Raw genomic sequence first — 115,343 nt, forward strand, 5'->3', positions numbered from 1 at the left:
TGCAGCGCTGGCGCGCTGCATAGATCGCGAATTGCGCAAGCGCAATTCGGAATTCCCGCGTAAACGCGGGAATTGAATTCCGCAAGCGGAATTCTGACAGGACGTCAATTCGCGCAAGCGCGAATTGAAGGAGTCCCGCAAGCGGGACTCCCGAGGCTGGCTACGAGGGGAGGTGCATCACGTGCGGGACTGTGTAGCCACTGGGAATCCCAGCCGTCACCGCCGCAACGAAGGTGACGGATCGTCGGCCTGACGGGGTGCCGGCCCCACCGTAGTGACGGGCTCCGCTGCGCTCCACCCGAACCCTCCCCAACTCCTGAACCCGTCCGAGTCGAGTTCACTGATGCCCTGTCAGCGTACACGCCAACCTGCCTCAGTGGTACAAAATCCGCCGATTCTTCACTCGAGATATCGAACACATCATGCGGATTCTGCATCACGATGATGCTCTGTGTAGAGTTTGGGTCCTGGCAGCACCACCCTACTCCGTCCCAAAAACTACCGGTGGAATGCAGAATTGCGCCCCCATATCGGGACTTCCGTTCTGTGGCCGAGCAACTCAAGGGCGTGTCTGATGCCGGTCACACACCTGGAGGTGACAAGACTGCGGCCCCCGCGCCAACGGAGGGCACACGGCGGGCCGCACCGGACCCGGGCCAACGGTTCGTGCGAGTACTGCCACCGCAGTCCGCCGACTCACTACGGTCAGCGCATGGCCAGTGACGGTGTAGTCGTGGACGAGGCAGTCCGCGCAGCATGGGACTCGTACCGGATCTTAGAACAGCACGTCAGAGAAGGGGCGTCGGCAGGCGCAGCAGCGCGTCCAGGCCGCGATGGACACCTACGGCCGGGAGGAAATGTCCCGGGGCTCCGTCTTCCTGGTGGGCGTGCTCACCGCGCACATCATCGGCCAGCAGGACGGCGTTGAGGAGGACCGCCTCGATCCGCTGAGTGATCTGATCCCGGCCGTGATCCGCAGGCTCCCCGGCTTCGAACTGGCCGACCCCACCCAGGTACCAATGGTCACCGGCGTCCTCATGGCCGCATCCATGGGCATGGACACCGTGGCCTGGCGCGACCAGTTCGGGACGATCCCACCGAAGGAAGCCCTGGTACACAACTTCGTGCTTTGGCTGCTCGCCGACCTCTTCGACAGCCTGGTCGAACAGCCCGGCGCCACCGACCAGCTCATGCGGGAGACCTTCAACTCCATGGCCGCCGACCCCGGTTGATACCCGGACAGCGCCCCGCCGCCGCAGCGGCGACCACGACTGGCTCTGTACGCGAGAACGGGCTGTGACTCTCGTTGCGTGGAGCGTGACGCTGCGTACACGACGCCGTGGGCAGCGCAAGGCTGTTGTAGTCGCCGGGAGCCGCCGCTATCTAGTGGTCGCCGGACATCTGCGCAGTTCAGCGATGGTCTCAGTCGTTGAGGCACGTGAGGCACGACCTCATGCGGTCCGAGGCGAACCGTGGGCGAGGCCCGGGGCTTATAGTCTGCGGCGAGAAGCGGGAGCGCGAGAGATCGCGTCGGGAGTGGGGGACTCATGACCTTCGACCACGGACGGGTCGCGGCCGCCACCGCGGGACTGGCACTCGCAGCCAGTTTGGGCCTGGCGGCCTGCAACGACGGTTCCGGTTCGGCAGCGAGTGCGAGCACCGCGGCTACGGCTGCCCGGAGAGCGTCGGGATCCGTAGCGTCCTCGGCCTCGGCCACACCGACGGTCTCGCAGGCGGCGACGGCATCCGTCGGCCCGACCGCGGTGGCGAGCACCTCTCCGGCCCCCACCGCCAAAGCGATGGCCGGCGCCACCCGGCCGACGGCAACGCCGAGCGCCTCCACTGGCGTCCCCGCCGCGTGCAAGAACCTGGCGGTCCAGGCCGACGTGAAGTCTGCAGTGACCCAAACCTGGGAGCACGCCAAAAGGGTCAGCCACATCCAGCCGAAGCCCGGCAACTTCTACTACGGCAGCTGCGGCACCACGCTATATGCAGCCGCCCGCTTCGAAGCTGGTTCCGGCGCGACAGGCGACGACCGGGTCCAACTCCAGGACGAGGGCTCGAGCCTGCAGTTCTTCCGGTTCACCCCCAACACAGGGTGGTGGTTCGTCGGCTCCGACGCTTATCCGGCCACCGATGACTGCTCGCGGTTCGCGCCCGTCGCCCTGGCACGCCAGTGGAACTGCTCCTGAGCGGATCCTCACCCGGCGGCCGAGCAGTGCGGCCCTGGCGCGGGTGCAGTACATCTTGACGGAGTCAGCCCAGACGGCTGGGCGTCACTGGGCGTCAGCGAACACCTCACCGAAGACGACCAGTTGTACGTGACTGTGAGCTGACTCCTGCACCCATGCAGGTGCATCATCGGCAGCGCCCTGGGACTGTTTTGGCAGCTCAGGATGTAGTTTGGTACTTCCCGAGGGCTCCGCAACTGATCAGCTTCGTCGAACAGTCATCGGGAAGTACGACCGCTGTGTGGATACAACTTGCCCGATGACCGCAGCGCCCACGGCCGTCCAGCGGCAGACGCTGTGTGCCAGGGATGCATGGACCGGTGGAGCAAGGAGCCCTAGAACGCCCAAACCGAGCATTGCCACTCCTGTCTCGTAGGCAAAGCTCGACCATCCGTACAGGCGCTTCCAGACATACAGGTCCATCGCCTGGTTCTCCGCGAACGCCACTTCGTCTGCCCCGAAGTCTCCGAGCCACTCTTCGACGTCTCCCCTGCTGTAGAGGTAACGCCGTGCTCACAGAGCGAGCTGGATCCCCATCAGCAGGGTGACCGAAGCCGCTGTCAGAGCCAGCATCGCTGGCCCGGCCACCGGAACCGCGCGCCGTCAGCTCCCGCCACACCGATCGTCGCAATGGCAGCGCCTGCGAGGAGCGGAGCAGCAACGAACTGCGTCGCCTCGGCAGCAGGCCGCGAACCGTGCGGGGCCAGCCTTGCCCAATAGCCTCGCGGTACACCTGACACGATGCCCCCTTGCTTCCTTTTCTGTCTCGCGATGTCCACCTTCGCGAAGAGCCCAGATGACCGGAAGCCAGGAACCCCAAACAGCTAGTCAGGCTTCCACGTACGCGACGATGACCACGGTGCGCAGGGCGGTGACGTAGTAGATGACACGGACGTCGTCGACATCGTCGGCGTACTCGCGCAGCTCGGGGTGGGAGCCGGGGATCGGGCTACCGAGGTCCGGGGCGACGGACAGCGCCGTCAGGGCTCGGTCCAGGGCGTGGATCTCGGCTTCGTCGGTGATGGCTTCGATCTGCTTGGCGGCGGCGTCGGAGAAGAAGATCCGGGCGCGGCTGCGTGCGTGCTTGGCCATCAGGCCACGTGCCCCCGCTGGGCGTGGAGCCCGGCGAGCTTGCGTTCCCGGAGCTCTTCCCAGGGGACACAGTCCTCGACGGCGGGCAAGCCGTTGGCAGCGATGTCCTCGAGGACGGCAGCGACCTGGTCGGCCTGCTCGCGCTTGCGTGCGGCGTACGCGCGCAGCGCCTGCGCGCCCTCAGGGGTCAGCGGCTCGCGGCCCGGGGCCGGCTGCGGGACGTCGTGCTCGCTCATCGTGAGGCTCCTGCTCTCCTGCTTGGGATTCACGGTAGCGCCCATCGGGTCCGGGGCACTCCGTCCGGACGAAAAATGGTCCGGCCTTGGATTCCCTTGGGCCCGCCCTACATGGATCAGTGGCGCTCGAACCGGGGTACCGGGTGGCTGTAGTCGGCGGACTTCATGTGGTCGCAGACGGGTTCTCGCTGGGTGAAGGCAGCGCCGGTCTCGCGGGCCAGGACGGGGAAGAACTGCTGCGCCTCGGGCGACTGCCCGGTCGTCGTCCAGTGGTAGTCCTGCGCGCCGCGCATTGCGCGCAGGACCAGGCGCCGCCCCAGGCCCTGGCGCTGCCAGTGGTCCGCAATGGAGATCTTCGCGATGTGGCCGCGGCGGCAGGACGTGCAGGTGTGCCAGGACAGCACCGCCGCATCCCAGCCCGTCGGGTCGCACACCCGCAGCACCTCGAAGTCCCCCTCACAGGCTGCCGGGTAGTACAGCCACAGCTGCTGCCGCGACGGGTGCCGCAGGAGTATCCACTTCCATTGCCGGTCGGTTAATCCCTCAGGCATTGTCATGACTCCTAGAACGAGACGTCGAAGTAGTCGATGTTATTGAGGCTTACTTCGAGGTTTTCGGCGCGGCGTCCGCCGTCCTTGAAATACACCTCCTGCAATCCCTCGGCGACGATGTCGCGCATCTGCTGGTCGCTGGCGCCTTGGGCTCGGCGTCGAAGAGGCGCTGCGCGTACTCCGGCGGGAGGTGGACGGTCAGCCGGCGGAAACGGCCGTCGTCGGTGGTGCCGATCGGCGCGGTGTAGCCGAACTGGGCGCGGGTCTCCACCGTGATCCCGGTGGAGGTGGCGGCCTGCTTCCGTCGGCGCTTGCGAACCAGGGGCTGCCACCGGACCGCACCGCCGCGTCGATCTTGTCGGCGATGGCCTTGGGTGGGTGCTTGCGATCGCCCTTGCGGTAGCGCTCCACCGAACGCTGCCGATCTGGCCCTTGAGGGTCTTGGGCGGCTCGTGGGTGAACGACTCCCGGTCAGCGCGCTCGATCGCGTACTCGATCTCCCCCACGGGTTACTCCCCTTCGTCCAGGACGGCGTCGCCGCCCTTGATGTGGCGGGCCGGGTTGTAGCCCTGCTCCATCAGGTCGACCGCCCACAGCATCGATTGCACACCCTCCAGCTTGGCCAGGCCCGGCGTCGGCCCGAGACGGAAGCCTCCCGGCTGCGGCTTCCCGGACGCCGCGTAGGGCAGGAAGTCGAGGGGGCTGTCGCCGGGGCTCGGGTAGACGACGCAGTCCGACAGCACCGCGAGCGGGAACAGGCCCGTCATCTTCGCCATGTTGTTCAGCTTGCGATGCATGTTCACCCGCGCCTTAGAGATGACCGCAGCCCGGATATCGGGCCGCCAGGTCGGGCGCTGCATGGCCGGCCACGGGTCGCCCTCCCTGTAGCCCTTGCCCTGAGGGTTCTCGAACAGCTTCCCGATCCCGCCCTTCACCGTCGCCTTGATTTCGGCCAGAACTGCGGCCATGGCGGGGTCGACCTGCTTGTGCCGCTCCATCGCCGCCAGGAACTCCGCGTCCGACAGGTCCTTGGTGACGCCGAGGTCGGCAAGCGTGTCGACGTAGGCGGTCTTGAGGCGGTCGTGCCACGGGTCCAGATAGGCGCCGGTCTCCCGGCGCAGGTACGCCTCCAACGGCTGGACGTTGAAGCCGAGTTCCTGCGCGTAGGTCCTTCTGCGGGCGTCGGTGGGCCGAGACACCTACACGGTCAGGCCGCTCGGGCAGCAGCGGAACCGAAAACGTCGTCAAACGGGTGGGCGTGGTGGGTGCTGACGAGGTGGTAGGCGCCGCTTGAGTGGCGGAGGGCGTGGTCGGTGTAGTGGAGGACTTCGGCGGGGGTGAGGACTTTCAGGTCGCCGAAGACGTAGTAGAGCGGGGTTGGGGCGTGGACGGCTGTGAGTTGGAGGCCGGCGTTGATGGTGGTGGTGCTGATGGCGTAGCGGTTGGTGCCGGTGCTGGGCATGTGGTCTTTGGCGTCGATGGTGACGATGTCGCTGCCGCGGGCGGCGATCAGGTCGGGGAACTGTCGTAAGGCAGAGCGTGTGCGGCGCAGGGCTTCGCGGACTGCGCTCGGGTAGGTGCCTTGTCCGCAAGGGTGGACGGTCCAGCCTCTGGCGCGCAGGGCGGTAGCTACTCGCTGTTCGTGTAGGTCTCCCACGGTTTTCCGGTCCTGCCACTGCGTCACGGCGGGTTCCTTTCCTCTCCGTCGAGTCCGCTTGGGTGATACGAACTGCATGCTTTTCGTACCCCTCCCTTTTGGCTATGATGCCGCACATGGCGGCATACGTTGACCCACGCTTTCGTCCTACGCTCTGGCCTGGAACCCCTGTTCCCGCCCCGGAGTTGAGTCCCCTCGCCGACGCAGGGACCGAGGGAGAGTGGATCGTCTGGACCCCGCAACTCCGCTCCCCCGGCGAGCGGACCGTGCCGCTCCCAGAGGACTTCTACCTTCGCGAATTCATGGAGCTCGACCCCGCCGACCTGGATGCGATCGCTGACACGATGCAGACCTACGGACATCTGGGCGGCAGCGTCGGCGCGTTGAGCCTCGATGTGGAGGGATACGAGCACTACAGCGAGCTGGCGAACAGGCTCCACCCCGAGTACGGTCCGTTCGCCCTCCACGGCGAGCTGGCGACGCTGTTCGTCTCGGAAGCCCAGGACGCCATCGCCACATGGCTGGCTCTCCGCCACGAGGGCGGGCTGGACGCACTCGTCGAAGCCGAGGCCACCGAAGAAGAACTCGCCCGGTGGCAGGCCGCAAACAGCCACAAGGAAGAGACCTGGCCACGCGACCTGGACCACATGCGCAAGGAGCTGCTGAGCCTGAAGATCAGCGACCTGACCAGTACCCTCAACTCGGCCCTGGAGCCGTTCAGCATCGGCATCGGCAGCCTCGAAGACCGCTACCCCACACTCCTGGCCGTGGCGTTCCTGCAGCTGTACAACCACCTCGCCGAGGACGCCACCATCCGCGAATGCGCCAACGAGACCTGCCGGCGGCCCTTCGTCCGCCAGCGCGGCCGGGCCGAGTACGGGCAAAACCGCACCACCGGCATCAAGTACTGCACCCGTGAATGTGCCCGAGCCCAGGCCCAACGCGAACACAGGCGCCGCAAGCGGCAGAACGCATCCGCCGATCCAGCCGACCGCCCCCACACGGCTACGCCGCACGCAGCACCCGGCATCTCTGGGAAGGAGGCATCGTGAATACCGCGAATGTCCTCCGCCCCCACCAGCGTGAAGCCGTTGCCGCCCTTGTGCGCGGTCTCGACATCCCGCCGGACGGCATTCCAGCCAATGGCCTGCGCGGACAGGTGCACGCCGCGTGCGGAACGGGAAAGACCCTCATCGCCGCCGCCGCGGCGAGGCGGCTCGCACCCAAGGGGCGCACGCTCGTGCTGGTGCCGACCCTGGACCTGCTGGCGCAGACGGTGAAGGCGTGGCACGACGCCGGGCATGCGGGGCCGGCGGTTGCGGTATGCAGCCTCACCGACGACCCCGACCTGTGGAACCTGCGGGTGCGCTCCACCACCAACCCCGTGCAACTGGCCCTGTGGCACGGCTCCGGGCCGGTGACCATCTACGCCACCTACGCCAGCCTCGGTGTCCTCGCGGAAGCCTTCGAAGGCGTCTACGGGCAACAACTGGCGCCCGTAGACCTCGCAGTGGTGGACGAGGCCCACCGAACGTCGGGATCGATGGGCAAGGCGTGGGCAGACATCCACGACCAGACCGTCATCCCGGCGCACCGCAGGCTGTACCTGACGGCCACGCCGCGGATCTGGGAGGAACGCCTCAACCGGGACGTTGCCGAGGGGGTGCGTGATCCGCTGCCGCGGGAGATGGCGGCTTCCATGGACGACGAGGCCGTGTTCGGCCCGGTGCTCTACAAGCTGTCGCTGGCGTCCGCCGTCTCGCGGGGCCTGCTCGCGCGGTACCAGATCATCGTCCTGGAGCTCCAGGACCCGGTCGTCACCCCGGAGCGACTGATGGGCGAGGACCGGCACACCGAGGAGGTGCGCGGGCAGCGGCTCGGGGCGCTCCAAGCCGCGCTCTTGCACACCATGGCGCAGCACGACCTGCAGACCTGCATCACCTTCCACCACCGGACCATCGAGGCCTCTGCGTACGCAGAGGGCTTGGAGCGGGTCGCGGCAAAGCTGCACGCCGACCGGCCGGAGAAGTACCCGGCGAAAGTCTGGGCGGACTGGCTGTGCGGGGAGCACGTTCCGGAGCGCCGGCGGGAGGTGCTGGCGGGGTTCGGGTCCACCGCGCAGCGGGCCGTGCTGAGTAACTGTCGTGTCCTGGGTGAGGGTGTCGATATCAGGGCGGTGGACAGTGTCGCCCTGCTGGACCCGAAGGGCGCACCGCACGACATCGTCCAGGCCATCGGCCGGGCGCTGCGTCAGAAGCCCGGACAGGGCAAGCTCGCCTCCCTGATCGTGCCGGTGTTCCTCCAGCCAGGAGAAAAGCCGGAGGACATGTTCACCTCCGGCTCGTACCGGCCTTTGGTGAAGGTATTGGAAGGTCTGCGCGCTCACGACGAAGAGGCGATCGAGCTGCTCGCGATTCCGCAGGAGCCGCAGAAGGATGTCGCGCAGCCTTCCGAGTACATCGGTCCGCCGCCCGAGGAAGGCGAGGATGAATCCCGCCTGCTGCTGCGCTTTGCGGCTCCACGCGACCCGGTGATGGTCGCGGACTGGGTGTCCTTCAACGTGATCGACACAGAGAAGCAGGACTGGGCGCGCGGCTGGGCGAACCTGAAAAAGTACACGGAGCGTGAGCATCACGCCCGCGTGCCGTACGGGCACAAGGAGGGCGCGTACCCCCTTGGACAGTGGGTCGCAGAACAGCGACGCGCCTACGGAGCCGGACAGATGACCGGCCTACGCGCCCGCCGACTGGAGAAACTCGGCATGGTCTGGTCGCTGGCGGATGAGCGGTTCCAGGAGAACCTGGAGGCCGCGAGGGCGTACTACGACCAGCACTGGACGCTCTGCGCGCCCCGGACGGCGACGATGCTGGACAGGCCGGTCGGGCAGTGGATTTCGAACATGCGCCGCGCGGGTGCGCTGGAGGGCCACCCAGAGTGGGAGACGGCGCTCAACGAGATCGATGAGCACTGGAACCCGGCGTGGCCGGCCGACTGGCAGCGGCACTACGCCGCACTGCGGGAGCTGGTGCGCGATGAAGACCAGGCCGACGTCCTGCCCGGTGTCACCGTGCACGGGATGGACGTCGGACGGTGGCTCCAGAAGAACCGTCAGCACGCAGTCTGGACAGGGCTGATGGACGGGCAGCGCGAGCTCCTGGAGGCAATCGGCGTCGTACCACTGCCGCCGGAGCAGGAGACGCCCGCAAAGGCCCCCAAGGCGGCCTCCGGGGCCTTCGAGAAGGGCGTAGCGGCCCTGGCGCAGTACAAGGCGCGTACGGGCTCTGTGGGGCCTGTCAGTCGCTCTCACGTTGAGGTTTTGCCGGATGGGACTGAGGTGAAGCTGGGGGTGTTTCTCTCGAACACGAAGTCGAGGCGCGGGAAGCTCACTGCCGACAAACTCCAGGCGCTCGCCGAACTGGGACTCGACTGGGCAGCCGTGGAAGGGGCAGCGTGATGAGGGCAACCGACGAAACTCTGTGACCTGCGACTTTCGGAGGTTTCGCGGGTGAAGATCCCGTGAGATTGTCTGGGGATTCACAGGAGCTGGCCTGCCCCCTCCGTCGCTGTGGCGGCTGGCCGCTCCCGGGCAAGCTTGTGAATCTCGCGATTGCTTCCCGGCTCAGCCCCAGGTTTCGCCGCTGACGAGGGCGGGGCCGAAGTGGCGGGCAGCGATGGAGGCGATCGCCGGCACGGCACCGTCTTCTGCCGCGTGCTTGAAAGTGTGGACGACGCAGGTGCGTATCGGGTGGACCGGCCCGCCGGGCGCCCAGGCGTCGTTGGTGGCAAGGGGCCGGTTCTGCGCCCGGGTGAGGGCGAAGCAGACCAGCATGGTGCGGTGGTCTTTGAACTGGAAGTGGTCAACGATGGCTCGGTTGCCGAAGTCGAGGCAGTCGAAGACGACGGCGACATCCTCGTCTCCGTACGGTGCCTGCTGCAGGGCTGGCAGCACATCAAGGATTGCGTCACTGCGCGCGAGCAGCCGGGCCTGCTCGTGCGAGTCGCCCCACGGCGGCGGGTCGTTGTCCTGGAACTGTTCGGGGACCTCCTCTGAGCGCAGCAGCGTTCCCGGGGCCGGGCGGTCCCAGCGGGCCTGCCCGCTGACGCTGCCCCAGTTGAGGCACGCGTTGACGCAGAGCTCGCCCGCGATCAGTGTCCAGGGTGTACGGACCACACGCTGACGCGCCAGGTCGACCACAAGGCGGCCAAAGGCCTCCCGGGACAGCAGACTCGGCTCCGCGGGTGCGATGAAGGCGTCGGTCCAGATTCCCATGCGACTGGTTGTAACAACCTGAATCCCCCGGGGCCAGCGAAAATCAGCGGTCCCCGGGAGACAGGCGTCCCCGACCTGCGGACGGGGACGCGGAACAGGTCCCTCGTTGGTCACCGTGTGGCTGACCGTTGTCAGCGGAGTTGGGTGACCGCGAGGGACTGACCGGCGACGGCTGGATTGGCTGAGTCGGCCGAGGGAGGCATCGGGCAGTCTTTTCAAGCCGCTGACCTGCGGGGACTTGTTTGCTGACACAGAAGGCCATTCGACTCGGTTCGATGGCACCCGGACAGTGGCGATCAGGTACGCGACACCGACTGGACGTCCGCCCACGTTTCGTCACCCATCGGGGCGCATTTCGTCACCACCCCCACCACGGGGGCCGGCCGCTGGCCAGCTGGGAGGAAGCCCCCTGCCGGGGCATCGGAAGGACGAGGGCCGGGGTCATCCCCTGATGGCGAAGAAGATCGTGTCTTGCGTGTACAAGTCGAGATTCTGGCTGGCGTAGATCCATTCGTCGTGCTCGAACTCCAGTCGTTCGATCAGGACTTGGATGTCGTACGTGAAACCGTCGTCCATCCGGTCCAGGACCGCGCGGTAGGCATCCGCGGCCGGCTTGGCCTTGGCCAGCGGAAACATGCCGATGTGCGGGCCGTCCACGGGATACGGGATGTGGAAGGGAATCTCCTTGGGCGGCCCGGCAAACAGATAGCCGTGCGGCAGCAGATCCGCACTCACGCCCAGGCGGCGCAACTCGTCGTCCATCAGGCCGAAGAAGGTGGAGGGCTTGGAGTACACGCCCAGGTCGTAGGGGTCAGACCCGGTGAAGTCGATGATGTGCTGAAGGGCCCGGTAGTAGGCGCCGGCCGCGTACTCAGCGTCCGAGCTGGCGTGGCCGGCTATCAGGTGGTCAAGCGCGTCCGGGACGACAAGCCCAAGTCGATGCCCTGACCGTCGAGTTCGCGCTGGCTGGCTTGTGCCCGCTCGCGCATCATGCCGACAGTGCGCTGCTGGCCAGAGGTGAGCTTCCCCGCCGCCCCGAGAAACGCCACGACGTCGGCTCTATCGGCAGTGGAGAACGAGATGATTCGACTCATGATCACCATGCTGCCAGCCACCACTGACAAGGAACCCGGCAGACAAAGGTTCCCGCGCGGTCGGCCGCGGCCGACCGCGGCCGTCCGTTGGCCGGCGTGGGCCAGCCCCCTGCCGGGAGCTGGGACTGAGCAGGGGCCCGGGCCCCTGACGGGCCCTCACTGGAGCGTGTAAAGGCCCAGCACTAGCGGGGCCTGCCGTTGGCCGGCGCGGGCCAGCAGCAGGGCACCCGGGCCGCCGTCGGCGAGAGAGTACCCCCGCTGCTTCTCCTGCTGCGAGCGCCGCATCCGCGTCCCCGTCAGTCGCCGCGCCGAGCGTTTCGGGGACATCCCCACCACGACCAGGATGGAGTTCACCGGCACGGATCCCGCAGGTCTCGAGCCGGTCGAAAGGTGTGTGTGCCACTCCCGCTACCGGGGGGGGCGAGCTCGCCGCCGGTGCCGTCACGAGGCTCGGCGGCCTCCGCCAGCTCGCCGGCGGACTCGGGGGTCAGACGGTAGAACCCCTGGAGACTGACCGATCGTTCGAGACGGCCGTCCACCACGTATTTCAGACCGCGGGTCTGGCCTCGACGGTTACGCCAGGTAAGCCTCGCCAGAAGATCGCCGGGGATCGGCGTATCGAAGCGTACGGGCGTCGCGTCCACGTGCACTGCCGCAGCACCGCAGCCGCCGGCGCCGAGCATCGACCAGTCGCCGTGCCCCGGAAACGCCGGGTCCTGCCACGTCGCGGGCGCGGTACCGCAGCAGTCACGCCGCTCCAAGTCGATCACCCGCATCCGGCTCACCACGAACACGACGCACCGGTTGACGTGCAGCGCGTACACCTCATCCCCAACACGGGCACCCGACCAGGCGGGCAGGGAGGAATGGACGCCGCTGAAGGCGACCGGCGGCCGCTCGCCCACGCGGCCCGTCTTGCGCAGAGCACCGCAGGTGTCATGGGTCCACAAGACGGTGAAGGCATCAGACATGCCGTGATCCTAAGAACGAGCACTGACAACCTTGACCGGGACAGCGCTCGTGGAGACTCCTTGCTCCAGGACGACGAGGTGGGTACTGGTCAGAAGTCCAGCGGCATGCCGTGCCCGGCTGGGGGTGGCCTGACCACACGGCAACCTCGCTCGGCGTCAACAACCACCGAGAGAGCCCGGATCCGCTCAGCAGCACGGCCGCAGCCAGCACCTCGCCGTGCGCGAGCCCGTGCCAGAACGGTTCGACAAACTCAGCCGCTCGTGGAGTACACGAGCAGGTTGTCGCCGGCGTCATCGAGGGCGATCCCCGCAGACTCGTTGAGGAGCACCGGGGCGATACCCGGCCGGGCAGGAGTGTCCTCACCCGTGCGGGCGTCGAGAACGAGGGGGCCATTGTCGGTGGTGCCGTAGACCCGGCCGTGCCAAGCCGCGGTGACCTTGGGAGCCACCCGGTCGGCCTGCTTGTCCGGCAGCTGCCACAAAACCTTGCCGCTACTGGCGTCGAGGCCATACGCGACCAGGCCCTGCGAGCCCGAGCCGTGGCAGACCAGCACGCTCTTCTCGTCGTAGACGCAGCTCGAGCCGGCCAACTCAGCCGGCATCTCCCATTTCGTGGCGCCCGTGGCAGCGTTCAGGAGGCGGTGGTAGCTGGCGCCGCTGCCGTAGTCGCGTCCCTGCGCAAGGACGAGGCCCGGGCCCGCCGCATACACAGCCAGCTCATAGCTGTCCCCGCCCAACCATCGACGCCTGCCCGTCGAGGCCTCGTACCCGACAGCCCGCTCATGGACGAGGTCGTCCGCGGTCGTGCCGGCCACGACACCCCCGGCGACGGCGGTGGCCCGGAACCCGTCCTGCGTCCACACCCGGCGATGAGCCGCCAGATCGATGCCATAAGTGACGGCGTCCTCCCCCGCAGACACCATGACGGCGCCCATGGCCTGATCGGCGCCGACGGCAGTCGCGGTCAGATCGTCGTACGTGGTGTCCGCCCAATCCGGCAGCCGCAGCGTCAACCGCCACAGCACCTTGGCAGTGTTCGCGTCGAGGCCGGTGACCTCGACCGCCTTGTGGCCGGCCTGCGTTCCGCTGCCGGACCGCTTCACCAGGAACGGGGTCACCACGGTCGGCTTGCCGCCGACGGTCACCAGCGCCGGCGCCACTGCCGGGTTGTCATTGCCATAACTGCCGGTCTCCGACAGGGCCGCGCCCTCAGGCTCGACGGTCGCCGTGACGTGTCCGGTGGCCGTGTCGACGGCCTGGACATGGTCGGGCGCGGCGACGTACGCCGTCGCCTTGTACAGGGTCACCGGGATCGCGCTGTTGAGCGTGCCCCCCATGGTCAGACGTCCGGTGGTCGCCTCATCGGGCATCGGGCTGCCCGCCGCGGCGAACTTCGCGGGCGGGTCGTGGACGGGGCGCGGCGCCGCGGCGGGTTTACTGGGCGCCGTCCACGGAGCGTCGTCGGTGCCCGTCGCGCTGTCCTTGCCACTTCCACACCCTGTCAGGGAGCAGCCGACGAACGCCGCGGCCAGGATCAACCGCCTTGCGCGGCGGACTAATTGACTGTTTCTCATGAGATCCCCGTTCCTCCTGTCACCAACGGGTGATCACCCTAGTCCGCATCCGTCACACCCCCTAAGGCACGGGCCCCGGCATCCCGCACCGCGCACGTCAGCGCGCACGTGCTCCGCCTGGGGAACCGACGGAATCCTTTGACCTGCTGATTCGTGGGTGGCGGTGGGTGAGGGTCCCGCGCTGATGTGCGGAAATCCCGGCAAGTCTACGGGCGGGCCGGAGGTCTCAAGTTGGCGACGTCCGCGGCGGTGTCCCGCCAGTCTGGGAGCTTCTCTCCTCTTAGAAATGCTCCCAAAGTACGCACCGCCCGATCGGCGAAGCTGTAGGCCCATACCATTTGTCTCAGCTTGTCGTCTGCATACAACTCGCTCCCAGCGAATCCGAACCAGGCGGTCCCAGCGAAGATTTCGCCGTGGGCGTTGGCCAGTGTGTATCCGTTGATGAGAGTGAAGTAGCAGCCCATGCTCTCCTGGAGGTCCGGGCCCCCAGGCAAGCGGATCAGGGCTGTCTCTGCGTTGCGGCCGAATTTTCTGATCAGAGCTGCGAAGTCTGGATCAGCCCCTTGCTTGCGGTCCTCCATTGCCATCTCCAACTCCCGCTGGAGGTGCACGAGTTGCAGGAGCGCTTCCTCTCCGAGCGTGATCGCTCTCTGCTCTCGGCGATCACGGGCGGCGTACTTGGCCGTCTGCCACTGCTGAACCCATCCAGCGCCGACGGCACCGCCTGCGCCTAATGCAGCACCGACCAAACCGAACACGCCCACAGCCAGTTCTGTGTTCACAGGCTTATCGTCTCGGCGCTTCATGAGGCCGTGGGGGCATTCCGTCACTTTGGGGGGCAGCATTTCGTCGGTGGCCCGATGAGCGCACAGGGAGAGGACACGGCGATTGAGGATCGCCTTGTCACCGCGTGTGCTGCGGAGCGGGCGATGAGGACCGGGAGGAAGACAGCTTCCGGCCCGGGTATCCGCGACAACTGCACCGAGATCGATAGCGCTGTGCGCGTCTCATGGCCCCGGCACTAGATTCGGGGTCCATGTCGCCTCGTTTTCCCCGAGTTGAAGCCCTTCTGGGCGGGTCGCTCGAACAGGTCACCTACTCACAGTTCGCCTCCCTGGTAGGTAACCCGGATGCGAAGGAAGACGAAGATCTCGACTACAAGGCTGCGCACTACAGCGCCGATCAGGCGGGTCGGACCGAGTTGGCAAAGGATGTCGCGGCCCTGGCAAACGGGATCGGCGGCGTACTGGTTCTCGGGCTTGCCGAGGACCGGCGGTCCCTCTTCCCCACCGCTGTGACTCCGGTGGAGCTCACCGACGGGAAGCTGCGGCAGATCCGTCAGGCTGTCGCCTCCAACCTCCGGCCCACACCGCGGATCGAGTTGATCACTAAGCATGATCAGCCTGGTTCGAACCAAGGCATCTTGCTCATTGCCGTCCCGCGCAGTCTGGACGCACCGCATGCCGTCGTAGAACAGACCCGTCTGGCCTACCCACGGCGGGACGGCAGTACCACCCGGTGGCTGACCGAGGCCGAAGTCGCCACGGCCTACCGCTGGCGCTTCCAGCAGTTCGCCGACCGTCAGGATCGGATCGTCCGGGTCGACCACGACGTCGAAGACGCCGCCGAGCGCCTGCAGGCGTCTGGCCACGAGGTAGGGACCGAGCCCGTGCTGACGGTCTCACTCGTGCCCGATATCCCTGGGGACATGGTCATCGACCACGCGAGTGTGCAGCGCGTCAGCACACAGGAGGTGGCCGCCGTCCCTCTCCTGGGACGCACTGCGCCGACGTTCCACCACACGATGGTCGGCGCGCGCCGCATCGTCCTCTTCGACGACCGCCCGCCCGCCTTCGTCGCCGAACTGCACTCCGACGGATCGGGAGCTTGGGCAACACGTGCTCTCCTGCACACCCTCCCTGAAGACGACAGCAGTCCCTGGGCCTTCGGCGCCGACACCGACTCCATCGTCACCCTCGTCATGTCGGCTCTGCACCACCTCGCCCAGCACGCGGTCACCCGCACTGGTGCTGCCGGCACGGGCACCCTTCGCGTACGGCTGGAGAGCCAAACGCCTGTACAGGGCGGTCCCATGCGGCTACCGAACGCGCCCCGCGCACAGGCGATCCACCTCGCCCACGAGGCCCTCGTCCCGCAGGAGAGGGGCGTGCGGGTGAGCACCACCGCTCACCGAAGCGCCGTCGGACAGGCCCACGCACTCCTCAACGACCTGGCAGACGGGGGGATCGGCCTCGTACAGTCCGCATCGCTGCTCATCAGCGACCTGTTCCAGCACTATGGGCTCGCCGAGCCCGCTCAGATCAGCCGCGACGGCGCGATCATCGCGAGCGGCTGGTCCGAACCCGAACGGGCCCGGATCAGCGCCTGGGCACAACAAGCCTCCATTCCAGTGACCTGATCAGCGTCAAGGGGCCGGCAGGTGCCTCTGTTTGCCAGGACCTGGCCGGACGTTCCGTGCCAGCGGGTCCGATGCGGACCCAACTTGTCAGGTGGGAACCCCAACGCGTCCCGGACCCGAGGCCGGGACCAACAACGGCTCCCCCGTACGGCGGTCGCCGCACGCGGCCCGCTGTACGGGGATGGCGGCGATGACCAGGCGCCGGGTCCGCCCGGCGTCGCGCGCGGCCCGCCGTCGCGCGCGATGCACCCGAGGCGCCCGATCCCCTCGCCCGCCGCCCGGGACCTGTCCACCCACCCACTTCTCTGTTCTTCCTGCTGTGGGGCGTGGTCCGGGGGCGTAGAGGGGATGTCGGCCTCCCGACCACGGCTGGACCAGCGTGGTGACCTGTGGGTTTACGGGCGCGTGTGGCGAAGAGCGCGGACGGTTGTCGGCCGGGTTGTCGGTGGGGATTACGGCCTGGTCCACGGAGGCGTTGTCGCTTCGTGATCGTGGTCGGGCCTTCGTGGTCGGTGGTTTGGTCGGGGCCGGCTGCTGCTGTGACCAGTACGCGCGGCGCCGGGCATGACGGTGCTGCACTGGGCGGGAAGCGAGCAGAGCCGTGATGATCGGCGTGGACGCGGGCAGCGGAGACCGGCTGGTGCTGGGCGTGCTGACGAAGTACCGGATGGCCACCACCGGGCAGATGCACCGGGTGATCGCCCCCGAGGTGCGCATCGAGCAGACCCGGCGGCGGCTGGCCAGACTGCGTGCCGAGGGGCTCATCGACCGCATCACCCTGCCGCAGGCTGGACGGACCCGGGTGTGGTTCCCCACCTCTTACGGCGTGCAGCTCGCTTCCGAGTGGCCCGAGATGCGCGGGCGCCGGCCGTCCAGGACCGTGTCCGATCCGACCGCCGTGCGGCTGAAGGCCGGCCACACGCTGACCGTGACCGTGACCGAGACCGCGCTCGCCTTCCTCGAGGACGCCCGCCGCCGCGGCGATGTGTGCGAGCCGCTGGACTGGCTGACCGAGGTCCACCACCCGATCGGGAGCGGCGAGGCCGTCATCCCCGACGCGCTCCTGTACTACCGGCGCGGCCCCGCCGACGGCGACAACGGGCCGATGCTGCGGGCGTTCGTGGAGGTCGACCGGGGCACCATGGGCCCCGAACGCCTCGCCGCCAAGCTCACCGCGTACGAGCGTCTCTACCGCTACGTGCCTGCGGTCCCGGGGCGCCGGCCGACCTTCCAGGACCCGGCGCTGGAGGAGTGGCGGCGACACTACCCGCTCTTCCCCCGCATCCTGTTCGTCCTGGACGGCACCGGACCCGCCGGTGCCGAGAACCGGATCGGCGCCCTGCGCGCCGGGGCCAGGCTGCTGGCGCCGTCCCGCTTCCTCAGTGATGTCCCCATCCTCGCGGCCTCGTTGGCCGACCTGCTCCAGCACGGCCCCTCCGCACCTGTATGGCGCCCCGTCCACGACCCCGACCAGCGAGTTCACTGGACCGGGCGCGCGTACCGGCAGACGTAGCACGCTGACCAGCCGTGGTCGGGAGTGAGCGCGCCGCGGCCAGACCCATGGTCGGGCTCATGGTCGGGGCCGTGGACAGGCCCTGCCGCTACCGGCCGCGCGGAGCGACAGCCCGGATCTCCGCCAGGACGACGCCGGTCACGGGGGCGCGGTGCACAGGGACGTACAGGCCCCAGTCGGCGTCCCCAGGCCCGTGAGCCAGTCCCCGGCCCACGGGCCTGAGGTCATCGACAGCTCACGGCCGCCGAGCGGGCCGCCCACGAGTCGTGTCGGCGACGCGTGAATCGTGACCCCCTAACGTGCTTCGGCTCATCGGATGTGCCGACGCACGGTAGGTGTCACCAACGGCAGCTGTGGACCTGCGTTTCCGCGTTGGTGAGGCGCCGTAGTTGTCACCGGATCGGCACGCTACTTGTCACCGGCAATGGGATCCGCAGAGCAACTGCCACCCGGACACACCACTGAAAGCACCGGAGGACACCTTTGGCTGTGCACGTGAGAATGGGAGTCGCTTGTCTACGACTTCGGGAGTCATTGCACACGCCACCGTCATGATCAATGTTGACGAGTTCGGGAGTCACTCACGAACCAGGCGGGCGTTGTCAGTGCCGCCTAGCCTCCATCGGCTGGCAATCGGGCCTCTGGCGGGCGGCCGTGCCGGTACGCGGCCACCTGGACGCTGTTTTCGGCGCCGGATGCGACCCGCGCATTAAGGGTTTCCAGGAGTTTCACGCGCTCCTCTTTCACCACCACACGCTCGTCACCTTCGGTAATCAGGGTGATACCTTTCGTGACGATCATGGTTCGGGCGAGACGGAAGTGGCAGGTGGACAACGGATGCGTGGGACACAACGCGTGGCGCGGGTGCTCGGAGCGTGCGCGGCGGCGCTGGCGCTGGCGCTGTCGGCGCCGGGTACGGCGCAGGCAGCCTCTGGCGTGCTGTTCATCGACAGGGCGCCCCACCAGGACCCGTCGGGTTGCTTCCCGCTGGGGGATTTCGCGCCCTCCGAGATTGCCAACTTCACCGACGGGGTGGCCTCTGTATGGTCGGGGCCCCTCTGCAACGGGCGGGTGACGCAGGAGGTTTCGCCGGGGGAGGTGGCAGTGGGTCTCGGCAGGAGCGTGTACATCGCCTGACAGCCCGGTGCTGGCCCCCGACCGCTGCACGGCGGTCGGGGGCCAGCACCGCGACAGCCCGACAGACTCCAACCGGCCGCCGCGGGCTCTTGCCCGAGCCCCACTGGATGGCTCTCGGTTCATGGGCAGGCCCCGGGGTGACTGACTCCCGTTCTCGTGAACACCGCCTATTCGCGCGAGCGTGCGACTCCCAATCTCACGTCGAAACGACGTCGCAACTCGCGTACATAGCCACACCTTCAATGAGTTGGTCGAACACCAACGAATCCGCTGTACTCCCGAAGGGTGACGCAGAGCCTTTCCGACCTTTGTCGCGAGTTCGCGGGGAAGGTATTCGTCGGCCCAGAAGATCGGCGGCGACCCGCGCGGGCGCCGCGCGTCAGAAGTGGAGTCGGCCTTGGCGCCTGTACCAAACGGCCCCTACATGATCACCCGTCCCTCGCGAGCAACTGCTCACGCTGGACGGGGCGTCGGAGCGCGGGACACCCGCTTTCCTGCTGCCGCCCACCGGCAACCCCGGTGAGCAGGAATGGCAGCTTGAGGGGCACGACAACGGCAACTGCACGATCCGCAATCTCAGGAGCGAAACCTATCTCTCCTACGAAGCCGACCCGCAGATGAACATGCCGGTCGGCGGGTACTACGAGCCGCGCCAGTGGGCGCTCTACCAGAGCGCGGAGCCGCGCACCTTCCACGTCGTCGTCCCTGGAGGCCCCGTCAACGGCGTGGAGCTGTCCCTGGACCTCAGCCTGCTGCGGATCTACCCGCCCCGTATCGCCCTGAGGCCACTCGACGTCAACGACCTACGCCAGGCGTGGACCTTCCAGTTCATGGAGTAGAGGCGTGACCCGGGTGCCCGGGTCGGCGGCCGACCCGGGCACCGCGCGGCCCTGCTCACTACGGCCGCTTGCCGGGTGACAACAAGCCTGCCTTTGTGCCAGATGTCGTGCTTCGGCTCATCGGATGACTCAACACCCGGTATTTGCGTGTTCTGTTCAGAAATCCAGGTCGAGGTAATCAATGTCGTTGATGGCCACGTCCGAAATTCCCATGGCGCGGCTTCCGCCGTCCTGGAAGTAGATGTCCTTGAATCCTTCGGCGATGATCTGGCGCATCTCCTGGTCGCCTGCGCCGGCGTCGCGGGCGTCGAACAGGCGTTGTGCGTACGCGGCGGGGAGGTGGACGGTGAGGCGGCGGAAGCGGCCGTCGTCGGTCGTGCCGATGGGCGCGGTGTAGCCGAAGCGGGCTCGGGTCTCCACGGTGATGCCTCCTGCGGAGGCGGCTTGCTTGCGTCGGCGTTTGCGGACCCGCGGCTGCCAGCGGGATCGCACCGCGGCGTCGATCTTCGCGGCGATGTCCTTGGGCGGGTTCTTCCTGGCTCCTCGCCGGTAGCGGTTCACCGAGTCGGCGGTGACGCCCAGTTCCGCTGCCACGGCCTTCGCGGTCCCCAGTTGCTTGAGCAGGTAGTTGATGCGGGCCGGGAGGGTCTTGGGCGGTTCGCGGGTGAACGCTTCCCGGTCGGCGCGTTCGATGGCGTCGTCGATCTCTCCCACGTCTCTACTCTCCGTCGTCCAGGACGGCGTCGCCGCCCTTGATGTGGCGGGCGGGGTTGAGGCCCTGTTCCATCAGGTCGACCGCCCAGGCCAGATCCTGAACGCCCTCCAGTTTGGCCAGGCCGGGGGTGGGGCCGAGGCGGAAGCCGCCGGGCTGGGGCTTGCCGGAGGCGCTGTAGGGCAGGAAGTCCAGCGGGCTGCGGCCGGGTGAGGGGTAGACGACGCAGTCGGACAGTACAGCGAGCGGGTACAGGCCGGTCATCCTGGCCATGTTGGCCATTTTGCGGTGCATGTTGACCCGTGCCTTGGAGATGACCGCGGCGCGGATGTCGGGGCGCCAGGTCGGGCGCTCCAGTGCCGGCCATCGTTCGCCCTGCTTGTAGTGGCGGCCCTGCGGGCGCTCGCGGAGTTTGCCGACGCCACCTTTCACGGTTGCTTTGATCGCGGCGAGGACCGCGGCCAGGGCCGGGTCGGTGTCCTTGTGCCGCTCCATCGCCGCGAGGAACTCCTGGTCCGTCAGATCCTTGGTAATGCCGAGGTCAGCGAGGGTGTCGACGTAGGCGGTCTTGAGCCGGTCGTGCCACGGGTCCAGGTACGCGCCCGTCTCGCGGCGCAGGTAGGCCTCGAGCGGCTGGACGTTGTGGCCGAGTTCCTGGGCGTAGGCGACGGTGTGCGTCTGGTACCAGGCCGGGCCGGTGGGGCGTACACCGGCCGGGGTGAACGGCGACGGCAGGCGCGGGTCCATCTCGATGTGCGAGAGGTCGACCAGCCAGCTACCGGGGATCTTCGGGTTGAATGCCGGACCGTGGAAGTGGTCCGGGGCGGACAGGCCCACGGTGAGGCGAGCCGAGGCTGCGAGGAACGCGGTGTTCAGATCCAGGCCCACCGCCCACGGCAAGGCCGCCTCCTGCCCCGTGAGCAGATCCACGTCGCGGACCCACTGGCAGGCCTCTTCGTCCAGGAAGCCGCCGCTCCAGCCGGAGTTCACGACCACGGGATGTTCAGGGGTGGCCTCCGGCGGCGCCGGATCCATCGGTTCGGTGCCCAGCGAACCCGGGTTGTAGCCGGACACCCAGTTCCCGGTCTCCTTGTCCTGGACGGCCCGGGTGGGCGGGCGCAGCGCGGTCATCAGCTCCAGCCCGGAGACGGCCGTGCTGCCGCGCGGGGTGATGACCCGCATCGCGTAGATGCCCAGGACACGGGCGATGTCGGCCGGCTCCATCTGCGCGACGCCCGGCCAGGAACGCTCATCGAGGGCGTCCCACGACAGGACGGCGAGCTGCACGCACTGCCGTCGGCCCGACTGCGCGGAACGGTAGATGCGCGCCCACGGGCCGAAACCGCGCTGGGTGAGCTGCCACTTCGCCTTCGCCACCTGCCTGACCACCGGGTGGTCGGCGGGCAGGCGCAGGGAGCGACGTTGCTCGTGGCCCTCAAGGCGCTCGGGAAGGCCGAGTTTCACCGCGGCGCTTGCGGTGAGGACGATCAGGGGATCGGCGTCCTTGCCGTTGCGGTGCAGTCTGGCTGCGCCGAGGCCGGATTCCTCGAGCGTCCATTCCACCAGTTCCGGGACGGTGGAGGCGGGGCAGTCGAGCACGATGCCGGCTGCCCCGTAGGCGGAGCCGTCACCGTCCAGGACCGCGAGTGCGCCGTGGGGAAAGCGCAGGCCGGTGTCGGGGAGCTGGGCAGCCCGCTTCGCCCCCGGCCGCTGCGGCGGTGCGGCGGGCCGGGCAGTCGGGCGCCCTTGGGGGGCCGAAGCGTCCGGGGTCTTCACCGGCGCGGTGGCATCGGTCTCGTGGAGCGCGGATGCGGGGGCCGTGAACCCCTTGGAAGGCGTCTCCGGTTGGGGCGAAGGAATCGGGACCGGCACCGTCACGGGCGTGCCGTGCACGGGGTATTTCGCAGCCCAGCCGTTCAGCAGTCGCTGATACGCCTCCAGGCGGGGCGACTTCGGCTCGCTCCGGCCGTTCTCCCAGTTCTTGACGGACTGAGTCGTGGTCTTCAGCGCGGTCGCCAGCCGGGCCTGGGTAATACCGGCGGCCTCACGCAGCCGGGCGCGCTCCGCGGGATGAGGGAGCTGCGGCTCCGCCTCCAACAGCGCATCGACCGACGCGAACAGCTCTTCCTCGGACGCCACAGACCACTACCTCCGCCCGGGACCCTACCAAGCCCCACACCATCATTTAACCCTCTCCTTTAACCCTTTCATAGAACATTCGTGGTGTCGCGCCGGCTTCTCCCACAACCGCTCGCCCGACCTGGTCCCAGATCACAAGCCTGGCGGCACAGCTGCGAGACGCGCCAGTTCCGCCTCCCGGAGCTGTTCACGAACGAACACGCAGCCCCCGCCGGCAACGCCCGGACAGAGACCAGTCCTGCAGCCGCCGGCGCGGCGCGGTCCGCCCCGAAGGGACACCACATCGAGCGCAGCCCGGCCGGATCCTCGGGGGCGACGGCGGCGGATCGATTCATCACGCAGGAGCTGCATCGCAGTGTCCCTCCTGCAGCACCCCTGCGAACGAGGTTCTCCAGAGCTCACCCTCACCGGCAGCAACGCCAACTACCCTCAGCATCCGGTGATGTTGGGGTACGGAGGCTGTTTCTGTGGTGACTCGTGACCTGCGCAAGGTGGCCGATGCGCTGCCCGGAGCGGCTTCTCGCCACGGCCTGCAACTGATCTCGGCATCGGTCGGCGGGGCCGACGGACTGCGGGCCGCCCTCAGCCCAGACCAATACGATGCCGAAGCCGTTGCACAGCTGGCTGCCGCCTGCGGGGCCCGCATTCTGTACGGGGACCTCGACCACTTCGACGCCGGCGAGTTCGACGTCTTTCCCGCCGACGACGAAGACGAGCCGGCGCTGCTGACGGGCGACAGTGCAGACAACGGCGTACCGGCTGCGCTGCGCCAGCGGGCGGACAAGCTGCTGGCTGCCGCGCGGCGTCATGCGGATGCGCTGGAAGCCGTACGGATCGCCTTTGTCGTGGAGGGCGTGGTGCATGAGTGGGAGATGTCGGCGGCCTGGGCCGACGACCTCAACGCGCAGCACGAAGTGCTCATGGACGACCTGCAGCAGGCACGCTACGAGCGGCCCGAGGCGGATGAGCCCGATCCCCTCGACGTCAAACGCCTCGCCGGCCTCCTCCAGAAAATGCCGGCCATCATCTCGGCCGGCACCTTCAGCCAGCGACGTGACGCTGCCGAAGAAGCGTTCCCACCCCCGAACGGCGACGACGACTGGCACCACCGCCGCCTGCTCCAACAGGCCCTCACCCTTGCACAGCAGGCCATCGCGCAGGACGCGGCCGACATCTACCGCACCATCGAAAACGCCCTCGACGACACCGCCGCCCGCCTGCTCAGCCAAGGCATCCTGGACGACGTCCACGACGCACCGGCACGCCGGATCGTCACCACAGACTTCCTCACCGAACTCACCGGCGGACACCGGCCCAAACCACGCACCGTAACCCTGCTGCTGGGCCGGCCCGCCGTCAAAGACTTCCTCACCACGCAGAAAGCAGCCGCGAAAATCCAAACCCAACAGGCTTTGCCGCTCTGACACACCCGGCAGCAACAAGGGGGGCGGGCCAGGCCGCGTGGCCGCGCGAAGAACAGTTCACGCAACAGAAGCATGCCCCTGGGTGTCCACCTACGGCCCGGCCACGAGACCCGCCTGCCCCGGCGCGGTACGCCGTTCCCCCACGAGATGATGACACTGCACCACGACATGCCGAGGCGGGTTCAAACAGAAATCTTCCGACCGCATCTCTTGAAAAGACCGCGGTGACGCGTTTCCGGAGCGACCGAAGAACTCCTCCTATGACCCCGGAGAATCCGCCTGACCTGGCTCCCGTCGCCTCGAACCGCAGATGCCTCCCGCCCCGGGCTGGGACCACGGCGGATTCCAACCAGCCCGCACCGGTCAAGACCAGGATTCGACGGCGGGTCAGGGGACGAGGCCTGTCTGCAGGCTCCGGATCACGCTGAGCGCGTATGGCCGGCGCGCGGGAAACCATGCCCGACAAGGCGCAGCAGCCCAGAAGGGCCCGCCGGTCCATCGGGCCGGGTGCGGCGGGCGTCCTTGAAGTCATCGCCGACGTCGGCTGAGTGCCCGTTCCACGGCTGGGTTCACTGCGCGGGTGAGTGCGGAGCCGATGTCAGTGCCGTACGGCATCATGCCGGGCAAGCAGCCCAACAAGCCTTGATGGAGAACCATTCGTGACCGGCCAGGACCCCGCCGCGGTGCTTCCCTGCGACTTCCTCCTCACAGCGATGACCGGCAGCGGCCCGGACGACCCCGTGGTGCAACTGGCGGCGCAGCAGGTTCGCACCGCTCAATCTCGCCATGAACGCTCGGCACTCGCCGAGGCCCTGTTGTCGGGGCCTCATGCACAGCAGGCGCCGCACTGGCTCCTGGAGACGGCCGTGGCGACGGATCTGGAGGCCGAGAGGGAGCCGTACCACCTCGAGGGCGGCATGACCCTTGTCGCGCTCGCGCTCGGGCATCCGTCGTGTCCGCCGTCGCTGCAGGATGGGACGCTGAAGCGTTGCAGCGTCGAGCAGTTGGCTCTGCTCGGAAGCCCGCGTGCCGGTGAGCGGATCGCCCGTGCGGTTGCCGAGGAATTGCGGATTCGCGGCGGTACGACGCCGCCCATGACGCCCCAGCTGCTCGAGGCGCCGACCCCCGCCCAGGTCGTGCTGCGGCAAGGCCCGCTGCACAACCTGGTGTTCGAGGCTGCCCGCGACACGCTTCCCACCGCACCCGACCAAGGGAAGCCGGAGACGGACGGTGACACGAAGGACTGGCTGAAGCGGCGCAAAAACGCATTCGAGGCATGGGAGAGCATGTGGCGCCAGATACTCAAACGGCACCCGGAGCGGCATCGGGAGCTCGTCCAGTGGGCTGATGGCACCGATGCCAAGTGGACCGTCCGCAACGAGTTGCTCGGCAGCCTGCCCTGGGCAGTCGAGCCGGGGCTGCTGGCCGAGCTCGCCGCAGCAGATCTCGAGCGGTTCCCACTTGAAGTCCTGGTAGCCGAGGGCTGCCGTATGCGCCGCGCCGGATCGGACGAACAGCAGGTCCTTGCTCACTTCGCCGGGGAGCTGTCCGCCCTGACGGACGAGGAGCAGGTCTACTTCCGTAGCGTGCTGGACCCTCAGATGGCCACACTGCTGGACATGTGGTGCCAAGCCCCGGTGGCCTGGGTGCAACGCGCCGCACCCGGAACCTGGCGTCACCTGCTCAACCCGACGCAGGCCAAGGACGGCTACCAACAGGCCCACTGGCGTGCTCCTGCCGCCACTCTCGCCAGCCTCGCAACCATGTTCGCCGAAACCGCCGCACGCGCCCTTCCCTTCTGGGAGCCCGAGAAACGCTACTCGGCCATCAACCCGAGCGAGGTGGCCTGGGTGCGCGAGATCGCGCTGCACCTCCCGACGGTCACCGACGACGTGAAGGCCGGCATCCGCCCGATCGTCCGTGACGCGCGCAAACGGCTGAGCCCTCGCCATCCGGGCTTCCAGCCGCGTCATGACGAGCGACGTGAACTCGACGAGATCCTCGACACGATCGAGCGCGTCCTCGCCGATCCTCCACCGTCCGTCGGTGTGGACCGCCGCATCGCGCTCGGCGCCCCGGACAAGGTGACCGTGCGCGAACTGGCAGGCGTCCAGGCACAAGCACTGAGCGACTACCTGGACCGGCACACCGGCAACGACTCCCTCGTAGAAGAGGCTCTCCTCGCCTGCGCCGCGAGCGGACACAGGTCCGAGGCCGACTTCGAGAGGGTGCTACGGCGTCACACTTGTCCGGACACCGTGCTGCTCCCTCTCACCGAGGGCCTGCGCGGGAACCTCGGCGGCGGACCAGCATGGCGCGAAGCCTGGACCCGTCTGATCCTGGCCAGGCCGAACACCCAGCCGGCCCTCGTACGCGCTCTGCCAGCCTGGCCAGCTCTGCGCGCCCGGGGGGATCGTCACGGGAGCGCGCATCCGTCGGTGGTCGCCGCAGTACGCGATGCCCTGGGCACCGATCAGGACGCGTGGAACCGGTTCGCGGCCTGCCCGGCAACCAACTCCGGACCGACCGCCTGGCTGCGCCTCGGTGACCTCCTGGACGCGGCTGCCACAGCAGCACCCTGGCCGAAGCCGCCAGGCAGCCGATAAGCCCTGGTCCTCTCCCGGCTCGTGCCTCCGGCGAAATGCAGGATCGGGGGTCAGGCCGCGGGCCACCTGGTCGCGGCAGCGCAGCTGGAGGGTGAGGGTGACAACCGAGTCCAGCAGGGCGGCGCGGACCGCGGCGCCGTCCAGGGGTGTACCGGGAGGCGCGGTGGACGCTCGCGGTGGCAGGCAGGGTGCGCGGGACGACGGGACGGGGGCCGATGCCGCAGGCCCCGTCAGCCCGCAGGATCTCGGCACGGTGGGCCCGATGTCGTGCAGGGCACTGCCCGCCGGAGGGTAGGTGAGAGGTCAGCCGACGATGTCGACGCCGAAGCCACGGGCCAAGGCGGCCAGTTGGTGGTCGTACCCCTGGCCGACCGCGCGTACGCGCCAACCCGGGCCACGCCGGTAGACCTCGGCGAGCAGCAGCGTTCGTTCGGTGGTCGCGGCGTCCAGGGTGGCCTGGGCCACGGCTCGCACGCCAGCTGCCTGGGCGACGGTGATCTCGATGGCTCCGGCGTGGGCGAACGTCGCGGGTCCGTCGATGGCGGCGGCGATGACGATTTTGCGGACGGCGTCGGGAAGAGAGGCCAAGTCCGCTGTGACGGCTTGTTCACTGGGGCCGTCGGTGGTCAGGCGCACGGTCGCGCCGGGTCGTTCGGGTGCCCCGTAGAAGACGAAGTCCTCGTCGCAGGAGACCTGTTCGTCCTCGTCGAGAACGAAGGCGACCACGTCGATCTCGCAGCTGATCTGATGGCCCCAGCTTGCAGCGACCGTCCACGTTCCGGCACCGCCGTGTGCAGTCGGCAGGTCGATAACGCCACCGCGGGGAAGGACCTGGACACCGGCCGGGCCGGTCCTCTCCACCTCTCCGGTGCTGCCCGATGGCGACGTCAGCGTGGTGAGCCAGTCGGCGTCGTGGACCGGCAGCCCGCGAGCCGTGATGTGGGGCATGCGGCGGTCCCCGGCCCCGCCGGCCAGGAGGATCACGTCGGTGACGCCGGCGGAGAGGTTGACAGCGGCGGCGCCGCCCAGCTCCGCGATGCGGGTGCGCAGTGCAGATGCGTGGTCGTGGGGACCACCCAGGACCAGGATCCGGCGTCCGGACAGGGGTGCGGTGGAAGCCGGCTGGCCGGTGCGCCGCTGGGCGGGTACGGCCGGTGCCGGCGGTGCCGGGTTCGCGTGGGCGGTACCGGACTGCACGCCGGTGAGCAGGCCGAGAAAGGCCTCCTCGGTGATCACGGGCACGTCCGCACTGCGTGCCGCACGGAACTTGGCACTGTCGGAGTCGGTCTCGTCGGTGACCAGCACGCTGGTGTGACGGCTGACCGAGCCCATCACGTTCAATCCCGCCGCGACGGAGCGTGCGACGAGCTCCTCCCGGGCGGTGCGCGTGTCACCGGTGAACGCGACCTTCATGCCCTGCACCAGCGGGGCACCGGGCGCGAGCCGGCCGGGATTGCGGTGCGCGCAGGGCGTCTTCGGCACCCGGGGCGGATACCCCGACCCCTGCTTGGGCGGGCACGCCACCAGCGGCAGGGCAAGGCCCAGCTCCCCCGCTGCGGACAAGGAGCCGCGCAGGATCCCGGCAAGCACCCGGGCGTCGTCCAGGGCGTCGTGCGCCCGCTGCTGCGGAACGTTGTAGTAGGCGGCCAGCGAGGCCAGCTTCAGATCGTCGGTGGGCGGAGCAACCCGCCGGTTCAGCGCAAGCGTGCACATCCGCTGCGAGACCGGCAGCCACGAACGGGCCCGGGCGAACTCGCGCGCGAGGAACTCGTAGTCGAACTGGGCGTTGTGCGCCACCATCACCCGCCCGGCCAGCAGCGTCCCGATGTGCCCGGCGACCTCCTCAAACACCGGCGCTCCCCGCAGCCGCTCCCTCGTGAGGCCATGGATGTGCACCGGCCCTGGGTCACAGCCCGGATCCAGCAGCGTGGAGAACTCCTCCACCAGCTCCCCCGCCGGATCCAGCGTCAGCACCGCCACCGAGAGCACCCGGTGCTCGTACGGCCTCAGGCCCGATGTCTCCACGTCCACCACCGCCCACCCGGTAGCCCCGGACACAGCGTTGAACACATCATCGGAAACCGGCACCCCACTCATGCCAGTCAGCATCCCCTGTCCCGCCCCACCGCTCAAAATGCTGCGGCCAGGGCCTCATCTGCCAGGGCTGGGCCGGCGGTCTTCGCACCGGTGTTTCCCGACGCCCGGAGCACAGCCACATGCCACGGAACACGGCGGCCGCGCGGAGCGATCCGGGCTGAGCCCGAGGAGTGGATCGGGAGGACATTCACCGCTCGCGCCGCCTCTGGCGAGATCGGGTCTCCGGTTCGATGCGGATCAGGCGCTCACTGCAGGACCTGAGCGGTGCGAGCCGACGAAAGCCAGCTGGGGAACTCCTGCAGAAGCCGGTCGTAGAGGAGATCGTCGCGTACGGTGCGCGGATCACGGCCGGCGTGGAAGAAGCCTGCGTTGTCGACGATGCGATGTCTGGGCACGGCCAGGTCGTCGAGACGACGGAGAAAGGCGAACTCGTTGTCGTCGGGGTCGCCGAACCCGATGAACTGCCAGAACAGCGGCAGACGCGCAGCTTTGCACAGGTACCGCTCGGCGGCGGACTTGCTGGTGGGCCCGCCATCGGTCTGGAAGATCACCAGGGCTGGGGCCTCACTGCCGGAAGCCAGGTAGTGGTCGATGACCTCGTCCATGGCCCAGTGGTAGTTCGTCCGCCCCATGTGACCGAGGTTCTCGTGCAGCTTGTTGATACGGCCACGATGACCTCCAAGCTTCAGGTCGGTGGATCCGTCGACGTCGGTGGAGAAGAACACCACCGGCACCGTGCCGTCGTCATCGAGGTGCGCGGACAAGGAGAGGACCTGCTCACCGAGATGCTGCATCGTGCCGTCCTTGTAGTAGGGCCGCATCGAACCAGAGCGGTCCAGCACGAGATACACAGCAGCACGCACCCCCTCGAGACCGTGCGCGCACACGCTGGACCCGGCCGCCTTGTAGAGGCTCACCAGATCCGGGGCCTGCACCTGCATCTTGGACAAGCTGATGGCCGGGGCCTCATTCTGAACCCTGTCCATGGTCACCACTCCTGTGTCGCGCAACTCCCCTATCCTCTCGGTCGAGGCGGTACCACGAGGAAAGTTCTCCAACGGGTCCCTGATCAGTGCGCCCCGGGGCAACGGCCCGACCGCCCAGACGGGGTGGCCGTCGGCGGTGGCGGACGTCCACGTCGCCTTCCTGCCCGGTCCGACTCCCCCGGCGCCCGCCCGTAGGCGCTCTCGCCGCCAGTCCGGCCTATTTCGCGGTCATTCGGCTGCTGCCGTCAGGTGGGCGAAGGTCGATCCGGCGGGGTCTTTGCGGACGTGGAGGCGGTGGGTGATGCGGCGGCGCAGTTCGGGGACATGGCTGATGACCCCGACGGTGCGGTCGTGGGCGCGCAGGGAGTCCAGGACGTCGAGGACCTTGTGGAGGGTGTCCTCGTCGAGGGTGCCGAAGCCTTCGTCGATGAAGAGCGTGTCCAGGGGGTTGCCGCCAGCTTCGTGGGTGACGACGTCGGCCAGTCCGAGAGCCAGGGACAGGGAAGCGAAGAAGGATTCGCCTCCGGAGAGCGTGTCGGTCTTGCGGGGGCGGCCGGTCCAGGAGTCGGTGATCTCGAGCCCCAGGCCGGAGCGGGCGCCGCGGGCCGCTTGGTCGTCGGAGTGGGAAAGGGTGTAGCGGCCTTCGGACATGAGGTGCAGGCGGGTATTGGCGGCGGTGACGACCTCTTCGAGACGAGCGGCCAGGACGTAGGCCTCCAACTGCATGCGTACCCGGGCGCTGGGTGAGTTGCCGGTGATGAGTTCGGCCAGGTGGCGGGCGGTGAGGTGGGCCTGCTCGAGCAGTTCCAGGCGTTGGACGGCGTCGCCGAGGCCGGTGGCAAGGGCGGTAAGGGCCTGGCTACGGGTGTGAGCGGCGCTGGCGGCGGCGGCCGCTTCGGCGTGCTGGTCGTCCGCGGCCGCCCTTGCAGCCGTGGCTGCGTCGAGGTCGGCGGCGGGCTGGGCGGCGGCTTGCTGCAGTTCCGGATTGCCGAGGACGGCGGTGTGTGCGGCGCAGGCCTCGCGCCACTGAGTGATCTCTTCTTCGATGGCGCGCAGGTCTTCGTCGCCGAGCAGGGCCCGTTGGGCGAGCGCCAGGGTGTCGAAGCCCTGGTCCTTGGCGGCGCGGGTGGCCTGTTCGGTGCGGTGCGTGAGGGTCTGGACGGCGGCAGCGAGGCTGCGGGAGGCCTCGGCGGCCTCTTCGAGGCGGTCGGCGGTACGGGTGAGTTCGTCGGCGTGCGCGGCGACGGTGGGATGGGTACCGCGGGCTGCGGTGAGTTTGGCCGTCAGCTCGGTGAGCTGCTGGGTGAGGGTGTCGTAGTGGGCGTTGCGGGCGGACAAGCCGGCCGTGGCGGTGCTGTGCTGCTGGGTCTGGGCGGTGTGCTCGCTGTCGAGTGCGAGGAGTTCTTCTTGGACGGTGCCCTGGTCGCCAGCGCGGTCCAGGGCGTCAGTCAGTTCGGCGGTGAGCGTGGTGTGCTGGGTCTGGAGGTCGGTCAGGGGGGTGTCGCCGGCTTCGCCGGTGGCGGTGGCGGCTTGTTCGCGGAGCCCGTGCAGCACGGCTGCGGCGGCTTCCTGTGTGGTCTTGGCCTGCTCGTGGAGGGCTTCCGCGTCCTGTTCGTCCTGGCGTGTGGGCTGCCCGTCCTGGGGGGGCGGCGGGCGCCGGGTGGGTGCAGGATCCGCAGACCGGGCAGGGGGTCTCGTCAGTGAGAGTGGCGGCGAGTTCGGCGGCCATGCCGTCGGTGCGCCGGCGGCGGACGGTGAGGTAGTCCTGGCCGGTCTGGCCGACGACGGTCTGTGCATCGGCCAGTTGCCGCTCAGCCTTGGCGATCCTGGCAAGGTGGGTGTCTCGGCGGCCAGCGGCTTCGAGGCGAGTTTTGAGGCTGTCCAGGGCGCTCTGGTGGCGGCGGCCTTCTTCTTCGGCCTGGCGGGCGGCCTCCCGCCGGGCTTCGAGGGCGCGGCGCCGGGCGGGTTCTGCTTCGAGCCAGTCCTGGGCGGTGCGTTGCCGGGAGGCGAAGTCCTGCCGTTCGGTGTCGGTGCGCTCCAGCTCGGTGGTCAGCCGGCGGACGGTGTCTTCTTCGGGGACGAGGACGGTCAGGACGGCAGCTTCGGCGCGAAGAGACTGCTCGGCGGTTTCCAGCCTGCTGGCGTCCAGGTCCTTGTGTTCGGGCAGCAGGTGCTCGCGGGCGGTGCGTTCGGCAGTCTGGGCGCGGGTGTGGTCGTCTGCGGCGGTGTCCGCAGCGTGCAGCAGCGGCGCTGCCTGCTGGGCGCGGCGGGCCTGGTCGCGGCGCTGGACCAGTGCGTCCTGGTGCGGTGTCTGTTCCTGGAGCAGGTCGAGCTGCTGCCGGGCGCTGGTGTAGGTGGCCTGCTGCCGGTGGAGTTCGCGGGCCGCGGCTTCGAGCCGCTGCTGTCCGGCCAGGTTCTCCTTGGCCGTTGTGGCTGCCTGGAGTGTCCTGGCGTGGGCGGTGTGGCCGGCTTGGAGGAGATCCTGGGCCCAGGCGCGGGCGGGCTCGGTGAGGGTGTGCGGGTCGTCGGGCGTGGGTGCCGTGCACTGGGTTGTCAGGTCGCCTCCGGCGGCCTGGTGGATGCGTTCTGCCAGGCGCAGTACGTCGGCGCGGGCGGCATCACGGTTCTTCTCGGTGGTGCGGCTGTGGTCGTTGAGCCAGCGCTCGATGAAGGTGAAGCGGCCGGTGCGGAAGAGTTTGCCGAGGAGTTCTCGTCGGCCGTGGGCGTCGGCGTGGAGGAACTTGGTGAAGTCGTTCTGTGGCAGCAGGACGACCTGGCAGAACTGGTCCCGGCTCATGCCCAGCAGGTCGGTGACCTCGAGGGCGGCTTCCTGGTGGGACTTGCTGGACGGTTCCCAGTGGCCTTGGCCGTCGGTGTCGAGGGCCCATTCGCTCAGGCGGGTTTCTGACTTCTGCGGGGTCTCGCCTTCACCGGATCGCTTGGGGCGCATCTGGGCGGGGATCCGGTGGATGCGCAGGCGGCGGCCTGCGAGGGTGACCTCGAGGGTGACTTCGGTCAGGAGGCCGGCGGGAGCGTGGTGGCTGCGCAGCAGCAGGTCGCGGTCGCCCGGTGGTTTGCCGTAGAGGGCGAAGCAGATGGCCGCGAAGACGGTGCTCTTGCCGGCTCCGGTGTCGCCGTGCAGGAGAAACAGACCGTCGGCGGACAGGGAGTCGAAGTCGATGGTGTGGGTGCCGGCGAAGGGTCCGAACGCCTGCAGGGTCAGGTTGTGCAGGCGCATGTCAGACGGTTTCCTTCTGCTGCTCGTTCAGGCGGGATGCTTCGACGGCCTGCTGGAGCAGGTGGTGCTCGTCCGGGGTGGGGTCGGTGCCGCGCATGCTGCTGATGAAGTCGCTGGCAATGTCGAGGACTCCGCGGCCGCGGATGCGTTCGCTGTAGGTCGGAGTGGTCGTGGCCTGGGCGGGGATGAGGGCGGGCCGGTGCTTGAGGCTGGCGGTGTGGGGGAAGCGGCGGCGCAGGCGGGCCATGGCCTCGAAGGGCAGAGCAGTGTCGGTGAGGGTGACCTCGAGCCAGGCATCCTCCAGCGGCTCGTGGGCGGGGTTGGCCAGAAGGTCTTCCATGAAGCCGCTCACGCACTCCAGGCGCAGCGGCACGGGGCAAAGCCGGTGAGTGAGGGCGGGAACGGCATCGGCGGCGAGGTCGACCAGGGTGATCGACTTGGTGTGGCGGGCTTCGGAGAAGGAGTAGGCCAGCGGGGAGCCGCTGTAGTGGATGCGGTCGGTGACGCGCTGGGCGCCGTGGAGGTGGCCCAGGGCCACGTAGTCGATCCCCTCGAAGACGTCGGCGCCCACATGGGCGACACCGCCCACAGCGATCTCGCGTTCGCTCTCAGCCTCCTCGCTCTTTTCGCGTTCCTCGGGCTGCCCGGTGCCGGAGGTGACGAAGGCGTGCGCGAGGACCACGGACCGGGTGCCGGCCGGCTGGTTGTTGGTGAGGTCGGCGTGGATACGGTCCAGGGCTGCGGTCAGTACTGCACGGTGCGAGACGGCTTCGGCTTCCAGGCGGTCGCGGACCATCGACGGCTCGAGGTAGGGGATGCCGTACACCGCCACAGGGCCGTCGGCGTCTTCGAGGAAGACCGGGACGTCGCAGGTGCCGGGGTCGGTCCTCAAGTGGATGCCAGCACGGGCGAGAAGACCGGATCCGACGCCGAGGCGATGCGCGGAGTCGTGGTTTCCGCTGATCATGATGATCGGCACGTCGAGATCGGCAAGTTGATGCAGAGCGCGGTTGAACAGGCGCACGGCGTCCAGGCTGGGAATCGCCCGGTCATAGATATCTCCTGCGACAAGGACCGCGTCGACGTCCTCAGTTCGGGCGGTGTCGACCAGATGGTCGAGGAAGGCATGCTGGGCGGGGATCAGGTCTTCCGTGTGGAACCGGCGGCCCAGGTGCCAGTCCGAAGTGTGCAGAAACCGCATGACCACAGACCGTAACCACAGAGACGGCCGCTACGGGCGGTTTTCCCGATAAGCAGGCTGCTTTGAGGCGGCATAGGGGCAGATGGGGGAAGGTTTCTGCCCAGGTTTCGTCTGGCGTCGGGGTCCGGCCAACTCACCGGGTGAATTCAGTGCACGCGACTGCAGGACCGGCGCGGGGAGGGCACGGTCCAGGTGCGCCCGTGCCCTGTGATGTCTGCTTTGAGGGGTGTGCGGGCCCGCATATCCAGGGCACCCGGTGCGCCGTGGCGCGACTGCTGGAGAGCCGGGGGTGACGGCTGGCCGCGCTGTCGTGGCTGAGGCGAGGGCCCCTGCGGCAACAGGGACCCTCGGTGGTCTCGATACTCGCCCGCACCAATCGGCTTGAGAACGAGGCCTTTACGTCACACTGACTTTTTCCTCATCCCCATGATGCGGGTTCACGAATGCCCGGCGGAAGCCCTTATCTGTATTCCTTTCAGCGCCGTACAAAACGTCATTCCGACAGTTACGGCATGCGGATTCCCAGGCTGCGAGAACACCTCCAGCAGACCCCCGCAACAGTGCACCATCAGGTCATCTTCACAGGTCAGAGTGTTGTTTAGGTACATCGGCAAGCCAACTCGACTGCTGGTCAGGGCTGTCGGCCTCTGCCAGTATCGAACTACGTTGACAGAGACCGCCGGTGACGGCAATCACCGACGGACACCCCTCTGGCGAACGCAAGGGAAAACTCGTCCGCACCAAACGCGTGAGAAGGGGATGCCGTATGGGAAATCGCAGGGAAGGGAATGTCAGCCGGTTTGACGGGCAGCAGCTTCTGTCGCTGGCCGTGATTGTGGCGGTGTTCGGGCTGGTGGCGTTCCTGGTGCTGGCCGGCTACGAGCCGGGCGTGGCCACCACCGCGGTTGCGGCGGCCGGCCTGACCGCCTCGGAGCTGGTGCGCCGGGTATTCGTGCGCGGGCGCCGCGGCGAGCCCCGGGGGCCGCAGGCGCGCAGCATCGACGAACAGTAGAGGTTGCACCGTGCCTCGCGAGGAGCAACCGATGCCGGGCGACAGCCTTGTCCTGGCGGCGTTCGCAGACGGACTGCGGGCTCTGCGGCGGCAGACCGGGCCGCTCAGCTATCGGGCTCTGGCCCGTGGCACCCACTACTCGGCCAGCACCCTGTCCCTGGCGGCCTCCGGGAAGTCGCTGCCCACCCGGGCCGTCGCGCTCGCGTTCGTGGCGGGGTGCGGGGGTGACGTCGCGGTCTGGGAGCAGGTCTGGGAGCAGACTGCGGCCGCCCTGGGGCGGCCGGTGGGGGTCCCGGCTCGCGTACGCCGGGAGCGACCCGCCCGGCGGTCTCGTCCGGCGGGTATCGGGTTACTCAAGCGTGACTTGTGCGCGCTGGTGCAGCAGGTGCGCGAGCACGTGACGTGTGCCCGTCTGGGCCCGTCGCAGGCAGCGTCCGCACGACGCCGGCCGCGGCGGGCCGGCTCCACCCGACACCTGGCCGATGTGATCACTGCGTACCGCGGGCCTGCGGCGCGGGTCAGTCACGTCCGGGTGGCCGGTGCGCTGGCGGGCCGGCCGCCCAACATCACGGATGAAGTACTCGTGCTGGCCATCGTGCAGGCCTGCCACGACCTGTGCGCGATCCCCTTCACAGCCGCAGACCGGGCCCAGTGGATACGCGGCATCCGCTCGGCGGCCGCCGTGCGGCAAGCAGCCCCCGCTACAGTGCGCGACGTGGCGAGCGGTCACATCCCCTCGAGGCGAAAGAGCACCACATGCCCATGAGCAACCAGTCGGCGCATCCCGCGGAGCGGCTCGCGGGGGCCTTCGGCGAGGACACGCCAGCGCCGCCGGGCAGCGCCGGCCTGGTGGTTGCAGTGGTGGGCAGCTTCCGGCAGCACTATGCGCACGTGGTGCACGCGGCCGAGGCCTTCGTGGCTGCAGGGATCACGGTCGGCTCGCCCAGCCTGTCCAAAATCGTCAATCCGGGCGAGGAGTTCGCTCGTTTCGCGTCCGATCCCCCGCAGGTCCCCGATCACCACATCCAGGCCGCGACGCTGGAGAAGATCTTCACTTCCGACTTCGTGTACGTCGTCGCCCCGGGCGGCTATATCGGGCGGACGACCAGTTACGAACTCGGCAGGATCCATGAGCGGGGCATCCCGACGTACTACTCCGAGATGCCCAAGGACCTGCCCATCGGCATTCCGCAGGATCTGGTGCGCAGCGCCGCATGCCTCGCGGCCCGGCTGGGAACATCCGCACCATCCGGGGTAGTCGGCCCGGCGCTCGGCAAGGAGCCGCCACTGTGACCTCTGTGCATGAGCCGCACGCCGTTGAGCCGCTTGAGGCCCGGCCCGGTGACCGTTCACCGGCCGACCCGCCCCCGGGAAGCCGGCCTCGGGTCGATGCCAAAGTCACTGCCGACCTGGTGGTGCTGACCGTACGTGAGGCCCTGCTCAAGGTCCTGCTGGTGGAGCGGGGCAAGGAACCCTATCTGGGCAAACGGGCCTTGCCCGGCGGGTTCCTGCGGCCCGGGGAGGACTTGGAGGCCACTGCGCACCGGGAGCTGGCCGAGGAGACCGGCCTGGACGGCACCCGGCTGCCCCTGCAGCAGCTGCACACCTACTCCCGCCCCGGACGGGATCCACGCGGCCGTGTCATCACCACCGCTTTCCTGGCCATCGCCCCCAACCTGCCTGCGCCTACCGCCAGTTCCGACGCCCGCAGCGCGTCTTGGGTGACCGTCGAAGACTCCCTCCTGGATGAGCTGGCCTTCGACCACCGCACCATCCTCACCGACGCCCTGGAGCGAGCCCGCAGTCTGCTCGAGCACACCACCCTCGCCACCGCCTTCTGCGCCGCGACCTTCACGATCAGCGATCTGCAGAAGGTCTACGAAATCGTGTGGGACATCCCTGTCGACCCCAGGAACTTCCGTCGCAAAGTCATGAATGTGAGCGGCTTCGTGGAAGACACCGGCCACAAACGCCACAGCAACGGTCGCCCCGCCATCCTCTACCGCCCCGGCCCAGCCCAAGTCCTCCACCCCGCCATGCTCCGCGCCAACAGCGGGCTCTGACCGGCCCGCAAGCCCGAACTCGCCAGGGCCGAGGGGTGTGCGCCCCACCGCCACGCACCTGCAGGAGTCACATCTCACTGCCCCCGTACGGACCTCAGCCGCAGTCGCAATCCACGGCGCCCGACGGGCACCAAGGAACTCACGGGCTGCCCGACTGCGAAACGCCTTCCGCGAGCTGGCCCACGAGATCCAGGACTCCGTGGCCGAACGCTGTCGGGGCCACCAGCACACCGAACACCAGAACAATGACCACGGTCAGCTTCTCGTCGGACCGGCTTCGGGCCTGTGTGCGTCGCCCCAGTCGCAGGACGATGATGACAGCAAGCAGAACCGCCACGTTGATAGTCAGCAACACCCGGCCAGGCCCCCCGTCAGGCAAGAACGTCCCAGCCTTCCTGTGTAGCCCGAACCACTCGATGCGGTGACTCGGTTACCGGCGGTTGGCGGCAAAACGCTTCTCTGAGGCCGGATTTCGGACCGTGGGCAGCATGGATGGCAGGACCAACGCACCGAGTGCGCGTCCCCTGCAAAGTTGTGATGCGAAGCAAGAGTGGCTACGGCGTCGTCATTTGGGACCAGCGGGGGCGCCTCGAATCGGCCCCGATCCGTGAAGATCGTCGCTGGCGAAGGCGGCCTGGCGTGGCCCCACTTGGCCCTCCGGGCCGGTCACGGGTGGGGCCGCTTCAGATCGCCTCGGAGCGGTCTTCACAAACTGGGGCCTGCTGGAGTCGCCCCGATGAGGCCGGAAGAAGTCGCCGTAGCCACAAGAGGGCGCCAGGGATGACAGATTGGCCGCCCGGGGCGCCTGGCGTGAGCGTGTTGGGCATCCGCGTGGGCAGCGCAGGAGCGCACGGTATACGCCAACGGGCCCGCCGTCAGCACACCGGGCGCTCGACGTGCTGCATGGGGTCTCGTACGCGGCAGGAACCAGCACAGTCGGACGACCTGCACTTCTATGGGGAACGAGGGCAACAAAATTCCGTCGCCCGGGCTCAGCACCTGCTGGTCCGCATCCACCTGCTCAGCGGTCGGACCGAACAGGCCATGGCAGCACTGCAGAAGTCTCTGGGGGCGGGCGTGGAGGAACACGCCGTGCTCGAAGCACTGTGCACGGCACACCGCCAGGCAGGCCGGGACGTTGCTGCCCGACTGGCGGCCCAGCAGCTGCGCCACAGAGACCAGGCAGCGGGACTGTCAAGTCTCGCCCTGACCGTGGAGGTCTACGACAGCACACGATCTGCTCGCCCATGGTGGCACGCCGCAGAGCAGGCCACACGCCTGGCCGGCCCCTCCTCCGACGCACAGCGCCAGCGCAGCACCGTCATCCATGCAGCACTCCACCACTGGACGGCCGTGGACACCGAACTCGCCCACTTGCTGACCCCGTCCCCCCGCTGGAACGAGCTGGTCGGCACCCTGCCGAACTGCTCCGCGCAAGCGGCAGCGACCGAGCCCGCCTCGCCCCCCGCCTCACAGCAATCACCGCGGCCGAGAAGCCATCCAAGCCCGCTACACGTAACCGTCCAGGCCCCAACTTGATCTCTATGCCCCACTGCGATCCCGGGCCGACGGTCTGGTCCGCCCCGGCGTGGCAGAGATCCGGGTCGCTGGCCGCGGCCCAGGCGGCGCCGCTGTGGCCCACGGCCCGCGTTCATCGACCGCTACTCCACCACCCGCCGGCACGGCCGACCGGCCTGCGACTGGTTGAGCGGATGGCCTGCATGCGTCCGGTCCCCGCTGCGGCCGCGCGGACATCGTCTCGCAAAACCCTGCCCGAGGACCGAGGCACGGTGTTCTCGCTGACCTCGCCCAGTCCACGGGCCAACCGGGAACGCGCCGCTGCCTTGATAGCGCTTGACGGTGCGGTGTCGACGATCAAGTTTTTCCCCAGGTTGGGCGGTTTGAGCGTCATGCAATTCCCCATCCGGAATTCTCCTAAGTGGCCATGGGTAGCGCGGAGGTCGGGATCGAGGGACCTGGTCGTCGCGGAGCTGCTCATGTTCCTCGTCCCTTGGTTCGGATGGCCGATGGGCAGCCCGGATGGCGAGGAGAACGTTCGTCGTGGTCGACATCACCGAGATCTACGTCCACTGGTACGCGGGCCGCTCGAAGAGCGAGCTGGCCGCGTCGCTGGGGGTGGACCGCAAGACGGTCAGGAAGTACCTGGCCCCGGCGGAAGCAGCCGGGATCAGCCCGGGCGGCCCGCCGATGAGCGAGGCTGACTGGTCGAAATTGATCAAGGAGTGGTTCCCCGGGCTCATCGACAGACGGCTGAGGCAGGTGACCTGGCCGGACATCGACCAGCACCGCGACTACATCAAGAGCCTGCTCGGGACGGTGACCGTCTCGACGATCCACCAGCGACTGCGTGACGAGCACAAACTGCAGGTGTCGATCTCCTCGTTCCGTCGCTGGGTGCACGCGACGCTGCCGGACGAGGTGGCGAAGTCGCAGGTCACCGTATTGCGCGACGACATCGAGCCCGGATCGGAGGCCCAGATCGACTACGGCTTTCTCGGGCCGTGGATTGACCCGCGGACTGGGAAGCGCCATCGGGTCTGGGCGTTCGTGATGGTGCTGCCGTGTTCGCGGCACATGTTCGTCCGGCCGGTGCTGCACCTGGACCAGCACGCGTGGACGGAAGCGCACGTCGCGGCCTTTCGATACTTCGGCGGCGTCCCGCGCCGGCTCGTCCCGGACAACCTGAAGACCGGCGTCGACAAGCCTGACCTCTACGACCCGAAGATCAACAAGGCTTATGCCGAACTCGCCACTCACTACGGCGCGTTGGTCGATCCGGCCCGGGCGGCGAAGCCGAAGGACAAGCCGCGGGTCGAGCGGCCGATGCCCTATGTCCGCGACTCGTTCTGGCGAGGCCGGGAGTTCACCTCGATCGAGCACATGCAGGCCGAGGCCGTGACCTGGAGCCAGCAGGTTGCCGGGCGGCGGAAGTGCCGGCCGCTGGGCGGGGCCGCCCCGATGACCGTGTTCGAGCACTTGAAGCGGCTGAACTGCTGCCTCTGCCGCCGACTCCGTTCGTGCTGGCCCGCTGGTCGACGGCCACGGTCGGCCCGGACATCCACATCAAGGTCGGCCGCACCCTCTACTCGGTGCCGTGGAAGCTGATCGGCCGCCGCGTCGACGTCCGCTCGACCGCCACGATGGTCCAGGTCTTCCATGACGGCCAGCTCGTCAAGACCCACGCTGCTCTTGACCAGGGCAAACGCACCGACAAGAGCGACTATCCGCCGGAGAAGATCGCCTTCCAGATGCGGACGCCGGTCTGGTGCCGCAGCCAGGCGTCCGAGGTCGGCGACGCCTGCCGTGAGGTCGTCGACCAGCTGCTGGAGGTCAACGTCCTCTATCGGCTCCGCGCTGCCCAGGGGGTCCTCGGTCTGCGGAAGAAGTACGGCGAGACACGGCTGGAGGCCGCCTGCGCGAGGGCCATCGCGGTCGGCGACCCGTCCTACCGCACCATCAAGGGCATCCTCATCGCCGGCACCGAAACCGACCCCGAGCCCGAGACCAGCGGAGACGCCGGAGCCGCGGCCTTTCTCCACGGCCCCGCCCGGCTCTTCGCCACCGTCGCGACCCCAGACACGACGGACGACGACCACGACGACCAGGACCGTGACGAAGCCGAGGTGGAAGCCCGATGACCGTGATGGACGCCGCCCTGCGGGAGTCACTCAAGGCCCTGCGACTGTCCGGCATGCTGGAAACCCTCGACGCCCGCCTCGCCCAGGCCCACGGCGGCGAACTCGGCCACCTCGACTTCCTTCAGGTCCTCTGCCAGGACGAAATCACCCGCCGCGAAACCGTCGCCTTCCAACGCCGCCTGCAGCGGGCAAAGTTCGAGCAGCAGGTCACTCTGGAGGAGTTCGACTTCACGGCCTCATCGAAACTGCCCGCCGCCCAGATCCGGGACCTGGGCGCCCTGCGCTGGCTCCATGCCGGCGAGTCGGTCATCCTCTTTGGTCCGGTCGGCGTCGGCAAGACCCACGTCGCCCAGGCCCTCGGCCACCTCGCCGTCCGTCAGGGCGCCCACGTCCGCTTCGCCAAGACCAGCCGCATCCTCGCCGACCTCGCCGGCGGCCACGCGGACCGCACCTGGGAGAAACGGATCCGCGAACTCGTCCGCCCCGACGTCCTCATCCTCGACGACTTCGCCATGCGACAGCTGTCCGCGGCACAGGCCGACGACCTCTACGAACTCGTCTCCGAGCGGCAGGGTCGCTCGCTGATCATCACCAGCAACAGGGCGCCCAGCGACTGGTATCCCCTCTTCCCCAACCCCGTCGTCGCCGAGTCCCTCCTCGACCGGCTCATCAACACCAGCCACCAGGTGATCATGAACGGGCCCAGCTATCTCCCAAACAAGCGTCCCAGGAACACGGCCGACAAGACGCACTAGCGTCCGCCATCCCGGCTTCCCATGCCGATGTCTCAGCGGCACGAGTTGGCTTGTCAGAGGCATCCGCTACTTTGCGGACCATGGGAAATTCAGGCGGATCATTGACGACCCGGTCCACGTCCACGGGGGAACTGCACCAGCTCATGCGGGCAGCCGGGTTCACGGGCATCGACGACACGGAGGCGTTGGCGGAGGGCTGGCAGGTCACGGACTTCGCCGACGCCGGACGGCGCAGCCTTGCGAACCTCGTCCAACGAACGGGGGCGCCGGCCGTCATGGTGTCCTTCCTCGACAGCGATGTGGGTTTCATCGAGGCCCTCACGCCGGACGGGAACAGCTGGGAGGGCCTGCTCAACCGGGAGATGGCGAAGAGCTACGAGATACCTCTGGAGCACTTCCCCATCGAACCCGCCGTGGGCGGCGCTCTCGCCTGGTCGGCCGCTGCCGGACTGACGCCCGACGAGGAAGCCATCCGGCAGACGCTCACCGGGTCGGCCCTGTTCGCGGAAGAGCTCTCCTCAGCCCTCATGATTGCCCTGGGGCTGCCCGGCGCAACCTAGCCCTCTCAAGCCAGGACCTGGGGAATTACGTGAACTTACCCCTGGGGAATAACGCGATCGTCCACAGGGCCCACGGGACGCAGGCCGTGGCGGGGTCTGGCCGTCCGTCGGCCTGCGGAGGCAGGGCCGTCCTGCGGGGCATCGTGCGCCGGCTCAGCCGGTCGGTGGTGGACTTCGGACCCCGCCACCGCAACCGGCCCGCCGCGTCGTACCAGTACTGCTGCACCCATATCCGCCGTAGCAGTTGGACCTGCAGGAGAACGCGCAGCCGTGGCGGGGCATCGGCACGGAAGACCGCCTTCAGCAGCCTCGTCCCGTCCTCGCCGACCCGCAGGGCATGCTCCTCCAGGGCCGCCTTGCCCTTGGGCAGGCGGTGGTAGAAGGCCGGACGTCCGTAACGGTCGACCCAGCCCGGCTCGATCAGTGGCGCCAGCCATTCCTCGTCGGCCAGGGCGAGTTGCTCCAGCGCGGCCCGCAGGGTCTCGGTGACCAGCTCCGTGCGGTTCAGCGTCCGCACCGCGGCCAGCACATGGGTGGAGTCCGTGCGCACTGCACCGCGGCGCTTCACCAGCCCCGCAGCGACGAGGTGGTCGACCATCACGGCCAGCAGCCGATCCGCGCGGTTGCCCTCGGCCATCCGGTCCCGGAACTCGCTGAGCACTGAGTAGTCGAACCCGGCATCATCAAGATCCATGCCGAGGCGGTACTTCCAGTCCAGCCTGCATCTGACCGCTTCGGCGGCCTGCCGGTCGGTCAGGTTCTCCGCGTACTGCAGCACCGACACCAATGCCAGCCGGGCCGGCGACAGGCCCCGCCGCCCGTCGACCGGGAACCAGTCGGCGAAGTCCTCGTCCACGAACAACTCGTCCAGCCGGTCGCGCACCCACATCGCCGGCGTGCCCCGCGGATTGCTCGCCCGCGCCATACGCACTGTCAGCGGAGGGACCACACGTCCCGAAACCGAGCCCATCGACATCGCGGCCACCCCTCCGACCGCTCGCTCCGCCCCGCTCCCACCAGCGGACCACCACAGGGAGATCAACAGGGACAGGGTCAGCAGGCTTCACCACACCGAGTGAAGATCACCAACAGCATCCAGAAGTTAAGCTAGAACCCGAGAACGGGCAGCACTTCGACGTCAGTTCAGGAGGCGCCAGCGCACTGGCGGGGGGCCGGATTGTTCACGAGTTTCGACAGCTGTGGCCCCTCCCTGCGGACTGAGCGCGGCTGGCATTCACCGCACCGCTGGCCAGCGGCATAGCAGAGGCTGACTGCGATGCCGCAATGTGATCATTTCTTTGGAGGCGTGTCCCATGGCGCGTAGGAGTCACGTGCTCTGGCAGCCTCAGCGCCTGCGAGGTGATCTCGAAGTTCAAGGTGTCTGAACTGGTACGCGTTCCCGGCGATCCGCAGTAGGCCGGCGTCGGAGGCCCAGGCAAGGAAGCGTCCGAGGCGCCACGGCAGGAGTGGGCGTGTGCAGAACAAAGTCGCGATGTAGCGGCGCCAGGCTCCGGCCCAGATGACTCCGCTGAGAACGCCCAGGACGCCTCCGAAGAACCCCACCAGGACGATGCCAAGAGCAAGCGCTTCGGCAAGGGACGATCCCTCGCTGATGCTGATCGCCACGGCGAAAATAGTCCAAGTGGTGCATCCGAGTAGTGTTCCTGAACGCAGGTCTGTCCGGACAAGGGCGTTCGGACCCTTGCTCGACGCCACGGTCTCCAGATTGTGCCGAAGACCGAACGCGAGGCCTCCGATCAGGGCGATCGGGAGGAAAATGGCCAGGTTGACAACGCTTTCGCTGGCGAGAGACGAGTACCCTGGCTGTCCGGCGACTGGCAGGACGAGGGCCATGGTGAACGCGAGCGCCGCCATGACTCCGAAGCTGACCGGCCCGACGACGGCACGCCGTCCCTTCGGGGTGCGGAGCTTCCCGGGCGAGATGCTCTTGGGGACCGGCCAGGCAACTCGGGCCGAGATGCAGACCCAGCCGATGGTCAGCAACGCCACGACAATGAGGGCGGGGATCGCGGCAGCGTCGAGGAAAGCGATGAGTACCCAGGGGGACACAATGACCAGTCCGGCGATGCTGCTGAGGACGATGTCGACTGCTCGGGCACGCATGCCAGCAAGGGGCCACAACTGATGCAGAACCAGGTCCGTGCTGGACAGGAGGCGACCGCCCATGGTGCGGCGTTCACGGGCGTTGTCTGTCAGGTAGCGGGCGAGGATCCCGAGCCTGCGCCCGACCTGATACGGCTGGTAGCCGCGGTTGCCCGCACGCGTATGCAGTTCGGTGGCGGCGGGCACGAAGCGGTCAAGGAGGTGGCTACGCAGCGCCGCAGGGTCGGTGAAACGGAGCAGCTCGGAGGGGTCGCCACCGGCTTCGTAGACGGTCACCGCCAGAGTGAGCAGCCAGGGGGTGGACAGTACCTGGGCAGAGGCTCCTTGCGGGTGCCGTCTTGCGTCGTCAATCACCGGCTGCCAATCGGCAGGAGTCAGAACCCGGGCAGCGACGAAGCGCTGCGCCTGCCGGGCCGTCACGGATGACATCTCGACACGGGCTGCGTCGAGAAGGCGGATTCTTTCCGCGAGCGCGTCGTAGGTGGTGGTGCGGCAGGTCACCACCAGGGGCGCTTTGTAGCGACCGGCCTGGTACCGGTTGAGGGCGGCCAGGGCTTCCACAGCGCGACTCGATCCAACGTCGCCCACTTCGGTGTCCATCTCGTCCAAGCCGTCGAGCACGGGGAGGACACAGCGTTTGTCGATCAATAGCCTGGCGGTCGTCTTGCTCAGCTGATACGTATCCGCGAGCTCGCCGGTCATCCACTGCTCCAGTGGCTCGGCAATGTCCCAGCTGGCCAAGGCCATGCGAACCGGTACCGGGTCGTCGGCTTCTCGCTTCTCAAGCAGACTCAGCACAAGTTCGACAGCCAGGACGGTTTTGCCTGCTCCGGGGGCCCCGGTGATGAGGAGCCGCTCGGGGCGAAGACGGCGGTAGTAGTCGCTGATCTCGCTCAGACGACCGGTGGACGCCGCACCGGCCGCTACCCGGGAGGGGGCGGCGCGGAACGTGAAGGCAACATTGATCGGCTGATTGTCACCGCCCAGCCACTGCGTGCGCTGTGTCAGTTCACCTGACTCTACCGCTTCGGCCAACTGGCCTGATGCTTTCATCAGATCGACATCGGCCGACGGTTTGAGTGCCTTGGCTGCCATGCCGGCAAAGGGCAGCAGCGTCACCAACAGAGTGAACAAGCCCGTCTTTTCGGATGTGGTCAGGTTGCCGCTGAAGAACGCAGTGGCTGCCCAGAGGCCCACGGCCAGGCATGCCGCGAGCAACAGCCCGCTGGCGTATCGAGTCCATTTCCGCTTCCGTGCGCCGCTCATTCTCGTAGCATGCTCGCTAGCCCTATCCGGCACGGGAGCGCCGCGCTGGAGTCAAGTGGAACCACAACCCTTGAGCCCCGAACACGGGGAGTGCAACACGCCGAACTTCAAGCCCACTGCCGGGACCTGGAAGAACGCCTCCAGACCTACGCCACGACCCTCAACCTGCTCGCCCTGGAGAACGCTGCCCTGGCCAGCCGCGATGCCGAGGGAGTAACGCCTTGGTACGCGATAGGTAGTGGTGCAGACCGTCAAGACAGCTCTCGCGGCGGGCTCTTACCCCGGGCTGACGGCGGGCCGACCCCCAGTCGTCGGCGAGGCGGGCGAGGTGTAGACGCCGGCGAGGCGGACGCCGGCTTGGTCGTGGCCGAGCTGTTCGGCGGCGGTGGTGTAGCGGTCGGCGAGCTGGCTTGCGTCGGCGCGGTGTGCGTCGCCCTCGGCGAGGAGCTGTTTGCGGTAGGCGTAGAGACCGGCGAGGACGGCACCGATCAGGGTCAGGGCCGTCACGGTGGCCTTGAGGACGTCATTGATGTTGACCGGCTTGGGCGGCTTCTGGTCGGCGGCAGCCTGCGCGAAGTGGTCGTAGGCGTAGTGGTAGATGACCCAGCCGAGGGCACCAGCGGCTATCAGCGCCACGGGTGCCACGATCCAGACGGGCCAGAGGTTCGGGGTGTACCGGCCCCGGGGAGCCTCGCGCTTGCGCCGGAGTGAGACTGCCACATCAGGAGCATGGAGCCCGACCCCGGCCCGGGACAGCGACTTGACGAAAGACGCCGCGGGCCCCGGCCGAGCCGGAGCCTGGCCGGGGCCCGCAGCTATCCGGATCAGAAGCTGTGATGGACCCCCTTGGTTACCGCTGATCAGGTGCCCCACCCATTGACAGACGGTAGTGCCCAGAGCAGATCGCGTGTCATCCGGCTCAACGATGAGGTACCCGTGATGCGCATCGCCTCGCTGAGCTCGTGAGTGAGCTCGTCGATCAGCCGGGCCACTCCCGCGTCCCCTGCAACCGTGAGTGCCCACAACACTGGTCGTCCGAGGAACACTGCGCGGGCCCCGAGCGCGAGAGCGGCCAATACGTGGGTGCCGCGGCACAGTCCGCCGTCCACGTAGACCTCCGCGCCGGTGTCGGCGACCGCGTCGACCACCTCCGGGAGCGCCCAGGCAGTGGGTACCAGGCCGTCCAACTGCCGACCGCCATGATTGGAGACCAGGATCCCGGAGGCGCCCGCCGCCGCGAATTCTCGTGCGTCGTCGCCTCTCAGTACTCCCTTGACCACGACCGGCAATCCGGTCTGCTCACGCAACCACCCGATCACCTCCGGCGTGAGGTCGGGAGCGTGCTCGGCCGCTTCCCGGGCGGGGATGCCGGTCACATTGCCGTACAGGTCCTCGGGCTGGACGAAATCGGCCACATGGGCGCCGGGCTTGCGGTGCGAGCCGATGACCGGCGTGTCCGCGGTGAGCACGACCGCCCGCGCCCCGGCGGCCTTCGCCCGCTGCAACACCTCCACGGTCAGCGACCGGTCCCGGACCACATACACCTGCACCCACCACGGCGCCTCACTCGCCGGCAGCGCCGAGAACGGAACCGCCGTATTCGAAGTCACCGCCAGCAGCGACCCGGCGCGGGCGACACCGCGCGCCGTGGCGGCCTCACCTGCCGGATCCGCCTTGCGCTGCAACGTGCTCGGGGCTACGAGGACCGGCGTGGCAACCGGCGTACCCAATACGGTGGTCGACGTATCGCAGGCCGACACATCGCGTAGCACGTGCGGCCGCAGCCGGAGCCGGTCCCAGGCTTCGCTGGCTTCCGCCGCGCTCATGCCCGCACCAGCGCCACGGCGGAAGTAGCCGTAGATGTCGGATGGCAGGGCCCGGGCCGCCTGCTCCTCCAGACCATCCATCCAGCGACCAATCTCCGTCACCGCCGGCCCCTCCCCACGAATCGGTTTCTGCCCCGACTTCCTTGCGTTGCAGCCGCGGCTTCAGCCCGGAAGATCGGAGAACTCTTGATCACAAGTTATGCCGCGCCACACGGCTGGCACGAGCCCATCGCAGAAGAAGTTGCCGCGTAGGCGGGGCGCGGCGGCATGCCGGTTGGGATCAGTGCAAGGGCGCCGACAGGCGCGAGGCGGATTCCGTCGCCGGTGCGGATCCGAACCGGCCGGGGCGGTGCTTGGACTGCTTCGGACTGGAGTGGGGGCCGTGTCCTGGCGGGTTTGGTCAGGCGCTGTCGGCGGCGCTCGAAAAGTGGCTCTTCCAAGATTTCCGTGAAGCCGGTCATGAGGCTGTTGCGGCCGTGGCTCTGTGTTGCCGCCGGTCTGCGGCCACGAGGAGGACGCGCTTGCGGAGCAGGGGGTGGCCGGCACGGCCCGCCATTTGCCGCTTCAGCATCTTGATGTCCGTGACGCGGCCCTCGACGCAGCCGGAACTCCACTCTGTGCTCAGCCCGAGGGCAACCGCGTCGAAATCGGTCATGAGCCCGTCGGCGAAGGCGCGGAGGCCGTGGCTCTGGTCCGCACGGACCGCGGCGATCCAGGCGGGCAGCCGGTCCGCGCTGCGGATGGCCATCATGGCGGCGAAGGACCGGACGTGTCCGGCAGTGGCCTCCAACTCGGGGCAGCGGGCCAGGATCGCCTTGAGTTTCTGCCGGTCGTCGTCACTCACGTGGTCGGGATTGCGGGTGATCCAGCCGGTTACCTTGCGCACCCCCGGCGGGCGCGGTGGCGGTGTGGTGTCGGCCGGCATCTGGCGGAAGCGTTGGAGGTAGTCGCGCACGACGGAGTAGGAACCGGTGAAGCCGCGCGCGCGGACTTCAGCGTGGAGCTTGACCGCGATGGTGTGGCCTTCGCGCCAGCGTTGATGCAGATAGGGCTTGTATGGGTCCAGGGTGCTGGGGAGGTTCTGCCAGCGGCCGGTGGCGAGTTCCTCCCAGGTGTCGGCCCGGGCATAGCGACGCACGGTGTTGATGGCCAGTCCCGACTGGCGGGCTGCGGCCCGCAGGCCCAGGCCCTGGTTCAGGAGGTCATGTACGGCGGCGTGCCGCTGCTCGACCTGGGCGGCCAGCCGTCCCCCGTGGGAGACGGGCGGATGCACCACGGCGGGCGCCCTACTCGGGGCGGGCTCGGGGTCGCGAAGGCATGCGTTATGGCGACTGACCAGGCGTTTCACGGCCTCGGCGAGGTTGTGCCAGACGTGCCAGAGATCGGCAATCTGTTCAGCGTCCGGGGCTCCGGTGCGGGCTCCGTCGGCGTAACAGCCGCCGCGGTCACGGCAAACGATCTCCACGCCGGGGTGCTGGGTGAGCCACGCGGCGAACGTGGCCGCCTCTCGCTCGGGCAGCAGGTCAACCGGAGCACGGGTCTCGCAATCGACCAGCACGGTGCCGTAGTTGCTGTGTCCCTTACGCAGGGCGAACTCGTCGACCCCGAGCACCCGGGGCGTTTCGGCGGGCGGGTCCGGCAAGCCCATGGCCAGGGACAGCAATGTCGTCCCGCTGACCGGCGCCGGCAGCCGGGCGGCGAGCCGCTCGCCGGCCCGACCGGCCAGCGCCACGGCGACCGCGCCCAACAGGCCCGTGAGCTGCGGAGTCCGCCGACCGTAACGCACGGTCAGCCCCTCAACCTGCTCGGCGAACGTCACTCTCGCGCAGCCCGGGTTGTCGCAGAACAGGCGCCGGATGGTCAACGTGATGGACACCCGTCGGCCGCCGACTGCGTCGTCGGCGAGTTGGCGCTCGTAGCCGCTGTGCCGACGTCTCGACAGAACCTCGCAGTCCGGGCACGACGCCGAGATCGTCGATGCCGTACTCGCCACGATCCGTAACAGACCGCCCTCTGCCACCACTTGCTCCACCAGCACCCCGCCGAGGTGCGGAAACACCGTCTTCAGCAACTCCTCACACTGACCGAGCATCCCGCCGTCCGTGACGGAGCGTCACTGGCGCACGGAAGCATCACCGGCTTCACGGAAATCTTGGAAGAGCCAGTATTCAAGCGTCGCCGACACTCCCGCACCCGCCCGCAAACCCGCAGGTCACCACGCTGGTCCGGCCGTGGTCGGGAGGCCGGCATCCCCTCTACGCCCCCGGACCACGTTCCACAGCAAGAAGAACAAGAAAAGGTGTGTGGGTGGGACAGGTCCCGGGCGGCGGGCGAGGGGATCGGGCGCCGCCGGTGCTCCTCACGCGTCGGCCGGGGCCGCCGCGCTGCGCCGCCGTCAGAGCGGCGACGTCAGGTGGGGGGTTTGATCACGGCACCACATAACTGGCCACCGGGCACTTGCCGGGTCTTTGTGTCTGCGGGATCACCCCAACGGTCGTGCGTAGCGCCGACCCGACACGTTCGGTGCCGCCGTCACCTCTGCGGAGCGGCACACGGTGATGCCCGGCGTACGGTCACCCGTTCGGCGTAACTCGTGGGGCGCTGCCGGCGGTGCTCGCCCAGCATCGGAAGGGTTGCCGGAGCGGCTTCTTCTCCTGTCCGGCAGGACTGGAAGGGGTGTGTGTGATGAGCCGAACCTTGATCGTGGTGGATGTGCAGAACGACTTTTGCGAAGGGGGCAGCGTCCCCGTCGCGGGTGGGGCGCGGATCGCCTCCGCGATCGCGGACCTGGTGGAGCGCAGCGCGGGGCGTGACTACCGGTACGTCGTGGCCACCCGGGATCATCACATCGATCCGGGCAGTCACTTCTCCGAACACCCGGACTTCCAGGACAGCTTCCCCGTCCACTGCGTGGCAGGAGGCGAAGGAAGCGAGTTCCATCCCCACTTCGCGCCTGTCGTCACGGGCGGCAAGGTGCACGCCGTCTTCTTCAAGGGTGCCCATAGCGCGTCCAAGAGCGGCTTCGAAGGCGCGGACGCGGAGGGAACCTTGCTGGCGGAGTGGCTGCGCGCCCGCGGGGTCAAGAAGGTCGACGTGGTGGGCATCGCGACGGACCACTGTGTGCGCGCGACCGCCCTGGATGCCGTCGCGGCAGGCTTTCGTACGCGCGTACGCCTGGACTACGCGGTCGGGGTTGCCCCGCACACGACAGCCGCCGCTGTGAACGACTTCCGCCGGGCCGGTGTTGCGGTATCCGGTGAGGCACCGGTACCGGAACAGTCCTGACACCACGTTCGACGTCGTCCAGTACCACCAGCCACCGGGCAGGCCCGCGGGGCCTGTCTCAGCCTCTGCTGACCCCTGGAGCGCGCCTTCCGGGGAGCCCAGGTGAGCTGTGCCGCACACCTGGGCTCCTCCACTACTCAAATCCGGGGGTTACAAGATGCGGACCATTTCCGCTTGCGGACCCTTCTGCCCCTGGCTGACCTCGAACTCCACCCGCTGGTTCTCTTCCAGACTCCTGTATCCGTTGGTCTGGATGGCCGAGAAGTGCACGAACACGTCCGCGCCGCCATCGTCCTGACTGATGTAGCCATAACCCTTGTCGGGGTTGAAGCTCTTCACAGTGCCTGTCGCCATCGGTCCCAGTCCTTCATTCGGTGCCAGAGCGCGATGTGGTCGCCCCGGCCGAAGCCCCTTCGAGCAGACTCCGGCACTTGATCATTTCCTCCGGCCGCGGCGAAATCCGCCATCCTCCCGGCACCTCACCCGTGGGGATGAACCTTGCCGTGTCACGGCTCGCCGTTGCGGTGGGACGCGGTCGGCCGGCAGGCAGACAAGGCAGCGCGGCCATCTGCTCGGGATCGATGCCGGCGGCGGCTACGAGTGCTGCCAGGAGTTCGGCGCGGGAGGTGCGTTCTCCCGCTGCCGCTGCCGCGGCCGTGCCGAGCAGGATGTCTAGTCTGCGGTCGATGTCCTCGGACCGGAGCACCGAGGTCGTGCGGCGCTGCTGGCGTGACTGGGTGAGCCCGCGAACACCTCTACCACCTGTGGTGGCTCAGCCACCTGAGGAAGAAGCCAGCCGAGTTCAACGACCGCATCGACGACGAACTCGACCGCCGGCGGGTACCGCTGGTTCATCGGCGAACGCGGCGAGGAGAGTGGCCGCAGCACCTCTGCCGCGGCCCGGGCGGGCCGTGCCGCCGGTCAGGCCGGTGCGGGCTGCTGAGCAAGCGGGGAGCGCAGGCCCTGACCGAACACAGGGAACAGTTCGGGTGGCTCATCGGCCTCGCAGCCGCAACTGAGGCGGATGTCTTCTCGCCGCGAGCCTCACTTTCAAGGAGCTGATTTGTCGCATCGCTGCACCGCAGGTTCCACCCGCTTGAGTACGTGCTGACGTGACACCCGTTCCGCTGAGTCTGGAACGGATCTGCGCCGGAGCGCACTTCGTGTGGTGTGGTCGCGCCAAGCGCTGGTGAGTGCGCCTACTCGGACGGGGACCGTGCCCGCAACCATCTGTCATGGGCACCACGGGCCTGCCGATGGCAGGCAGGCGGCACTGCCCGCAGGAAGGCTCCTGTCCCGAACAAGGCTGGTCGCTCATGGTCACTGCAGCCGTTCCCGATGTCTCCACCCCCTGCTGAACCCAGGGGCAACGCCCGGGCCGTCCCGAGAGAGCGAACCTAGATGATCACATCAGCTGAACAAGCCCTGGAGTTTTTCTACACACCCGCCGTGTGGGAATTCGACCGGGACGCTGCGGACGCCGCCGACGCCCACGTCCTCACATGGGCCAAGGACATGCAACTGGTCCGCAGCCAGACAACGTCCACGGTCGTCACCTCCTGGAATCTGGGCGCCTCGGCTGCAGCAGCCTTCCCTCATGCCCGTGGTCGGGGGCTGGACCTGGTGACCGACTGGATCGCGTGGGCGCTGTTCACTGACGACCTCCTCAACCGCGCCGACACCCCGCTGCCGACCGTCGCCTCCGTGGTCGACGAAACCTTCCGGGTGCTGCATGCCGACCCGCGAGGACCAGCGCCCGAACCACTGCGCGGAGCCGGCCAGGGCCTGTGGAGCCTGCTGATCCGGGCGGCCGCCCAGATGTCCGATGAGTGGCTGGGCCGCTGCCGCGCGGACGTGGGCTTGTTCATGCGGGGGATCGTGAACAAGTTCCTGCTCAACGCCAGCCCTGAACCACCCGACGTCGAGACGGCCCTCGCCGTGCGCGCCGACGACATCGCAATCTCGATGTTCACCAACCTCGTCGAGTACTTCGAGGGCTTCGAGCTGCCGATGCTGGCCACGGCCACCGGCAGTTACGTGCGGCTTCGCCACACCCTCGACGAGGCCGTCGCCATCCAGAACGACGTCTTCTCCTTCTACCGCGACCTGAAGAACCCCGACGCCGACGGCGTCATGAACATCGTCGCCGCCCTGGAACGCCGTCACGGCCAGGGCACCGAACACGCTCTCCTCCAGACCCGCGCCATGTACCGGGACCGGCTCACCGCCCTGGCCTCAGCACGCGACCAGTTCCCCGGCCAGTGCCGCGCCCTGGGACTGGACGACCAGACCGTCCAGAACGCCGAGGTCTACGCGAACACCGTCCACGACATGGTCCACGGCATGTGCCACGCCCACTTCATCGTCGCCGCCCGGGGCTACATGGACGTCCAGAGCCTCATCCCGCCCCGCTCCGAACTGCGCCCCGACTTCGACGACAGCACCCTGCGGCCTTCCCGCCCACTGCACCCCGCTCACTGACCCCACCCGCCGGCTTTTCCACTCCAGCGCGTCTGCGTGGTCAGCGACCCTGTCAAAGCGCGGGAAATCGATATCGGCATGTCCTCCGGCACACCCCAACGACGTCGCTGAGGTTTTCATTGGCGCAGCTCACGCACCTCACCGAAGGAACCGACACCAAGGACTGACCACCATGAGTACCAGCGCTGCACCTCCCGCCCCGCTGGACCCCGCAGCCATCCGGGCAAGTGTCGAACGGCTCCTTTACGACTTCCTCGACGACCAAGAGCACGGTGCCCCCGATCTGCCGGAACTCAGCCTGTTCATCGGACAGTTACGGGCCATGCTGACGGCCGGCGGCAAACGCGTCCGTCCCATCCTGTGCCTCATGGGCTGGTACTCCATCACCGACCGCACCCCGCCCCCGGCGGTGTGGCGGGCTGCTGCCTCGCTGGAGCTGTTCCACACCTTCGCCCTGATCCACGACGACATCATGGACAAATCTGACATCCGCCGTGGCCGGCCCACCGCCCACCGGGCCCTCGCCGCCCAGCACGCCGGACACGCCGATGCCGACTCGCTCGGTGTCAACGCGGCGATCCTGCTCGGCAACCTCGCCTTCGGCTGGTCCTACGAACTTCTCCACGCCGACGACGTGACATCAGCGCAACACCGCCGCACCTGGCCGCTGTTGAACGCGCTGCGCACCGAGGCCCTCATCGGCCAGTACCTGGACCTGGCTGCAGCCGGAAGCCCGGATGCCGACCCGGACATCGCCTGGCGGATCATCCGCCACAAGACCGCCAAATACACCATCGAACGCCCCCTCCTCCTCGGCGCCGCCCTCGCCGGGGCCGCCGGCCAGCAGCTCCAGGCCCTGTCCGACTACGCGCTCCCCCTCGGCGAGGCTTTCCAGCTGCGCGACGATCTGCTCGGCGTGTACGGAGATTCCGGCCAGACCGGCAAGTCCACCCTCGACGATCTGCGCGAAGGCAAGCACACCGTCCTGTACGCCATCGCCCGCGCACGGGCGACCGCGCCTCAGCAGCGCTGCCTCGCCGAGAATTTCGGCGACCCTCGCCTCACCGACTCTCACGCCGAACAGATTCGCGGTGTCCTGGCCGCCACCGGCGCCCGGACCATCACTGAGCAGCTCATCACCGACAAGACCGCCCAGGCACTGAACGCACTGTCCACAGCTGAGTTCCATCCGGCGGGGCCGGCCTGGTTGCGGCACTTCGCCCTCGCCGTCACGGCTCGTACGACCTGAACCGTCGGTGCTGCTCGGTGGCATCGCCAGGTCGGCCTCGTTGCGCGAGCTTCCTGTGCAGCGCAGCCGTGCTGTTCATCGGTGGTGCACGACAGTCAGGCACCAGTGCCTCTGGTGAAGCCCCGAAGGGGCCCGGGGTGGTTCAGGGTACGTCGCGTTCTGCCCAGCGGTGTCCCCAGTTGGCTGCGGTGAGCCTTCGGTGGTACTGGCTCGGAAGGGGGCCAATTGGCTGCGTAGCTCTTAACGAGAGTCGTTTGTCGATGAGTTCGGATGTCATCCGAGGGCCTGTGAGCCTCTGAATGTCGGCGAGTTTCGATGTCGCTCGGGCGCGCGGGCATGTCTGCCTCAGGCAGTTCATGTTCAGCCTGGCGAGCGCTAGTTCCTCTGCACCGTGCGGGTGACACCCGCGATGACAGCGGTCGTCAGCACCCATCCCAAGGCGATCAGGAGATAAGCCAGCCATTGGAGGCTGCCGTCCGTCCAGTACCAGGCCGTGCGCTGGCCCAAACCGCCGATGGGGATCAAAAGGTCGAGCGTGTAGACGAGAGGCTGGAACGGAGCGCCTTCGCCCTGCTTCACCGGGGTCGGAGAGTGCGCGCCGAAGACCAGAGTGCCCAGCAGGGTCAGTGCCAAGAGCCAGACGCCGGCCAGCCAGGGGCGGTAGCCATAGCCAACGGTCACGTCGAGCAAGTGCCCCCAAGTACGCGTGGGCAGGGACAGGGTGCAGCGCCGGTGGCGCTGCTTGGCCAGGAGCACCCGGCGTGCGTCGTCGTCGTGGCCGATCGTCCGGTACCAGCTCGCCAACTGCTCATACGGCTGCGGGCTGTAGCCCGGGCTGCGCCGTATCCACGCCACGCGGCGGGCCACGGAGTCCCACCGGCCCACCGCCTCCCGCCGCTCGCCGGACTCCACCTTCTTGATAGAGCCATAGACAAAGCCCTCCAACTCCACCACGTCCGGCCAGCTCTGCTCGCTGTCGTGGACGTAGGACACCTGTGCGCCACGCAGGTCCACGGTGCCGGACGGTTGCCGGGCGAGGGTGAAGTCGAAGTCGACAGCCTGCATCAGCAGGGCTGTCAATGACGGGCCGTGGCCGTCAGGCGGCCCGTTCAGGACCGCTCCTTCAAAGGTCAGGTTGTCCGAGATCCGAGCACCTCGCAGCCGCACGGTCCCGTTCGCGGTGAACCCGTCGGAGAAGTCGAGCGTCGAGGCCACGGCGTTGTCCAGGGCGAGCGCGACCCCGCGCCGACCGGGGCGTTCCAGTAGTGCGCCCCGCATGTGCAGTCCGCCTGGCAACTGCGCCCCCATAAGGCGGACTTCACCGTGCGCGATGAATCCGTCCGCGCAGTAGACGCCGCCCTCCGCTACCAGTCCGCCAGCGGACACCGCCCATTCCTCGGGTGCGGTGATCTCGGCGCCGTTGAGGTTTACGGCGCCGCTCACGGTGGCGTTGATGAGCGACAAGGCGGTGACCCTGCGGTGGAAGGGTGAGGCAGAGCCGCTTTCCAGGCGAGAGCGCCGCAGGTCGAGGCGCCCGTCGATACGGATCATGCCGGCTTCCACGCCCGGCACTCGGCTGCCCACAATCGCAATCGACTGGGTCGACGCACCGGAGAGGTCCACGCCCTCCTCGACCCAGCAGTCCTCGAGCCAGAGGGCGTGAGCGACCTGCGCGCCGGCCAGGTTGAAGTGTCCGGATATCCGCGCCCCGGCAAGCCTCAGACACGCCACGGCGCCCGGTCGCGCGGTATTTGTGCCCAGGAGGAGTGCCACGATCACGGTTGCCCGCACCGTCCGCCCGGGGCCCCACTGCCCGCCTCCGTCGACACGGTCATCCTCGGGCACACCCGTGCGCAGGTCCACGCGGCGTCCCTCGGGGAACGCGTCCCACAGCTCACGCTCCGGTGAAGTCAACTCGTCGTATGAGAGCACCCATGCAGCGTAGCGATCTTCCTTCGTGCTCGCCTCGCCCCAAGCGCACGGATCGGAGGGCAGCCCATTTTCATCGGCCGGTCGTTCGAGAGCATTCCTCGGCGCGAAGCGCCGGGGCGGGGTCAGACTGTGGCGGCTTGTTCGGCTCGGGCTTTGGTCTGGGCGAGGCGGTAGGAGTCCGTGCCGGTTTCGAGGATGGCCGCATCGAAGGTGAGGCGGTCGACGATGGCCGTGCAGAGCCGCGGATCGGTGAATGTCTTGGTCCATCCGCCGAAGCTCTCGTTGGAGGCGATGGCGACGCTGTTCTACTCTTCGCGTTCGGTCAGGACCTGGAACAGCAGCTCGGCACCCCTGCGATCAAGCTCCATATACCCTAATTCGTCAATACAGAGGAGATCGACGCGTCCGTAGCGTGCGATCGTCTTGGTCAGGAGCCGCTCGTCGGCGGCCTCGACGAGTTCGTTCACCAGTTTCGTGGCGAGGGTGTAGCGGACGCGGTAGCCCTTCATCGCGGCCTCCGCGCTCAACGACAAACGACACTACGACTCACCGACAGAGCCAGTTCCCGGACGCGGCGCCGTCTCCTTCGGCCCGGCCTGACCGCCGGCGGCCGCGGCGCTTGGGGTGTGTACGCCGAGTCAGCAGTCTGCGGAAGTCCGCCCAGACTTCGTACGCCTCGTAGCCGAACATCACTTGGTTTCCCCGGGATTGACGGGAACCAGCAGGCCGTCGCCCGGCCACAGGGCGCACCCGGCTTCCGCCCAGGCCAGTTGCCTGCCGACCTCGGCCAGGACCTCGATACGGTCGGCTGCCCCGTACGCCTGATAGCGCTCGGCTGCCGGGTCGTAGACCCGGACCTCGCTCTGCGGGCCGGAGCACACCAGGGCACGGGCGATGTCCGGCAGACCCAGGCTGAGACCGTCGCATTCACGGTCCTGGATGAGCTGAAGCAGGTCTGCGGTGACCGCCGCCCAGTCGCCGACGTCCGGCCAGAGCGCGCCGCCGTCCAGCTCGTGGGTGAGCGTGGACAGCGGCACGATCTCGCCTGGGCGGCGGCCGCGGGTGAGGCGGTCGTGGATGCGGGCGCCGTCAGGCTGCCGGACGTGCGGGTGAAGCAGCGAGGCTGCGGCCACGAGCGAGGTGTTGATCTCCTGTGCGGGTGCCGAGTAGTAGGTGTTGCGGGTCAGGACGTTGGTGACGTGAGTTGTTGGCAGATCAGTTGGTGAGCAAGTTGCGCCGTCGCGAGCAGGTCCTCGCGAGCCGTGTCGACGTTGGACCGCACTGACAATCCGTGCCAGACGGATTGGATGAGCCCGGTCAGGACCGCTGCGTTGGTGCCCGCGGTTAGTTCCCCGTCCTGGATCGCTCGCTCGATGCGCACGAGGAGGGCCTGCTCGTTCGAGCTATGCAGTTCGGCGACGTAGGCGCTGGTATCGAGCGTGCTCGTGCTGTCGGTCATCACGGCGCTGCTGATGAGACACCCCGGGTGCGTGCCGCTTGGCTGGGTGAACTCGTGGACCGAGTCGGTCAGGATGCGTTCGATGACGGTCTGGATGACGTTCTCGGCGACAGCCTGCTGGTAGATCTCGCGGTACCGCTCGGCGTAGGTCCACACCGCTTCCTCGAACAGTCCGGCCTTGCTGCCGAAGGCGGCGTAGAGGCTGGACGTGGAGAGCCCGAGGGCCGCGGTCAGGGTGCGGGTCGAGGTGCCGGAGTAGCCGCGTCGCCAGAAGAGGCGAGCGGCTTCGAGGACCGCACGGTCGCGGTCGAAGGCTCGGGGGCGTCCACGGTTGCGTTCGGTCACGCTTGCATTGTAGATCGTTCGCTCCATAATAGATTTATGGAGCGAACGATTCAGAAGAAGCTTGCAGTCGACGGGGACAGCTGGGTCACGGTCGATGTATACGGGGAGCCGGATGCTCCGGGCCTCGTCATCGTCCCGGGCGTCATGAGCGATGCGCACACGTGGCGCCGGGTCGTGGGCGCCATCGCGGCCTGGCCCTCAGTGGTAGTCGTAAACCGTCGGGGACGCACTCCCTCGGGGCCCTTGACCAATTCCTACTCGCTGCGGACAGAGGTCGAGGACCTCGGCGTGGTCCTTGACGAGTTCGACAGCACGAGGGCGCTCTTCGGCTGGAGCTACGGCGGCTTGATCACCTTGCTAGCCGCCAACGATCGCCCGATTCCCCATGTGATCGCCTACGAGCCGGTGATGCAGCCATTCGGACGCCATGCAGTGCCGGACCTGAAGAGCGCAGCGGAGACGGCGGACTGGGATCGCTGCGTCGAGATCGTCAATCGGCAGATCTCCGGCTTCTCCGCTGCGCATGTCGAGGATCTTCAGGCCGATCAGCACGGTTGGGCGATCTTGCGTCGCTTGAGCGAACCGCTGTACGCCGAACTCGGCGCGCTCAACGCGGCGCCGCCTCCGGATGTGATGGCGCGACAGGCAGATCAAGTGGACCTGATCATCGGCCAGTGCAACCGCGGAACAGCTCCCTACGGAACGTCGTTCGACAATGTGCGGCAGCACGTCGCTCACGCCGGAGTCCACGAACTCGCCGGCCAGGGCCATCTGGCCCACATTTCGGCGCCGGCAGAGCTTGGCCACCTGCTCAACAACCTCGCCGCCATCTGATGGGCACCCATGCCAACGCACCGCTCTCCATTGAGGGCCGCAGGCGACTCGTCGAGCGATGCAAGTCACGTCCGATCGCCCACGTTGCCGCGGAGATGGGCATCTCCAGGGCATGCGCCTCCAAGTGGGTCAACCGGTACCGTCGTCATGGTGAGCTCGGCCTGCACGACCGGTCCTCCACACCCCACCGCCAACCCACAGCCACACCGGGCGAGGTAGTGGAGCGGATTGAGCAGATGCGCCGAAACCACAAGTGGTCCGCAGGACGGATCGCCTTCGAACTCAGCCAAACCACGCACGCCGTGAGCCGTCGCACCGTCACCCGGCACCTCGCCCATCTCGGTCTGAGCAGACGACGATTCATCGACCCCGACGGCCACACCACGCGGAAACCACGCACAATCACCGCTCGCCGACCGGGCCACATGGTGCACATCGACGTGAAGAAGGTCGGACGGATACCTGACGGCGGCGGATGGCGCGCCCACGGCCGAAACAGCGATCACTCCCGGGCAGTCAGCCGGAACAAGAAGAAGACCGGCCGTGGAGGGTACGTGTACCTGCACTCGGCGATCGACGGACACACCCGCCTCGCCTACACCGAGCCCTTGCCGGATGAGAAAGCCTCGACGGCGATTGCGTTCCTGCACCGGGCCAGGGCGTGGTTTGCCGTACACGGCATCACCCGGATCGAACGGCTCGTCACCGACAATGGCGCCTGCTACCGGGCAGATGCGTTCACCCGCGCCCTACTCGGCTCACGGCACCAACGGATCCGACCGTACACGCCCCGGCACAACGGGAAAGTGGAACGGTACAACCGGATCCTGGCCGAAGAGTTCCTGTACGCGCGTACCTGGACCTCCGAAACACAGCGCGCCCAGGCGCTGGCGGTCTGGAACATCCACTACAACTACCACCGACCCCACACCGCCCTCGGCGGACAACCACCCGCAGCAACACTCGGGCAGACTGTCACCAACGTCATGTCCTCATACACCTAGCCTCGCATCTGGGCCAACCTTCGAGCCACGTCAGTGCCGCCAGCGAAGATGGCTCTGGGGGACCCCTTTCCCAACAGATGGCCGGAGGACAAGCCTCGGGGCCGGTCTAGTTCAGAGAAGGTCGCGATTCCCGTACAGCTCTACGCGGCCACCGATGAGACCGAGTTGGGATGGGGCGAGTGAAGCCACGGTCGACCGCCCAGCTCCCCGCACGAGCAGAGACACGTCCAGGCAGCCCTGAACGCCGATGCCGGCGAAGCGAGTTGCCCTACACCCACCTACGCGCCGGCCGGGTGGCGCTCGCGACCGTTGTTCGGGCGCTGGTGCCACGTCCTTTCCGTGGTGAGCTTGTGGACCGTATGCCACGTCGTCACGATGCGCGGCGTGCCCTTCCCGTCCATCTCGTGGCGGTTGATGGCCGTATCCCGTGACGAGGGGTCAGTGACCAGCCGTGCGTGGGGATTTCGCACCACCACTGCCACCTCGACCGTGTTCTCCCGCCCCATTGTGTTGAGCCTTGCGCACCTTTACTGTTCGACTTTGCCTGAGTCTGTTTGATACTGATCGCTCAGGCGGTATGGAGGCCGCAGTGCGGAGTAAACGGATCGGTTCAGAAGCTGTGAGACCCGGCCGCCGTCGGTGGTGGAGGGTGGTCCTCGCCACGGCCGCGACCATCGCCCTGGCCGCGGGCATGACCGCGCCCGCCGCGGCGCAGGACGTCGGCGGGAAGCAACCCGCCGCTGCGGCTGCCGCCAGTGCGGGGGCACACACGGTGAGTATCGACGGCTACTCGTTCCTCGTCGACGGCAAGCGGACCTACCTGTGGTCCGGCGAGTTCCACTACTTCCGGCTCCCGAGCCCGGACCTGTGGCGCGACATCTTCCAGAAGATGAAGGCCGCAGGCTTCAACTCCACGTCGCTGTACTTCGACTGGGGATACCACTCGCCGAAGCCGGGTGTGTACGACTTCAGCGGGGTGCGTGACGTCGACAAACTGCTCGACATGGCCGAGGAGGCCGGGCTCTACGTCATCGCCCGCCCGGCGCCGTACATCAACGCGGAGGTCGACAGCGGGGGGCTGCCCGGCTGGCTGACCACCAAGGCGGGGAACAACCGCAGTGACGATCCGCGGTTCCTGAAGTACGCGGACGAATGGCTGACCCAGATTGACCGGATCATCGCCCGTCACCAACTGACCAACGGGACCGGCTCCGTCATCGCCTACCAGGTCGAGAACGAGTACTACAACGGCTCGGCCGCCGGCCACTCCTACATGAAGCACCTGGAGGACAAGGCCCGCGCCGACGGCATCACCGTGCCGCTGACCGGCAACAACAACGGCACCTTCAACTCGGGTACCGGCGCCCTGGACGTCGACGGCCCCGACTCCTACCCGCAAGGCTTCGACTGCTCGAACCCCTCGAAGTGGAACGGCGTTCCGGACATCAGCTACGACCACCCCGCCGGCAGGCCGCTGTACTCGCCGGAGTTCCAGGGCGGCGCCTTCGACCCCTGGGGCGGGCCGGGCTACGACAAGTGCGCCCAGCTGATCAACGACCAGTTCGCCAACGTGTTCTACAAGCAGAACATAGCCGTCGGTGCCACCGCGCAGAGCTTCTACATGACCTACGGCGGCACCAACTGGGGCTGGCTGGGCATGCCGCAGAACTACACGTCCTACGACTACGGCGCCGCAATCCGTGAGAACCGCCAGCTCGACCCGAAGTACGACGAGGACAAGCTGATCGGGTACTTCACCCAGTCGGTCGCACCGCTGACCAAGACCGAGACGATCAGGGCCACACCGCCGGACGACTCCGCGGTCGTGGACACCGCCCGGATGAACCCCGACACCAAGACGCAGTTCCACGTCCTGCGGCACGGCAACTCCACGTCCACCGCGGTCGACAAGGCCCACATCGCGCTGGACTTCAACGCCCAGCCCGCCGCCGACACGACCTACACCTGGGACGACCCCGACTCCGCGCTGCAGTACACCGGTTCGTGGTCGCACGTGGCCGACCAGAGCTACACCGGCGGCGACTACAAGCACACCGAGTCCTTCTCCAACAAGGCCGGTGACTCGGTGACCGTCCCCTTCGACGGCACCGCGATCCGCTGGATCGGCTCGAAGACCAGCAACCACGGCAATGCCGACGTCTACCTCGACGGCACCAAGGTCGCGACGGTCGACGACTCCGGCAGCGAGAACCAGGCGGTGATCTTCCAGAAGGCCGGCCTGCCGGACGGAGCGCACACTCTGAAGATCGTCGTCAACGGCAGCCACAGCTCGGGCTCCACCGACAACTACGTGGCCATCGACGCCATCGACGTGCCGACGGGTACCGCCGCCGCGGAGCCGACCTACCCGGCCGTGCCCCAGCAGCCGGGCACCGCGATCACGCTCGACGGACGCGACTCACACGTGATCGTGGCCAACTACCGGCTCGGCGATTCGCAGTTGCAGTACTCGACCTCGGAGATCATGACCAGCGCGACCATCGGTGACCGGGACGTCGCCGTGCTCTACGGTGATGCGGGCAGCGACGGCGAGACCGTGCTGCGCTACGCCTCCAAGCCGACAGTGACCTCCAGCGGCGGCCCGGTCACGACAACCTGGGACGCGGCCACCGGCGACCTTCGGCTGAATTACACGCACAAGGACCTGATCCGCGTCAGCATCACCGGTGGCGGACAGCGCCCGCTCGAACTGCTGGTCGGCGACAGGGCCACGGCCAAGACCTTCTGGCGTCAGGACACAGCGGCCGGCCCTGTCCTCGTGCGCGGCAGCCACCTGCTGCGGACGGCGACCAGCCTGAACGGCGACCGCACCCTGGCACTCACCGGCGACAACGCCGACGACAAGAACATCGAGGTGTTCACCTCCGCCGACCACATCACCTGGAACGGCCGGACCGTCGACACCCGGGCCGGCGGCTCGGGGAGCCTCACCGGGAAGATCCCGACGGCGGCCCCGATACACCTGCCGGCACTCACCAACTGGAAGCACAGCGAGGAGTCGCCCGAAGCAGCCCCCGGCTTCGACGACACCAGCTGGCAGGTGGCCGACAAGACGACCACCAACAGTGTCTCTGGCGTCAACGCGCTGCCGGTGCTCTACGCGGACGACTACGGCTTCCACACCGGCAACACGTGGTACCGCGGCCGCTTCCACGCCACCGGCAAGGAGACAGGCATCCGCCTGGTCTCGGACTCCGGCGGAGGGGCGCAGGCGTTCTCCGCCTGGCTCAACGGCACCTTCCTGGGCAGCTCCACCACGGGCAGGGCCGACTTCACCTTCCCGGCCGATGCGCTCAAGTCCAAGGGTGACAACGTCATTTCCGTGCTCACCGTGAACATGGGGCACGAGGAGGACTACAACTCGACCAACGGCAACAAGACCGCGCGCGGCCTGATCAGCGCCTCCCTCGCCGGGGCACCGCTGACCGCCGTCACCTGGCGGCTGCAGGGCGTACGCGGCGGCGAGGACCTGCAGGACACGGTGCGCGGGCCGCTCTCGACGGGCGGCCTGTACGGCGAGCGGGCCGGCTGGTCCCTGCCCGGTTTCCCGGACGGCAAGTGGAAGAAGACGTCCCTTCCGACGACCGACACCCGTCCCGGGGTCTCCTGGTACCGCTCCGACGTCGCCCTGGACCTGCCGCACGGCCAGGACACGTCGCTCGGGCTGACGTTCACCGACGACCCGTCACGCAAGTACCGGGCCACGATCTTCGTGAACGGCTGGCAGGTCGGCAACTACGTCAACTACCTCGGGCCGCAGCACACGTTCCCGGTGCCGAACGGGATCCTGAACCCGAACGGCCGCAACAGCATCGCCATTGCCGTATGGAACCTGGACGGCAGCACCGGCGGCCTCGGCAAGGTGTCGCTCACCAACTACGGCAGCTACGCCTCGTCCCTGCACGTCGCGCAGAACGACAGCCCCCGCTACGACGCCCACACGTACGCGATGCCGAAGCGGCCGGGAGCGGACGTCACCCTGGACGTGCCGGACACCGCACAGCCAGGACAGGCCTTCACAGCCGACGCGACGGTGCGGGTGCCGAAGGACCGACCGTCCGCCTCCCGACTGACGGCCTCGCTCTCCGCGCCCGACGGCTGGGACGTGAGCGCCGCGAGCCCCGCGTCGGTCGAGCGCCTGCAACCCGGCCAGTCGGCCACCTTCACCTGGAAGGTCCAGCCGCCGACGGGGAAGCTGCCGTCCGCCTCGGCACTCACCGCGACAGTCCACTACCTACAGAACGGACGGCAGGCCACCGGCGGTGACGAGCGCATCGTCGGCGGGATCCCGCCGGCTCCGCCGACCGGGAAGAGCGCCGTGAGCGACCTACCCTTCTTGTCGTCCACCAACGGGTGGGGCCCGGTGGAGCGCGACAGCAGCGTCGGTGAGCAGGCGGCCGGGGACGGCCGTCCGATCAGTATCGCCGGTGTCGGTTACGCCAAGGGCCTGGGCACCAACTCGGTCAGCGACGTCGAGCTCTACCTCGCCGGAAACTGCTCACGGTTGACGGCGGACGGCGGTGTCGACGACGAGACGGGTGGTGCGGGAACGGTGACGTTCTCCGTGATCGCCGACGGCAAGACCTTGGTGACCACGCCGACGATCCGCGGCAAACAGGCCGCGGTGCCCATCGACGTCGACGTCAGCGGCGCCCAAGTGGTCGACCTCAAGGTCGGTGACGCCGGAGACGGCAACGGCAACGACCACGGTGACTGGGCGATGCCGACCCTGACCTGCGGCTAGGGCCCGTCTTCAAACGGATCTTGCCCAGAGCGGCAACGAGGTCAGACAGACCGCTGCCTCATACGAGGCGGCGGTCTTGTCGTATCTGCTCGGGCCCCGGAGGTCTTCACACCTCAGCCATACGAGCAACTGGCTTCCGCCTAACAGCGGCAGGACCGGGACGCCGACGCACGGACCGTCCTGGTCGTAGGCCTGCGCTCACATCGCGCGACTCCGGGCCGCTCAGCATCGCCGACGGCGGCTGCCAAGGAACCGGCCTGCTCATCCCGCACCGCAAACGACGCGGTCAGACGCACCTCAGCCCGCAGCAGGAGGCGGAGAACGCCGTTCACCGCCGGGCGCGCGCCCGGGTGGAACACGCCCTGTCCCGGCTGAAGAACTGGAGGATCCTGCGGGACTGCCGGCTCAAGGGCCACGGCGTTCACCAGGCGATGCTCGGCATCGCCCGGCTCCACAACCTGGCCCTCACTGGATAACTCACGCCCCATACGGGACTTCCCAATGCTGATGTCAAGCCGATGCCGCGGCGGGAAGTGAGGCGTGATAGCACTCTCTGTCACGGATCATCGCCCACAAAACATTGACACGTCGGCGGGCGAGGGGCGGCCTGCTGCTGGGCGTGATGGTCACCGCCGCGGACGTCGGCGACCGCACCGCCGCCCACGTGCTGCCGCGGCGGCCCTGGAGGTCCGCAAGGCGGCCCAGGCCGACGGCCGGTCCCCGACCGTCACCCCCACCATTGCCACGCCCGCCCTGCCCGAGCCGACAGGTCACCGAGCATGCCCGCACCGAAACCGGGGTGCGGGGGCGCCGCCACGCTGCGAAACTGCCACGATGATCACCATGCCTGCCGCCGTGCTGGACTCGTTGCACGGACTCGCCTTCGGGGACGCATTCGGCGACCGGTGGTTCGGCATCCTGCGCCGGGACGGCCCGGCGGCCCTGGAGACGCGGACTCTGCCCGCGGAACCGCTGTGGCGGTGGAGTGACGACACCGCCCAGGCGCTCGTCCTTGTCCAGGAACTTGCCGTGGGCGGCGGCGCCGTCGACCAAGACCGCCTCGCCGGGCGCTTCGCGGCCGCCTACGCCGGCGACACGCATCGCGGCTACGGAGCCTCGATGCACGACGTGCTCCGCCGGATCGGCGCGGGCGAGCCCTGGCGGGAGGTGGTCGCTGGGCAGTTCGGCGGCCAGGGCTCCTGGGGTAACGGTGCAGCGATGCGCGCCGCGCCGCTCGGCGCCTGGCACGCCGCCGACCTCGACGCGGCCGCCGAGCAGGCCGCCCGCCAGGGCGTGGTCTCGCACCACCACCCGGAGGCGGTGGCCGCCGCGGTGGCCGTCGCCCTTGCCGCCGCCCTGGCAACCCGTGGCCGGGGCGAGCCCGCTCCGGCCCGCCCGGACTTCCTCCACGCCGTCGCCGAACGCCTCCCCGACAGCGACGTCCGGTCGGGAGTGCGGGTCGCGGCCCGGATGTCGGAGCGCACCTCGGTCCGGCACGCCGCGGAGGTCCTGGGCTCCGGCTACCGGATGTCCGGGCCCGACACCGTCCCGTACGCCCTGTGGTGCGCGGCGAGTCACCTCGACGACCTGCACGAGGGCCTGTGGTTCACGGTCGCCGGACGCGGCGACATCGACACCACCTGCGCCATCGCGGGCGGGGTGATCGCCGCCCGAACGGGCGTCACCGCCCTTCCCCCTGCCTGGCACGCCGCCCGCGAACCGCTGCCCCCGGTCGTGTCGGAGTAAGCCTTCCTCGGGCGCCTGCCGTAGCGCAGGCTCGGCGTTGCCGGGGAGCTCCTCGCTCTGACGAATGGGAGTGTCTAATATCAACGCCCCTGTCTCATATTCGGTGGTGACGGAGGGTTGCCAAGGTCGTTGACATTTACATGCGAGATGTCAACGAGCTTGTAGATGTGGTGTTCTCGGGGCTGTTGCCGCTGGTCATCGTGGACGTGACCGACGAAGGCGGGCGGATCCTGGTGCGAGCACGGACACCGGCGGACATGGTGCCGTGCCCGAGCAGCGGGGCGCCGTCCGGGCGGGTGCATGGCTTCACCTGCGGACGGTGGCCGACGTACCGGTGGACGGGCGACGGGTAGTAGTCCGTGTGCGGGTGCGGCGGCTGGTGTGTCCCACGCGATGCTGTCGGCACACCTTCCGTGAGCAGGTGCCTGGGGTGCTGAAGCGATACCAGCGACGCACGGCCCGTCTGACCAGGCAAGTCAAGGCCGTGGTCAAGGAGTTAGCGGGCCGGGCCGGGGCTCGTTTGCTGGCAATACTTGCGGTGGGCGTCTCGCGGCACACCGCCCTGCGGACCCTGCTGCGTATCCCACTGCCCACCGGGCGAATACCCCGAGTGATCGGCGTCGACGACTTCGCTCTGCGCCGGCGCCACCGCTATGCCACCGTGATCATCGATGCCGAGACCCACGAGCGGATCGACGTGCTGCCCGACCACACGGCCGACACCCTGGAAGCATGGTTACGCGCTCATCCGGGCGTCGAGGTCGTCTGCCGCGACGGCTCCGCGACTTACGCCGAGGCCATCCGTCGTGCTCTGCCCGACGCGGTGCAGGTTGGTGATCGCTGGCATTTGTGGCACAACCTGTGCGAAGCCGCGCTGAGCGAGGTCAAGGCGCACAGCACCTGCTGGGCCACCGTCCTGGACGCGCCCCTCTACGACGGCCCCCGTGCACAGACCACCCTGGAACGCTGGCACCAGATCCACGACCGGCCTGGACGACGTGCTGATGCTGGTCTGCGACGGGCTCAAGGGTCTGCCTGAGGCTGTGGAGACCGTCTGGCCCCGCACGATTGTCCAGACGTGCGTGGTTCACCTGCTGCGCAACTCGTTCCGTTACGCGGCCCGCCAGGACTGGGACAAGGTCGCCAAAGCGCTCAAGCCCGTTTACACCGCCCCGAGCGAGGACGCGGCGACGGAGCGGTTCCTGGAGTTCCAGGACTCCTGGGGGACGAAGTATCCGGCGATCGTGAAGCTGTGGTCCGACGCCTGGGCCGAGTTCGTACCCTTCCTCTCCTTCGACGTCGAGATCCGCAAGGTCATCTGCAGCACGAACGCGATCGAGAGCGTCAACGCCCGCATCCGCAGGGCCGTCCGCGCCCGCGGGCACTTTCCCAACGAGGCCGCCGCTCTGAAATGCATCTACATGGCGCTGATGAGCCTGGACCCGACCGGCAAGGGCCGCAAGAGGTGGACCATGCGCTGGAAGGCGCCCCTGAACGCCTTCCAGATCGCCTTCGAAGGCCGCCTGACCCCGAGCAACAACTGACATCTCAACAACCAAGATCAGCCGTTAAGTTGACACACCCGGAGCGTGAGCGCAGCCCGGGCCCTGCGCGCCGCGCAGGTGGCTCTGTCGGTGAGTCGTGATGTCGTTTGTCGTTGAGCGTGGATGGCACCGTCGTGTCGGCGAAGTCGAAGTCGCTGAGTTTTAACGGCACTTGGGGCCTTGTGGTGGGACGATGGCTGTGCTTCTCCCGCTGGGGGCACCGATGTGCATGTCGAAATCCAAGGCCGATCTGTACGCGGCGATCCGCCGGACAGCGCGTCACAGAGCACGAGTTGAGGAGTGAAGCGATGCAGTACACCCGTCTCGGCGGCTCCGGCCTCATCGTGTCCCGGATCGGCCTCGGCATGATGAGTTACGGCAACACCAGCCGCCGTGCCTGGCATCTCGCCGAAGAGGAGGCCGAGCCGATCGTGCGGCACGCGGTGGAGGCGGGCGTGACCCTGTTCGACACCGCCGACATGTACGACCGCGGCGCCAGCGAGGAGGTCACCGGGCGGCTGCTCGCCAAGCTGTTCGACGACCGCGACGACTACGTGCTGGCCACCAAGGTGTACTACCCGATGAGCGAGAAGCCCGGCGCCCGCGGGCTGTCGCGCAAGCACATCCTCGCCTCCGTGGACACCTCCCTGCGCCGTCTCGGCACCGACCACATCGACCTCTACCAGATCCACCGCTGGGATGACGAGACGCCCATCGAGGAGACCATGGAGGCGCTCGATGCCGTCGTACGGGCCGGGAAGGTCCGTTACCTCGGCGCATCGAGCATGTACGCATGGCAGTTCGCTAAGGCGCAGTACACCGCCGCACTCGCCGGCGGCACACGCTTCGCGGCCATGCAGAACCACTACAACCTCATCTACCGCGAAGAAGAACGGGAGATGATCCCCCTCTGCCTCGGCCAAGGGGTCGGCATCCTGCCCTACAGCCCGCTCGCACGCGGACTCCTCGCGGGCAGCCGGGCACGCGGCGGCGAGCACACCACCACGCGCAGTGGCACCGACCCGCTCGCCGACACCCTCTACACGGAAGCCGACTTCGACATCATCGACACGCTCCGCACCGTCGCCTCCGAACTCGGCCTGCCACCCGCGCAGACTGCCCTCGCCTGGCTGCTGGGCAAGGAAGGTGTCAGCGCCCCGATCGTCGGTGCGACCAGGCTCACCCACCTCCAAGACGCCGTCGCAGCGCTCGATGTCACGCTCTCCCCGGAACAGGTGGAGCGCCTGGAAGCGGACTACCGACCGCACCCGGTGGCAGGACCCCAGTAGCCGGCCTTGCGCCACCAACGTCCGGATGTTCCGTCGGACTTCGTAGCCGTACTGCGGCGCTCCTCGGCACTGGTCGGCGACGCATGAGTCGTGCTGTTCTCGGCTTGCGCCCCGAACAGGCAGCCACAGTCTGACCCCACCCCCGGCGCTTCGCGCCGGGGAATGCTCTCCAACGACCGTCCGATGAGCTGTCCGCGCACCCGAGCGACATCGAAACTCACCGACATTCACAGGCCCACCGGCCCGCGGATGACATCTGAACTCATCGACAAACGACATCGCTACTCGCGTACGTAGCCACGCAGGGCCCAACATGGGGGCCGGCAGCGCGGGTTCGGCCACTTCGTACGGCATCGTGGCCGGTCAGCGATGGCGTACCGGCTCGGCGGGAAGATCGCTGGGTATAGTGCAGGCGTTTCGGGGAACCGGCGACCCGGAGTCGGCCGACCTCACGCGCCACCTCGCGTTCATCGGCATCCGGGACCCTGGCGGAGCCCCGGTGACCCATATCGCTGAGGAGGCCGTCCCATGGAACCCGTCACGCTGATCACCGGTGGCTCGACCGGAATCGGCGCCGCCACCGCCCGCGCCCTGCTCAAGCAGGGCCACCGCGTGGCCGTCACCGGACGTGACGCAGACAAGCTGGCCGCCTTCGCCGCTTCGGCCGGAGCGGGCGAGCGGCTGCTGACGATCACCGGCGACACCAGCGACGAGCACGATGTCGCCTCCGCCGTGCGCCGCGTGGTGGACGCGTGGGGCCGGCTGGACAACGTCATCGCCAACGCCGGTTTCTCACTGCCCGGCAACCTGGAGAGCCACGCCCCCGAGGACATGCGCGCCATGGTCCTCACCAACGTCCTGGGCCCGGCCCTGCTGGTGCGGGAGACCCTGCCGCACCTCAGGGAGTCCAAGGGCCGGATCGTGATCATCGGTTCGGTCGCCGGGGTGCGCAACACGCCTGGCAACCTGTACTCGGTCACCAAGTGGGCCGCGCACGCGCTGGCCGAGAACACCCGGCTGCTGGTCGGCAAGGACGGAGTCGGCGTGACCGTCGTCGCCCCCGGGGTGGTGGACACCCCGTTCTGGGACGAGCGCGGCGGCACCCCCGAGGCGACGCCGACGATGACCGCCGAGCAGATCGCGGACACGATCGTCTTCGCCGTCAACCAGCCCGCGGGCGTGGACATCAACCACATCACCATGCGGCCGACCGGGCAGCTCGGCTGACGCCGCGCTCCCAACGACCGTACGATAAGGCGCCTTGGGCCCCCGCCGCATACCACGCGGTGCGGGCCGAAGGCGCCTTCGGGCGTCCGGATGGACGCGCGGTGACACGGCCACAGCACGCAGCACTCACGCCATGAGGGGCGGCCGCAGCGGGCCGCCAAAACCCGGATCAGGCCGCCCCGACCGCCGGTCAAGACGAGCAGGAGCAGACCGTGCGTCCAGCGCCCGCCCGGAAAGGCGGGGCGGCCGGCGCGGCCGGTGCGGGCACCGGGCGGGGATGAGGGCGCCGGGTGGGGATGAGGGCGCCGGGTGGGGATGAGGGCGCCGTCGACCAGCACGACCACGCCCCCCTGCCGGGCGATCCTCTTCCATGCCCGGTCCAGGCGCTCCGCGCGGGCAGCGGGCAGGTGCACCACTTCCAGCAGCCGGCCGCGCACGACCTGGACGGACACCTCATCGGGTGTGGCTCTCCCTGAGTGAGATCGCCGCGTGGGTTGTTGCTGCCAGGGATCGTTTGCCGGATCGTCGTGTCCAGGGTTCGGGGCGGGGAGGCGGCGATGGTGTCGTGGGTGGAGGAACTGGAACGGCGGGAGACTGCTGTACGGGACCGGATCCCTGAACTGCGTGGACAAATCGAGGAGTTGACGGACCTTTTGATCGAGCAGGAAGGAGTGGTGTCGCGGCTGGAAATCACGCGGGAGACAATGAGTGAGATCTTCACCGCCCCTCACCGACATTCAAACCGTCTTGAACGATCAAGCGAGCCGGCCCAGTTACATCGGCGCCGATAGCGCCGACGTGAACCGCCCCAGCCGGGCGACGCCAGCCAGCGCCGCCACCCTCAGGCCCTTATCTGTCATGGTCTGAGCGATGCGCAGCGCCTCGTTGGCATCAACAGCCCTGACCGCCACCACGAGTGCACCCAGTGCCATCTCCTTCCATACTCCGTCGAAGGTCTGGTCATTGCTGCTGATGGTCTGGGCGACGCGCTCGGCATCAGCCGCGATACGCAGCGCCTCACCGGCATCAACAGCCGCCACCACCCCCGCGACGCCGAGACCGGTACACGCCAGCAGCGCAACCAGGAAACGGTCCCGGGCCCTGGCAGCCAGGGCGATCATCCGGCGGATCTGCTCATCGCTGAGGTCTTCAGAGCCAGGTTCGGTGATCTGAAAGCGGAACATGGCCGCCCGTACCTGGCGCCGCCGGCCCAACTCGCCGGTGTCACAGCCGGGCGGGGTGAAGCGCAGCAGCTTCGGCTCCGACAGCAGTGCCGTCGTGTCGGCCGGCACCCAGCCGTGCACAGCGGCGAACCGCAGGAACTCCCCCACCACCGTCATGATCGCGTTCGCCGTCCCCCGCGAGCGGTACCGGACCGGACCGCACCTGGCCGGCGCGGGGCGAGACGGGGCCCGTCCGCGCAGTGCGCGGACGGGCCCCGTGCGCGGTGTCGGCACCGTGAAGGTGGTGCCGCTCTCCCCGCCAGGCACGAAACCTGCCCCGGGACCAAAAGCCAGCCACCGGGCCAAAGTGCTCAGTTGATGTCGGATGTTGGTGTGGCGTCCACCTTGGTCAGCTGGGTGCCGATGGAGTAGACGGCAGGCTTGCCGTTGGCGGAGATGACGCCGAGCTCGGTCTGTGCGTAGTGGCGGACAATCTTGTACATCTGCGCGTCCGGGTTGTGCTTGACGAACGGCTTGTCCGATTCGCCGAGGTTGATATAGGAGTGCAGGTCCTTGGCGAGGAAGGTCTCATCGACGGCGCTGTCGGACAGCACAAGGGCGCCACCGTCAGCGGTCTTCGCGGCGAAGACGTCCCCGGCGTGGGGGGCGGTCTTTTTGAAGTCGACCCAGGCGTGGCCGCCCAGGTTGTTTTCCCGCTCGGTGTACCAGGACCTGCCGGTGCGTCGGGCTGGGGTGTCGGCGAGCGGGGTGTTGCGGCCGCCTGTCACCCACAGATCGGTGACCAGTTCCGGCAGCTGCGCGGGCGCCGTCTTACCGATCTTGGTGTCGGGGGCGACGGCCTTCATCAGCCCGGCCTTGTCGAGGGCGATGTGCGGCACCTTGGCCACCTCAGTCCCTTCGAAGTCGCGGGCAACGACCATCCGCCAGCCGTCACCGGAGCGCTGGAAAACGAGGAACCTGACGTCCTTTGACCACAGCTTGCCCGGCTTGCCGTGGGTGAGGTGCGCGCCTTGGGTGCGCACCAGGAACCAGTCGGCCTTCGAGGAAGCGGGCGGGATGTAGAAGGTGCGGTTGACGTACACGAACGGAGCGAGATTGTCCGCGACGTCGCTCTCGTCGAGGGCGGGAATCTGCGTGAAGTACGCCTGGTCCATCGCGAGGACAGCGCCGTCTTCCGCCCTCGCCATGAGTGAGGCGGAACGCTTGGCGTTGGCCTGGTTGTTGGCCTTCTGGTAGGCGTCCACCGTCGTGTTCGCCTCGGCCTTGGTGAGCAACGGCCTCTCGGCCGTCGCAGCGCCCGAGCCCTCGGAGGCGGTGTCGGCGGTGGAACATCCGGTCAAGGAAGTTGCGACTGAAAATACGGCCGCGGCGAACACGCCGATGCGCGTGGCACGGGTTATGTGAGCAGAGCGGGCCGAGTGGGCCATGGCAAGTATCCCCGTTTTCTCGAGTGGTTTCAGCGACCGCCCTGCGCAGCGCGCACGAGACGATCAACGCGCCAGGGTATCGACACGCACCCAGGCGGCAACTCCCGCCCCATCCGGGACCGGACCGTAGCGTTCCGGACGGGGCTGAAAACAGGCCTTTGGTGTCCACCAGCCCTGGGCGTTTGACGTGCACCTCGCCTGACGATGCATCGATTCCGGGCTCGGTCCATGAACAGTGATCCGTGACCGTTGTGCGAACGCCTTCGCAAAGCACGCTTTGCCGCAACCGTGGCCAGCCCTGCTCATTCGGGGTTCAGGAACACGCTCAGCGCGCGAGGATGACCTCGCCCCGGCTGTCCGGGCACGCGCGGAGAATCTCGGTGAGCTCGGCCCGCTCGGCGGGATCGATCGCCAGGCCCCAGCGGGTTTTCACGGCCACCCAGTCGGTGGCGTAGGTGCAGCGGTAGCCGGCTGCGGGCGGCTGCCAGGTGGAAGGGTCCTGATCTGCCTTCGAGCGGTTGCTGGCGGCGGAGACCGCGATTACTGACCTCTTCGGGGTGTTGTCGGGTGGTGGGTGAGGCTGAAGCCGGTGCCTGCGAGGCAGCCGTCGATGAGTTCGGGATGACGCTGGATGCGACGCAGTCCGCGGCGTAAGACGCGTTCGAGGTGTTCGTGATCCGTGAAGGCGACGTTGGCCAGCGGGCCGCGTCGCAGCAGTGACCACACCCCACCCACCGGATTCAGATCCGGTGCATAGGAGGGGAGTTGCACGATGGTGAGCCAGTCATGGTCAGCGGCGTACTGGCGCATGCCGGCAGCCCGGTGGGTGTTGAGATTGTCCCAGATCAAGACGATCGGGGCGCCGAGCTGCAGGTGGGCGCGCACGACCAGGTCGCGGTAGTCGCTCCAGGCGAAGCTCTTGCGCCCGGAACCGGGATGCTTGCGGTGACGGTAGGGCAGGTAGATCAGCCGCGATGTCTCGCCGGGCTTGTAGCAGCACAGGGCTGCGATCGAGAAGCGGCGCCAGGAACGGCCCCGCACCCGCACCACCGGCGTGTGCCCACGCAGGCTCCATGTGCGGGCGACGGACGGTGTCATCGAGAACCCGGCCTCATCCTCGAACACCACATAGGCCCCGAGCGCCGCCGCAGTCATTCCACCTGCGGCCACACCTCCTTCTTCCACAACCCCACCGCGTCCTCATCACGCTCCAGCGCCCGGCGAGCGGGCGACTGCCAGGACCAGCCGTGCCGGTGCAGCAGCCGCCACACCGCCGCCGACGAACACTCCAGCTCGAACTTCCACCAGATCAGCGCCCGGATCCTGGCCAGCGTCCAGCGCTGGTCCTCCCAGCCGTGAACGGCCGGACCCCGCGCCAACTCCCGTTCCAGTTCGGCGAACCGCTCATCGGACAACTTCGGCACCTTCGCAGGCCCCGCCGACGCCAGGTCATCCATACCGCCCGCCCGCCAGACACGCCGCCACCGCTCCACCGACCGTTCACTGACCCGCAGATCCTTCGCGATCACCGCGTTCTTCTCGCCCCGCACGAACCGCTCACCGGCCTCGAAGCGGATCCGCTCTCGAGCTTGCTGCCGCTCGGCGGTCAACCCGCCACCCTGCGCGTACCGCATACCACCGGCCTACCGCAGGGATCACCACCCGTCACCCCCTCCGACAACACCCCGAAGAGATCAGTAGACACTCCCGCCCCGGATGTGGAGCATGATCGAGTCCACCGGATCTTCCGACCCGATGTTGAGTTCGACGGACCAAGTCGGGCCGGAAAGCTCGCCCCAGGCTGGGTCCGAGAGGTCAGCTTCGGGGCAAGCCTGAGTGACAGCTGCGCGTACGTCGTCGCGCCGGCCGAGCGGGTCCGGGGTGTAGTCGGCGGGGATCTCGTGCACAGAGGTGACGTCGGCGGGTAGACGCATGAGAACGACGTCCCAGCTCATAGTGACCTTCCGGGTAGGACGGGTGCGGGTCGGGGTGGGTCAGATCAGGCTGAGCTGTTCTCCCGATGGCTGTGGCAGGAGCACGTTCTGCAGGCGGCGGATGTTCGCGCGCCAGGGCCCGCCATCCGACTCGGCCCATAGGTCCATCAGTTCGGACGGTTCGGTCATGATGCGGTCGAGGGCCTGAAGGGCGAGATCGCGCAGGCCAGTGAGATCCGGGAGGGGCTCTTCCGGCCCATAAATTCGATCGGCCGGCTCACCCCCGGGGCACTGCGCCGCGACGAGCGCGGTCGCGGCTACGGCTACCTCGGATTCGGTTGCTTCGAGGTAAGCCGCGGTGTCGATCACACGTGTGAGAGCACTGCGGACGATGCCCTCACGTTCGCCTGCAGTTACCTCATCAAGGTCACCGCCGAAGTCCGCTGCGGTGTCGTTGTCGAAGGGGCCGACGTCCCAAGTGCCCATGGTCTCTCCTGATCACGATGTTGACCGGGGCATCCTGGCAGAGGCCACTGACAGAAGCCGTGCAGTCCAGAGCGGGGTTTCAGCCGCATGTGACTGGTCGAGACAGATGTCACCTGGCCTCGATATCCGTCACCCGCGTCAGCTCGGCGGGCTGCCATCATGAGCCGGGACACGATAGGTGGAACCTGGCCAGGCATGTTGGAACTACTAGAGACGTGTCGCAGTCCGGACAAGGTCGGCGACTGCTCTGGACCGGCTGTGCGGGGGCCAGGCAATGACGGTGGTAACTGCTGGCGCGTCCAGCACGGGCACGGCGGCGAGGTCATCGTGCAGCTGGGCTCGGCACGACTCCGGTGCGACCGCGCACGCGCGGCCGAGCGCGACGAGCTGCAGCAACTGTGCTTGGTCGCGGACTTGTGGGCCGGGGCCGGGCGGGTAGGTGCCGTCGGAGTCGGGCCAGAGTGGCAGGGGCAGGCCAGGCAGGGCGGTGATGTCGGCCATGTGCACATGGGCGCGGACGGTGAGCGGGTGCCCGGCCGGCAGGACCACAACCTGGCCCTCCGTGCTGAGTTCTTCGGTGTGGAACCCGGCTGTCGAGTCGAACGGCCGGTGCAGCAGCGCCACGTCGGCCCGGCCCTCGCGCAGGAGTCGTTGCTGCTCGGCAGGGCCGCACAGGATTACGTCGACGGGGACCGCGCCGGGTTCGGCGGCGTACGCGTCGAGCAGTTTGGCCAGCAGTTCTCTGGACGCGCTGGCCTTCGTGACCAGTGCCAGGCCGGGACGGCCGGTCGCGGAAAGGCCTGCGCGGCGGGTCCGGCGCTCGGCGGCCTCGACCGCGTCGAGGGCCGCCCGGCCCTCGGCCAACAGCACCGAGCCGGCCGCGGTCAGCGTGACGGCGCGGCTGGTCCGATCCAGCAGTGCTGCCCCGAGCCGGCGTTCGAGCTGCTGGATCGCCCGTGACAGAGGCGGCTGCGCGATCCCGAGCCGCTGCGCGGCCCGCCCGAAGTGCAGCTCCTCAGCGACAGCGACGAAATATCGCAGTTCCCGGGTCTCCATGCCGCCACGGTACTCCGGATCAATACCCTGACGGTATCGCTGCCTACCCGATCGGTCTTGGACCCCCGCCGGGATCCGAGAGCAGCATGGTCCCCATGAGCGAACGAACGATTGCGCTGGTCACCGGCGCGAACAAGGGAATCGGCTACGAGATCGCCATGGGCCTGGGCGCCCTCGGCTGGAGCGTCGGCGTCGGCGCCCGAGACGATCAGCGCCGTGAGGCAGCGGTGGAGCAACTGCGCGCGGCCGGCGTCGACGCGTTCGGCGTACCGCTGGACGTGACCGACGACGCGAGCGCCACCGCCGCCGCACAGCTGATCGAGGAACAGGCGGGGCGCCTCGACGTGCTCGTCAACAACGCCGCCATCACCGGCGGCATGCCACAGGAGCCCACCCGGGTCGATCCCGCCACCATCCGGACGGTCGTGGAGACCAACGTGATCGGCGTCATCCGCGTCACCAACGCGATGATGCCGCTGCTGCGCCGCTCTGCCTCACCGCGGATCGTGAACATGTCCAGCAGTGTCGGCTCCCTCACCCGGCAGTCAGGAACCGCTGCTGAGCAGATGACGGGTCCGGTGGCCGTGGCGTACGCGCCGTCGAAGACGTTCCTGAACGCCGTCACCCTCCAGTACGCCCGGGAGCTGAGCGGCACGAACATCCTGATCAATGCCGGCTGCCCCGGCTATGTCGCGACCGACCTCAACGGCTTCCGCGGCGTGCGTACCCCCGAACAGGGCGCAGCGATCGCCATCAAACTGGCGACCCTGCCGGACGACGGCCCGACCGGCAGGTTCTTCCAAGACGCTGGCGTAGTCCCCTGGTGATGTACACGGCGGTCATCGGCCGCCGGGTGAGGCGGCTTCGCCCGCGCGTCTCGAACCGGTATATCGACGCGGGTTCCAACATGAATGGCAATTCACCGCAGGTTGCAAGCAGTGTGACTATGTGGTTCCAACAAGCGTGACCTGCGGGGTCCGAATCGCAAGGTCACCACACCCTCATGGTTCCAACTACCGCGTCCCGTCACACATCATGCTCAGATGGCCCACGACATAGTGTTCTTCCTCGCCGCCGACGACGAGACCGCTGCTGCGACGCGCCTGCGGGGACCTGGTGAGGCCTTTGAGTCAGTGACCTGCCGTTTCATTGAGCCGGACAGTGCCATCGCCGAATGGGACATGTACTTCGAGGAGCCTTCGGCCGAGGCCCCGCCGGTTGAGCAGCTCCTTGGGTGGGCGTGGCCGGAGTGGGTCACTGCCCCCTTGAACGACGGCGTTGAGGTGTTCGCTCTGCCGCAGCGGTTGACCGGGGCGCTGGCCAACGCGAGCTCCGCCGAGCTGGAAGAGCTTGCAGGCCGCTGGACCACGCGGGTCCGGTCTGAGGACGGGGACGACATGACCGACGATGATCTACTGGCGGTCCTGCAGGGAGTTGTCCGGCTTGCGGCGTCTGCGGTGGACACGGGTGGCGGCCTCTACAGCTGGAGCTCCTGACCATTCTCCTGCGAGGGACGCTCGTTTTTGAGGCCGCTGCATGCCAAGAGCTCGGTCCCGGTGGAGTCGAAGTACAGGGTGAAGAACCAAGATCGGTCTGCTGCGACGATGTTGCCGGTACGCAATTGCTCGTCGCGGTGCCGAGCGCGGAGGATCTCAACGGTCTCGTCGAGGCCGAGGGTCGTCAGGCCAATCTTCAACGACCGCTTCAGCCTTGTCGCAGCGATGCCGACGACCATCCACTGTGGCGGCTGTCCGTCGTAGAGCACTACCTCGCCGCCGGCGGCGATGGCGTCGCGTGCTGCCTTGCAGGCACTGGTTTGCTCTTTGAGCATCACGGTGATGTCGGGCGGACTTGGGCTCTCGTCCTCGGTGGCCATGTGGCGACTGTAGAGACCGAATGCAGGCGTTGCTACAGGATTCGGCGTGACCTGCGCAGGGCTCAGGGACAGAGGCGGTCGTGACAGGTAGAACTGCGGACCGGCAACATGGTGGTCAATCGGTCAACACCAAACCCTGGCTGCAAGATGCCCTCGATGCCCGTGTCGTTCGCGCGGTGGGTGTGTCCCGCGCTGGTCGCGTCTCTTTGAGTTGGATCAGCGCGGGATCCGATGTCCCGTTGAGGAGGGCGTTCGTGTCGCTCTTAGGGGCTGCGGGAGGCCACCCTGAGGTGAGGTGTCGAACCGGCGTGCTGTCAGCCGCAGTTGCAGCCGGATGCGCTCTTGGCCTCGGCGACCGTGCTGTTCGGGTCGTCGGCCTGTTCAGCGGGAGTGCAGCAGGCGGTGACGCCGCAGCAGGAGTCGCTGCCCGTGCTCGCCTCAGCCTTGTTGCTGGTGGTGGGCTTCGTGGCGCGGACGATGGCGGAGTGCATGCCGTCGGCGACCGCGTGGGTGGGGCTGAGTTCGATGTTGGTGAACCCGGCGGCTTCGAGGCCCTGGCGGTACTCGGCGAAGGAGAGGGCTCCGGCGATACAGCCGACGTAGTCGCCGCGCTCGGCACGCTGATCGGGGGTGAGGGTGTCGTCGGCGACGACGTCGGAGATTCCGATCCGGCCGCCGGGCTTGAGGACCCGGATCATCTCGGCGAAGACGGCGGGCTTGTCGGTGGACAGGTTGATGACGCAGTTGGAGATGACGACGTCGATGGTGTTCACGGGCAGCGGGATGGCCTCGATGGTGCCCTTGAGGAACTCGACGTTGGTAGCGCCGGCCTTCTGCTGATTCTCGAGCGCGAGGGCGAGCATCTCCTCGGTCATGTCGAGCCCGTACGCCTTGCCGGTGGGGCCGACGCGGCGAGCGGAAAGCAGTACGTCGATGCCGCCGCCGGAGCCGAGGTCCAGGACGCGTTCGCCTTCGTGGAGGTCGGCCACCGCGGTCGGGTTGCCGCAGCCGAGGGAGGCGGCGAGGGCCTCAGCGGGCAGGGTGTCGCGCTCGTCTTCGGCGTACAGGGTGGAGCCGAAGTTGTCGTCGATCTCGATGGCCTCGGGTCCGCAACAGGCGGTGCCGCCCGCGCCAGTCGACCATTTCCATAAACTATGAATATAAAAATGCTATGCTTCGAGCATGAGTCGTCAAGACACCGCTCCTGGCGCGTCCGCCGCCATCGGGTCAGCCCTCTACGGCCTGGCCACGAGAGCCGCGAGACGCCTGCCCCGGGACATGAGCCTGACGTCCGCCGCCACCCTGGCCACCCTGGACCGGACCGGCCCGCGGCGCATCACCGATCTGGCCGCGGTCGAGGGCGTCACCCAGCCCGCGATGACCGCCCTGGTCCGGGTGATGGAGGAGTCCGGCCTGGTCGAGCGGCGGGGCGACGCGTCCGACAAGCGGGTCACGCTGGTGTGCCTGACCGAGGCCGGCGCCTCCTATGTCCGGACGCGGCGCCAGGCGGGCGTCCACGCGTTCGAGCGGTTGATCGGCGAGCTCACCGGCGACGAGGTCGAGGCGCTGGTGGCGGCCCTTCCGGCGCTGAAGCATCTGACAGAGCTCGAAAGCCAGGACCGCGAAGGGCCGAAGCAGTGACCGGGCAGCCGGTCGGCGGGGTCGCGGTGAAGGCGTTCCCGGCGGCGCGTTCCGAGGCGCGGCTGCTGGTCCCCGCCCTGATGTTCATCGCTCTGGTCGTGGCGGCGGTCGCCAGCCTCGGGACGCCGCTCATCACCAGCGTGGCGACCTCGTTCCACGTCTCGCTCGGCAGCGCGCAGTGGACGCTGACCGTCGCGCTGCTCAGCGGCGCCGTCGCCACGCCGGTCCTGGGCCGGCTCGGAGCCGGCCCGCACCGGCGGCCCACGATCCTCGCCACGCTGGCGGTCGTCGTCGCCGGCAGCGCGCTCACCGTGCTGCCGCTGCCGTTCGCGTGGCTGCTGGCCGGCAGGGCGGCCCAGGGCGTCGGGCTCGGGCTGACGGCGCTGATGATGGGCGTGGCCCGGGACCACCTCCCAGAGGAGCGCAGCGCGGCCGTGATCGCCCTGATCTCGGTGGTCTCGATCATCGGGGCCGGCGTCGGCTACCCGCTGGCCGCACTGCTCGCCGAGCTCGGCGGGGTACGGGCCGCCTACGGCCTCGGCCTGGTCGTCACCGCCGCCGCCCTCCTGACCGCGTGGCGCTCCATGCCCGAAGCCCCCGAAGGCCGCTCCGCCCACGTGGACGTGGCAGGCGCGGTCGTCCTGGCCGCTGCGCTGCTCCTGGTGCTGTTCCTCGCCGGCGAACGGAATCTGTGGAGCCGGCACCTCGCCGTGGCGGCGGGCCTCGCCGTCGTCGCGGTGGTGCTGCTCTGCGTCTGGGCCGTCATCGAGCTGCGCAGCACGACGCCCCTGGTCGATGTGCGGGCGGTGCGGCACCCGGCGGTCGCCGGGGCGAACCTCGCCATGTTCGTCGGCGGGATCGGCATGTACCTCCTGCTCACGCTCATCACCCGGTACGCGCAGACGCCGCACGGCGCCGGCTACGGCTTCGGGCTGACGACCTTCCTCGCCGGGCTGGTCCTCATCCCGTTCTCGGTGCTGGGGTTCGTCGCCGGCAAGCTCACGCCGCGGGTCCGGACGCGGATCGCCGACCCCCTGCTCCTGGCCGGCAGCGCCGTCGTGGTCGGCGGCGGGTTCGCCCTGTTCGCGGCGGCCCGGTCGGACCTGGCCGAAGTGTTCGCGGCGATGGGCGTGCTCGGCTTCGGCGTCGGCGGCTTCTCGGCCGCGATGCCCGGCGTCATCCTGGCCGTCACCCCCAAGAGCGAGACGTCGAGCGCCATGAGCTTCAACTACGTCGTCCGCAGCGTCGGGTACTCCCTGGGCAGCGCCATCGGCGGCCTGATCCTCGCCGTGGGCACCGGCCCCGGCCACCTCTTCCCCGACGACAGCGCCTACACCACCGCGGCGCTGGTCGGCATCGGCGCCATGGCGATCACGACGCTGACAAGCCTCGCTCTCGCCCGCCGACGCTCGTCCGAGACCAACCCGTAAGTCAGATGCACTCATCCCAACACTGGAGGTTCCATGCCCAAGGGCTACTGGGTCAGCGTCTACCGCACCATTTCAGACCCTGAGAAGCTGGCTGCCTACAACAAGCTGGCCGCTCCGGCCGTCAAGGCCGGGGGCGGTCGAACCTTCGCCCGTGGCGGTCGGGTCGTGGCGCATGACGCCGGAATCGCCGAGCGCACCGTCCTGATCGAGTTCGACAGCTTCGAACAGGCCGTCGCGGCGCACGAGAGTGCGGCCTACCAGGAGGCGCTGGTCGCCCTCTCCGACGGCGTCGAGCGCGACTTCCGCATCGTCGAAGGCATCGACTGACCGAGGTCCAGTCGGATCTTCACTGATGTCGGCGTACTAGTGTCCTGCGCCAGTAGTTGATCGTTAGTTGGTGTGTGACTTCTACTGCTGGTGCGTCAGTTCCTCGTCGGGGCCCGAAACTGGAGCCGTTGCTGCTGTCTGATGACGAGCGGGCGGAGTTGGAGCGGTGGACGCGTCGGGCGACATCGGCCCAGGCCCTGGCTTTACGGGCGCGGATCGTGCTGGCGTGTGCGGGGCCGGACGTACCGCCGATTGTCGCGGTCGCCCGAGAGTTGCGGGTGACCGCGGACACCGTCCGCAAGTGGCGGCGGCGCTTCCTCACCGAACGGCTGGACGGACTGGTCGACGAGCCGAGGCCGGGCCGGCCGCCCACCATCAGCGTCGATCAGGTGGAAGCGGTCGTGGTCACGACGTTGGAACAGCTCCCGAAGAACGCCACCCACTGGTCGCGCACGTCGATGGCGCAGCACAGTGGTCTGTCGAAGTCCACGGTCGGCCGGATCTGGCGGCAGTTCCAGCTCAAGCCGCATCTGGCGGACACCTTCAAGCTGTCGACGGACCCGTTGTTCGTGGAGAAGGTCTACGACGTCGTGGGGCTGTACTTCAACCCGCCCGAGGGTGCGGTGGTGCTTTCGGTGGACGAGAAGTCGCAGATCCAGGCCCTGGACCGGTCGCAGCCGGTGCTGCCGATAATGCCGGGCATGCCCGAGCGGCGCACCCACGACTACGTGCGTAACGGCCTGACCACCTTGTTTGCCGCGTTCGATGTCGCCACGGGTGAAGTCATCAGTGCCCTGCACCGCCGGCACCGGGCCGTGGAGTTCAAGAAGTTCCTGATCCGGATCGACAAGGAGGTGCCCGCGCACCTGCAGATCCACCTGATCGTCGACAACTACGGCACCCACAAAACCCCTGCGATCAAGGCCTGGCTGGTCAAACACCCGCGGTTCGAGCTGCACTTCACCCCGACCGGCTCCTCCTGGATCAACCAGGTCGAGCGGTGGTTCGGCTACCTCGCCCACCAGATGATCCGCCGCGGCGCACACAAGAACATCCAGGCCCTCGAAGCCGACATCCGCGCCTGGGTCAAGGACTGGAACGAAGACCCCAAGCCATTCATCTGGACCAAGACCGCCGAAGAGATCCTCGACTCCCTCGCCCGCCTCTGCCGACGGATCTCTGGCGCAGGACACTAGTTCGAGGAGGGGTTGCATGTCGGCGGTGCTCATACCGCTGATCTCGGCGGTGCGGTCGCCGACCTCGACCCGGATGCGGGCATTTTTGTGCCTGTTGACGATGGCGTTGATGCCGGTGCGGAGAGTCAACCAGACGCCGGCGCCGCTGCTGCTGCCGAGCACCACGATGAAGAGCTGGTTGAGGTCAAGGCCGAATTCTGCGCCGTAGGTGGCTTCGGCTCCCTGCCCTTCGAACTGTTCGAGGAGGGCGCGGGCGAGACCGGGCGTGGCGCGTACAGCGACTTGCCCGGTGGACGCCCAGTTGGGGTCGATGCGGAGGCGTAAGACGCCGGGTTCGGCGGGTGGTGGTTCGGGCATTGAGTCGTGGCCACGAGTCATGGGCGGAGAATAGTGCTGGGTTCGCTCGGCGTCTCTACGCCGCCGTAAGGGTTTGGCGCACGATCTGAACCCCGGGCGACGGAACATGGCAGGTCCGCGAGGGTGGCCCGGTGAAGCTGTGGGAGCGGCCGGTTTCCTCGGAACCGGACAGAGCTGCCCGGTGAGGCCGTGGAGTTCGTCGCCCGGCAGGTACCGGCGCGACGAGCAGGAGATGTCGTTCTGTGCCTGCGCATCCTGCAATCGGCCCTTGTCTACGTGAACACCCTCATCCTCCAGGACATCCTCGGCGAACCCGAGTGGGCCGACCTCCTCACGCCCGCCGACCGGCGCGGCCTGACCCCGCTGTTCTGGTCTCACGTGCGCCCGTACGGAACTTTCCGTCTGGACATGAACAAACGCCTGGACTTGGGGCCGTCCGCCGCCGTGCCCCAGCCCCGCACGCCGGCGGACAGCGCCGACCGATGGACGACGCAGACACGATGAAGGAATTTCCGGATCGGCTGTGCGGCTGGCGTGCCCGGCGGACCAGGCCGCAGTAGAGGACTGCAACGTGCCCGGCGCGGCCGGCTGAGGCGGATCATCGCGCGGTACAGGGCAGTACCCCGGGGGCACGTCGGGCGCGGCACCGTCGGCCCACCGGCCGGTCACTAAGCGCCGCTTGTCGGCCTCGGGGAGCTGACGCCATGGCTGGCGCGGCGCATGGCCTCGTACAGTGCGGCGTCCTCCGGCGGGTCCGGTAGCGGGCCGCGGGCAGGGGTGTCCACCATCGCCATCGTCGGCGCCGGCCCCCAGCTCGGTCTCGCCATTGCGCGCACGTTCGGCACCCACGGCTACGGCGTCGCGCTGATCGCCCGTAACCGCGCCAAGCTCGAAAACCTGGCCGGTGAACTGACCGCCGAAGGCACCACCGCCGCCGCGTTCCCCGCCGACGTCCTCGACCGCGACGCGCTCACCCAGGCCCTCAAGGACGCCGCCGCGCACTTCGGCGGCATCGACGTCCTGGAGTACTCCCCGGTCGGCGGCTTCGACTCGACCGTCCTGACCACCCCGAGCGCGACCGAACCCTCGCATGTGCAGCACGAGATGGAGTTTCAGCTCTACGGCGCGATCGCCGCCAGCCAGGCGGTACTGCCCGCCATGCGCGAGGCCGGCGCGGGCACCCTGTTGTTCACCACCGGCGCAGGCTCCATCGACCCCGTGCCGCAGGTCGACAACGTCAACGCTGCTGCCGCGGCCCTGCGCAACTGGGCGATCAACCTGCACAAGGAACTGGACGGCACCGGCGTCCAGGCCGCCCACGTCGGCATCGACGTGTCGATCGGCATGTCGGTCGTCCCCGGGTTCCCCACGGCCAAGCCCGAGGAGATCTCGCCCGTCTACTGGGAGCTGCACACCACCCGCCGCGACCAGGCCGAGCTCGTCTTCAGCGGCTGACACCCCACCGGCCACCCGGCCGCGTGCCTCTCGAACCCTGATCGTGCCGCGGCGTGCTCCGTCGCGGCACGATCGCAGGCTGCCGGCGCAGCAGCAGGTTGGCACCCGCCCATCCGGCCCCGTCGTTTCATAGGCGGTCGCTCGTGAAACACCCGCCCGCCCGGCGGTCCACCTGCGGCGATCATGTTTCATGGGTTGTTGCAAACGACTAGACGTCTGAAACACCCTCATGAAACAGCCCGGGGTCGTGAGCGACGACTTCAAGGGCGCAGAATCGAACAACCGTCCGATGTCCACCTGCGCCGCCCCGGCGGGCTCCCCGTGCCGGACCGAACGCACCGCCAACCTGATACGGCTGGGGCGGACTCAATGTCTGACCAGCCACAAGACCCGGTCCCACGACAGAAAGTGGTACACGACCAGCACACCGGCGAGCATCACGGCGAGAGTGCGGGATCCCGCCGCGTACAACGCCGCCGCACCGCCGAAGAACACAGCCAGCTCCAGCAGGAACCGCAGCGGACCAGGTGTCGCAATCACCGTCCCCCCGGACCGGGATGCATCGTCTGGGGTGGCGAAGACTCCCCACAGCACAGCCACGATCAGTGGAACGGCAACCACGCAGACATACCGTAGGGAACCAGGCACGACAGCCCATGCCCAGAGCCCGAAGCACACCAGAGCCACCAGCTCCAACACGAACCTCACACCGAGAGACAACGGGTGAAAGCCATACCCGGACGACATACGCGCAGTTCCCTCCGTAGCAGTCCCTCCAGGATCACAGACCGCCGCGCGGGACGTTCAAGAACCACCAGATCAGACATCGGACTTCTTCGTCTAGGTGGTGCCTGCGGTCATGCGGCGTACGTGCTGCGCAGTCTCGTGTGCCGCCCGCTCGGCCTGGGCGAGGGCGTTGGCGGCGGACCGGCTGTGCTCCTCGGCTTCCTGCTGTTCGTTCTCGGCTTGCTGGAACTCCTCGCGTGTCTGCCGCAGTTGCTCCTCGATGGCGGACATCCGCTGGCGGGCCTGCTCGGTGCGTTCGCGCGCCCGTTTCAGGTCGGCGTCGACGTCCGCTTGCCGTGCGCGTTCTTCGCGCAGGCGCTGCTCGGCCGCCTCGGCTGCCTCCTTGGCCCGGGCCAGCTGTTCCTGGCGGGCGCGGCGCCGCTCGGCGAGTTCGTCCGTGGAGGCCCGTGCCGGTGGCGGGGGCGCCGGGCGGCTGCGGGTGTCCGGCCTCTCGGCCGCTGGTGCGGTGCCGGGGCGGATTTCCGATGGCGGTGTGAGGGCGTTGACCAGGCGGCCGCCCGCCCACTGGTCGGCTGCGTCCGGATCGGCGAGCACGGCGCGCAGGGTCGCTTCGAGTTCCTGCTGGACCGGCTCCGAGAGCCGGTGCCCGGCGTCGCGGGCGAGCTGGGCGGCCTGCCGGGAGAGGGCGGTGACGACACGGCGGCGCTGCGCGGAAAGATCTTTGAGTCCGCCGGCGTCCAGGGCGTGGTAGGCCTCGCGCAGCGCCTGTCCCAGTTCCAGGAACTGGCGGCTCTCTTTCGGCTGGGAGCGCAGCAGGAGGTTCGCCGCCCAGGCCGCGAGGGTGGGGCGGCGGGCGGCATGGATCCGGCGGGCATCGTCCACCTGGCCGGCTGTTTTCGTGGCGGCGGCCAGCGTCTCCCGTCGGGCGACGAAGTCGGACGGCGGCGTGGTGTAGAGCTCGTCGAGGACGGCTTCCACGTCGTGCCCTCTGCCGTCCCTGCGGCCTTGGCGCGCGTTCAGCGTTTCCACACCTCCGGCCCGCCCTCATGCCACTCGATCCATTCCGACTCGGCGGCATCCAGCTCGTCCCAGCCGGTCAGGCCCGCGTTCTGCAGGAACACGGTGAGGTCATGGAGGCTGTAGGCCGTGCCGAGCATCTGATCGTCGATGCACACCCTGCGGCCGCCCGTCCCTGATGGCGGGTAGACGATCACGCGGCGCTCCGACATGGCACCAGCCTCACGCGCGCCTCACCGCCCCGCATCCCGGCCGGGCACGGTTTCTGATCTCGCCTCGCCTGCCCAGGCACGAGAACGGATCTGGCGCCCTGTGACAGAGCACGGTTGTTTGCGAGAGATGGCAAGGAGCGTGCTGGTCACGAGCTTCGGGGAGCGCGATGGTTCGCGAGGGCGGAGCACGACAGGTTGCGAGTTCAGCGCAAGGAACGTCACTGAAGGTGATCGGCCTGTCCCGGCGACCCGGATTCAGGAGTCATGGGCGCAGAGCCTGACGCGGTGTCGCTGAAGGTCGACTTCCGCAACCCGCACCGTGATCTGGTTGCCCTCGCTCACGAGCTGGTCTGGGCTTTCGACTGGCGAGTCGGTCATCTCGGAGACGTGCAGAAGCCCCTCGATGCCGGGGGCGAGTCGCACGAACACACCGAACGGGACGATCTTCGTGACAGTCCCGTTGAGGACATGACCTGTTCGATCAGCGAACCGCACGAGGGGGTTTTCCAGGAGAGCCTTCAAGGAGATCGTGACCTGGCCATTACGCGTCTCAGACATGATCACCTCACCGGTGATCCGCTGGCCTGCCTCGACTGCATCTGAGGGGTGATTGATCCAGGACCACGTCAGGTCGGGCACGCGAATGAACCCAGTGCAGAGCCCTTGGGGCTCGCCGTCAAGATGAACGAAGACCCCGAAGTTGTGAACCCCTGACACGGTCCCGGAGACGATCTGCCCAGGCTGAATGGCCACCAGGAAGGCGCGTAGCTCAGGATTCTCGCAGGCACGGGCCGAGAGGTTCAGCTGCCCTCGCCAGCGTCCGATCTCCTCGGCTTCGATCTGCTGGCCCACCTTGAAGACCTCAGACGGGTGGTCGGCGCCATGGATCGACACCTCATGGTGGGGAATGCGGCCGACTTCGCTGTCCTCCTCGCCCGACTCCCCGAGGAGAACAAGGACGTCTGCTCCGTCGAACCCTGCGACCGTCACGCTCCTCACGGGACCCGGCCGGAGCCTATTGATCAGAGACTGCAGACGAGGATCGGGGACGGACTCGGACATGGGCGGAGCCTAACTTCCGCACGGACCTTCCAAGGCGGGTTTCCAGCGGCCATCCCGTGACCCGGTATTACGGAGTGCGATGGCCGTACGACTCGCAGGTTGGCGTGCTCCACTCGCAATCTGTCGTGCTCCGTCACAGCCGTGAACCGGCTGGTCTTGACACGCCCAGGCGCCCCATTCGAACATCTACTCGAATTCCGGGTTATGGTGGATACCTAAAGAGACACAGGTCAGGTAGGGGGTACGGGAGGTGCGGGCGGTGGATTTACTCATCTGCACACCGCGTCCGGCTACTCGGCCCGGTTCGGCGCATCCCTGCCCGATGCCCTCGTACGACGAGCTGCCGAACGCGGCATGACGACGCTCGCGCTGACCGACCGGGACACCGTCGCCGGAACAGTCCGCTTCGCCAAAGCAGCCGCGGCCGCCGGGATACGGCCCCTCTTCGGGGTGGACGCCGCGGTCGCCCCGCTCCAGCCCCCGGCACCGCGGCGCGCACGGGGCCGTACACCGGTCCGCGGCGGCGCGCACGTGGCGGAGGCGCCACTGCGCGTCACGCTGCTGGCGCAGAGCGCGGCCGGGTGGGCGCGGCTGTGCCGTCTGGTGTCCGCCGCGCACGCCCAGGCCGACGGCTGGGTGCCGGTCGTGTCCTGGCCGGTGCTGCGCGAGTATGCGGACCAGGACCTGGTGGTGCTGCTCGGATCCTCTTCCGAGCCGGTGCGGGCGCTGTCGTCCGGGCGTCCGGACCTCGCCGAAGGGCTGCTTCGGCCGTGGCAGGAGCTGGCCGGGCCGCGCCTGCGGCTGGAGGCGGTGTGGCTTGGACGCACGGGCACCGGAGCGGGGTCGCTGCGGCTGGCCGCGCGGACCGTGGGCCTGGCCGACCAGCTCGGAGTGCGGACGGTGCTGACCAACGCCGTCCGCTATGCGGATGCGGACCAGCACCGGCTGGCCGATGTGCTGGATGCCGCGCGGCTGCTGCGGCCGATCGACCGACGGCACCTGGACGGGGGCGAGCGCTGGCTGAAGGACCCGGCTGCCATGGCTGCGGCCGCCGAACGGATCGCGGAAGCGGCCGGCGGCGATCGCGGGCGGGCCGTCGGGCTGCTGGAGGAGACCGAGGCGACGGCGCAGTCCTGCGTCCTCACCCCGGCCGATCTGGGGCTGGGGCGGCCGCACTTTCCCGAGCCGTCCGTCGTGGGAGCCGGAGACGAGCCCGGTTCGGCGATGCGGCTGCTGCGCCGGCGCTGCGAGGCGGGGATGGTCGCGCGCGGCCTGGATACGGACGAGCAGGCCGTGCGGCAGCTGGACTACGAGCTGGAGGTGATCGGCCGCCTGAGGTTCGAGGCGTACTTCCTGGCGGTCGCGCAGGTTGTGGCGGACGTGCGGGCGATGGGGATCCGGGTTGCCGCGCGCGGTTCGGGTGCCGGGAGCATGGTCAACCACAGCCTCTTCGTGGCCACGGCCAACCCTCTCGAACATCATTTGTTGTTCGAACGGTTCCTGAGCGAGCGGCGTACGTCGTTGCCGGACATCGACCTGGACGTGGAGTCCGCCCGGCGTCTGGAGGTCTACGACAAGATCATCGAAAGGTTCGGGCGGGAGCGGGTCGCGGTCACCGGCATGCCCGAGACCTACCGGGCCCGGCACGCCCTGCGCGATACCGGCCTGGCCCTGGGGCTGGCGCCCCAGGTCGTGGACGAGATCGCCAAGTCGTTCCCGCACATCCGCGCGCGTGACATCCGCGGCGCTCTTGCCGAACTGCCGGAACTGCGCGGACTTGCCGCCCGGGCTGGGGAGTTCGGGCCGTTGTGGGAGCTGGCGGAGGGCCTGGACGCGCTGCCGCGCGGCTACGCCATGCACCCGTGCGGCGTGATCCTTTCGGATGTGAGCCTGCTGGACCGGCTGCCGGTGCAGCCGACCCCCGGCGGCTACCCGATGGTGCAGGCCGACAAGGAGGACGTCGATTCTCTGGGGGTCGAGGCTGTTGCCGTGGGGTCTGTCTCACGTTGATGCAGCTCAGCGACCTGGTAGGTGAGTCTATGCATCACGACACCTGTGGTGCTAGGGCCAATGCCGTGACTCTGTTGGTGATCTTGGCGGGGTGGTGACGGCGGTCGCTGGTGGTGGTTGGCTGGTCGGTAGCGGGGCGGCCTCGGTTTAGGGGCGGTGGACGGTGTCGATGCGTCCGGCAAGTTTCCAGCGGATTCCCCCGGTGACGGTCCGGACGGCGTGGGCGGCGTGTCCGAGGGGGACGCCGGTGATGCTGATGCGGGACCGGCTGGATGTGGTGTTCGCCGACGAGGACTTCGCTCATCTGTATCCGGCCGATGGCCGACCGGGTTTCTCGCCAGGGCAGTTGGCGCTGGTGTCGGTGCTGCAGTTCGCGGAGAACCTTTCGGACCGGGCGGCGGCGGATGCGGTGCGCACGAGGATCGACTGGAAGTACGGGCTCGGCCTCGAACTGGACGATCCGGGGTTCGACTATTCGATGCTCAGCGAGTTCCGGGCCCGGTTGGCCGAGGGCGACCGGGCCGATCAACTGCTGCAGTTGATGCTGGACCGCTTGGTGGCGGCCGGGCTGCTCAAGGGGCGGGGCCGACAGCGTACCGACGCCACCCATGTCCTGGCGGCGGTGCGGCGTTTGAGTCGGCTGGAGTTGGCGGGCGAGAGCGTTCGGGCTGCTCTGGAGGAGATCGCCGAGGCCGATCCGGACTGGCTGGTGCCGCTGATCGAGCCCGAGTGGGCCAAGCGGTACGGCCGGAAAGTCGAGATCGGGAAAGTCCCGGGCGGCAAGGTGGCGGTGCGCGAACGCGCCGAGGAGTTCGGCCGGGACGGGCAGAGACTTCTCACCGCGGCCTGGGCGGCCGACGCCCCACCCCGTCTGCAGATGCTGCGGCAGGTGGAGATCCTGCGGCAGGTCTGGATCCACCAGTACTACTGGGATCGCGAGGGGCAGCTGCGCTGGCGGGAGGGCACTGCCCTGCCGCCGGCCTCCCTGCGGTTCGACTCCCCGTATGACACGGACGCGCACTACTGCGTCAAACGTGATGTCGAGTGGAGCGGATACCGGGTTCATTTCACCGAGTCGTGTGATCAGGACCTGCCGCACCTGGTGGTGCACGTGGCCACCACCATTGCTCCCGTCCAGGATGGGCAGTTGACCGAGAAGATCCACGACGACCTCGCGACCCGTCGCCTGGCTCCTGCCGAGCACATCGTGGACACCGCCTACCTCACTCCCGCCCACGTCGAGCGGGCCCAGCGCGTCCACGGCATCACGCTGCTCGGCCCGATCCTCGCCGACAACAGCCGCCAGGCCAAAGCCGGCTCGGGCTTCGACAAGGCGGCCTTCACCATCGACTGGGTCAACGAGCAGGCCATCTGCCCGCGCGGTGCGACCAGTGCGTCCTGGACCAAGCTGAATATCTCCGGCCACACCTATCTTCAGGCCCGCTTCGCCGAGACCGACTGCCGGCCCTGCCCAGACCGTGCCCGGTGCACCTCCTCCGCCACTCGAGCCCGCTCCGTCGCGGTGCTGCCGCGGGCACTGCACGAGATCCAGATGCGCAATCGGCTCGACCAGCAGACCGAGCAGTGGCAACGTCGGTACGCGATCCGCGCCGGCATCGAGGCCACCCTCTCGCAAAACGTCCGAACTCACGGCCTGCGCAGAGCCCGCTATCGAGGCCTGGCCCGCACCCACGTGCAGCACGTCCTGACGGCCATGGCCTGCAACCTCAGCCGCCTCGCAGACTGGAACGACACCGCCCCGTCGGCCCGCCGGGCACCCCGCTTCCGAACTCTCTGCAACACAGCCGGATTCGCGATCACCTGACGCCCGAGATCACCAACAGAGTCATGCCGTTGCGTTAGCTTGCGGGCGTACGCTGAAGTTCAGTGGTCCCGGGGGTGGTTCGGGTGGCTGCAAGCGTCTCTGAGTTATCGGGTTTAGGCCTGCTGACCTGGGTCTATCCGCCAGGTCTGGTGGATCGGGTGGTGGCTGCCTGTGGTCGTGTGGAGCAACGCAAGCGCCTGCTCCCGGCCCGGCTGGTGGTGTATTTCGTGCTGGGGCTGGCCCTGTTCTCGCCCGCTCCGTATCTGGACGTGATGCGGCATCTGGTCGAGGGACTGCGCGGTCTGCGCCTGCTGGGCACCTGGCATGTCCCGGCGAAGTCGTCGCTGTTTCGGGCCCGGCAGCGGCTGGGCCCGGAACCGCTGCGGGTGCTGTTCACCACGACCGCGAAACCGATGGGCACCGAAGCCACCCCGGGCGCCTTCTGGCGCGGACTGCGGCTGCTGGCGGTGGACGGGACCTGCTGGGACGTCGCCGACAGCCCGGCCAATGAGGCTGCCTTCGCACGCCCCGGAAACACCCGCGGCCACGACAAAAGCGCCTTTCCCCAGGTGCGGATGGCCTGCCTGGTGGAGGTCGGCACGCACCTCGTACTGGACGCCGAACTCGCCGGCTGCCGCACCGGGGAAGTGACCTTGGTGAGCCGTCTGCCCCGTTCCTGCGGCCCCGGGCAACTGGTCCTGGCCGACCGCGAGTTCCTCGGTGTGCCGTTGTGGCGGTCCTTCACCGCCACCGGCGCTCAGCTGCTGTGGCGGGTGCCCGCCAACCGGGTCCTGCCCGTCGAGCGGCAGTTGCGGGACGGGTCCTGGCTTTCGCGCATCCACGCCCACACCGATCCGGCCCACACCGACCCGGTCACCGTGCGGGTAATGGCCTACCGGCTGAACGGCACCGGCCATGCTGCCGAGGGCTACCGGCTGGTGACCAGTCTGCTCGACGCCCGCCGCTATCCCGCCCGCCAGCTGGCCGCGCTCTACCAGGAGCGCTGGGAAGTAGAGAGCGTCTTCGCCGAGATCAAGACCCATCAACGCGGAGCCCACGTCGTCCTCAGCAGCAAAACCCCCGACGGCGCCCTGCAGCAGATCTGGGCACACCTGCTGGTCCACCACGCCCTGCGCGAACTGATGGTGAGAACGGCCGCGACCCGGGGCCTGGACCCCGACCGGATTTCCTTCACCGAAACTCTGCGCTCCGCCCGACGCAGTGTGACCGTCACGCCGGGCAGTTTTTCCCCTGACCTCCTGGTCAGAACGCTCGTCCTGCTCCAGCACGACCTACTCGAACGACTCCTGCCGGCCAGACGCCTGCGCAGCCAGCCCCGCGTCATCAAACGCAAGATGTCCAACTACCGGCTCAAACGGGCCGAACACCACACCTGGCCCCAACCCACCCGAACCGGCACCCGAGCAATCACCATTCAACGACCCCAACCCGCAAACCCGTAACGCAACGGCATGACTCTGTTGGTGATCTTGGCGGGGTGGTGACGGCGGTCGCTGGTGGTGGTTGGCTGGTCGGTAGCGGGGCGGCCTCGGTTTAGGGGCGGTGGACGGTGTCGATGCGTCCGGCAAGTTTCCAGCGGATTCCCCCGGTGACGGTCCGGACGGCGTGGGCGGCGTGTCCGAGGGGGACGCCGGTGATGCTGATGCGGGACCGGCTGGATGTGGTGTTCGCCGACGAGGACTTCGCTCATCTGTATCCGGCCGATGGCCGACCGGGTTTCTCGCCAGGGCAGTTGGCGCTGGTGTCGGTGCTGCAGTTCGCGGAGAACCTTTCGGACCGGGCGGCGGCGGATGCGGTGCGCACGAGGATCGACTGGAAGTACGGGCTCGGCCTCGAACTGGACGATCCGGGGTTCGACTATTCGATGCTCAGCGAGTTCCGGGCCCGGTTGGCCGAGGGCGACCGGGCCGATCAACTGCTGCAGTTGATGCTGGACCGCTTGGTGGCGGCCGGGCTGCTCAAGGGGCGGGGCCGACAGCGTACCGACGCCACCCATGTCCTGGCGGCGGTGCGGCGTTTGAGTCGGCTGGAGTTGGCGGGCGAGAGCGTTCGGGCTGCTCTGGAGGAGATCGCCGAGGCCGATCCGGACTGGCTGGTGCCGCTGATCGAGCCCGAGTGGGCCAAGCGGTACGGCCGGAAAGTCGAGATCGGGAAAGTCCCGGGCGGCAAGGTGGCGGTGCGCGAACGCGCCGAGGAGTTCGGCCGGGACGGGCAGAGACTTCTCACCGCGGCCTGGGCGGCCGACGCCCCACCCCGTCTGCAGATGCTGCGGCAGGTGGAGATCCTGCGGCAGGTCTGGATCCACCAGTACTACTGGGATCGCGAGGGGCAGCTGCGCTGGCGGGAGGGCACTGCCCTGCCGCCGGCCTCCCTGCGGTTCGACTCCCCGTATGACACGGACGCGCACTACTGCGTCAAACGTGATGTCGAGTGGAGCGGATACCGGGTTCATTTCACCGAGTCGTGTGATCAGGACCTGCCGCACCTGGTGGTGCACGTGGCCACCACCATTGCTCCCGTCCAGGATGGGCAGTTGACCGAGAAGATCCACGACGACCTCGCGACCCGTCGCCTGGCTCCTGCCGAGCACATCGTGGACACCGCCTACCTCACTCCCGCCCACGTCGAGCGGGCCCAGCGCGTCCACGGCATCACGCTGCTCGGCCCGATCCTCGCCGACAACAGCCGCCAGGCCAAAGCCGGCTCGGGCTTCGACAAGGCGGCCTTCACCATCGACTGGGTCAACGAGCAGGCCATCTGCCCGCGCGGTGCGACCAGTGCGTCCTGGACCAAGCTGAATATCTCCGGCCACACCTATCTTCAGGCCCGCTTCGCCGAGACCGACTGCCGGCCCTGCCCAGACCGTGCCCGGTGCACCTCCTCCGCCACTCGAGCCCGCTCCGTCGCGGTGCTGCCGCGGGCACTGCACGAGATCCAGATGCGCAATCGGCTCGACCAGCAGACCGAGCAGTGGCAACGTCGGTACGCGATCCGCGCCGGCATCGAGGCCACCCTCTCGCAAAACGTCCGAACTCACGGCCTGCGCAGAGCCCGCTATCGAGGCCTGGCCCGCACCCACGTGCAGCACGTCCTGACGGCCATGGCCTGCAACCTCAGCCGCCTCGCAGACTGGAACGACACCGCCCCGTCGGCCCGCCGGGCACCCCGCTTCCGAACTCTCTGCAACACAGCCGGATTCGCGATCACCTGACGCCCGAGATCACCAACAGAGTCACTGCCTCTAGGTCCTCATCACTCCCGGAGGGGTCGCAACGCGAGCGTGTTCATGGTGGGCGGCCTGGTGGTCATCGTCCTCATCAACTCCTGGTGGTCCAGCAGGTGCGACTCGTCGATCACGACCGCGGTGCGTCCGCGTTCGTCGACCTCCGCGGCCAGCGGCGGACGCCTGAACTGACGGGCATTCACCTCGCGCGGTTCCTACTGGACCCGTGCGAGGTACCGGTGGAGGTCACGGAGTACCTGGCGGGTCGGCTGGAGATCGCCGACGCCGGAGCATCACCTGCTGGAACTGGAGCTGGCGGCCGCCGCCGAAGTCCGGCAGACGGCGGCGCAGCCGCTAACTGGGGAACGGCTCACTGGATCAGCTCGATGTGCGGATGGTCCGGGGATACCGGGCAGACGTGCAGCTGCAGATCGTAGCCTCGGGCGAGGTCGAGCATGGTCGGGTTGTGCGGTTCGGGATGGGTGGTGGATGACAGAGAGCGGGCTCGGTCCTCGTCGGGAATCCAGTCGGGATAGTTGGAGTTCCATTCGCCCGAGGCGATGGTCAGCAGCGGATCCATCTCGGTGCCGCATGAGTGGCAGAGCCGGGGTAGGGGATCGGTGAGGCCCCAACGGGTCCATCCACCGACCTTCCAGCCGGGAGCGACGGACATCCTGCCCGTGTAGAGCTCGTTGTAGAAATCCTTCGAGTAGGGCGTGTCAGAGCTGTCCAGCGGGTACGGCGTGTTGTCAAAGCTGTCCAGAGCGGCGCCGGCCGCCTGCCACCTGCGCCAGTCCTCCAGCTGCCGCTGGAGCTCCTTGCCCAGTTCCATGATGTTGGGGTATTCGGTGATCTGCTCCGGCGCGAGCAGGCACGGCTCCGGCAGGTAGCCGGGGAACTGGATCGCGGGCGGCTCGGGGGGGGTGTCGAGGATGTCGGTGACTGTGGCGGCGGACCGCCAGAACAGCGCGGTCTCGGGCTGCGCGGGGTGGTCGAAGGGGCACCACAGCACTTGGAGCAGATCTGCCTCGGCCTGCTTGGGCGGGCGCAGCAAGGGGACGTCGCGTACGTACAACTGGGCCACGGGCAGCATGGCGATCGGGCCCTCGGGCCACGGGCGGCCGGCCTTGATCCGCTCCTCGATCGCCAGCTCCTCGGGCGTGTACCGGGTCCCCGGGGGATCGCCGCCCGGCCGGTTCGCCACCTCTGCCCGGACGCGTCGCCGCTGCCGCACGTCCTCGGGCGAGAGGATCTCGTTCCACCCGTCCCACTCGTGCGGTCCCTCGCAGTGCGGCCACGGCTCGTCGGCGGGCCACAGCAGCGGCCCGCCGACGGAGCTGTCGTACGGCGTGGGCGACCCGGGGCGGGGATGCAGCCGGGTCGCCGTGCGTGCCAGCGAGGCCAGTTGCGGGGCGACCGCGGTGACGTCGACCAGCCGCGGCGGGGTGGTACGGATACGGAGTGCGGCGGCAATGCTCATTGCCCGCTCGGCGCACACCGACCGGATCTCGTCCAGCAGCTCGGGGTAGTGCTCGCCGTACGTGTTCAGCGCATGCCACACCGCGTCCAGTGCTGCTATGAGCGGGGCGGGCTTGGCGGCGGCGAGCACGGCGGGAAGAGCGAAGTGCGGCTGTGAGATCCGTCCCGGGGTGCGCGGCGTAACGGCAAGGGGCACCACGACGACCTTGCGCCCTGTGTCCGCGAACGGCGGCGGGACGTACGGCGGCCACTCCGGAGGTATCGCTTCGAGCACCGTCCTGTCCGGTACACGAGGGTCGGAGCGCAGGGCCTCCCACATCCGGGCCGGGTCGTCGAACGGCGGCGGCAGAGGGCGTCCCTCTGCCGACTCCGAGAGCGCCTGGGCGACCCACGGCACATCGGTCAGGCCCGCAGCCTCGCAGGCCCGCCTCGCGGCCAGCAATGCCACTGCACGCTGGACCTCGGGACCCACGACATCGAGGGCGTGCACCAGGTCGCTGTCGAAGCGGAGCAGACCGAGGACGTTGCTCTCGCGGCCACCGCGCAGCCTCTCGCTCGGCAGCCGCCCGCCCCACTCCCACTCCTCGTGGTGCAGGCGGCGCCCCTCGGCGGCTTGTTCGGCCCGCTCCTCGGCGGCCCGTTGGAACACCTGGCGAGTCAGGCGTTCGGCCTCGGCGAGCTGCTCGGGCGTACGCGCCGTCCGGCGCACGTTCCAGTGCAGGTCCCCGGCCATCCGCGAGGTGTGGCGGATCACCTCGTCCGGGCGGGGTGGGGCAGGCCAGAACTGCAGGAGGTAGCTGTCCGCCCGGGACTCCCCGGCCACTCTGGTGGAGAGTTCCCGTCCCTCGTCCATCCCCCGGGCGCAGTACCGGACCCGGTAGTCGGTTCGGGCGAGACCCAGGTCCCACGCGGCCTCGCCGTCCCCCTGCACCAAACTTGTGCGTTCCGACTCGGGGCGGAAGGACACCTCCATCACGTCATCCCAGACCGGGTCCAGCACAGGGGCTGCGTCGTGGACTTCCACGACAAAGCCGACGTCGCCCGCGTACAGCCCGGTGGACAGGACGATCACACCTGGGACCGCAGCCCCGCACAACCCCCCGATCTGGTAAGCGAGCGCCTTGGCGAGGTCAGGTCTGGCGCTGTCCGGATCGCTCTCGACGTAGATCTGACGATCGTGAACACGCACCTCGCCTGCGACCGGCCTACGCACAGCACTCCCCTCGTCGAGGACGGCCTCAAAGCCCCTGTCGGGCAGGCCGTCACGTGCCCCGCATCATGCCGCAGGCCACTGACAACACGGCCGACGACGCCGCGAGGCCGACGGTGACATCGATGATGCGGCCACTGACGCAAGAGGGTGTCGGTCACGATGTGCCGTTTGCGGCCCGGCACCTTCTTGCCGCTGTCGTAACCGCGTGAGGCTGCCGACACCGTCGCGGCGGCCCGCACCGACTGCGCGTCGATGCCCCCGCCGTGGGCCCTGCCTCGCGGCCCTCCCGTTCACGGACTTCCCGCGCAGCCGGTCGTGGAAGTCTGTGATCAGCCCGCGCTCGCGCCAGCGGCGGAAGATGGCGCGGACCCGACCCCAGCCGGGAAAGTCCGCGGGCATCGCCCGCCACGAGATCCCGCCCGTGACCAGGTGACGGATCACGTCCAGCAGCTGCCGGTGACAGTGACCCTCGGGCGATCCACCCTTCCCCAAAGCCAGGCCGGCACCGGCAGCAGAGGCCGGACGGCCGCCCATTCCGCGTCCGACATGTCGGAGGGATACCGGCGTTCCCGGTCCCGGTGGCCGACCGCGTTGCCGTACGCGTGCGCGAGGTGATCACACGATCGTGCAGCCGCGTTGGACGGGAGGCGTTCGGAGGCGCACAACAACGACATCAGGGCCTCCCGGCACTGCTCGGTTGGATTCGCATCCTCGAGCTACCGAAAGGCCCCGTCTTCATACGCGTACGACGGGAAGATCACCCCGGCGAAAAACCTGTTCGACCCGCACGTTCCATGATCGGTTCAGATACGGCTTCTCACTGGCTCCTATACTCCTGGCGTGTTTGATACGCCAAACCTCTTCCACCTTTCGTCCGTGCTCAATCGCCGGTCGATCGCACAGCATGGTCTGGATTGGGCCCGGATGAGGGCCGCACGGGGAATCGCCGGCAGCCGCCGTCCTGAGGTGGAGGGGATCTTCGTCTGTCGGGGCGAGGAGGAAGCAGAGTTCTTCTTTCAGATCAACAACACCGGTGGGCCGGTTGATCTCTGGTCCGTGGACGGCGTCGATGAGGGGTTGCTCCTCGACAACGGCAACGGATTCGTCTACCTGCCCGGCCGCATATCAGCCGCGCGAGTGCGCCTCGTGCGATCAGACGTTCCTCCGCAGCTTGGTTTTTGACTTCGCGCGGCGGTACGGCTGGCGGTAGGCCCACGCGGAATCTGGATGCGAGCTCGGCGAAGGTGTAGTTGCAGCGCAGGTGCGCCAGCCTCGTCAGCGCCTGGCGGCTGCAGGTCAGCCGCCGCAGGGTGCCGATCTGTCGTCGCCGAGCGGCCAACCCCCGCCGCAGCAGCCGCAGCGCAGAAGTGGACAGATGCAGCCCGGATGGGTGGTCAATGAGGTCTTTCGGTGAGGCCACCGATCGGGTGACAGCAACCTTGGCCGCAACGCACAAGGCTCCCATGCCGTTGAGGGAGGTGTTCGAAGTCTCAACTCATCAGCGCAGGAGCCTTGTTGGTCCCTCATCCTGCCGCACTCGACCTGTCCCACGCCCTGGTCGAGTGGGTCACCATGCTCATCGTCACCCGCGAGGGTGACCGACGGTGCAATCTCCCACCGCACCAGCGTGCCCTGGTCGCTCTGGTGTACCTGCGCAAGCACGAGCCGCTCGCACAGATCGCCGCCGGGTTCGGTATCTCGGTCGGCACCGCGCACGCCTACACCAAGGCGGTCATCGATCTGCTGGCCACCCGCGCCCCCGGTCTGCTGCGTGCTCTGCGCGAGGCGAACCCCGAGTACGTTCTGCTCGACGGCACCCTGGCCGAATGCGACCGCCTCGGCGACGGCCGGGCCGACTACTCGGCCAAACACCGCCGCCATGGGGTGAACGTGCAGGTAGTCACCGATCCCCACGGCCGGGTGCTGTGGCTGTCCCCAGCCCTGCCCGGGCGCTCCCACGACCTGGCCGCCGCCCGTGCCCACCGGATCATCAGGATCTGCGAGCGCCAAGGAGTGCCGATCCTGGCCGATCGCGCCTACATCGGTGCCGGCGCGTGGATGACTACACCGGCCAGACGGCCGGCGGGAGGCGAATTGACGCTCACCCAACAGACCGTCAACCGGGCGCTGTCGAGGGCGCGGGCCCCGGTCGAGGGTGGAGTCGCCCGTCTGAAGTCCTGGCGGATCTTCCGCAGAGCGCGGTGCAGCCCGAATCGAATGACGTCAATCGCAGCAGCGGTCCTCACCCTGGAGCGGCAACGCTGAAAGACCTCATTGATCCCTGGCCGTGAGGTGGGTACGGCTGGATGAGTGCGGGGGGGGCACCGACGAAAGTGTCTGACCGGCGTCCTTCTGAACGACGGTGATGCCGATTCCCGCGTTCAAGCTGATCATTGTCGACGGTCGCGTAATTCCCCATGTCGGGTGGTTTGAGCACTTTGTTATTCCCCATACCGAATTCTCCTAATTGGCCATGGGTACCGCGGAGTTCGGGACTGAGGGACCGGGGCATCGCGGAGGTGTGCGGGACGGCTCTCGGCCTGAGGTTCGGAAGGCCGATGGGCAGCCCGGATGGCGAGGAGAACGTTCGTCGTGGTCGATGTCACCGAGATCTATGTCCACTGGTACGCGGGCCGTTCGAAGCGTGAACTGGCCGCGTCGCTGGGGGTGGACCGTAAGACCATCAGGAAGTATTTGGCACCGGCGGAGGCGGCCGGGATGACTCCGGGCGGACCTCCAATGGGCGAGTCGGACTGGGCCAAGCTGATCGGGACCTGGTTCCCCGAGCTTTCCAACTCACGTCTTCGGCAGGTTACTTGGCCGGAGATCGACCGGCACCGCGATTATATCGAGAGCCTGTTGGGGACGGTGACCGTCACCACGATCCATCAGCGGCTGCGGGACGAACACAAGCTGGAAGTGTCGATCTCCGCGTTCCGGCGCTGGGTGCACGCCACGCTGCCCGACAAACTGCGAAGTTCGCAGGTCACTGTCCTGCGTGACGACGTCGAGCCGGGCGAGGAGGCCCAGATCGACTACGGTTTCCTCGGGCAGTGGACCAATCCGCGCACCGGCAAGCGGCACCGAGTCTGGGCGTTCGTGATGGTGCTGCCGTGCTCGCGGCACATGTTCGTCCGCCCCGTCCTACATCTCCACCAGCATTCCTGGACCGAAGCGCACGTCGCGGCCTTCCGCTACTTCGGTGGCGTCCCGCGCCGGCTGGTGCCGGACAACCTCAAGACCGGGGTCGACAAGCCCGATCTCTACGACCCGAAAATCAACAAGGCGTATGCCGAACTCGCCACCCACTACGGGGCGTTGGTGGATCCAGCCCGTGCTCTGAAGCCGAAAGACAAGCCCAGGGTGGAGCGGCCCATGCCCTATATCCGCGACTCGTTCTGGTGCGGGCGGGAGTTCACCTCGATCGAGCACATGCAGGCCGAGGCCGTGACCTGGGCCCAGAACGTCGCAGGCCAGCGGCCGTGCCGGCCGCTTGGCGGGGCCGCCCCGATGGCGGTCTTCGGGGCCCTGGAGGCGGAGACGCTGCTGCCCCTGCCGCAGACCCCGTTCGTGCTGGCCCGCTGGTCGACCGCGACGGTCGGCCCGGACATCCACATCAAGGTCGGCCGCACCCTCTACTCGGTGCCCTGGAAACTGATCGGCCGTCGGGTCGATGTCCGCTCCACCGCCACGATGGTCCAGGTCTTCCTCGACGGTGAACTGGTCAAGACTCACGCGGCACTTGAGCAGGGCAAACGCACCGACAGGAGCGACTACCCGCCGGAGAAGATCGCCTTCCAGATGAAGACGCCGATCTGGTGCCGCACCCAGGCGTCCGAGATCGGCGACGCCTGCCGCGAGGTCGTCGACCAGCTGCTGGAGGTCAACGCGCTCTACCGGCTCCGCGCCGCCCAGGGAGTGCTCGGACTGCGGAAGAAGTACGGCGAGACGCGCCTGGAGGCCGCCTGCGCGAGGGCGATCGCGGTCGGAGACCCGTCCTACCGCACCATCAAGGGCATCCTCATCGCCGGCACCGAGACCGACCCCGAGCCCGAGACCAGCGGCGATGCGGGAGCCGCGGCCTTCCTCCACGGACCGAAGCGGCTGTTCGCCTCCGCGGCACCCCCCGACACGGCGGACGAGCTCCGCGACGACCAGGTCCACGGCGAAGCTGAGGGAAGCATCTGATGAGCGTGATGGACACCGCCCTGCGAGAGTCGCTGAAGGCACTGCGGCTCTCGGGAATGCTGGAAACCCTGGACGCCCGCCTGGCCCAGGCCCACGGCGGCGAGCTCGGCCACCTCGACTTCCTCCAGGTCCTCTGCCAGGACGAGATCACCCGCCGCGAGACCGTCGCCTTCCAACGGCGCCTGCACCGGGCGAAGTTCGAGCAGCAGGTCACCCTGGAGGAGTTCGACTTCACCGCCTCCTCGAAGCTCCCCGCCGCCCAGATCCGTGACCTCGGCGCCCTTCGCTGGCTGCATGCGGGCGAGTCGGTCATTCTGTTCGGTCCTGTCGGGGTCGGCAAGACGCATATCGCCCAGGCCCTCGGGCACCTCGCAGTCCGCCAGGGCGCCCACGTCCGCTTCGCCAAGACCAGCCGGATCCTCGCCGAACTGGCCGGTGGGCACGCAGACCGCACCTGGGACAAACGCCTGCGTGAGTTGGTACGTCCCGACGTACTCATCCTCGACGACTTCGCGATGCGCCAGCTCGGCGCGGCCCAAGCCGACGACCTCTACGAACTCGTCTCCGAGCGTCAGGGCCGGTCCCTGATCATCACCAGCAACCGGGCGCCCAGCGACTGGTATCCGCTCTTTCCCAACCCCGTCGTCGCCGAGTCACTCCTGGACCGGCTGATCAACACCAGCCACCAAGTCATCATGAACGGCCCCAGCTACCGCCCGAACAAGCGCCCCAAGAACCCCACCGACAAGCCCGGCAAGCCTTCCGTCAAATGACCTCGATCAGGCGAGAGGTGGGGGAATTACGCGAACTTCCAGCGGGGGAATATCGCAAGCGTCCACAATCATTTCCCGCCACCCTGCAGGGTGAGGTGACAGCGGCTCATCCGGTGGATCGGGGCCATCCGTGCCGCACCGGTGCGACGCGCGGGGATCAGTACGGCGAGACGGGAAACAATGAAGAGAACGTCTTACCTGGGCCTCAGGGCTGGACACCGGTCGTCGACAGCAGTTGAGGGGCATAGCAGTCACACGCCAGGACGGTGGCTGGTGCGGCTTTCCGGGCCGGCACCTCGATCAGTGCCGTCATGCTGCTGACTTCCCTCACACTGTGCCATTCCCGGCTGCCTCCGCCGAGCAGCACGTCGGTGTCCGTGCCCTTCTCGAAGCGGACCGTGCCGCTCGCACCGACACCTGAGACGCGGTGTTCCCGGACGTACGTGCAGGCGACGAGGGAGCTTCCGGTGGACAGGCGAAACACGGGAAGATCCGCGCCGGTCGTTGTGTAATTCATGGTGCGTTCAAGGGCCTCGTTCGCCCAGCCGTTGAAGTACCGGACGAGCTGGCTGGTGAAGCCGCCCTCAGTGAAGCGGTCGTCGGTGGGTTGCCCGTGTGGGGGTGAAAAGCTGAGGTAGTCGGCGAAGCTGTTGCACACGGCACGGTCGGCCGCCGCCGCTGTCGACAACCGTGCTGTCCCGGAGGCGCCTTGACTCACCTCGGGGAGCTGCTTCGGTTGAACGCTTACGGTCTTGCCGTCCTGGGTGGGGGAAGGAGTCGGCGTCGCTGCCGAGGGCGACGGTGATGTGACGGGATCTGTCACCGCCCAGGTGGCCGCGGTGGCCTTCCAAGGGCCCTTCGCCTCCGTCTGCGTGAAGTAGAAGAGCGACGAGGAACGGTCGTCCTCGTTTCCCTTCCTCTTGCTCAGGACGGCGAAGTAGCGGGGGTAGGCGTGGGAGGTATCTGCGGCCGGGATCAGGAACCGGGGTTGGGTGAGGCGGGAAGCCGTGTCCGCGGTCTTTGCCCTGCGGTGGATGTCATAGATGGCGAGTGACTCCTTCAGCAGGACACCGGTCTGCACCCCACGGATGGCTGCGCTGTCGAGGACGGCGTCGGCAGCCGCGTTCGTACGGTCGTACTGTTCGAAGACCCGCTCAGCCTCCGCCACTGTGATGACGGGTGCCGATGTGCTGGGGGAGGAAGCCGCACCGTCACTGCGCGAGGGGCCCTCCCCGGACGAGCAGCCCGCCGACGACCCCAAAAGGATCACCAGTCCTTCGGCCGCAGCCAACCAAGCAGCTTTACGTCTCACAGCGCGTCGCCTCCCCCATGCGTCCAAGTCCCCGGAAAGCGTACGCGAGTTGATCTCAGCGGTGGCGGCCTTGTGTGAACGTCAGACGAGACGCGGGGGCGTGGCGGGCTTTTGGCAGCACTGCGCCGACTGCGACCCCTCCGGGACGCCATGCCCCGCCTACGGAGCCCTGTGGTAGCCCAGATCCAAAGTGTTGCCCTTCCGCCCACGCTTGTGAAGCCCTCTGAGTGGGCGTTCTGTGAGCCTTCGGGCGGGACTACGTTGGCGGGGATGCTGCCGGTCGGGGCATGGTGAATAGGCCGGGCTCGGGTTCGGTGAGGATGCCGCGGTTGACGAGGCGTTTGAGCTTGGCCCGGGCGCCCTCGACGTGGCGGTTCTCGGTGCCGGAGCTCAGGGCTTCGCAGACGGCCTTGGCCCGCAGGCCCTGCTCGTCGTCCTCGAACAGGGCGAGGATCTGCCGGTAGGCGGACGGCAGTGGCTCGGGGCCGCCGGGGTCGCTGTCCTCGACGATCTCCAGGACGGTCTGGCGGGTGATGCCCAGCCGCTCCAACCGGTCTTCCGCAGCGGCGAGTTGCTCACCGAACCGGGCGAGCTGATCCCGCAAGTGGTCAGCCTCTTCTCGCGCGGCGGCCTGCCGTGCCTCGATCTTGGCCAGCAGTTCACGCATGGACGGACTCGCCGGTGGGGGCCCTGGCCCCGACCGGCAGCGGATCACGCCAGGTCGGGGTGGTCGTGCCGGTGATCCGGCGAGCCATCACGTCGGTCATCGACCAGTAGATCATCGAGACCGCACTGGCCGGCAGTGCTTCGTAGTCGCGGGCCAGGCGGCGATGGAGCATCAGGGTGCCAAAAGTCTGCTCCACCACCCACCGCTTCGGTATTGGCGCGAACCCCTTCGTCTGCGGATCACGCGAGACCACCTCGACGTCGATGCCCAGCGACCGGCCGTGCTCGACGACAGCGTTCTTGAACCCGGCATCCACCCAGCCCTTGGTCACCGACGGGTTTGCCGCGGCCACCTTGTCCAGCAGCGTGATTCCAATCGCGTTGTCGTGGACGCTCGCGGCGACCACGATCACGGCGATGAGCAGGCCGAGCACATCGGTGGCGATGCCCCGCTTGCGGCCCCGGCTCCTCTTGCCCGGATCCAGCCCGGTCGTCTCCTTGGGTGCATTGACCGAGGCGTGCACCGTCTGGGCGTCCATCACGATCGCGGACGGGTCCTCGTGCCGGCCCCTCAACTCGCGGACCTGCCAGCGCAGCAGGTCGTGGATAGCCTGATCGGTGCCGTCATCGCGCCACTTGCCGAAGTAGTAGTACACGGCGGTGTACGGCGGGAAGTCGTGCGGCAGGTAACGCCACTGGCAGCCGACCCGGGCCTGATACAGGATCGCGTTGAGGATCTCCCGCATCTCGTAGCGGCCCTCATGCCCGCTGACCGAGCGGTGCTGCCCCTTCCAGGACGTGATGACCGGCCGGATCAGCTCCCACGCCTCATCCGACAGATCACTCGGGTACGGCTGACGCCCGCCCATACCCATCAGCAGACCGCGCACCCGACCAACCGCAAGCCCTCAAACCGGACAACGACTCCGACGACTCACAGAACGCCCACTCAGCGTTGCCTCTCCAGGGTGAGGACGGCTTTGGCGATGATCATGCGGTTGGGGCTGATGTGGGATCTGCGGAAGATCTGCCAGGACTTCAGCCGTGCCATGGCGCGCTCGACCGGAGCCCTGGCTTGGGCAAGGGCCCGGTTGACGGTGTGCTGGGTCGGGGTCAGCTCTCCGCATGGTGGCCGTTTGAGGCCGGTGGTGACCCAGGTGCCGGCGCCTGTGACGGGCCGCCATCTCGCGCGCCACGGGTTGAGGAGGTGTCTGTCGAGGAGTGCCACTGTCCATACGTGGCAGCGACAGGGTGTCCCCGGCCTCTCAGGAGCGCCAGGTTCAGGCCGAGCCGGTCGAGCCGGGCCTCGCTCCGGCGGGCCCGCCCACGACCGTGAGTAGGTCCACGACGAAGATCAGCGTCGAGCCCGCCGGGATCAACGGAGAGGGTGACTGCTTGCCGTAACCGAGACGCGGGGGAACGATGATCTCGCGCCGGCCGCCGACCTTCATTCCCCTTACTCCCCGGTCCCAGCCCTTGATGACCCTGCCACCGCCCACGGCGAACTTGAACGGCCGGTCCCGCTCCCAGGAGGAGTCGAACTCTCTTCCGGACGCGAACGTGACCCCTACATAGTGAACCTGGACGACCCTGCCCGGCTGCGCCTCGGGGCCGTCCCCAACCACGAGGTCCCGGATCGTCAGCTCGGTGGGCGCGTCACCCTCCGGAACCTCGATTCTGGGCTTCGTCAGTTCGCTCATCGCGGTCCCATCGCTCGCCACCGGAATCCCTCGCACGGGCCGGCCGGACACATGGACATTCCATGCGGCAGGCGATCACGCTACCGGCAATGCCCATGCTCCGAGGTGCACCCCGTGCCACGGAACACGGCTCTCGCGTCCGGGGGATGTACCGGAGGGAGAGCCGGCCAAACCAGGGCGCGTCTCGGGCCATGTTTCGTCTGCGCGTTCCTCAAGGGAGACCCTGACTACAGACACGAGTTGGTCTCCGGTGGTTCGCTGACGGCCAGGCCCGGGTCGAGGTCCTGGAAGAAGCGAACCGCGTCGAAGAGGGTGTCCAGGACGTGCCGGCCTTCGACCCAGTCCCGGAAGGCGCCCTGAGCCTCCTTGCGGGCGCGCTTCTGGCCGGCGGTGGCTGTGCTGGTCAGGTTCGCATAGTCGGGCGGCAGATCTGCGTACCGGGCCCACCGGTAGACGGTGCGCATGCGGGTTCCGCCGTGGGCCATGGGGATGCTGAACTGGGCGTAGGGGACGAGGAGTTCGTCGAATACGACGGCTGCGTGTTCCTCGCAGTTGCGGATGAGCTCCAGGCCCATGACGACCTTGCCCTCACGGTCGCGTGCCCGGTGGTCCCGGTACGGCTGCCCGAAGGCGTCGGCGAACACGGCTTCGTCAAGCACGTTGACGGCCGAGACCACGCGCCGAGCTTCCAGTGCCGCCGCCTCGGCGTCTTCGACGGTCGCGTACCAGTAGTCCAGGATCGCGCGGCGGATCTCCCGAATGTAGCGACGCCCTTTGGGGCGATGCGTCGCGGGAAGGGAGAACATCCCTTGGGTCACCGCGTAAGAATCGCAGGTGCGGCGTCCCGCCCGCCAGCCGATTGTGCGCCGCCGCACCTGGCGAGGATCACTATGTCGGCGGCGAAGCGTTCCGGCCTACCGCAGTGCCCACCGTGGGGACCTGAGACGAGCAAGCACTGGACGCTGTGCGCCCCTCGGACGGCCACCGCGCTGGACAAGCCGATCGGGCAGTGGCTGTCCAACCTCCGCCGCGCCGGGGTGCTGGAGGGGCATCCGGAGCGAGCGGCCGCGCTCGCGGCGATCGATCCGAACTGGAACCCGACGTGGCCGGTGGACTGGCAGCGGCACTACGCCGCCGTACACGAACTCCTGCGCGAAGAAACCGGACTGGCCGAGCCCACCGAGGTCCTGCCCGGCGTCACCATCCACGGCATGGACATCGGACGATGGCTAGCCAAACAGCGTCAGTCTGGAGTGTGGGGCGCCCTGATGGACGGCCAGCGACAGCGCCTGGAACAGCTCGGCATCACGCCCCTACCCCCGGAACAAGAAGCCCCCGCCAAGCCGTCCACGGCGGCCCTGGGGGCCCTGGGGGCCCTGGGGGCCCTGGGGGCCTTCGAGCGGGGCCTTGCGGCCCTGGCGCAGCACAAGACACGTACCGGCTCTGTGACCGTCCCACGGGGGCACGTAGAGACACTCCCCGACGGAACGGAGATCAAGCTCGGGGTGTGGCTGACCAACACCAAAACCAGACGCGCGAAGCTGCCCGAAGAGAAGCTCCAGCAGCTCGCCGAACTCGGGCTGGAGTGGGCATGAGGCCGGTTCGGTCGTCTGCCGGGGTGGATTACGGGCGGAGCGCTGCCGAGACTCGGGACAGACGGTCGGGCGGAAGAGCGAACGGGCTGGCGGGATTGCGGTAGGAGTAGTGGCCGTCATTGGTGCGGGTGCCGTCGGGGCCGGTCGTCCAGCGTGCCGCCGCGCAGCCCTCGAAGGATCAGAAATGCCGTTCCCATGACAGTGGAACGGAGTGGGGTGTACCGCCCCATGACAGCCACGCCCGCCGCATACACCACCCCACGTCAGTGACCCGACCCCCCAAATACTCCACCATCAGCACAAACACACCAATCTGACATGCCGTCACTGACACTCACTCACTGACGCCAAACCGGCACATCGCACCATCGTCCAGGCGCTCACGCTCCATACGGTCGGCGTCCGGGTGCCGGCCTTCCCCGAACAGCAGCTCCGCCTGTCGCTCCGTCACCACCGAACCGGCGGTGAGCCCGAGAGCGGCGAGTCCCAGCCCCATCCACACCCCGGGCGCGAGACCGGCCTCCTCCTGGGAGTTCTTCAACGACGTCCGGGCCGGGCGGCGCCCGTCCCCGAAGGCCACGCCCCGCACGTAATACCGCCAGGAGTTGCCCGGCTGAACCTTCGCAACACTGATCATGACCACAGGAGACAACGGCTCTGACCTGCAGAAAAGCGCGATCCCGTGAGGTGGGAGGGTTCACCGGAACTTCACGGCCGATCCCGCGCGGCGGGCGCCTGCGGCGTTGTCGCGCCCGTCTGACGGACACCGTCTTTCGCTCCCGGTTGCACCCACCGGGCCCATGCAAATGCTGCGCGACCGGCCGTGCTGCAGAAGTCCGTACACAAGGCCCGGACCTCGCGCGGCAAGACGGCAACGACGCCGACGTCCACGAGATGCCCGCGAAACCCACGAGGAAGACCGCGGCCAAGAAGACGTCCTCGATGAAGTTCGCGCACAGCGCGTAGACCATCGGGATGGCTTTGGCATGCCCGGATACGACGCCGGCCGTTGCCTGCAGCGACCGGCGTAAGCGCCCCGCGCTCCCGGGCCCGTTCTACGGGTCGGGTCGGCTGTTGGTCAGCAGGGTGCTCAAGTACCGGGTGTGCGCGGTGAGGAGCTTGGTGGCGCGGTCGGTGCCGCCGGGGAGGAATGGCAGCAGGATCAGGGACGGGACCGCTGCGGCGAGGGCGACGAGCACGGCAGGGGTGAGCAGGGCGACGAGCAGGACGCGCTGGAGCGCGCCTACGGTGCGCGGCGAGGGAAGCCAGGGTGGCAGCACGGAAGTCTCCAGTAGCCGGGGGTTCGGTGGGGTCCCGCGGTGCGGTGAGGCAACTGTGCCGCGTGGTTGGGTAGTTCAGGCTCGTCCGGGGAATTGCCGCAGGTAAGGTGCGGAAAACATCGGCGTTGTCCCGGGACGGGCACGGACAACCAAGTCCCGGATACGGCAAGGGGGAAGCACCCATGGCGGGGCGGGGAGGCAGGCCCTGGGGGCCGATCCGGGCCGAGAGCGAAGAGGCGAGGGCGCTCGCCGACTTCCTGCGGGTACAGGTCGACGCCAGTGGCAAGACCCTGAACACGCTGGCCAGCGCCATCCCTTTCTCCAAGTCCCGGATCAGCGAATATCTGGCCGGGAAGGTTCCCGACCAGAAGTTCGTGACCACCCTGATCCGTGCGACGGTTCCCGAACCCCGGCTGTGCGAGCAGCGCCTGGCCGAAGCCATCAAGCTGCTGCGGGCGGCCGCCCACCCCTCGCCGGTGCAGCCGCCGCCCCCTGCCACCTCCGCCCGGGAACTCACCGAAGCCCGGGCCCAACAGGTCGAGATCTACGAGCGCCTCACCCGCTCCCTGGAACAAGAGAACCAACTGCGCGAGGCCGCCGGAAACTCCGCGAAACTCGTCATGGTCCTCCTCGCGATGGTCAACAAGCTGGAACGGCGGATCACCGACCTGACAGGCGAACGCGACCAGCTCCACGCCGCACACGCCGCCCCTGCAGTCCTGCGGCAGACCCAGCAGCAGCTCACCCGCGCCCAAGAGCAAGAACAGCGCGCCCAGCAGGAACTCCAGCGCGCCCAGGAGAAACAACGCCAAGCCGAGGAACTCGCCGCCCGAGTCCAGGCCCAGGTCGACCAGCTCACTGACGAACTCGACCGGCTGCGCACCGGAACGGCCAACAACAACACCGCCGGATATGACACCCCAGCCCACGGGCCCGCACATCCCGTGATGACCGCCGATCCGGTCGGTGACGACATCGACCAGGCTCTGACCCAGGTTGCGGCCGTCAACGACCGCGACGACCAGATGCTGCAGCGCATCGCCCACGACCTCATCCCAGACCCCGCGGTAGACGGGGTTGTCCGGGACAACCCACCGGATAACCCTGTATCCGGCCCCCTCACCGCGGACAACATCCCCGCCCTGCGAGCCGCTGCCGAAGCCGCAGCCAAGACAGGCGACTACCGCAAGGCCGTCAAGATGTACACCGCCCTCCTCAACACCTCCATTCACTTCCAAGGCCCCGAGCACCCCGACACCCTCACCACCCGGCACAACCTGGCCTTCTGGCAGGGAGAGGCCGGGGACGCAGCCGGCGCCCAGGCCGCCTTCGCCCAACTACTGCCCGTCAAAGAGCGGGTGCTGGGCCCCGAGCACCCCGACACCCTCACCGCACGCCACGACCTGGCCTCCTGGCGGGGACGCTCGGGGGACGCAGCCGGCGCCGCGGCCGCCCTCGCCGAACTGCTGCCCATCCGGGAACGGGTACTGGGCCCCGAGCACCCCGACACCCTCACCGCACGCCACGACCTGGCCTCCTGGCGGGGACGCTCGGGGGACGCAGCCGGCGCCGCGGCCGCCTTCACCGAACTGCTGCCCATCCGGGAACGGGTACTGGGCCCCGAGCACCCCGACACCCTCACCGCACGCCACGACCTGGCCTTCTGGCGGGGGCGCTCGGGGGACGCAGCCGGCGCCGCGGCTTCCTTCGCCGAACTGCTGCCCCTCGTGGAGCAGGTCCGCGGCTTCATGCACCCCTACACCCTCACCACCCGGCACGAACTGGCCTTCTGGCGGGGGCGGACAGGGGATGCGGTCGGTGCCGCGGCCGTGTTCGCCGAACTGCTGCCCCTCGTGGAGCAGGCCCGCGGCCCCGAGCACCCCGACACCTTCACCGCGCGGCACAACCTGGCCTTCTGGCGGGGAGAGACGGGGGACGCAGCCGGCGCCGCGGAGGCACTCACCGAACTACTGCCCATCCGGGAACGAGTGCAGGGGCCCAACCACCCCGACACCCTCGCCACCCGGCATGAACTGGCGCGCTGGCGGGGAGAGACGGGGGACGCAGCAGGCGCCCAGGCCGCCTTCGCTCAACTGCTGCCCCTCGTGGAGCAGGCCCGCGGCCCCGAGCACCCCGACACCCTCGCCGCACGGCACAACGTGGCGCGCTGGCGGGGAGAGACGGGGGACGCAGCAGGCGCCGCGGAGGCACTCACCGAACTACTGCCCCTCGTGGCGCGGGTGCAGGGCCCCGAGCACCCCGACACCCTCGCCACCCGGCACAGCCTGGCGCGCTGGCGGGGAGAGACGGGGGACGCAGCCGGCGCCGCGGCCGTGTTCGCCGAACTGCTGCCCATCCGGGAACGAGTGCAGGGACCCAACCACCCCTCCACCCTCATCACCCGGCATGAACTGGCGCGCTGGCAGGGAGAGACGGGGGACGCAGTCGGCGCCCAGCTCGCCTTCGCCCAACTGCTGCCCATCCGGGAACGAGTGCTGGGCCCCGAGCACCCCGACACCCGCGCCACCCGGACCGCGTTGGGTTATTGGAGGAAGGCCGCAGCAAGTCGGCGTTCCTAGATCGACCGGTTCCTGGACTGGATAGCCGTGCGGCCGAACGCTCTTGTTGGACGCTTACAGGCCTCCCCGCATGTCCACGCCGGTGGTCACACCCCCCGACCACGGGCGCGCGGCATGAGTCGGCTGTGCATCCTGTCTCGTCAGCCGACCACCGGCACCGCGTCCACGCGGGCCTGGATGGTTTCCACGATCGTCCTGTACGTGGGGTTCGCCTTCGGCTGGAGCGAGCGGTAGTTGAAGGTGGCGAACCGCAGCTCGATCAAGCCAGTGCGGGCTTCATCGTCCAGCCGGATCCAGTTCTCCATTTCGTGCGGCGGATAGATCGCATCGAGGTGATGGGCCCGTGCGACCGGTAGGCCGAACTCGGGGTCGGTGAGCGCGTCGACCAACTCCTGCTTCCGGTAGCCGACACCAGACCGGTAGTCGAGGTCCAGGCACCAGCGCACCGGCCCGTGGCTTTATCGACAACTCACGGTTCTGGCTCAACTTCTGGATGCTGTTGGTGATCTTCAGATGGCCAAGTCCCGGCAGAGGCGCCGAAATTGGCTGGCTGGTCTGATGGGACGCGGTGGGGTGGTGCCGGGCGGAAGGCATCCGCTGAGGCGGATGATGTTCGTTCCGGCGGCGGTGAGCACGTGCTGGACGTGGGTTTTCGCGATGCCGTGGTAGCGGCAGTGGCGCAGGCCGTGGGCATGGACGGTTTCTGAGACAGTCGCCTCGCAGCCGGCGCGGATCGCGTAGTGCTGCTGCCACTTGGAAGTCTCCTGCTCGCGGCGGACCTGGGTCTGGATCTCCTGGAGCGGCTGAGGCAGGAGGATGATGTGGCGGCCCCGGCCGGCGGCGTTGCCGGTGCACTCCAGTCGGTCCTCGCAGGCCCGGCAGGCGGGCCTGGGGAACATGACGGACAGCCGCTCGTGCCCGTCGCCGAGCGTGGGTTTCCAGGGGTGACTCGTCACCCCTCGAGGACAGGTGAGGGTGCGGGCCTCCCAGTCGGGGGTGAAATCCGCCTTCGTGAAGCCGGGATGTTCACGCGCCCGGGGATCGGGGCGGACCGGCCCGGTCAGGGTGAAGCCATGGGTGCGGGCCGACCGGTCGATGGACTCGGGCGTGACATATCCGCCATCCACGAAGTGCTCCAGATCGGTGAACCCCTGCCGGACCAGGCCCTGGTGAATGTCGTCGAGCACCGCGATGTCCTGCTCCGGGGCGGGCTGGGTGACGACCTGCACGATGACGTTCGGCCCGGTCTCCCCGCATGTCTCGGTCTGGTGATCGCGGTAGCCGATCCAGGACTTCTGGCCGGCCGCGGTGAGTTTCTGGCTGTAACGGGCCTCGACGTCATAGGGGGAGACGATTTCCAGACTGGCCCACGGGACGCAGGCCGTGGCGGGGTCTGGCCGTCCGTCGGCCTGCGGAGGCAGGGCCGTCCTGCGGGGCATCGTGCGCCGGCTCAGCCGGTCGGTGGTGGACTTCGGACCCCGCCACCGCAACCGGCCCGCCGCGTCGTACCAGTACTGCTGCACCCATATCCGCCGTAGCAGTTGGACCTGCAGGAGAACGCGCAGCCGTGGCGGGGCATCGGCACGGAAGACCGCCTTCAGCAGCCTCGTCCCGTCCTCGCCGACCCGCAGGGCATGCTCCTCCAGGGCCGCCTTGCCCTTGGGCAGGCGGTGGTAGAAGGCCGGACGTCCGTAACGGTCGACCCAGCCCGGCTCGATCAGTGGCGCCAGCCATTCCTCGTCGGCCAGGGCGAGTTGCTCCAGCGCGGCCCGCAGGGTCTCGGTGACCAGCTCCGTGCGGTTCAGCGTCCGCACCGCGGCCAGCACATGGGTGGAGTCCGTGCGCACTGCACCGCGGCGCTTCACCAGCCCCGCAGCGACGAGGTGGTCGACCATCACGGCCAGCAGCCGATCCGCGCGGTTGCCCTCGGCCATCCGGTCCCGGAACTCGCTGAGCACTGAGTAGTCGAACCCGGCATCATCAAGATCCATGCCGAGGCGGTACTTCCAGTCCAGCCTGCATCTGACCGCTTCGGCGGCCTGCCGGTCGGTCAGGTTCTCCGCGTACTGCAGCACCGACACCAATGCCAGCCGGGCCGGCGACAGGCCCCGCCGCCCGTCGACCGGGAACCAGTCGGCGAAGTCCTCGTCCACGAACAACTCGTCCAGCCGGTCGCGCACCCACATCGCCGGCGTGCCCCGCGGATTGCTCGCCCGCGCCATACGCACTGTCAGCGGAGGGACCACACGTCCCGAAACCGAGCCCATCGACATCGCGGCCACCCCTCCGACCGCTCGCTCCGCCCCGCTCCCACCAGCGGACCACCACAGGGAGATCAACAGGGACGGGGCCCGCCAACTTCACCCCACCGAGCGAAGATCACCAACAGCATCCAGAAGTTGAGCCAGAGCCCGAGAAGTGACGGCAATGCCGTGTCGCCGAGACGGACGGGCCGGTCGGCGTTCGTGAGGAAACTCTGCTGCCCGAGTCCAGTTCACCGCGCTGCGCCACTTCGCCCTGGACGGCACCGACCACCGCAGCCGCAAAGAGCAGGACAGCATGATCCGCCGCTACATCATCGGGCGAAACCGCCACGCCACGACACCCGCACACAAGACCGCCAACGGCCAAAGACATCCGCCGGCGCGGCAGCGAAGGCGTGGCCCGGACGGCGGGCAGGCAAGGCCGGTGGCGCATACCCCCCTCCGCACACAGCCGGTGGCGCATACCCGGTCCGCAGCAGTGTCACGGGCCCTGACGGGCCGCTGCTTACTGGGCCGGGCCGAGGCGGGGAGACTCGGCCCGGGCCGGTGAGCAGCGGCGGTGCAGCGCGGCGTGAGCCCGGGGGCGTGCAGGGGGGCCGGATCATCTGGGGGCGGTTTCTGGCCCCGTACGGCCGGGCGTCACAGTCCCAGGGAGATGGCCAGTCGGGTGAGTTCGGCCGTGGTGTTGATGTTGAGCTTGGCCCGGATGCGGCGGAGATAGGCGTCGACGGTGTGCCGGGAGAGTCCCATCTGGCGGGCCGCTTGCAGGTAGGTGCGCCCCGAGGCGATGTGTCGCAGGGTCTCCAGCTCACGCGGGGCCAGCGCAGGTGCGGGGGCTTCGGTGTACGGCGTGGTGAGTGTGAGGCTCATGGGATTTCCTCCGCGTGTCGGCTCGGTCATCGCTGCTCACACCTTCGAAAGTAGGGGACAAATGCCCGAATGCTGCCTTTTGTCCCCTTTCGAAAAGACTGCCCGGAGGACTTCATGACCGTGTCCGCCGACTGTCACAGGCGTGTCACGACGAAGCGAGCCGACGCACTACCCCGTCAGGCCCGGCGCGGTTCAGGCGTTCCTACCAAGTCACCGGCAGCTCCAGCGGAAACCGCCGGATCGTCTCCGTGTCCCACCGCACTTCCTCCGGCGGCACCGCAAGCCTCAGCCCGGGGAAGCGCTCCAGGAGGCGCCCGATCGCCACTTCCAGCTCCGCCATGGCCAAGGGCACGGCGATGCACCGGTGTCCGCCCCAGCCGAACGTCATGTGCGGCTGGTAGGGCCGGTCGGGGTCGAGGACGTGCGAGTCCGGGAAGCGCTCCGGGTCACGGTTGGCCGTCAGATACGACACGTGGACGAAGTCGCCCGCCCGGATCCGTACGCCGTCCAGCTCCACGTCCTCAAG

The 115,343-nt window shown here is 68.3% G+C and carries 95 protein-coding genes and 14 pseudogenes (1 of these 109 running past the window's edge); 49 read left to right on the forward strand and 60 right to left on the reverse strand.

What is annotated here, in order from left to right; all coding sequences use genetic code 11:
- Positions 1–857: 857 nt before the first annotated feature.
- Positions 858–1,232, forward strand: a complete 375-nt coding sequence (locus tag OG975_RS00005) for a hypothetical protein (RefSeq protein WP_406326499.1) — start codon at positions 858–860, stop codon at positions 1,230–1,232.
- 315 nt (positions 1,233–1,547) lie between these two features.
- The gene (locus tag OG975_RS00010) at positions 1,548–2,192 is read left to right on the forward strand and encodes a hypothetical protein (protein WP_406326501.1); all 645 of its coding nucleotides are present in this window, start codon (positions 1,548–1,550) and stop codon (positions 2,190–2,192) included.
- A gap of 867 nt (positions 2,193–3,059) precedes the next feature.
- Here OG975_RS00010 and OG975_RS00015 read toward each other — a convergent pair.
- The 6 genes and pseudogenes from OG975_RS00015 to OG975_RS00040 form a co-directional block, all read right to left on the reverse strand.
- On the reverse strand, positions 3,060–3,323 hold the full coding sequence (locus OG975_RS00015) for a type II toxin-antitoxin system RelE/ParE family toxin (protein WP_406326502.1): 264 nt from the start codon (positions 3,321–3,323) through the stop codon (positions 3,060–3,062).
- The gene (locus OG975_RS00020) at positions 3,323–3,559 is read right to left on the reverse strand and encodes a hypothetical protein (protein ID WP_406326503.1); all 237 of its coding nucleotides are present in this window, start codon (positions 3,557–3,559) and stop codon (positions 3,323–3,325) included. Before OG975_RS00020 ends, OG975_RS00015 begins: the two co-directional genes overlap by 1 nt.
- 116 nt (positions 3,560–3,675) lie before the next feature.
- Positions 3,676–4,110 carry a hypothetical protein gene (locus tag OG975_RS00025; RefSeq protein ID WP_406326504.1) on the reverse strand — a complete coding sequence of 145 codons (435 nt, stop codon included), beginning with the start codon at positions 4,108–4,110 and terminating at the stop codon, positions 3,676–3,678.
- Between the two features lie 11 nt (positions 4,111–4,121).
- A pseudogene (tpg, locus tag OG975_RS00030) lies at positions 4,122–4,616 on the reverse strand (telomere-protecting terminal protein Tpg).
- A 3-nt stretch (positions 4,617–4,619) separates the two neighbouring features.
- Positions 4,620–5,276: pseudogene (locus tag OG975_RS00035) on the reverse strand (transcriptional regulator); the annotation flags it as partial.
- Positions 5,277–5,317: 41 nt separating this feature from the next.
- Positions 5,318–5,794 (reverse strand): hypothetical protein, encoded by a 477-nt coding sequence (locus OG975_RS00040; RefSeq protein ID WP_406326505.1) that lies wholly within the window; start codon positions 5,792–5,794, stop codon positions 5,318–5,320.
- Positions 5,795–6,069: 275 nt separating this feature from the next.
- Here OG975_RS00040 and OG975_RS00045 point away from each other — a divergent pair, with 275 nt between their 5' ends.
- Together OG975_RS00045 and OG975_RS00050 are read left to right on the forward strand one after the other, a co-directional pair.
- Entirely contained in the window at positions 6,070–6,819 is a 750-nt protein-coding gene (locus OG975_RS00045) for a hypothetical protein (protein WP_406326506.1), read from the forward strand.
- Positions 6,816–9,221, forward strand: coding sequence for a Helicase associated domain protein (locus tag OG975_RS00050; RefSeq protein WP_406326507.1), 2,406 nt, complete (start codon positions 6,816–6,818; stop codon positions 9,219–9,221). Before OG975_RS00045 ends, OG975_RS00050 begins: the two co-directional genes overlap by 4 nt.
- Positions 9,222–9,386: 165 nt before the next feature.
- Here the strand turns inward: OG975_RS00050 and OG975_RS00055 are convergent, their stop codons facing one another.
- The 7 genes from OG975_RS00055 to OG975_RS00085 form a co-directional block, all read right to left on the reverse strand.
- Positions 9,387–10,037, reverse strand: coding sequence for a hypothetical protein (locus tag OG975_RS00055; RefSeq protein WP_406326508.1), 651 nt, complete (start codon positions 10,035–10,037; stop codon positions 9,387–9,389).
- 441 nt (positions 10,038–10,478) lie between these two features.
- Positions 10,479–10,832, reverse strand: coding sequence for a hypothetical protein (locus OG975_RS00060; protein ID WP_406326509.1), 354 nt, complete (start codon positions 10,830–10,832; stop codon positions 10,479–10,481).
- 104 nt (positions 10,833–10,936) lie between these two features.
- Complete coding sequence (locus OG975_RS00065; protein WP_406326510.1) at positions 10,937–11,131, reverse strand: hypothetical protein; 195 nt, start codon at positions 11,129–11,131, stop codon at positions 10,937–10,939.
- Positions 11,132–11,287: 156 nt separating this feature from the next.
- Positions 11,288–11,485: a hypothetical protein gene (locus OG975_RS00070; protein WP_406326511.1), complete on the reverse strand. Its 198-nt coding sequence runs from the start codon at positions 11,483–11,485 to the stop codon at positions 11,288–11,290.
- Complete coding sequence (locus OG975_RS00075; RefSeq protein WP_406326512.1) at positions 11,482–12,102, reverse strand: hypothetical protein; 621 nt, start codon at positions 12,100–12,102, stop codon at positions 11,482–11,484. The genes OG975_RS00070 and OG975_RS00075 overlap by 4 nt, the downstream gene beginning before the upstream one ends.
- Positions 12,103–12,353: 251 nt before the next feature.
- Positions 12,354–13,676 carry a PQQ-binding-like beta-propeller repeat protein gene (locus OG975_RS00080; protein WP_406326513.1) on the reverse strand — a complete coding sequence of 441 codons (1,323 nt, stop codon included), beginning with the start codon at positions 13,674–13,676 and terminating at the stop codon, positions 12,354–12,356.
- Positions 13,677–13,882: 206 nt separating this feature from the next.
- The gene (locus tag OG975_RS00085) at positions 13,883–14,458 is read right to left on the reverse strand and encodes a hypothetical protein (protein WP_406326514.1); all 576 of its coding nucleotides are present in this window, start codon (positions 14,456–14,458) and stop codon (positions 13,883–13,885) included.
- A 227-nt stretch (positions 14,459–14,685) separates the two neighbouring features.
- On the opposite strand from OG975_RS00085, the gene OG975_RS00090 reads away from it, so the two are divergent.
- From OG975_RS00090 to OG975_RS00105, 4 genes are all read left to right on the forward strand, one after another.
- Positions 14,686–16,095, forward strand: a complete 1,410-nt coding sequence (locus OG975_RS00090) for an RNA-binding domain-containing protein (protein ID WP_406326516.1) — start codon at positions 14,686–14,688, stop codon at positions 16,093–16,095.
- Between the two features lie 604 nt (positions 16,096–16,699).
- On the forward strand, positions 16,700–17,608 hold the full coding sequence (locus OG975_RS00095; RefSeq protein WP_406326517.1) for a replication-relaxation family protein: 909 nt from the start codon (positions 16,700–16,702) through the stop codon (positions 17,606–17,608).
- Positions 17,609–18,262: 654 nt separating this feature from the next.
- Complete coding sequence (locus OG975_RS00100) at positions 18,263–18,745, forward strand: hypothetical protein (RefSeq protein ID WP_406326518.1); 483 nt, start codon at positions 18,263–18,265, stop codon at positions 18,743–18,745.
- Between the two features lie 617 nt (positions 18,746–19,362).
- Positions 19,363–19,584, forward strand: a complete 222-nt coding sequence (locus tag OG975_RS00105) for a hypothetical protein (protein WP_406326519.1) — start codon at positions 19,363–19,365, stop codon at positions 19,582–19,584.
- A 156-nt stretch (positions 19,585–19,740) separates the two neighbouring features.
- Here the strand turns inward: OG975_RS00105 and tpg (OG975_RS00110) are convergent, their stop codons facing one another.
- Both tpg (OG975_RS00110) and tap read right to left on the reverse strand, forming a co-directional pair.
- Positions 19,741–20,298: a telomere-protecting terminal protein Tpg gene (tpg, locus tag OG975_RS00110; RefSeq protein ID WP_406326521.1), complete on the reverse strand. Its 558-nt coding sequence runs from the start codon at positions 20,296–20,298 to the stop codon at positions 19,741–19,743.
- Positions 20,299–20,302: 4 nt separating this feature from the next.
- Positions 20,303–22,435, reverse strand: a complete 2,133-nt coding sequence (gene tap / locus OG975_RS00115) for a telomere-associated protein Tap (RefSeq protein ID WP_406326523.1) — start codon at positions 22,433–22,435, stop codon at positions 20,303–20,305.
- Between the two features lie 470 nt (positions 22,436–22,905).
- Between tap and OG975_RS00120 the strand changes: the two genes are divergently transcribed.
- Positions 22,906–23,859: a hypothetical protein gene (locus OG975_RS00120; RefSeq protein ID WP_406326525.1), complete on the forward strand. Its 954-nt coding sequence runs from the start codon at positions 22,906–22,908 to the stop codon at positions 23,857–23,859.
- A gap of 659 nt (positions 23,860–24,518) precedes the next feature.
- Positions 24,519–26,465: a hypothetical protein gene (locus OG975_RS00125; protein ID WP_406326526.1), complete on the forward strand. Its 1,947-nt coding sequence runs from the start codon at positions 24,519–24,521 to the stop codon at positions 26,463–26,465.
- 303 nt (positions 26,466–26,768) lie between these two features.
- Here the strand turns inward: OG975_RS00125 and OG975_RS00130 are convergent, their stop codons facing one another.
- The 5 genes from OG975_RS00130 to OG975_RS00150 form a co-directional block, all read right to left on the reverse strand.
- The gene (locus tag OG975_RS00130) at positions 26,769–28,562 is read right to left on the reverse strand and encodes a DEDDh family exonuclease (protein ID WP_406326527.1); all 1,794 of its coding nucleotides are present in this window, start codon (positions 28,560–28,562) and stop codon (positions 26,769–26,771) included.
- A 245-nt stretch (positions 28,563–28,807) separates the two neighbouring features.
- On the reverse strand, positions 28,808–29,548 hold the full coding sequence (locus OG975_RS00135; protein WP_406326528.1) for a vWA domain-containing protein: 741 nt from the start codon (positions 29,546–29,548) through the stop codon (positions 28,808–28,810).
- 228 nt (positions 29,549–29,776) lie between these two features.
- Positions 29,777–31,102, reverse strand: coding sequence for an SbcC/MukB-like Walker B domain-containing protein (locus OG975_RS00140; RefSeq protein ID WP_406326529.1), 1,326 nt, complete (start codon positions 31,100–31,102; stop codon positions 29,777–29,779).
- Positions 30,993–32,786, reverse strand: a complete 1,794-nt coding sequence (locus tag OG975_RS00145) for an AAA family ATPase (RefSeq protein WP_406326530.1) — start codon at positions 32,784–32,786, stop codon at positions 30,993–30,995. The genes OG975_RS00140 and OG975_RS00145 overlap by 110 nt, the downstream gene beginning before the upstream one ends.
- Before the next feature lies 1 nt (position 32,787).
- Positions 32,788–33,987: an exonuclease SbcCD subunit D gene (locus OG975_RS00150; RefSeq protein WP_406326531.1), complete on the reverse strand. Its 1,200-nt coding sequence runs from the start codon at positions 33,985–33,987 to the stop codon at positions 32,788–32,790.
- A 766-nt stretch (positions 33,988–34,753) separates the two neighbouring features.
- Here OG975_RS00150 and OG975_RS00155 point away from each other — a divergent pair.
- The 4 genes from OG975_RS00155 to OG975_RS00170 are packed head-to-tail and all read left to right on the forward strand — an operon-like array spanning position 34,754 to position 37,062.
- Positions 34,754–34,999, forward strand: a complete 246-nt coding sequence (locus tag OG975_RS00155) for a hypothetical protein (RefSeq protein WP_406326532.1) — start codon at positions 34,754–34,756, stop codon at positions 34,997–34,999.
- Positions 35,000–35,030: 31 nt separating this feature from the next.
- A complete protein-coding gene (locus OG975_RS00160; protein WP_406326533.1) occupies positions 35,031–35,765 on the forward strand; it encodes a helix-turn-helix domain-containing protein in 735 nt (244 codons plus the stop codon).
- A complete protein-coding gene (locus OG975_RS00165) occupies positions 35,756–36,292 on the forward strand; it encodes a hypothetical protein (protein WP_406326534.1) in 537 nt (178 codons plus the stop codon). Before OG975_RS00160 ends, OG975_RS00165 begins: the two co-directional genes overlap by 10 nt.
- On the forward strand, positions 36,289–37,062 hold the full coding sequence (locus OG975_RS00170) for an NUDIX hydrolase (RefSeq protein WP_406326535.1): 774 nt from the start codon (positions 36,289–36,291) through the stop codon (positions 37,060–37,062). Before OG975_RS00165 ends, OG975_RS00170 begins: the two co-directional genes overlap by 4 nt.
- Positions 37,063–37,201: 139 nt before the next feature.
- Here OG975_RS00170 and OG975_RS00175 read toward each other — a convergent pair whose 3' ends face one another.
- Positions 37,202–37,417: a hypothetical protein gene (locus OG975_RS00175; RefSeq protein WP_406326536.1), complete on the reverse strand. Its 216-nt coding sequence runs from the start codon at positions 37,415–37,417 to the stop codon at positions 37,202–37,204.
- Positions 37,418–39,123: 1,706 nt separating this feature from the next.
- Here OG975_RS00175 and istA (OG975_RS00180) point away from each other — a divergent pair.
- The 3 genes and pseudogenes from istA (OG975_RS00180) (at position 39,124) to OG975_RS00190 (ending at position 42,036) form a co-directional block, all read left to right on the forward strand.
- Positions 39,124–40,721, forward strand: a pseudogene (gene istA, locus OG975_RS00180) (IS21 family transposase).
- Entirely contained in the window at positions 40,718–41,476 is a 759-nt protein-coding gene (gene istB / locus OG975_RS00185; protein ID WP_406326537.1) for an IS21-like element helper ATPase IstB, read from the forward strand. The pseudogene istA (OG975_RS00180) and the gene istB (OG975_RS00185) overlap by 4 nt, the downstream one beginning before the upstream one ends.
- 101 nt (positions 41,477–41,577) lie before the next feature.
- Positions 41,578–42,036 (forward strand): hypothetical protein, encoded by a 459-nt coding sequence (locus OG975_RS00190; RefSeq protein WP_406326539.1) that lies wholly within the window; start codon positions 41,578–41,580, stop codon positions 42,034–42,036.
- 25 nt (positions 42,037–42,061) lie between these two features.
- Here OG975_RS00190 and OG975_RS00195 read toward each other — a convergent pair whose 3' ends face one another.
- The 5 genes from OG975_RS00195 to OG975_RS00215 form a co-directional block, all read right to left on the reverse strand.
- Positions 42,062–42,961: a transposase gene (locus OG975_RS00195; protein WP_406326540.1), complete on the reverse strand. Its 900-nt coding sequence runs from the start codon at positions 42,959–42,961 to the stop codon at positions 42,062–42,064.
- A 365-nt stretch (positions 42,962–43,326) separates the two neighbouring features.
- Entirely contained in the window at positions 43,327–45,426 is a 2,100-nt protein-coding gene (locus OG975_RS00200; RefSeq protein ID WP_406326541.1) for an NACHT domain-containing protein, read from the reverse strand.
- A 276-nt stretch (positions 45,427–45,702) separates the two neighbouring features.
- On the reverse strand, positions 45,703–46,146 hold the full coding sequence (locus OG975_RS00205; RefSeq protein ID WP_406326542.1) for a hypothetical protein: 444 nt from the start codon (positions 46,144–46,146) through the stop codon (positions 45,703–45,705).
- Positions 46,147–46,286: 140 nt separating this feature from the next.
- The gene (locus tag OG975_RS00210) at positions 46,287–47,354 is read right to left on the reverse strand and encodes an alpha-hydroxy acid oxidase (RefSeq protein WP_406326543.1); all 1,068 of its coding nucleotides are present in this window, start codon (positions 47,352–47,354) and stop codon (positions 46,287–46,289) included.
- Positions 47,355–47,709: 355 nt separating this feature from the next.
- On the reverse strand, positions 47,710–49,323 hold the full coding sequence (locus OG975_RS00215; RefSeq protein ID WP_406326544.1) for an ISL3 family transposase: 1,614 nt from the start codon (positions 49,321–49,323) through the stop codon (positions 47,710–47,712).
- A gap of 614 nt (positions 49,324–49,937) precedes the next feature.
- Here OG975_RS00215 and OG975_RS00220 point away from each other — a divergent pair.
- Positions 49,938–50,537 carry an isochorismatase family protein gene (locus tag OG975_RS00220; protein ID WP_406326545.1) on the forward strand — a complete coding sequence of 200 codons (600 nt, stop codon included), beginning with the start codon at positions 49,938–49,940 and terminating at the stop codon, positions 50,535–50,537.
- A 150-nt stretch (positions 50,538–50,687) separates the two neighbouring features.
- On the opposite strand, the gene OG975_RS00225 is transcribed toward OG975_RS00220, so the two are convergent.
- Positions 50,688–50,891, reverse strand: coding sequence for a cold-shock protein (locus OG975_RS00225; protein ID WP_406326547.1), 204 nt, complete (start codon positions 50,889–50,891; stop codon positions 50,688–50,690).
- Between the two features lie 1,047 nt (positions 50,892–51,938).
- Here OG975_RS00225 and OG975_RS00230 point away from each other — a divergent pair.
- Complete coding sequence (locus tag OG975_RS00230) at positions 51,939–53,018, forward strand: terpene synthase family protein (RefSeq protein ID WP_406326548.1); 1,080 nt, start codon at positions 51,939–51,941, stop codon at positions 53,016–53,018.
- 172 nt (positions 53,019–53,190) lie between these two features.
- The gene (locus tag OG975_RS00235; RefSeq protein ID WP_406326549.1) at positions 53,191–54,267 is read left to right on the forward strand and encodes a polyprenyl synthetase family protein; all 1,077 of its coding nucleotides are present in this window, start codon (positions 53,191–53,193) and stop codon (positions 54,265–54,267) included.
- Positions 54,268–54,642: 375 nt separating this feature from the next.
- Here OG975_RS00235 and OG975_RS00240 read toward each other — a convergent pair whose 3' ends face one another.
- The 4 genes and pseudogenes from OG975_RS00240 to OG975_RS00255 all read right to left on the reverse strand — a co-directional run bounded on the left by OG975_RS00240 (position 54,643) and on the right by OG975_RS00255 (position 58,003).
- Positions 54,643–56,199 (reverse strand): oxidoreductase, encoded by a 1,557-nt coding sequence (locus OG975_RS00240; protein ID WP_406326550.1) that lies wholly within the window; start codon positions 56,197–56,199, stop codon positions 54,643–54,645.
- A 122-nt stretch (positions 56,200–56,321) separates the two neighbouring features.
- Positions 56,322–56,732 (reverse strand): annotated as a pseudogene (locus OG975_RS00245) (ATP-binding protein); the annotation flags it as partial.
- Positions 56,733–56,888: 156 nt separating this feature from the next.
- A complete protein-coding gene (locus OG975_RS00250; protein WP_406326551.1) occupies positions 56,889–57,332 on the reverse strand; it encodes a hypothetical protein in 444 nt (147 codons plus the stop codon).
- Positions 57,333–57,382: 50 nt separating this feature from the next.
- Positions 57,383–58,003: a TetR/AcrR family transcriptional regulator gene (locus OG975_RS00255; protein WP_406326552.1), complete on the reverse strand. Its 621-nt coding sequence runs from the start codon at positions 58,001–58,003 to the stop codon at positions 57,383–57,385.
- Positions 58,004–58,039: 36 nt separating this feature from the next.
- Between OG975_RS00255 and OG975_RS00260 the strand changes: the two genes are divergently transcribed.
- From OG975_RS00260 to OG975_RS00300, 9 genes and pseudogenes are all read left to right on the forward strand, one after another.
- The gene (locus OG975_RS00260) at positions 58,040–58,837 is read left to right on the forward strand and encodes an alpha/beta fold hydrolase (protein ID WP_406326553.1); all 798 of its coding nucleotides are present in this window, start codon (positions 58,040–58,042) and stop codon (positions 58,835–58,837) included.
- Positions 58,837–59,841, forward strand: coding sequence for an IS481 family transposase (locus OG975_RS00265; RefSeq protein ID WP_406326554.1), 1,005 nt, complete (start codon positions 58,837–58,839; stop codon positions 59,839–59,841). Before OG975_RS00260 ends, OG975_RS00265 begins: the two co-directional genes overlap by 1 nt.
- Before the next feature lie 691 nt (positions 59,842–60,532).
- Positions 60,533–64,606 carry a beta-galactosidase gene (locus OG975_RS00270; RefSeq protein WP_406336096.1) on the forward strand — a complete coding sequence of 1,358 codons (4,074 nt, stop codon included), beginning with the start codon at positions 60,533–60,535 and terminating at the stop codon, positions 64,604–64,606.
- A gap of 155 nt (positions 64,607–64,761) precedes the next feature.
- Positions 64,762–65,082: pseudogene (locus OG975_RS00275) on the forward strand (transposase family protein); the annotation flags it as partial.
- Between the two features lie 358 nt (positions 65,083–65,440).
- Positions 65,441–66,352 carry an ADP-ribosylglycohydrolase family protein gene (locus OG975_RS00280; RefSeq protein ID WP_406326555.1) on the forward strand — a complete coding sequence of 304 codons (912 nt, stop codon included), beginning with the start codon at positions 65,441–65,443 and terminating at the stop codon, positions 66,350–66,352.
- 140 nt (positions 66,353–66,492) lie between these two features.
- A pseudogene (locus tag OG975_RS00285) lies at positions 66,493–67,334 on the forward strand (ISL3 family transposase); the annotation flags it as partial.
- Positions 67,335–67,338: 4 nt separating this feature from the next.
- Positions 67,339–67,896, forward strand: a pseudogene (locus OG975_RS00290) (transposase); the annotation flags it as partial.
- Between the two features lie 308 nt (positions 67,897–68,204).
- Complete coding sequence (locus OG975_RS00295) at positions 68,205–69,185, forward strand: aldo/keto reductase (RefSeq protein ID WP_406326556.1); 981 nt, start codon at positions 68,205–68,207, stop codon at positions 69,183–69,185.
- Positions 69,186–69,713: 528 nt separating this feature from the next.
- Positions 69,714–70,412 carry an SDR family oxidoreductase gene (locus OG975_RS00300; RefSeq protein ID WP_406326557.1) on the forward strand — a complete coding sequence of 233 codons (699 nt, stop codon included), beginning with the start codon at positions 69,714–69,716 and terminating at the stop codon, positions 70,410–70,412.
- 773 nt (positions 70,413–71,185) lie between these two features.
- Here the strand turns inward: OG975_RS00300 and OG975_RS00305 are convergent.
- The 7 genes and pseudogenes from OG975_RS00305 to OG975_RS00335 form a co-directional block, all read right to left on the reverse strand.
- Positions 71,186–71,752, reverse strand: a complete 567-nt coding sequence (locus OG975_RS00305) for a hypothetical protein (RefSeq protein WP_406326559.1) — start codon at positions 71,750–71,752, stop codon at positions 71,186–71,188.
- 194 nt (positions 71,753–71,946) lie between these two features.
- On the reverse strand, positions 71,947–72,936 hold the full coding sequence (locus OG975_RS00310; protein WP_406326560.1) for a hypothetical protein: 990 nt from the start codon (positions 72,934–72,936) through the stop codon (positions 71,947–71,949).
- Positions 72,937–73,348: 412 nt separating this feature from the next.
- Positions 73,349–73,573 (reverse strand): annotated as a pseudogene (locus tag OG975_RS00315) (hypothetical protein); the annotation flags it as partial.
- On the reverse strand, positions 73,564–74,121 hold the full coding sequence (locus OG975_RS00320; RefSeq protein ID WP_406336097.1) for a transposase: 558 nt from the start codon (positions 74,119–74,121) through the stop codon (positions 73,564–73,566). The pseudogene OG975_RS00315 and the gene OG975_RS00320, both read right to left, overlap by 10 nt.
- 53 nt (positions 74,122–74,174) lie before the next feature.
- Positions 74,175–74,657: a winged helix-turn-helix domain-containing protein gene (locus OG975_RS00325; RefSeq protein ID WP_406326562.1), complete on the reverse strand. Its 483-nt coding sequence runs from the start codon at positions 74,655–74,657 to the stop codon at positions 74,175–74,177.
- Positions 74,658–75,017: 360 nt separating this feature from the next.
- A complete protein-coding gene (locus OG975_RS00330) occupies positions 75,018–75,443 on the reverse strand; it encodes a DUF4259 domain-containing protein (RefSeq protein WP_406326564.1) in 426 nt (141 codons plus the stop codon).
- Between the two features lie 207 nt (positions 75,444–75,650).
- A complete protein-coding gene (locus OG975_RS00335; protein WP_406326565.1) occupies positions 75,651–76,499 on the reverse strand; it encodes a LysR family transcriptional regulator in 849 nt (282 codons plus the stop codon).
- A 95-nt stretch (positions 76,500–76,594) separates the two neighbouring features.
- Here OG975_RS00335 and OG975_RS00340 point away from each other — a divergent pair, with 95 nt between their 5' ends.
- Positions 76,595–77,326: an SDR family NAD(P)-dependent oxidoreductase gene (locus tag OG975_RS00340; RefSeq protein WP_327321354.1), complete on the forward strand. Its 732-nt coding sequence runs from the start codon at positions 76,595–76,597 to the stop codon at positions 77,324–77,326.
- Between the two features lie 216 nt (positions 77,327–77,542).
- Positions 77,543–77,995: a hypothetical protein gene (locus OG975_RS00345; RefSeq protein WP_406326566.1), complete on the forward strand. Its 453-nt coding sequence runs from the start codon at positions 77,543–77,545 to the stop codon at positions 77,993–77,995.
- On the opposite strand, the gene OG975_RS00350 is transcribed toward OG975_RS00345, so the two are convergent.
- Both OG975_RS00350 and arsM read right to left on the reverse strand, forming a co-directional pair.
- Positions 77,977–78,375 carry a hypothetical protein gene (locus OG975_RS00350; RefSeq protein WP_406326568.1) on the reverse strand — a complete coding sequence of 133 codons (399 nt, stop codon included), beginning with the start codon at positions 78,373–78,375 and terminating at the stop codon, positions 77,977–77,979. The genes OG975_RS00345 and OG975_RS00350 overlap by 19 nt on opposite strands.
- Positions 78,376–78,689: 314 nt before the next feature.
- Positions 78,690–79,502 (reverse strand): annotated as a pseudogene (gene arsM, locus OG975_RS00355) (arsenite methyltransferase); the annotation flags it as partial.
- Positions 79,503–79,653: 151 nt separating this feature from the next.
- Here arsM and OG975_RS00360 point away from each other — a divergent pair.
- The 7 genes from OG975_RS00360 to OG975_RS00390 all read left to right on the forward strand — a co-directional run bounded on the left by OG975_RS00360 (position 79,654) and on the right by OG975_RS00390 (position 84,781).
- Positions 79,654–80,016, forward strand: coding sequence for a MarR family winged helix-turn-helix transcriptional regulator (locus OG975_RS00360; RefSeq protein WP_384561328.1), 363 nt, complete (start codon positions 79,654–79,656; stop codon positions 80,014–80,016).
- Positions 80,013–81,446, forward strand: coding sequence for an MFS transporter (locus OG975_RS00365; protein ID WP_406326570.1), 1,434 nt, complete (start codon positions 80,013–80,015; stop codon positions 81,444–81,446). Before OG975_RS00360 ends, OG975_RS00365 begins: the two co-directional genes overlap by 4 nt.
- Before the next feature lie 33 nt (positions 81,447–81,479).
- Entirely contained in the window at positions 81,480–81,773 is a 294-nt protein-coding gene (locus OG975_RS00370; RefSeq protein ID WP_307179727.1) for a DUF1330 domain-containing protein, read from the forward strand.
- Between the two features lie 74 nt (positions 81,774–81,847).
- The gene (locus OG975_RS00375; RefSeq protein ID WP_406326571.1) at positions 81,848–82,969 is read left to right on the forward strand and encodes an IS630 family transposase; all 1,122 of its coding nucleotides are present in this window, start codon (positions 81,848–81,850) and stop codon (positions 82,967–82,969) included.
- A gap of 12 nt (positions 82,970–82,981) precedes the next feature.
- The gene (locus OG975_RS00380; protein ID WP_406326573.1) at positions 82,982–83,293 is read left to right on the forward strand and encodes a hypothetical protein; all 312 of its coding nucleotides are present in this window, start codon (positions 82,982–82,984) and stop codon (positions 83,291–83,293) included.
- Between the two features lie 309 nt (positions 83,294–83,602).
- Positions 83,603–83,830: a hypothetical protein gene (locus tag OG975_RS00385; RefSeq protein ID WP_406326575.1), complete on the forward strand. Its 228-nt coding sequence runs from the start codon at positions 83,603–83,605 to the stop codon at positions 83,828–83,830.
- Positions 83,831–84,046: 216 nt separating this feature from the next.
- Positions 84,047–84,781, forward strand: a complete 735-nt coding sequence (locus tag OG975_RS00390) for an SDR family NAD(P)-dependent oxidoreductase (RefSeq protein ID WP_406326576.1) — start codon at positions 84,047–84,049, stop codon at positions 84,779–84,781.
- 366 nt (positions 84,782–85,147) lie between these two features.
- On the opposite strand, the gene OG975_RS00395 is transcribed toward OG975_RS00390, so the two are convergent.
- The 4 genes from OG975_RS00395 to OG975_RS00410 form a co-directional block, all read right to left on the reverse strand.
- On the reverse strand, positions 85,148–85,528 hold the full coding sequence (locus OG975_RS00395) for a YrdB family protein (protein WP_369263707.1): 381 nt from the start codon (positions 85,526–85,528) through the stop codon (positions 85,148–85,150).
- A gap of 93 nt (positions 85,529–85,621) precedes the next feature.
- Positions 85,622–86,506, reverse strand: a complete 885-nt coding sequence (locus OG975_RS00400) for a hypothetical protein (RefSeq protein WP_406326578.1) — start codon at positions 86,504–86,506, stop codon at positions 85,622–85,624.
- A 38-nt stretch (positions 86,507–86,544) separates the two neighbouring features.
- Positions 86,545–86,757, reverse strand: coding sequence for a hypothetical protein (locus OG975_RS00405; protein ID WP_327434814.1), 213 nt, complete (start codon positions 86,755–86,757; stop codon positions 86,545–86,547).
- A gap of 255 nt (positions 86,758–87,012) precedes the next feature.
- Complete coding sequence (locus tag OG975_RS00410; RefSeq protein WP_406326580.1) at positions 87,013–87,819, reverse strand: S1 RNA-binding domain-containing protein; 807 nt, start codon at positions 87,817–87,819, stop codon at positions 87,013–87,015.
- Between the two features lie 273 nt (positions 87,820–88,092).
- On the opposite strand from OG975_RS00410, the pseudogene OG975_RS00415 reads away from it, so the two are divergent.
- The 4 genes and pseudogenes from OG975_RS00415 to OG975_RS00430 all read left to right on the forward strand — a co-directional run.
- Positions 88,093–89,796, forward strand: a pseudogene (locus OG975_RS00415) (PHP domain-containing protein); the annotation flags it as partial.
- Positions 89,797–89,998: 202 nt separating this feature from the next.
- Entirely contained in the window at positions 89,999–91,654 is a 1,656-nt protein-coding gene (locus OG975_RS00420) for an IS1182 family transposase (protein WP_406326582.1), read from the forward strand.
- Positions 91,655–91,737: 83 nt separating this feature from the next.
- A complete protein-coding gene (locus tag OG975_RS00425) occupies positions 91,738–93,117 on the forward strand; it encodes an IS4 family transposase (RefSeq protein WP_406326583.1) in 1,380 nt (459 codons plus the stop codon).
- 113 nt (positions 93,118–93,230) lie between these two features.
- The gene (locus tag OG975_RS00430; protein WP_406326582.1) at positions 93,231–94,886 is read left to right on the forward strand and encodes an IS1182 family transposase; all 1,656 of its coding nucleotides are present in this window, start codon (positions 93,231–93,233) and stop codon (positions 94,884–94,886) included.
- A gap of 41 nt (positions 94,887–94,927) precedes the next feature.
- On the opposite strand, the gene OG975_RS00435 is transcribed toward OG975_RS00430, so the two are convergent.
- The 4 genes and pseudogenes from OG975_RS00435 to OG975_RS00450 form a co-directional block, all read right to left on the reverse strand.
- The gene (locus OG975_RS00435) at positions 94,928–95,101 is read right to left on the reverse strand and encodes a hypothetical protein (RefSeq protein ID WP_406326584.1); all 174 of its coding nucleotides are present in this window, start codon (positions 95,099–95,101) and stop codon (positions 94,928–94,930) included.
- A gap of 167 nt (positions 95,102–95,268) precedes the next feature.
- Positions 95,269–96,378, reverse strand: coding sequence for a hypothetical protein (locus tag OG975_RS00440; RefSeq protein ID WP_406336098.1), 1,110 nt, complete (start codon positions 96,376–96,378; stop codon positions 95,269–95,271).
- Between the two features lie 1,067 nt (positions 96,379–97,445).
- Positions 97,446–97,844: a transposase gene (locus tag OG975_RS00445; RefSeq protein ID WP_406336099.1), complete on the reverse strand. Its 399-nt coding sequence runs from the start codon at positions 97,842–97,844 to the stop codon at positions 97,446–97,448.
- Positions 97,845–97,968: 124 nt separating this feature from the next.
- Positions 97,969–98,124 (reverse strand): annotated as a pseudogene (locus tag OG975_RS00450) (hypothetical protein); the annotation flags it as partial.
- Between the two features lie 306 nt (positions 98,125–98,430).
- Here OG975_RS00450 and OG975_RS00455 point away from each other — a divergent pair.
- The 4 genes from OG975_RS00455 to istB (OG975_RS00470) all read left to right on the forward strand — a co-directional run bounded on the left by OG975_RS00455 (position 98,431) and on the right by istB (OG975_RS00470) (position 102,551).
- Complete coding sequence (locus OG975_RS00455; RefSeq protein WP_406326585.1) at positions 98,431–98,772, forward strand: hypothetical protein; 342 nt, start codon at positions 98,431–98,433, stop codon at positions 98,770–98,772.
- A 333-nt stretch (positions 98,773–99,105) separates the two neighbouring features.
- Complete coding sequence (locus OG975_RS00460; RefSeq protein ID WP_406326587.1) at positions 99,106–99,855, forward strand: transposase family protein; 750 nt, start codon at positions 99,106–99,108, stop codon at positions 99,853–99,855.
- Positions 99,856–100,182: 327 nt separating this feature from the next.
- On the forward strand, positions 100,183–101,778 hold the full coding sequence (istA, locus tag OG975_RS00465) for an IS21 family transposase (protein WP_406326589.1): 1,596 nt from the start codon (positions 100,183–100,185) through the stop codon (positions 101,776–101,778).
- Positions 101,778–102,551: an IS21-like element helper ATPase IstB gene (istB, locus tag OG975_RS00470; protein ID WP_406326590.1), complete on the forward strand. Its 774-nt coding sequence runs from the start codon at positions 101,778–101,780 to the stop codon at positions 102,549–102,551. Before istA (OG975_RS00465) ends, istB (OG975_RS00470) begins: the two co-directional genes overlap by 1 nt.
- A gap of 205 nt (positions 102,552–102,756) precedes the next feature.
- Here istB (OG975_RS00470) and OG975_RS00475 read toward each other — a convergent pair whose 3' ends face one another.
- The 6 genes and pseudogenes from OG975_RS00475 to OG975_RS00500 all read right to left on the reverse strand — a co-directional run bounded on the left by OG975_RS00475 (position 102,757) and on the right by OG975_RS00500 (position 107,047).
- Positions 102,757–103,719, reverse strand: a complete 963-nt coding sequence (locus OG975_RS00475) for a hypothetical protein (RefSeq protein WP_406326591.1) — start codon at positions 103,717–103,719, stop codon at positions 102,757–102,759.
- A 400-nt stretch (positions 103,720–104,119) separates the two neighbouring features.
- Positions 104,120–104,530, reverse strand: coding sequence for a hypothetical protein (locus OG975_RS00480; protein WP_406326593.1), 411 nt, complete (start codon positions 104,528–104,530; stop codon positions 104,120–104,122).
- A complete protein-coding gene (locus OG975_RS00485) occupies positions 104,523–105,398 on the reverse strand; it encodes an IS5 family transposase (protein ID WP_406326594.1) in 876 nt (291 codons plus the stop codon). The genes OG975_RS00480 and OG975_RS00485 overlap by 8 nt, the downstream gene beginning before the upstream one ends.
- An 80-nt stretch (positions 105,399–105,478) precedes the next feature.
- Positions 105,479–105,709: pseudogene (locus OG975_RS00490) on the reverse strand (transposase family protein); the annotation flags it as partial.
- Positions 105,710–105,809: 100 nt separating this feature from the next.
- Positions 105,810–106,229 (reverse strand): FKBP-type peptidyl-prolyl cis-trans isomerase, encoded by a 420-nt coding sequence (locus tag OG975_RS00495; protein WP_330301739.1) that lies wholly within the window; start codon positions 106,227–106,229, stop codon positions 105,810–105,812.
- Positions 106,230–106,456: 227 nt separating this feature from the next.
- Entirely contained in the window at positions 106,457–107,047 is a 591-nt protein-coding gene (locus OG975_RS00500) for a hypothetical protein (protein ID WP_406326596.1), read from the reverse strand.
- 72 nt (positions 107,048–107,119) lie between these two features.
- Between OG975_RS00500 and OG975_RS00505 the strand changes: the two genes are divergently transcribed.
- Positions 107,120–107,824: a helicase associated domain-containing protein gene (locus OG975_RS00505; protein ID WP_406326597.1), complete on the forward strand. Its 705-nt coding sequence runs from the start codon at positions 107,120–107,122 to the stop codon at positions 107,822–107,824.
- A 364-nt stretch (positions 107,825–108,188) separates the two neighbouring features.
- Here the strand turns inward: OG975_RS00505 and OG975_RS00510 are convergent.
- Together OG975_RS00510 and OG975_RS00515 are read right to left on the reverse strand one after the other, a co-directional pair.
- Positions 108,189–108,461 (reverse strand): annotated as a pseudogene (locus OG975_RS00510) (relaxase domain-containing protein); the annotation flags it as partial.
- 418 nt (positions 108,462–108,879) lie between these two features.
- A complete protein-coding gene (locus OG975_RS00515; RefSeq protein WP_406326599.1) occupies positions 108,880–109,104 on the reverse strand; it encodes a dTMP kinase in 225 nt (74 codons plus the stop codon).
- Between the two features lie 182 nt (positions 109,105–109,286).
- Here OG975_RS00515 and OG975_RS00520 point away from each other — a divergent pair, with 182 nt between their 5' ends.
- The gene (locus tag OG975_RS00520; RefSeq protein ID WP_406326600.1) at positions 109,287–111,683 is read left to right on the forward strand and encodes a tetratricopeptide repeat protein; all 2,397 of its coding nucleotides are present in this window, start codon (positions 109,287–109,289) and stop codon (positions 111,681–111,683) included.
- A gap of 140 nt (positions 111,684–111,823) precedes the next feature.
- On the opposite strand, the gene OG975_RS00525 is transcribed toward OG975_RS00520, so the two are convergent.
- Both OG975_RS00525 and OG975_RS00530 read right to left on the reverse strand, forming a co-directional pair.
- Positions 111,824–112,129, reverse strand: coding sequence for a hypothetical protein (locus OG975_RS00525; RefSeq protein WP_406326601.1), 306 nt, complete (start codon positions 112,127–112,129; stop codon positions 111,824–111,826).
- A gap of 63 nt (positions 112,130–112,192) precedes the next feature.
- On the reverse strand, positions 112,193–113,905 hold the full coding sequence (locus tag OG975_RS00530) for a transposase (protein ID WP_406326603.1): 1,713 nt from the start codon (positions 113,903–113,905) through the stop codon (positions 112,193–112,195).
- Between the two features lie 268 nt (positions 113,906–114,173).
- On the opposite strand from OG975_RS00530, the pseudogene OG975_RS00535 reads away from it, so the two are divergent.
- Positions 114,174–114,281 (forward strand): annotated as a pseudogene (locus OG975_RS00535) (transposase); the annotation flags it as partial.
- Positions 114,282–114,586: 305 nt separating this feature from the next.
- On the opposite strand, the gene OG975_RS00540 reads toward OG975_RS00535, so the two are convergent.
- On the reverse strand, positions 114,587–114,817 hold the full coding sequence (locus OG975_RS00540; RefSeq protein WP_406326605.1) for a response regulator transcription factor: 231 nt from the start codon (positions 114,815–114,817) through the stop codon (positions 114,587–114,589).
- Between the two features lie 202 nt (positions 114,818–115,019).
- A protein-coding gene (locus OG975_RS00545) for a cytochrome P450 (protein ID WP_406326607.1) crosses the window boundary here: on the reverse strand, positions 115,020–115,343 show its final stretch. Its footprint extends 882 nt past the window's final position; the window shows 324 of its 1,206 coding nt (coding positions 883–1,206); its start codon lies beyond the right edge, outside the window — the gene reads right to left on this strand; the stop codon is at positions 115,020–115,022.

This window comes from Streptomyces sp. NBC_00203, from assembly GCF_045206325.1.
Taxonomy (GTDB): domain Bacteria; phylum Actinomycetota; class Actinomycetes; order Streptomycetales; family Streptomycetaceae; genus Streptomyces; species Streptomyces lutosisoli.

Coding starts and splice junctions, on each gene's coding strand:
- OG975_RS00005 (WP_406326499.1), top strand. CDS start 858: ATGTCCCGGGGCTCCGTCTTCCTGGTGGGCGTGCTCACCGCGCACATC.
- OG975_RS00010 (WP_406326501.1), top strand. CDS start 1,548: ATGACCTTCGACCACGGACGGGTCGCGGCCGCCACCGCGGGACTGGCA.
- OG975_RS00015 (WP_406326502.1), bottom strand. CDS start 3,323: ATGGCCAAGCACGCACGCAGCCGCGCCCGGATCTTCTTCTCCGACGCC.
- OG975_RS00020 (WP_406326503.1), bottom strand. CDS start 3,559: ATGAGCGAGCACGACGTCCCGCAGCCGGCCCCGGGCCGCGAGCCGCTG.
- OG975_RS00025 (WP_406326504.1), bottom strand. CDS start 4,110: ATGCCTGAGGGATTAACCGACCGGCAATGGAAGTGGATACTCCTGCGG.
- OG975_RS00045 (WP_406326506.1), top strand. CDS start 6,070: ATGGAGCTCGACCCCGCCGACCTGGATGCGATCGCTGACACGATGCAG.
- OG975_RS00055 (WP_406326508.1), bottom strand. CDS start 10,037: ATGGGAATCTGGACCGACGCCTTCATCGCACCCGCGGAGCCGAGTCTG.
- OG975_RS00065 (WP_406326510.1), bottom strand. CDS start 11,131: ATGAGTCGAATCATCTCGTTCTCCACTGCCGATAGAGCCGACGTCGTG.
- OG975_RS00075 (WP_406326512.1), bottom strand. CDS start 12,102: ATGTCTGATGCCTTCACCGTCTTGTGGACCCATGACACCTGCGGTGCT.
- OG975_RS00080 (WP_406326513.1), bottom strand. CDS start 13,676: ATGAGAAACAGTCAATTAGTCCGCCGCGCAAGGCGGTTGATCCTGGCC.
- OG975_RS00090 (WP_406326516.1), top strand. CDS start 14,686: ATGGCCCCGGCACTAGATTCGGGGTCCATGTCGCCTCGTTTTCCCCGA.
- OG975_RS00095 (WP_406326517.1), top strand. CDS start 16,700: ATGATCGGCGTGGACGCGGGCAGCGGAGACCGGCTGGTGCTGGGCGTG.
- OG975_RS00105 (WP_406326519.1), top strand. CDS start 19,363: ATGAACATGCCGGTCGGCGGGTACTACGAGCCGCGCCAGTGGGCGCTC.
- OG975_RS00130 (WP_406326527.1), bottom strand. CDS start 28,562: ATGAGTGGGGTGCCGGTTTCCGATGATGTGTTCAACGCTGTGTCCGGG.
- OG975_RS00135 (WP_406326528.1), bottom strand. CDS start 29,548: ATGGACAGGGTTCAGAATGAGGCCCCGGCCATCAGCTTGTCCAAGATG.
- OG975_RS00145 (WP_406326530.1), bottom strand. CDS start 32,786: ATGCGCCTGCACAACCTGACCCTGCAGGCGTTCGGACCCTTCGCCGGC.
- OG975_RS00150 (WP_406326531.1), bottom strand. CDS start 33,987: ATGCGGTTTCTGCACACTTCGGACTGGCACCTGGGCCGCCGGTTCCAC.
- OG975_RS00155 (WP_406326532.1), top strand. CDS start 34,754: ATGGGAAATCGCAGGGAAGGGAATGTCAGCCGGTTTGACGGGCAGCAG.
- OG975_RS00160 (WP_406326533.1), top strand. CDS start 35,031: ATGCCGGGCGACAGCCTTGTCCTGGCGGCGTTCGCAGACGGACTGCGG.
- OG975_RS00165 (WP_406326534.1), top strand. CDS start 35,756: ATGCCCATGAGCAACCAGTCGGCGCATCCCGCGGAGCGGCTCGCGGGG.
- istB (WP_406326537.1), top strand. CDS start 40,718: ATGACCGTGATGGACGCCGCCCTGCGGGAGTCACTCAAGGCCCTGCGA.
- OG975_RS00195 (WP_406326540.1), bottom strand. CDS start 42,961: ATGGCGCGGGCGAGCAATCCGCGGGGCACGCCGGCGATGTGGGTGCGC.
- OG975_RS00200 (WP_406326541.1), bottom strand. CDS start 45,426: ATGAGCGGCGCACGGAAGCGGAAATGGACTCGATACGCCAGCGGGCTG.
- OG975_RS00220 (WP_406326545.1), top strand. CDS start 49,938: ATGAGCCGAACCTTGATCGTGGTGGATGTGCAGAACGACTTTTGCGAA.
- OG975_RS00225 (WP_406326547.1), bottom strand. CDS start 50,891: ATGGCGACAGGCACTGTGAAGAGCTTCAACCCCGACAAGGGTTATGGC.
- OG975_RS00230 (WP_406326548.1), top strand. CDS start 51,939: ATGATCACATCAGCTGAACAAGCCCTGGAGTTTTTCTACACACCCGCC.
- OG975_RS00235 (WP_406326549.1), top strand. CDS start 53,191: ATGAGTACCAGCGCTGCACCTCCCGCCCCGCTGGACCCCGCAGCCATC.
- OG975_RS00260 (WP_406326553.1), top strand. CDS start 58,040: ATGGAGCGAACGATTCAGAAGAAGCTTGCAGTCGACGGGGACAGCTGG.
- OG975_RS00265 (WP_406326554.1), top strand. CDS start 58,837: ATGGGCACCCATGCCAACGCACCGCTCTCCATTGAGGGCCGCAGGCGA.
- OG975_RS00270 (WP_406336096.1), top strand. CDS start 60,533: ATGACCGCGCCCGCCGCGGCGCAGGACGTCGGCGGGAAGCAACCCGCC.
- OG975_RS00280 (WP_406326555.1), top strand. CDS start 65,441: ATGATCACCATGCCTGCCGCCGTGCTGGACTCGTTGCACGGACTCGCC.
- OG975_RS00295 (WP_406326556.1), top strand. CDS start 68,205: ATGCAGTACACCCGTCTCGGCGGCTCCGGCCTCATCGTGTCCCGGATC.
- OG975_RS00300 (WP_406326557.1), top strand. CDS start 69,714: ATGGAACCCGTCACGCTGATCACCGGTGGCTCGACCGGAATCGGCGCC.
- OG975_RS00305 (WP_406326559.1), bottom strand. CDS start 71,752: ATGACGGTGGTGGGGGAGTTCCTGCGGTTCGCCGCTGTGCACGGCTGG.
- OG975_RS00320 (WP_406336097.1), bottom strand. CDS start 74,121: ATGACACCGTCCGTCGCCCGCACATGGAGCCTGCGTGGGCACACGCCG.
- OG975_RS00325 (WP_406326562.1), bottom strand. CDS start 74,657: ATGCGGTACGCGCAGGGTGGCGGGTTGACCGCCGAGCGGCAGCAAGCT.
- OG975_RS00330 (WP_406326564.1), bottom strand. CDS start 75,443: ATGGGCACTTGGGACGTCGGCCCCTTCGACAACGACACCGCAGCGGAC.
- OG975_RS00335 (WP_406326565.1), bottom strand. CDS start 76,499: ATGGAGACCCGGGAACTGCGATATTTCGTCGCTGTCGCTGAGGAGCTG.
- OG975_RS00340 (WP_327321354.1), top strand. CDS start 76,595: ATGAGCGAACGAACGATTGCGCTGGTCACCGGCGCGAACAAGGGAATC.
- OG975_RS00345 (WP_406326566.1), top strand. CDS start 77,543: ATGGCCCACGACATAGTGTTCTTCCTCGCCGCCGACGACGAGACCGCT.
- OG975_RS00350 (WP_406326568.1), bottom strand. CDS start 78,375: ATGGCCACCGAGGACGAGAGCCCAAGTCCGCCCGACATCACCGTGATG.
- OG975_RS00360 (WP_384561328.1), top strand. CDS start 79,654: ATGAGCCTGACGTCCGCCGCCACCCTGGCCACCCTGGACCGGACCGGC.
- OG975_RS00370 (WP_307179727.1), top strand. CDS start 81,480: ATGCCCAAGGGCTACTGGGTCAGCGTCTACCGCACCATTTCAGACCCT.
- OG975_RS00390 (WP_406326576.1), top strand. CDS start 84,047: ATGGCCTCGTACAGTGCGGCGTCCTCCGGCGGGTCCGGTAGCGGGCCG.
- OG975_RS00395 (WP_369263707.1), bottom strand. CDS start 85,528: ATGTCGTCCGGGTATGGCTTTCACCCGTTGTCTCTCGGTGTGAGGTTC.
- OG975_RS00405 (WP_327434814.1), bottom strand. CDS start 86,757: ATGTCGGAGCGCCGCGTGATCGTCTACCCGCCATCAGGGACGGGCGGC.
- OG975_RS00410 (WP_406326580.1), bottom strand. CDS start 87,819: ATGTCCGAGTCCGTCCCCGATCCTCGTCTGCAGTCTCTGATCAATAGG.
- OG975_RS00420 (WP_406326582.1), top strand. CDS start 89,999: ATGCGTCCGGCAAGTTTCCAGCGGATTCCCCCGGTGACGGTCCGGACG.
- OG975_RS00430 (WP_406326582.1), top strand. CDS start 93,231: ATGCGTCCGGCAAGTTTCCAGCGGATTCCCCCGGTGACGGTCCGGACG.
- OG975_RS00440 (WP_406336098.1), bottom strand. CDS start 96,378: ATGAGCATTGCCGCCGCACTCCGTATCCGTACCACCCCGCCGCGGCTG.
- istB (WP_406326590.1), top strand. CDS start 101,778: ATGAGCGTGATGGACACCGCCCTGCGAGAGTCGCTGAAGGCACTGCGG.
- OG975_RS00480 (WP_406326593.1), bottom strand. CDS start 104,530: ATGCGTGAACTGCTGGCCAAGATCGAGGCACGGCAGGCCGCCGCGCGA.
- OG975_RS00485 (WP_406326594.1), bottom strand. CDS start 105,398: ATGGGCGGGCGTCAGCCGTACCCGAGTGATCTGTCGGATGAGGCGTGG.
- OG975_RS00495 (WP_330301739.1), bottom strand. CDS start 106,229: ATGAGCGAACTGACGAAGCCCAGAATCGAGGTTCCGGAGGGTGACGCG.
- OG975_RS00505 (WP_406326597.1), top strand. CDS start 107,120: ATGTCGGCGGCGAAGCGTTCCGGCCTACCGCAGTGCCCACCGTGGGGA.
- OG975_RS00520 (WP_406326600.1), top strand. CDS start 109,287: ATGGCGGGGCGGGGAGGCAGGCCCTGGGGGCCGATCCGGGCCGAGAGC.
- OG975_RS00530 (WP_406326603.1), bottom strand. CDS start 113,905: ATGGCGCGGGCGAGCAATCCGCGGGGCACGCCGGCGATGTGGGTGCGC.
- OG975_RS00540 (WP_406326605.1), bottom strand. CDS start 114,817: ATGAGCCTCACACTCACCACGCCGTACACCGAAGCCCCCGCACCTGCG.